This is a genomic window from Virgibacillus sp. FSP13 (assembly GCF_054048505.1).
The window spans coordinates 1-101,521 of sequence record NZ_JBSVKG010000011.1; the positions used below are offsets into that span (position 1 = coordinate 1).

Annotated in this window: 88 protein-coding genes, 1 pseudogene and 2 riboswitches; of the genes and pseudogenes, 28 read left to right on the forward strand and 61 right to left on the reverse strand. The window is 38.8% G+C overall.

Annotated features, from left to right (window positions below; translation table 11 throughout):
• Positions 1 to 84 precede the first annotated feature (84 nt).
• Entirely contained in the window at positions 85 to 510 is a 426-nt protein-coding gene (locus ACW2QC_RS11115; protein ID WP_457544044.1) for a hypothetical protein, read from the forward strand.
• Positions 511 to 791: 281 nt separating this feature from the next.
• Here the strand turns inward: ACW2QC_RS11115 and arsC are convergent, their stop codons facing one another.
• The 11 genes and pseudogenes from arsC to megL all read right to left on the reverse strand — a co-directional run bounded on the left by arsC (position 792) and on the right by megL (position 13,893).
• Complete coding sequence (arsC, locus tag ACW2QC_RS11120; protein ID WP_457544045.1) at positions 792 to 1,211, reverse strand: arsenate reductase (thioredoxin); 420 nt, start codon at positions 1,209 to 1,211, stop codon at positions 792 to 794.
• Positions 1,212 to 1,240: 29 nt separating this feature from the next.
• The gene (locus ACW2QC_RS11125) at positions 1,241 to 2,539 is read right to left on the reverse strand and encodes an arsenic transporter (RefSeq protein WP_457544046.1); all 1,299 of its coding nucleotides are present in this window, start codon (positions 2,537 to 2,539) and stop codon (positions 1,241 to 1,243) included.
• Positions 2,540 to 2,553: 14 nt separating this feature from the next.
• A complete protein-coding gene (locus ACW2QC_RS11130; protein ID WP_457544047.1) occupies positions 2,554 to 2,898 on the reverse strand; it encodes an ArsR/SmtB family transcription factor in 345 nt (114 codons plus the stop codon).
• A 186-nt stretch (positions 2,899 to 3,084) separates the two neighbouring features.
• Complete coding sequence (locus tag ACW2QC_RS11135; protein WP_457544048.1) at positions 3,085 to 3,540, reverse strand: flavodoxin domain-containing protein; 456 nt, start codon at positions 3,538 to 3,540, stop codon at positions 3,085 to 3,087.
• A gap of 8 nt (positions 3,541 to 3,548) precedes the next feature.
• Complete coding sequence (locus ACW2QC_RS11140; protein WP_457544049.1) at positions 3,549 to 4,595, reverse strand: ribonucleotide-diphosphate reductase subunit beta; 1,047 nt, start codon at positions 4,593 to 4,595, stop codon at positions 3,549 to 3,551.
• 22 nt (positions 4,596 to 4,617) lie between these two features.
• On the reverse strand, positions 4,618 to 6,906 hold the full coding sequence (locus ACW2QC_RS11145) for a ribonucleoside-diphosphate reductase subunit alpha (protein ID WP_457544050.1): 2,289 nt from the start codon (positions 6,904 to 6,906) through the stop codon (positions 4,618 to 4,620).
• A 146-nt stretch (positions 6,907 to 7,052) separates the two neighbouring features.
• Positions 7,053 to 7,302: riboswitch (cobalamin riboswitch) on the reverse strand.
• Between the two features lie 136 nt (positions 7,303 to 7,438).
• The gene (locus tag ACW2QC_RS11150) at positions 7,439 to 8,863 is read right to left on the reverse strand and encodes an alanine/glycine:cation symporter family protein (protein WP_457544051.1); all 1,425 of its coding nucleotides are present in this window, start codon (positions 8,861 to 8,863) and stop codon (positions 7,439 to 7,441) included.
• A 168-nt stretch (positions 8,864 to 9,031) separates the two neighbouring features.
• Positions 9,032 to 9,556 (reverse strand): acyl-CoA thioesterase, encoded by a 525-nt coding sequence (locus ACW2QC_RS11155; RefSeq protein WP_457544052.1) that lies wholly within the window; start codon positions 9,554 to 9,556, stop codon positions 9,032 to 9,034.
• 32 nt (positions 9,557 to 9,588) lie between these two features.
• Positions 9,589 to 11,031 carry a cardiolipin synthase gene (gene cls, locus ACW2QC_RS11160; protein WP_457544053.1) on the reverse strand — a complete coding sequence of 481 codons (1,443 nt, stop codon included), beginning with the start codon at positions 11,029 to 11,031 and terminating at the stop codon, positions 9,589 to 9,591.
• A gap of 467 nt (positions 11,032 to 11,498) precedes the next feature.
• Positions 11,499 to 11,839: pseudogene (locus ACW2QC_RS11165) on the reverse strand (transposase); the annotation flags it as partial.
• Positions 11,840 to 12,708: 869 nt separating this feature from the next.
• The gene (megL, locus tag ACW2QC_RS11170; RefSeq protein ID WP_457544054.1) at positions 12,709 to 13,893 is read right to left on the reverse strand and encodes a methionine gamma-lyase; all 1,185 of its coding nucleotides are present in this window, start codon (positions 13,891 to 13,893) and stop codon (positions 12,709 to 12,711) included.
• A gap of 172 nt (positions 13,894 to 14,065) precedes the next feature.
• On the opposite strand from megL, the gene rarD reads away from it, so the two are divergent.
• The 5 genes from rarD to ACW2QC_RS11195 all read left to right on the forward strand — a co-directional run bounded on the left by rarD (position 14,066) and on the right by ACW2QC_RS11195 (position 19,909).
• Positions 14,066 to 14,980 (forward strand): EamA family transporter RarD, encoded by a 915-nt coding sequence (rarD, locus tag ACW2QC_RS11175; protein ID WP_457544055.1) that lies wholly within the window; start codon positions 14,066 to 14,068, stop codon positions 14,978 to 14,980.
• 102 nt (positions 14,981 to 15,082) lie between these two features.
• Positions 15,083 to 15,200, forward strand: a riboswitch (SAM riboswitch).
• Between the two features lie 112 nt (positions 15,201 to 15,312).
• Entirely contained in the window at positions 15,313 to 17,067 is a 1,755-nt protein-coding gene (locus ACW2QC_RS11180) for an aminotransferase class I/II-fold pyridoxal phosphate-dependent enzyme (protein ID WP_457544056.1), read from the forward strand.
• 33 nt (positions 17,068 to 17,100) lie between these two features.
• Complete coding sequence (locus ACW2QC_RS11185) at positions 17,101 to 18,105, forward strand: homoserine dehydrogenase (protein ID WP_457544057.1); 1,005 nt, start codon at positions 17,101 to 17,103, stop codon at positions 18,103 to 18,105.
• A 255-nt stretch (positions 18,106 to 18,360) separates the two neighbouring features.
• On the forward strand, positions 18,361 to 19,260 hold the full coding sequence (locus ACW2QC_RS11190; RefSeq protein ID WP_457544058.1) for an SGNH/GDSL hydrolase family protein: 900 nt from the start codon (positions 18,361 to 18,363) through the stop codon (positions 19,258 to 19,260).
• Between the two features lie 10 nt (positions 19,261 to 19,270).
• On the forward strand, positions 19,271 to 19,909 hold the full coding sequence (locus ACW2QC_RS11195) for a YpmS family protein (protein ID WP_457544059.1): 639 nt from the start codon (positions 19,271 to 19,273) through the stop codon (positions 19,907 to 19,909).
• A 312-nt stretch (positions 19,910 to 20,221) separates the two neighbouring features.
• Here ACW2QC_RS11195 and ACW2QC_RS11200 read toward each other — a convergent pair whose 3' ends face one another.
• The gene (locus tag ACW2QC_RS11200) at positions 20,222 to 20,851 is read right to left on the reverse strand and encodes a hypothetical protein (protein WP_457544060.1); all 630 of its coding nucleotides are present in this window, start codon (positions 20,849 to 20,851) and stop codon (positions 20,222 to 20,224) included.
• A gap of 362 nt (positions 20,852 to 21,213) precedes the next feature.
• On the opposite strand from ACW2QC_RS11200, the gene ACW2QC_RS11205 reads away from it, so the two are divergent.
• Entirely contained in the window at positions 21,214 to 22,830 is a 1,617-nt protein-coding gene (locus ACW2QC_RS11205; protein ID WP_457544061.1) for an ABC-F family ATP-binding cassette domain-containing protein, read from the forward strand.
• 120 nt (positions 22,831 to 22,950) lie between these two features.
• Here ACW2QC_RS11205 and ACW2QC_RS11210 read toward each other — a convergent pair whose 3' ends face one another.
• The 21 genes from ACW2QC_RS11210 to ACW2QC_RS11310 all read right to left on the reverse strand — a co-directional run bounded on the left by ACW2QC_RS11210 (position 22,951) and on the right by ACW2QC_RS11310 (position 46,702).
• Positions 22,951 to 23,886 (reverse strand): L-threonine 3-dehydrogenase, encoded by a 936-nt coding sequence (locus ACW2QC_RS11210; RefSeq protein WP_457544062.1) that lies wholly within the window; start codon positions 23,884 to 23,886, stop codon positions 22,951 to 22,953.
• 113 nt (positions 23,887 to 23,999) lie between these two features.
• Positions 24,000 to 25,190 (reverse strand): glycine C-acetyltransferase, encoded by a 1,191-nt coding sequence (locus tag ACW2QC_RS11215; RefSeq protein WP_457544063.1) that lies wholly within the window; start codon positions 25,188 to 25,190, stop codon positions 24,000 to 24,002.
• A gap of 501 nt (positions 25,191 to 25,691) precedes the next feature.
• On the reverse strand, positions 25,692 to 26,462 hold the full coding sequence (locus ACW2QC_RS11220; protein ID WP_457544064.1) for a LysM peptidoglycan-binding domain-containing protein: 771 nt from the start codon (positions 26,460 to 26,462) through the stop codon (positions 25,692 to 25,694).
• A 207-nt stretch (positions 26,463 to 26,669) separates the two neighbouring features.
• The gene (locus ACW2QC_RS11225) at positions 26,670 to 26,903 is read right to left on the reverse strand and encodes a hypothetical protein (RefSeq protein ID WP_457544065.1); all 234 of its coding nucleotides are present in this window, start codon (positions 26,901 to 26,903) and stop codon (positions 26,670 to 26,672) included.
• Positions 26,900 to 27,061: a hypothetical protein gene (locus tag ACW2QC_RS11230; RefSeq protein ID WP_457544066.1), complete on the reverse strand. Its 162-nt coding sequence runs from the start codon at positions 27,059 to 27,061 to the stop codon at positions 26,900 to 26,902. Before ACW2QC_RS11230 ends, ACW2QC_RS11225 begins: the two co-directional genes overlap by 4 nt.
• A gap of 106 nt (positions 27,062 to 27,167) precedes the next feature.
• Positions 27,168 to 28,097: an oligopeptide ABC transporter permease gene (gene opp4C, locus ACW2QC_RS11235; RefSeq protein WP_457544067.1), complete on the reverse strand. Its 930-nt coding sequence runs from the start codon at positions 28,095 to 28,097 to the stop codon at positions 27,168 to 27,170.
• A gap of 17 nt (positions 28,098 to 28,114) precedes the next feature.
• Entirely contained in the window at positions 28,115 to 29,080 is a 966-nt protein-coding gene (opp4B, locus tag ACW2QC_RS11240; RefSeq protein ID WP_457544068.1) for an oligopeptide ABC transporter permease, read from the reverse strand.
• A gap of 34 nt (positions 29,081 to 29,114) precedes the next feature.
• A complete protein-coding gene (gene opp4A, locus ACW2QC_RS11245; protein ID WP_457544069.1) occupies positions 29,115 to 30,866 on the reverse strand; it encodes an oligopeptide ABC transporter substrate-binding protein in 1,752 nt (583 codons plus the stop codon).
• A 26-nt stretch (positions 30,867 to 30,892) separates the two neighbouring features.
• Positions 30,893 to 31,912: an ABC transporter ATP-binding protein gene (locus ACW2QC_RS11250; protein WP_457544070.1), complete on the reverse strand. Its 1,020-nt coding sequence runs from the start codon at positions 31,910 to 31,912 to the stop codon at positions 30,893 to 30,895.
• Positions 31,909 to 32,943 (reverse strand): ABC transporter ATP-binding protein, encoded by a 1,035-nt coding sequence (locus tag ACW2QC_RS11255; protein WP_457544071.1) that lies wholly within the window; start codon positions 32,941 to 32,943, stop codon positions 31,909 to 31,911. Before ACW2QC_RS11255 ends, ACW2QC_RS11250 begins: the two co-directional genes overlap by 4 nt.
• Positions 32,944 to 33,223: 280 nt before the next feature.
• Positions 33,224 to 34,225 carry an ABC transporter ATP-binding protein gene (locus ACW2QC_RS11260; RefSeq protein WP_457544072.1) on the reverse strand — a complete coding sequence of 334 codons (1,002 nt, stop codon included), beginning with the start codon at positions 34,223 to 34,225 and terminating at the stop codon, positions 33,224 to 33,226.
• Entirely contained in the window at positions 34,218 to 35,246 is a 1,029-nt protein-coding gene (locus ACW2QC_RS11265; protein ID WP_457544073.1) for an ABC transporter ATP-binding protein, read from the reverse strand. The genes ACW2QC_RS11260 and ACW2QC_RS11265 overlap by 8 nt, the downstream gene beginning before the upstream one ends.
• A 17-nt stretch (positions 35,247 to 35,263) precedes the next feature.
• Positions 35,264 to 36,187: an ABC transporter permease gene (locus ACW2QC_RS11270; RefSeq protein WP_457544074.1), complete on the reverse strand. Its 924-nt coding sequence runs from the start codon at positions 36,185 to 36,187 to the stop codon at positions 35,264 to 35,266.
• Positions 36,188 to 36,190: 3 nt separating this feature from the next.
• Positions 36,191 to 37,123, reverse strand: coding sequence for an ABC transporter permease (locus ACW2QC_RS11275; protein ID WP_457544075.1), 933 nt, complete (start codon positions 37,121 to 37,123; stop codon positions 36,191 to 36,193).
• A gap of 284 nt (positions 37,124 to 37,407) precedes the next feature.
• Positions 37,408 to 39,105, reverse strand: a complete 1,698-nt coding sequence (locus ACW2QC_RS11280; protein ID WP_457544076.1) for a peptide ABC transporter substrate-binding protein — start codon at positions 39,103 to 39,105, stop codon at positions 37,408 to 37,410.
• Between the two features lie 372 nt (positions 39,106 to 39,477).
• Complete coding sequence (locus ACW2QC_RS11285) at positions 39,478 to 40,485, reverse strand: ABC transporter ATP-binding protein (RefSeq protein ID WP_457544077.1); 1,008 nt, start codon at positions 40,483 to 40,485, stop codon at positions 39,478 to 39,480.
• Positions 40,478 to 41,506, reverse strand: coding sequence for an ABC transporter ATP-binding protein (locus tag ACW2QC_RS11290; RefSeq protein ID WP_457544078.1), 1,029 nt, complete (start codon positions 41,504 to 41,506; stop codon positions 40,478 to 40,480). The genes ACW2QC_RS11285 and ACW2QC_RS11290 overlap by 8 nt, the downstream gene beginning before the upstream one ends.
• A 19-nt stretch (positions 41,507 to 41,525) precedes the next feature.
• The gene (locus tag ACW2QC_RS11295) at positions 41,526 to 42,485 is read right to left on the reverse strand and encodes an ABC transporter permease (protein WP_457544079.1); all 960 of its coding nucleotides are present in this window, start codon (positions 42,483 to 42,485) and stop codon (positions 41,526 to 41,528) included.
• Positions 42,485 to 43,420 (reverse strand): ABC transporter permease, encoded by a 936-nt coding sequence (locus ACW2QC_RS11300; protein WP_457544080.1) that lies wholly within the window; start codon positions 43,418 to 43,420, stop codon positions 42,485 to 42,487. The genes ACW2QC_RS11295 and ACW2QC_RS11300 overlap by 1 nt, the downstream gene beginning before the upstream one ends.
• Before the next feature lie 304 nt (positions 43,421 to 43,724).
• The gene (locus tag ACW2QC_RS11305) at positions 43,725 to 45,371 is read right to left on the reverse strand and encodes a peptide ABC transporter substrate-binding protein (protein ID WP_457544081.1); all 1,647 of its coding nucleotides are present in this window, start codon (positions 45,369 to 45,371) and stop codon (positions 43,725 to 43,727) included.
• 401 nt (positions 45,372 to 45,772) lie between these two features.
• Positions 45,773 to 46,702, reverse strand: a complete 930-nt coding sequence (locus ACW2QC_RS11310; protein WP_457544082.1) for a DUF1002 domain-containing protein — start codon at positions 46,700 to 46,702, stop codon at positions 45,773 to 45,775.
• A gap of 299 nt (positions 46,703 to 47,001) precedes the next feature.
• Between ACW2QC_RS11310 and ACW2QC_RS11315 the strand changes: the two genes are divergently transcribed.
• Positions 47,002 to 48,213 carry an MFS transporter gene (locus ACW2QC_RS11315; RefSeq protein WP_457544130.1) on the forward strand — a complete coding sequence of 404 codons (1,212 nt, stop codon included), beginning with the start codon at positions 47,002 to 47,004 and terminating at the stop codon, positions 48,211 to 48,213.
• Between the two features lie 536 nt (positions 48,214 to 48,749).
• On the opposite strand, the gene ACW2QC_RS11320 is transcribed toward ACW2QC_RS11315, so the two are convergent.
• The 5 genes from ACW2QC_RS11320 to ACW2QC_RS11340 form a co-directional block, all read right to left on the reverse strand.
• Positions 48,750 to 49,040 (reverse strand): hypothetical protein, encoded by a 291-nt coding sequence (locus ACW2QC_RS11320; RefSeq protein WP_457544083.1) that lies wholly within the window; start codon positions 49,038 to 49,040, stop codon positions 48,750 to 48,752.
• Positions 49,041 to 49,043: 3 nt separating this feature from the next.
• Positions 49,044 to 49,421, reverse strand: coding sequence for a RidA family protein (locus tag ACW2QC_RS11325; protein ID WP_457544084.1), 378 nt, complete (start codon positions 49,419 to 49,421; stop codon positions 49,044 to 49,046).
• A gap of 53 nt (positions 49,422 to 49,474) precedes the next feature.
• Complete coding sequence (locus ACW2QC_RS11330) at positions 49,475 to 50,104, reverse strand: lysozyme family protein (protein WP_457544085.1); 630 nt, start codon at positions 50,102 to 50,104, stop codon at positions 49,475 to 49,477.
• 198 nt (positions 50,105 to 50,302) lie between these two features.
• On the reverse strand, positions 50,303 to 51,655 hold the full coding sequence (locus ACW2QC_RS11335; RefSeq protein ID WP_457544086.1) for an MATE family efflux transporter: 1,353 nt from the start codon (positions 51,653 to 51,655) through the stop codon (positions 50,303 to 50,305).
• Between the two features lie 169 nt (positions 51,656 to 51,824).
• The gene (locus ACW2QC_RS11340; RefSeq protein WP_457544087.1) at positions 51,825 to 52,862 is read right to left on the reverse strand and encodes an NAD(P)H-dependent flavin oxidoreductase; all 1,038 of its coding nucleotides are present in this window, start codon (positions 52,860 to 52,862) and stop codon (positions 51,825 to 51,827) included.
• Positions 52,863 to 53,166: 304 nt separating this feature from the next.
• Between ACW2QC_RS11340 and ACW2QC_RS11345 the strand changes: the two genes are divergently transcribed.
• Positions 53,167 to 54,453 (forward strand): hypothetical protein, encoded by a 1,287-nt coding sequence (locus tag ACW2QC_RS11345; protein ID WP_457544088.1) that lies wholly within the window; start codon positions 53,167 to 53,169, stop codon positions 54,451 to 54,453.
• A 90-nt stretch (positions 54,454 to 54,543) separates the two neighbouring features.
• Here the strand turns inward: ACW2QC_RS11345 and ACW2QC_RS11350 are convergent, their stop codons facing one another.
• A complete protein-coding gene (locus tag ACW2QC_RS11350) occupies positions 54,544 to 54,693 on the reverse strand; it encodes a hypothetical protein (RefSeq protein WP_457544089.1) in 150 nt (49 codons plus the stop codon).
• A gap of 317 nt (positions 54,694 to 55,010) precedes the next feature.
• Entirely contained in the window at positions 55,011 to 58,175 is a 3,165-nt protein-coding gene (locus ACW2QC_RS11355; RefSeq protein WP_457544090.1) for a DEAD/DEAH box helicase, read from the reverse strand.
• A gap of 624 nt (positions 58,176 to 58,799) precedes the next feature.
• Between ACW2QC_RS11355 and ACW2QC_RS11360 the strand changes: the two genes are divergently transcribed.
• Positions 58,800 to 59,552 carry an ABC transporter ATP-binding protein gene (locus tag ACW2QC_RS11360; RefSeq protein ID WP_457544091.1) on the forward strand — a complete coding sequence of 251 codons (753 nt, stop codon included), beginning with the start codon at positions 58,800 to 58,802 and terminating at the stop codon, positions 59,550 to 59,552.
• 11 nt (positions 59,553 to 59,563) lie between these two features.
• Positions 59,564 to 61,429, forward strand: coding sequence for an FtsX-like permease family protein (locus tag ACW2QC_RS11365; protein WP_457544092.1), 1,866 nt, complete (start codon positions 59,564 to 59,566; stop codon positions 61,427 to 61,429).
• Positions 61,430 to 61,468: 39 nt separating this feature from the next.
• On the opposite strand, the gene ACW2QC_RS11370 is transcribed toward ACW2QC_RS11365, so the two are convergent.
• The 3 genes from ACW2QC_RS11370 to ACW2QC_RS11380 form a co-directional block, all read right to left on the reverse strand.
• The gene (locus ACW2QC_RS11370; RefSeq protein ID WP_457544093.1) at positions 61,469 to 62,662 is read right to left on the reverse strand and encodes an MFS transporter; all 1,194 of its coding nucleotides are present in this window, start codon (positions 62,660 to 62,662) and stop codon (positions 61,469 to 61,471) included.
• Between the two features lie 155 nt (positions 62,663 to 62,817).
• Complete coding sequence (locus tag ACW2QC_RS11375; protein ID WP_457544094.1) at positions 62,818 to 63,672, reverse strand: MurR/RpiR family transcriptional regulator; 855 nt, start codon at positions 63,670 to 63,672, stop codon at positions 62,818 to 62,820.
• A gap of 118 nt (positions 63,673 to 63,790) precedes the next feature.
• Complete coding sequence (locus ACW2QC_RS11380) at positions 63,791 to 64,132, reverse strand: hypothetical protein (protein ID WP_457544095.1); 342 nt, start codon at positions 64,130 to 64,132, stop codon at positions 63,791 to 63,793.
• 129 nt (positions 64,133 to 64,261) lie between these two features.
• Here ACW2QC_RS11380 and gnd point away from each other — a divergent pair, with 129 nt between their 5' ends.
• The 3 genes from gnd to gntK all read left to right on the forward strand — a co-directional run bounded on the left by gnd (position 64,262) and on the right by gntK (position 68,311).
• Positions 64,262 to 65,161: a phosphogluconate dehydrogenase (NAD(+)-dependent, decarboxylating) gene (gnd, locus tag ACW2QC_RS11385; protein ID WP_457544096.1), complete on the forward strand. Its 900-nt coding sequence runs from the start codon at positions 64,262 to 64,264 to the stop codon at positions 65,159 to 65,161.
• A gap of 81 nt (positions 65,162 to 65,242) precedes the next feature.
• A complete protein-coding gene (locus ACW2QC_RS11390) occupies positions 65,243 to 66,586 on the forward strand; it encodes a GntP family permease (protein ID WP_457544097.1) in 1,344 nt (447 codons plus the stop codon).
• A 165-nt stretch (positions 66,587 to 66,751) separates the two neighbouring features.
• Complete coding sequence (gene gntK, locus ACW2QC_RS11395; protein ID WP_457544098.1) at positions 66,752 to 68,311, forward strand: gluconokinase; 1,560 nt, start codon at positions 66,752 to 66,754, stop codon at positions 68,309 to 68,311.
• A gap of 35 nt (positions 68,312 to 68,346) precedes the next feature.
• Here gntK and ACW2QC_RS11400 read toward each other — a convergent pair whose 3' ends face one another.
• The 3 genes from ACW2QC_RS11400 to ACW2QC_RS11410 form a co-directional block, all read right to left on the reverse strand.
• Entirely contained in the window at positions 68,347 to 69,063 is a 717-nt protein-coding gene (locus ACW2QC_RS11400; RefSeq protein WP_457544099.1) for a sulfite exporter TauE/SafE family protein, read from the reverse strand.
• Between the two features lie 108 nt (positions 69,064 to 69,171).
• Positions 69,172 to 70,854 carry an aryl-sulfate sulfotransferase gene (locus tag ACW2QC_RS11405; RefSeq protein ID WP_457544100.1) on the reverse strand — a complete coding sequence of 561 codons (1,683 nt, stop codon included), beginning with the start codon at positions 70,852 to 70,854 and terminating at the stop codon, positions 69,172 to 69,174.
• 534 nt (positions 70,855 to 71,388) lie between these two features.
• Positions 71,389 to 72,822 (reverse strand): amidase, encoded by a 1,434-nt coding sequence (locus ACW2QC_RS11410; protein ID WP_457544101.1) that lies wholly within the window; start codon positions 72,820 to 72,822, stop codon positions 71,389 to 71,391.
• Between the two features lie 339 nt (positions 72,823 to 73,161).
• On the opposite strand from ACW2QC_RS11410, the gene gdhA reads away from it, so the two are divergent.
• The 9 genes from gdhA to ACW2QC_RS11455 all read left to right on the forward strand — a co-directional run bounded on the left by gdhA (position 73,162) and on the right by ACW2QC_RS11455 (position 81,792).
• Complete coding sequence (gdhA, locus tag ACW2QC_RS11415) at positions 73,162 to 74,544, forward strand: NADP-specific glutamate dehydrogenase (protein WP_457544102.1); 1,383 nt, start codon at positions 73,162 to 73,164, stop codon at positions 74,542 to 74,544.
• A 65-nt stretch (positions 74,545 to 74,609) separates the two neighbouring features.
• Positions 74,610 to 74,825 (forward strand): hypothetical protein, encoded by a 216-nt coding sequence (locus ACW2QC_RS11420; protein ID WP_457544103.1) that lies wholly within the window; start codon positions 74,610 to 74,612, stop codon positions 74,823 to 74,825.
• Between the two features lie 206 nt (positions 74,826 to 75,031).
• The gene (locus tag ACW2QC_RS11425; RefSeq protein WP_457544104.1) at positions 75,032 to 75,580 is read left to right on the forward strand and encodes a hypothetical protein; all 549 of its coding nucleotides are present in this window, start codon (positions 75,032 to 75,034) and stop codon (positions 75,578 to 75,580) included.
• 361 nt (positions 75,581 to 75,941) lie between these two features.
• Positions 75,942 to 76,670, forward strand: coding sequence for a hypothetical protein (locus ACW2QC_RS11430; RefSeq protein WP_457544105.1), 729 nt, complete (start codon positions 75,942 to 75,944; stop codon positions 76,668 to 76,670).
• Between the two features lie 15 nt (positions 76,671 to 76,685).
• Positions 76,686 to 77,084 (forward strand): GntR family transcriptional regulator, encoded by a 399-nt coding sequence (locus ACW2QC_RS11435; protein ID WP_457544106.1) that lies wholly within the window; start codon positions 76,686 to 76,688, stop codon positions 77,082 to 77,084.
• Positions 77,085 to 77,087: 3 nt separating this feature from the next.
• Positions 77,088 to 77,951, forward strand: a complete 864-nt coding sequence (locus ACW2QC_RS11440) for an ATP-binding cassette domain-containing protein (RefSeq protein ID WP_457544107.1) — start codon at positions 77,088 to 77,090, stop codon at positions 77,949 to 77,951.
• Positions 77,952 to 77,958: 7 nt separating this feature from the next.
• Entirely contained in the window at positions 77,959 to 78,885 is a 927-nt protein-coding gene (locus ACW2QC_RS11445) for an ABC transporter ATP-binding protein (RefSeq protein ID WP_457544108.1), read from the forward strand.
• Positions 78,878 to 80,116, forward strand: a complete 1,239-nt coding sequence (locus ACW2QC_RS11450) for an ABC transporter permease (RefSeq protein ID WP_457544109.1) — start codon at positions 78,878 to 78,880, stop codon at positions 80,114 to 80,116. The genes ACW2QC_RS11445 and ACW2QC_RS11450 overlap by 8 nt, the downstream gene beginning before the upstream one ends.
• Before the next feature lie 251 nt (positions 80,117 to 80,367).
• Positions 80,368 to 81,792 carry an aldehyde dehydrogenase family protein gene (locus ACW2QC_RS11455; RefSeq protein WP_457544110.1) on the forward strand — a complete coding sequence of 475 codons (1,425 nt, stop codon included), beginning with the start codon at positions 80,368 to 80,370 and terminating at the stop codon, positions 81,790 to 81,792.
• 448 nt (positions 81,793 to 82,240) lie between these two features.
• Here ACW2QC_RS11455 and ACW2QC_RS11460 read toward each other — a convergent pair whose 3' ends face one another.
• The 4 genes from ACW2QC_RS11460 to ACW2QC_RS11475 form a co-directional block, all read right to left on the reverse strand.
• Positions 82,241 to 82,567, reverse strand: coding sequence for a hypothetical protein (locus ACW2QC_RS11460; protein ID WP_457544111.1), 327 nt, complete (start codon positions 82,565 to 82,567; stop codon positions 82,241 to 82,243).
• Between the two features lie 78 nt (positions 82,568 to 82,645).
• Positions 82,646 to 83,260, reverse strand: a complete 615-nt coding sequence (locus ACW2QC_RS11465) for a hypothetical protein (protein WP_457544112.1) — start codon at positions 83,258 to 83,260, stop codon at positions 82,646 to 82,648.
• Positions 83,261 to 84,240: 980 nt separating this feature from the next.
• Positions 84,241 to 84,729 carry a GNAT family N-acetyltransferase gene (locus ACW2QC_RS11470; protein ID WP_457544113.1) on the reverse strand — a complete coding sequence of 163 codons (489 nt, stop codon included), beginning with the start codon at positions 84,727 to 84,729 and terminating at the stop codon, positions 84,241 to 84,243.
• Positions 84,730 to 84,740: 11 nt separating this feature from the next.
• The gene (locus ACW2QC_RS11475) at positions 84,741 to 85,772 is read right to left on the reverse strand and encodes a MerR family transcriptional regulator (RefSeq protein ID WP_457544114.1); all 1,032 of its coding nucleotides are present in this window, start codon (positions 85,770 to 85,772) and stop codon (positions 84,741 to 84,743) included.
• A gap of 115 nt (positions 85,773 to 85,887) precedes the next feature.
• Here ACW2QC_RS11475 and ACW2QC_RS11480 point away from each other — a divergent pair, with 115 nt between their 5' ends.
• The 3 genes from ACW2QC_RS11480 (at position 85,888) to ACW2QC_RS11490 (ending at position 87,948) form a co-directional block, all read left to right on the forward strand.
• A complete protein-coding gene (locus ACW2QC_RS11480) occupies positions 85,888 to 87,153 on the forward strand; it encodes a hypothetical protein (RefSeq protein WP_457544115.1) in 1,266 nt (421 codons plus the stop codon).
• A gap of 235 nt (positions 87,154 to 87,388) precedes the next feature.
• Entirely contained in the window at positions 87,389 to 87,691 is a 303-nt protein-coding gene (locus tag ACW2QC_RS11485; protein WP_457544116.1) for a DUF4258 domain-containing protein, read from the forward strand.
• Positions 87,688 to 87,948 carry a type II toxin-antitoxin system MqsA family antitoxin gene (locus ACW2QC_RS11490; RefSeq protein ID WP_457544117.1) on the forward strand — a complete coding sequence of 87 codons (261 nt, stop codon included), beginning with the start codon at positions 87,688 to 87,690 and terminating at the stop codon, positions 87,946 to 87,948. The genes ACW2QC_RS11485 and ACW2QC_RS11490 overlap by 4 nt, the downstream gene beginning before the upstream one ends.
• 561 nt (positions 87,949 to 88,509) lie before the next feature.
• On the opposite strand, the gene ACW2QC_RS11495 is transcribed toward ACW2QC_RS11490, so the two are convergent.
• The 4 genes from ACW2QC_RS11495 to ACW2QC_RS11510 all read right to left on the reverse strand — a co-directional run bounded on the left by ACW2QC_RS11495 (position 88,510) and on the right by ACW2QC_RS11510 (position 91,490).
• Positions 88,510 to 88,986, reverse strand: coding sequence for a thioesterase family protein (locus ACW2QC_RS11495; RefSeq protein ID WP_457544118.1), 477 nt, complete (start codon positions 88,984 to 88,986; stop codon positions 88,510 to 88,512).
• Between the two features lie 71 nt (positions 88,987 to 89,057).
• A complete protein-coding gene (locus ACW2QC_RS11500; protein WP_457544119.1) occupies positions 89,058 to 90,032 on the reverse strand; it encodes a 3-hydroxyacyl-CoA dehydrogenase NAD-binding domain-containing protein in 975 nt (324 codons plus the stop codon).
• A 1-nt stretch (position 90,033) separates the two neighbouring features.
• Positions 90,034 to 90,927: a 3-keto-5-aminohexanoate cleavage protein gene (locus tag ACW2QC_RS11505; protein WP_457544120.1), complete on the reverse strand. Its 894-nt coding sequence runs from the start codon at positions 90,925 to 90,927 to the stop codon at positions 90,034 to 90,036.
• Complete coding sequence (locus ACW2QC_RS11510; protein ID WP_457544121.1) at positions 90,924 to 91,490, reverse strand: GbsR/MarR family transcriptional regulator; 567 nt, start codon at positions 91,488 to 91,490, stop codon at positions 90,924 to 90,926. Before ACW2QC_RS11510 ends, ACW2QC_RS11505 begins: the two co-directional genes overlap by 4 nt.
• Before the next feature lie 308 nt (positions 91,491 to 91,798).
• Between ACW2QC_RS11510 and ACW2QC_RS11515 the strand changes: the two genes are divergently transcribed.
• The gene (locus ACW2QC_RS11515; protein ID WP_457544122.1) at positions 91,799 to 93,442 is read left to right on the forward strand and encodes a BCCT family transporter; all 1,644 of its coding nucleotides are present in this window, start codon (positions 91,799 to 91,801) and stop codon (positions 93,440 to 93,442) included.
• Positions 93,443 to 93,553: 111 nt separating this feature from the next.
• Positions 93,554 to 94,972, forward strand: coding sequence for a Na+/H+ antiporter NhaC family protein (locus ACW2QC_RS11520; RefSeq protein WP_457544123.1), 1,419 nt, complete (start codon positions 93,554 to 93,556; stop codon positions 94,970 to 94,972).
• A gap of 125 nt (positions 94,973 to 95,097) precedes the next feature.
• Here the strand turns inward: ACW2QC_RS11520 and ACW2QC_RS11525 are convergent, their stop codons facing one another.
• The 7 genes from ACW2QC_RS11525 to ACW2QC_RS11555 all read right to left on the reverse strand — a co-directional run bounded on the left by ACW2QC_RS11525 (position 95,098) and on the right by ACW2QC_RS11555 (position 101,400).
• Complete coding sequence (locus ACW2QC_RS11525) at positions 95,098 to 95,661, reverse strand: Uma2 family endonuclease (RefSeq protein WP_457544124.1); 564 nt, start codon at positions 95,659 to 95,661, stop codon at positions 95,098 to 95,100.
• A 355-nt stretch (positions 95,662 to 96,016) separates the two neighbouring features.
• Entirely contained in the window at positions 96,017 to 96,598 is a 582-nt protein-coding gene (locus ACW2QC_RS11530) for a hypothetical protein (protein WP_457544131.1), read from the reverse strand.
• Positions 96,599 to 96,607: 9 nt separating this feature from the next.
• Positions 96,608 to 97,783 (reverse strand): Alp7A family actin-like protein, encoded by a 1,176-nt coding sequence (locus ACW2QC_RS11535; RefSeq protein ID WP_457544125.1) that lies wholly within the window; start codon positions 97,781 to 97,783, stop codon positions 96,608 to 96,610.
• A 112-nt stretch (positions 97,784 to 97,895) separates the two neighbouring features.
• Positions 97,896 to 98,093 carry a hypothetical protein gene (locus ACW2QC_RS11540; protein WP_457544126.1) on the reverse strand — a complete coding sequence of 66 codons (198 nt, stop codon included), beginning with the start codon at positions 98,091 to 98,093 and terminating at the stop codon, positions 97,896 to 97,898.
• A 276-nt stretch (positions 98,094 to 98,369) separates the two neighbouring features.
• Positions 98,370 to 99,176 carry a DUF4097 family beta strand repeat-containing protein gene (locus ACW2QC_RS11545; RefSeq protein WP_457544127.1) on the reverse strand — a complete coding sequence of 269 codons (807 nt, stop codon included), beginning with the start codon at positions 99,174 to 99,176 and terminating at the stop codon, positions 98,370 to 98,372.
• Positions 99,173 to 99,706, reverse strand: coding sequence for a DUF1700 domain-containing protein (locus tag ACW2QC_RS11550; protein ID WP_457544128.1), 534 nt, complete (start codon positions 99,704 to 99,706; stop codon positions 99,173 to 99,175). Before ACW2QC_RS11550 ends, ACW2QC_RS11545 begins: the two co-directional genes overlap by 4 nt.
• Before the next feature lie 683 nt (positions 99,707 to 100,389).
• On the reverse strand, positions 100,390 to 101,400 hold the full coding sequence (locus tag ACW2QC_RS11555; RefSeq protein ID WP_457544129.1) for a DUF3231 family protein: 1,011 nt from the start codon (positions 101,398 to 101,400) through the stop codon (positions 100,390 to 100,392).
• Between the last annotated feature and the right edge of the window lie 121 nt (positions 101,401 to 101,521).

Genomic DNA, 101,521 nt, shown 5'->3' on the forward strand with positions numbered 1-101,521 from the left:
GAAAAATCAGCGCCTACTTTTCATAAACGTGCCAGATTGTGAAGTAGTAATATTAGTATTTAAGACTATTCAGGGGGTGAGAAAATGGCGAGGCTAAAGCTATTGATTGGTGTATTGGTTTTAGTGGGGATTATTTTATCGGGGTGTTCAGGAAATGCAAAAGGTGACTGGGAAACAAGTCCAACCTTTACTAACGATAATATGACCTTACATGGAGTACAGGATAAATTCGGGATTGTAAAAGTTAATGGAAAAGGTGATGAACCTGAATTTCCAGTTGATGAAGGCAGACAATATCAGGTTTATTTTTTGGAAAAAGACTTTAACGGTGAAAGGTATAAAATGACCGCAACACATGAGGGCGAGGAAGAAGCCGTAAAACTTTATGAAGCAGATATTGAGGAAAAGCAGAGTGGGGCAAAGCTAGGATTTGATAAAGGTGGGCTTTGGAAAGTTTCCGTTTCAGTTGATGAAAAGCCATATACAGATTTTATTATTAAAGCTGAATAACAAAGTAGATTATACCGCAAACGGGCGCGTTTGTTGCAGATTAACAGGAGGAAATGATCAATCTTTATTATAAAACACACGAAATATTTCACAAAGAATTAACCCGTTTTAATCAATCTTTTTCAAAACGGGTTCTTTTCAATTAACGTAAAATGTGGGTTTGCTTGGTGTTTTTGATCAAACTTTATTCCAAGGCTACAAACATCTCCTTTTGTATTAACATATAACTATTTGCTTATATAGCGGCAGTTAGAATAGCCCTAAAGTCATCTCATGCTATTTTATTCACCTGCTTCCGCAAAGCGTTTCATTCTCTCCCCGATTTCATCTCGTACACGTTGGAAAACTGCCCATTTTTCTTCATCTGTTCCTTCTGCTTTTGCAGGATCGTCAAAACCCCAATGTTCTTTTCTAACATGAGGTGGTGTCATTGGGCATCTATCTTCTGCATCACCACAAAGCGTAACAGCCATATCTGCATTGTTTAATAACTCTGTATCGATAATCTCTGATTTTTGATCAGAGATATCAATCCCAGCTTCCTTCATTGCTTTGACGGCATTCGGATTTAGACCATGTGCTTCAATGCCTGCACTTTTCACCTCCCAATTCTTGCCAAGGTAGTGTTTCGCCCATCCTTCAGCCATTTGGCTCCGGCATGAGTTCCCTGTACATAGAAAATAGATTGTTTTTTTAGCCATTTTAATACTCCTTTGTATTTTCCTGAAAGTTATAAAACAAGTAACGTTAAGAATAATCCTAGTAAGGTGATAAACAGGATTGGAATCGTTAAAATGATCCCAGTTTTAAAATAGGTTCCCCATGAAATTTTTACCCCTTTTTGTGACAACACATGGAGCCACACCAAGGTAGCAAGTGAACCAATTGGTGTGATTTTTGGTCCTAAGTCAGACCCAACCACATTTGCATAAATAAGTGCCTCCTTCACCACACCAGACGTTCCGGTTTCAGCAATTGCTAAAGCATCGATCATAACAGTTGGCATATTGTTCATAATTGAAGATAAAAATGCTGCGACAAACCCCATCACAATCGTAGCTATAAATAAGCCCTGTTCTGCAGCCGCCTGAATTACAGTAGCTAACGCATCCGTAAGCCCGGCATTTCCTAATCCATATACCACTACATACATTCCGATTGAGAAAAATACGATATTCCAAGGGGCTCCCTTAATGACTGCCTTCGTATCAACTGCTTTACTGTTTCTTGCCATAAGGATGAAGAAAATTGCAATGACACCGGCAATAATAGAAACAGGAAGATAAATAAACTCACTTACAAAGTAACCAACAACTAATAAACCAAGAACGTACCATGATAGGTGAAACATTTTTTGATCCTTAATGGCAGTTGCTGGTTCACTTAGTTTAGATACATCATATGATCTCGGAATACTTTTTCGAAAATAAATTAATAGTACAGTTATGGTTGCAGCTAGTGAAAAAAGGTTCGGAATAATCATTCTAGAAGCATATTCCACAAATCCAATTCCAAAGAAATCTGCTGAAACAATATTAACCAAGTTACTTACTACAAAAGGTAGAGATGTTGTATCCGCGATAAAACCACTCGCCATAATAAATGGAAAAATCATTTTTTCTTGGAAATTTAAATTTCGAACCATCGCAAGTACAATGGGTGTAAGTATTAAAGCTGCACCATCATTAGCGAAAAAAGCAGCTACAATTGCACCTAGAATACTTATGTAGACAAACATTTTTGTTCCATTGCCTTTTGCGATTCGGGCCATATGAAGCGCAGCCCACTCAAACAACCCAATCTCATCCAATATAAGTGATATGAGAATAATCGCGACAAAGGCTAAAGTTGCGTTCCAAACGATTTCTGTTACTGCTATTACGTCACTAAATCCAACCACACCTACCAGTAAGGCGAGGATAGCTCCACCAATTGCAGACCATCCAATCGATAGCCCTTTAGGTTGCCAAATTACTAAAACAAGTGTTACTAAAAAGATTAAAATTGCAAGTATAAGCGTTGATGACAAAATATCCCTCCCAATTAACAACAAGTAATTCGAGTGCCTTTTTCTTCTAATTCTTTTAGTTTGTGATCTTGACTGGGCAATTGTTTGAGAATTTGCTGAACAAATGGATAATATTCACTAGTTGTGTTAATGGAATAAAAAATCCACTGCCCTTTTCGCTCTTCTTTGACCAACCCAACATCTCTTAATTTCCTCAGGTGTTGACTAATTGATGGTTGGCTTGTGTTAAAAATCTCAACAAATTCGCAAACACAGCAATCATGAATGTCAAGTATTTTTACCATGGTTAAACGCGTTTTATCGCCTAACAACTTTAGGATCATTGCCGCTTTTTCCATGTCAACTGTAGTTTCCAGCATATTACTCACCTCCATCTCCATATCATCATATAATTAATTGCTTATGTAGTGCAAATTATATACGTTACAGTAGAAAGTTTTTCAAGATTAGGGGGAGGAGTCAATTGATACTAAGCAATCTGTAAAAAGAAAAAACCCCGCGAGTTCTAACTCACAGGGTGTTTCAATTCCGAAAAGTGCCTTTATCTAATTACCTGCAGTCAAGGGCAGGATTTCCTTCTGCAAACATTCCACAAACCGTTTACACTTTTGCACATCATCCTGCTGCGGTCGTAACTCCACTTTCAATGTAACTGCCAAATTTGTCCTAGCATACAACATATCGCGAAATTCATCTACAGCACCACAAAAGTATGGGAAAAAGCTGTCCCCCGTACCAAATACTCCCGTCAGCAAATTTGCTGGGGCTTTTATTTCAATTGTTTCATACAGATCCAGCATTTCCGCCGGAATATTCCCATTTGCCCATGTATAGGTTCCAATTACAATCCCGTCATACTCAGAAATATATTCATGTGGGAAATGCTTTACATGGAAAAGATCAACATGAAAAGACCGCTCCATAAAATTCTGCTGCAAAAGTTCAGCTAATTCCTTTGTATTTCCCGTCACTGACGTATAAACAATCGCAATTCGCATCATGCTCCCTCCTACAACTCTTCAAAGCCATTGGATTGGGTTACTTTGGAGTAAGTGCGTGATTTTTGTTCAAAGAAATCCGATTTGGTCTCATTAATCATTTCATCGCTAAACACATGGATCCACGGCATCGGATTTTTTCTTTCTTCATATAAATTTTTCAATCCTAATTGACGCAGCCGTTTATTGGCAAGGTATTCCAAGTATTGATCAAATTCGTTCAAATCAATTCCCGTAATATCGGCTAATATATAATGCGCCCATTCTTTTTCTAGATCCGTTGCATTGGCAATAGACTGGTAGATATAATCGATATTTTCGTCGGTATTTAATTCCTTGTTCTCGGCCAATAAAATGCGAATAAACTGGGTAATAAAATAGCAGTGTTGCATTTCATCACGCTGAATGTAGCTAATCATGGTACTCGTCTTCAACATTTTTTGTTGCCGTGCTAGGTTATAGAAGAATGCAAAACCCGCATAAAAATAAATTCCTTCTAAATTAATCGAATTTACACCTAGTCTAAATAGGTTTGCTGGTGTCGGGTTATTTCGAAATTCATCATAGCTATCTAATATAAGTTGATTTCGTTTCAAAACAACCGGATCTTTTTTCGCCTGATCAAATCGTTCATTTTGTTCGCGTGTTGGAACTAATGAACTCAAAATATATGAATACGACTCATTATGGACCGCTTCTTGCTGAGAGATCACCGCAAAAATTGCTTTGAAACTGGAATCCGTCACATAATCCATCACCTGACTCATTGTCGGTGTTTGCAAACTATCCAGCATTGCCAATTGTGTATTGATTCGTAAAAAAACATCTTGCTCGGTTGGACTGAGCAAATCCCATTGCTTAATATCATCCTGCATGTTGATCTCTTGGGCCTTCCAAAAGTTCGATAATAGCGCCTGATACAAGTCATACATTTGTGGATAAGCAATATCATTCCAGTTTAATAGTCCAGAAGATTCCCCATTGATAACACCCGTTGATTTATTAGGAGACTCCGGGTTCAACAAATTAATTCGTTTGATTGGTGTATGGATCGTCATTATTTAAAACCTCCCGTTATAATTAACTGTGGCATGCTTCACATTCATCTATTTCTGCTTGTGATGTGCTTCTTACATAATAGGTTGTTTTTAAGCCCCGCTTCCAGGCTTCAACGTGCAAATTCAACAAATCCTTCGCTTTAATGTCATGACGTACATAAAGATTAAAACTAATTCCTTGATCGACGTGCCGCTGACGTGCTGCATTTTGTCTAATACTCCACAATTGATCCAGCTCATGCCGTGATCTTCGGTAATAATTGTACGTAACATGATCCAGATCAGGGGCAGTCACTTTAAATTTAAAGTTCTTTTTCTCCTCGGCATACTCAACAGCATAAATAGGATCGATCCCATCTGTTGACCCACCAATTTTTGCAGTCGATGAATTGGGTGCTACAGCCATTAACCAGCCGTTACGGATGCCATGCTTCGCCACATTGTCCCGCAACTCTATCCAGCGATCCGCTTTATACCCTTTCCGCTCAAAATAATCACCAGTTTGCCATTCTGATCCAACAAACTTACTGTACGTTCCTTTTTCCTTTGCAAGTTCCATTGACGATTGAATTGCATAATAAGCAATATCTTCATATAGTTCATCTGCATACACAACCGACTGATCTGACTCCCAATAAATCCCCTGTTGCGCAAGCAGGTGATGCCATCCGAATGTACCTAGACCAACCGCCCGATACGTTTGATTCGTTACTTGAGCTTGTCCAACTTTAACCGTGTTCAAATCAATCACATTATCAAGCATCCGCATCTGAATCGGTATCAATCGTTCCAAAACACCTGCTTCAACAGTCCGCGCGAGATTAACCGACGATAAATTACACACAACAAAATCACCTGGTTTACGAACGATCACGATATTTCCTTGCTCATCCTGATATTCGTTGGTAATGGTTGTTGCCGACATATTCTGCATAATTTCCGTACATAAATTGCTACAATAAATTGCTGTTCGACCTTTTCCACGCACATGTTTATTCGGATTTTGTCGATTCGCCTCGTCTCGATAAAACATGTACGGTGTCCCAGTCTCTAATTGGGCAACCATAATCCGTGCCATGATATCCATTGCTCGATATGTTTTTCTTGGTAAAAGTGGATGATTAACCGCCTCTTCATATTTCTCTGTAAAATAGCTCCGATCTGATTCATCGTAAAAATCCTCTAAACCAAGTGCAGCACCATTTTCATCCTTCCAGCCCATCATTTGTTTCACCTGATGTGGGCAAAATGTATGCCATTCGCCAATACTTCTCCCGTTCTCATCAACTTCTTGCAACTTTTTCATAAATAAATCAGGAATGGCTACACCTGTAAAAATATCATGGGCTTTACGGCGTTCATCACCATTGTTTGTTTTCAAATCAAGGAATCCATCCATTATGTCTTTATGGAAAACATCTAGATAAATAGCTACCGCGCCTTGTCGCTGCCCAAGCTGATCGACACTGACTGCAGTATCATTCAAAAGGCGAATCCATGGAACAACGCCAGATGAATTTCCTTTAAACTTTTTAATATCTGATCCAAGTGCTCTTACCTTTCCGTAATAAGCACCAATTCCGCCGCCGTCCTTGCTGAGCCTAGCAATATCCCAGTTGTTTAGATAAATACCATCAAGCGAATCATCGACTGTGTCTATAAAACACGATGAAAGCTGGCCAAAACTTTTGCCCGCATTGGCGAGGGTTGGGGTAGCTACTGTCATGTATAAATTACTCATTGCCCAATAAGCCTCTTTGATCAATTCAAGCCGCTTCTCCTCGGCCTCATCCTTCATCAGTGTCATTGCAATAATCATGAACCGTTCTTGCGGGAGTTCGTAAATATTACGGTCATGATCCCGTGTTATGTAACGATCAGCAAGTAAAAAGAGGCCAATATAATTGAACAGTTGATCACGCTCAGGAATAATCTCCCTTCCTAATGCTATTATTTCTTCTTTGGAATAACAGTTTACTAGATTGGACGAATAAATCCCCTTTTCAGTTAGCACCTTAATTAATCTATGAAAATCGCTATAACGCTGTTCCGGATGATACCCACGGTTTTCAGCTGCCTCTTGATAGAGTTCATTTAAATACATACGCGCCGCTACAAACGTCCAGGCAGGTTCATCCATGGCAATATTATTTAATGCATAAAATAATGCGTGCTGATTTACATCCGCTTTTGAGCTATTTAGTTGGTTGATTTGCTGTTTCACTTCACGAACATCTAGCCCATATGTTTCAGCAGCTATATCAATTTGTTCCAGTACATCATTAATCTCAGTAGATGTTTTTGTCATCATACGTTAATCGCTCCCTTTTCGTTTTAGAGAATTAAAAAATCCACTCAACTACTAATTGAGTGGATGAAATGACAGCAGTTAAAAAGCATACAGAAGTCCTGTGTGCACTATAACTATCATCTCATCTTCTCAATCCCCGAAGAAGTTGAAATTTCTTAAGCAAGACAGGTCTACTGACTAATGCTTCACCCTACTCCTGAGCCCTTCCCATATAAGAAGCCGTTTAAAAATCACCAAATCGAATTGCTTCGTTTCTAATTTGGAAACCTTCTGAACGTCTATACTTATACAGTGGTTTTGCTCATTTTCGTCAGCATTTACAGTTGCGGGGGCAGTTCTGGGTTTTCACCAGATTCCCAATTAAGCCGAATGGCGTCTACGCTTAAGGCAAATACTATATATGGTTTTATCGACATTTTAATACACAATATATTGTAAATCATGTCTAAGTTCATACTAAATGAATTCTTCCCTTTTAGCAAGGGTAAAACAAAAAACTGCCTACTCATTAAAAGTAGACAGTCCACAATACTTATTTATCTACATGACTCGCCTTATCTCGATCCCAGAATTCAACACCGGAATCATCATCCAATGCATCTTTATAAAAGACTGGATCCTTACCAGCTTTTCGTTGCCTTTGATAATCTTGTAAAACACGGTTGGCAATTTTGAACAACCTGGTAATCGCGTAAAGGTTAATAAGTGCCATAATCGCCATTGTCAAATCCGCTAGTGCCCATACAAGGTCGAATGTTGCAATAGCACCAAAGACAACCATCGCCAGTACTGCAATTCGATAAATAAACAAGCCGAATTTGCTGTCTTTTACATATCCGATATTATTTTCACCGTAATAATAGTTACCTAAAATGGAGCTATAAGCAAACAGGAATATCGCAATTGCAATAAATATTGATGCCCAGTCACCGATATGAAATCCAAATGCATTTTGGGTCAACTGGATACCATCGAGCTTGCTTCCCTCATAACCACCAGCTGAAATAATAATAAACGCTGTTGCACTACAGATTAAAATGGTATCAAAGAAAACACCTAATGCTTGGATTAAACCTTGTTTAGCTGGATGTGTTACTTCAGCAGTTGCTGCCGCATTTGGAGCACTACCCATACCAGCCTCATTCGAGAATAATCCCCGTTTAATCCCCATCATGATTGCCGCACCGAATCCACCGCCGGCTACTTCACGAATACCGAATGCATTTTCAAAAATTAACGCAAGCAAATCTGGTATTGCCGTAATGTTTACAATCAGTATATAAATCGCAATAAAGATATATATAATTGCCATAATCGGAACAATAATTTGTGTTACATTAGCAATGCTCTTTAGGCCACCAAAAATAACAATTGCTGTTAGCAAGACCAAAATAACAGCCATATACCCTTGCTTAAAGTCAAATTCCCCAGAAAAAGCTAAGCTTATCGTATTGGATTGAACGGAATTAAATACGAGACCATATGTGAACGTAATCGTTATAGCAAAAATAATTCCCAGCCAACGATTGTTCAGTCCCTTTTCCATGTAATAGGCTGGACCACCACGATATTGATTTTTCTCTGGAACTTTGTAAACTTGTGATAATGTACTCTCAACAAACGCTGACGCTGATCCAAGCAAGGCAATCAGCCACATCCAAAAAACAGCACCAGGACCACCTGCAGCTACTGCGGATGCGACACCTGCAAGGTTTCCAGTCCCCACCCGTGATGCAGCACTAATAGCAAATGCTTGGAATGAAGACGTCCCCTTTTTTCCTTCTGCACTCATTGTACGTTTATCAAATAAAACTCGAAACATTTCACGAAATAGGCGAAATTGAACAAAGCGGGTCTTAATTGTGAACCATAAGCCCAAACCGATTAATACGATAATCAGGACGTATGACCACAATACCTCGTTAATATCGCCTACTAAATTTTCAATGAAACCCATGGTGAAATTTCTCCCTTCGAATCTTATGAAACCCTTTACAGTCTTGTTCCTTTTACACTTCCCTAATTTCAGAAAAGGAAAACAAGAATCATAAGAAACAAGCTTTTGCCTCTTGTAGCATTTTATAATTGTATCTTATTCTTTTTTTCTGTACAAATTTTTGTTAATTCATGCTTTTCGGCAATTCCATGGATATGCAGTACCGAAACTTTTAGCCAGTTCCTTTGAATGCTGCCTTCCCTTTTTTCGTTGGGCAGCCCGCTCTGATGCATATTTATGCAATTGTTTCTCTTGCTCCGTTTCTGGATAAACATCAGGGACAGGAACTGGGCTTCCGTTCTCGTCAACTGCAACAAACGTTAAAAAGGCAGTAGTACATACTTCTCTTTCGCCAGATAATAAGCTTTCCGTCACAGCTTTCACAAATACCTCCATAGACGTATTATGTGTCCAAGTGACAAAAGCTTCCACACAGATCGAATCTCCTTCTTTTACCGGTGATAAGAAGTCTACTGAGTCCATTGATGCTGTTACAACTGGTAGCCTTGCATGGCGTACAGCGGCCAATGCTGCAACGTCATCAATGTGTGCCATTAATTTACCTCCAAATAATGTTCCATGATTGTTCGTATCTGGTGGTAATACATGTGATGTTTTAACTGCTAGTGAATTGGAACACGGTTTTCTTTCCATTTTTCTTCCTCCTACATAATTAAGTAACAAGATTACAATATCGGTGATAACAAACGTGATAAAGATTCCTTGAAGCGAATTCCCAATGATCGTTTTTCATATAATTTCTTTGTCATTTGCGTTGAAAGTGTAATGTCATGATTAAATGCCTCGACTAACTTCTCAGCTAAAATGGAATCATATAAAAATGCATTCACTTCAAAATTGAGACGGAAACTACGTACATCAATATTTGCAGTCCCAACTGAGGCAATTTTGCCATCGACAATAATCGTCTTCGCATGCAAAAAGCCATTCTGATAAATATAGACCTCCGCACCGGCGTTAAGTAAATCACCGATGTAGGATAACGTTGCCCAATAAACGAATGGATGGTCCGGCTTATTCGGAATCATGATTTTAATATTCACGCCAGATAGGGCCGCTATTCGCAGTGCATCGCGTAGGCTCTCATCAGGGATAAAATATGGTGTTTGAATATACACATATTGCTTGGCTGATAAAATCATTTTAATATAACCATTTTTTATTTGTTCCCATTCTGAATCCGGACCACTGGAGACAATTTGAATGCCAACATCCCCTGCTGGAACCGCTGCATAATAGCGATCTTCGTATAAAATATCATTCCGTGATGCTTGGTTCCAATCTAAAATAAATCGAGTTTGCATGTTTTTTACCGCATCCCCCGTTACACGTAAATGGGTATCACGCCAGTAACCAAACTTTTTGGCCTTGCCAAGGTATTCATCCCCGATATTAAATCCGCCAATGTAGCCAATCTTCCCATCGATAATTGCCAGCTTTCGGTGATTACGATAATTAATTTTAAAATTTACCTTAGGAATCTTTGGTGGGAAAAAAGCTTCCACTTGCCCCCCAGCATGACGAATCCGTTTGATAAATTTCCTCTTTAATGTTCTTGATCCCATATCATCATAAAGAACACGAACCTCAACACCTTCATTTGCCTTTTTAACTAGCACATCCGCAATCCGCTGGCCAAGTTGGTCATAACGGATAATATAGTACAACAAATGGATGTGGTCAGTCGCTGCCTCTAAATCACGGAGCAAGGCTGCAAATTTTTCTTTCCCATCCGTGTATATCTCTACCCTGTTATCTTGTGTAAATATCGCATCATTATTTCGTAAATGTAAAAAATATAAGTCCTTATATGCGGCTATATCCGGATGTTTAAATATGAAGCGATTTTCCTCAAGTGCCCGAAGTTGTGACTGTACAGACTTTTTAACACCTAGTCTGCTTTTCGTATCCCATGTAAATATCCGCTGTCTGCTTAAATTTTTGCCAAATATTAAATACAAAAAGAAGCCAGCTATCGGAATAAATAGCAATACCATTAGCCATGCCCATGTCGATTGGGCATCCTTACGTTCAAGGAAAACAATTGTCAGGGCCAATGCAATATTAAAAATAAGGACAAAGCTTATAAAATAAGGAACGAAAACCACAGAGACCCACTCCTTCCTCCCAGAACATACCATTTTTGCATTCCCAATCTAATATAGCATATAATTCCAACTCAAGTTCCTCTAACTTTCTATTGTATACCAGTAGTTGTAAAAAACAAAGGACATAATTACGTAGCCAACCTATCCTGAATGCGGACAAACGTGGACATTATTGATGTTAGCATTCCTTTGAAACCACCACATATGCAAAGCAATTAAAGTAAAAACATGAACATATTTTTTGGGGCAGTAAAAAATGCCTTACAGTATAAAAAGCCGGTTAAAGGATGTGTTACAATTTACTTGGATAATACTGGACTAAGTATTATTGCAGGCTAATCCTAATTTATTATTCATTCCATGCTTGTTCTCTCTTATTTCTTATGTAATGGAGAGAATAATTAGGTACTGCTGAACGATTTTTAAACAGCCCATTCTCGTTCCATCGAAATGTGCTGGAAAAATGATATCGCTTCATTTAGCTGGTTGATAACGTTGGCATCAAGCCGTTTACGAAAGTGCGTCATCATGGAAGGATCAAAAGGTGCCTTCTCCTGGAATTCGGGAAGACCGATGAAGTATTGCAGATACGGCTTTTCGGTGATCTCTTCCACTGTATCCCGGTCACCAGTCCTTTGCGCTGTTGAATGTATAAGGATCCAAGAGCCATGTGGATACTAAACGCTTGCTGACCGAGTAAAGAAGGCTTCATCGTCTTAGCATATTGTTCTTCAAATTTCCATCAGGGAATAAGATTAGCCAGGACAACCCAACGATTATTTCTATTCAATTTGCCGCCAAATGGCAGGAAAAAGTCATCCGGGAGAACAAGCTGATTTTCTGCATTTTATACATGTAGAATACCTCCAGGTGCAAGGATTTTATACCGATTCTCAAAATATACCTTACACCTATATTCGACATAAGGTGGCAAAAGTCCTAGTTATAGGGTTTTTTTAAGTGTTCAGCAGTCCCTAATTAGTAGAAAAGAATAAAATCCAGCAAGGTTAAAGAATAGAAATTTAAAGAGTGGGGAATACAACTAAAAAAATTGGATATTGCTTGAGATCAATATTGACAGGGATTGATAAAGGTTATTGAGCAAAAGAAAAAAACTAGACCCATTTACTGGATCCAGCTTGTATTTGTATTAATCACGATGAACGTATACCTCTAAATTACTTGATAGGGCATTAACAACAGAAGCACCAACTCCGTGCAAACCACCAGATACCGATTGAATAATAATTGGAATTCATTTGGTATACATCGTTTTCTCCTGCCCCAACTCCCTATTAGATAGGTACCGACCAATTAGCAGCGAGACAACTCTGTCACTTTAAAAGGTAAAGAAAAACCATAGTTAAAAGAAGAAGGTAATATATGCTGATAACATAAATAGGATAAGAAAAATAATTAAGTAGGTAGTTTCTCTTTTCTTATTTACATTGTCAAATAAAAGTATTTTCGACCATAGGTAAATAATTACAAAAACTGAAGTAATCAACAATGACATTCCTGATGGATCGAATTTATTTAAGTACTGAGTAAAAATGGTATATAGGATTAGGTATGATAATAAAAGAATCATTCCTTTAAAAGCAGAATTCAAACCAAAAACTTTTTTAAGAATATCCTTTTTGATCATGTCATTGCCTGCCTCCTATATTAAGAATATCAGATGGAATTTAACGCTTGTTCTAGGTCATTCCAAATATCTTCCCAGGCTTCTAGTCCTACAGATAGGCGAATTAATTGGTCGGTGATTCGCATCTCGCGTCGGAATTCTTCTGGAATAACCGCATGGGTCATTGATGCTGGATGCTCGATTAATGTCTCTGCGTCACCAAGGCTGACCGCAATTTTTAAAAAGGATAACGCATTTAACATTTTTTGGGCATCTTGCTTCATTCCCTTAATTTCAAAGGAAATAACTCCTCCACCACGCTTCATCTGTTTTTCCCTAATTGGATAATCGGGATGTGACGTATCATTTGGGTAATAAACATTTGCTACTTTAGGGTGTTTGCGCAATTTCTCAAAAATCTTTTCGGCATTATCACAGTGGCGATCAAGTCGGATTGGCAACGTTTTTAACCCACGCAATAATAACCAAGCATCAAATGGCGAGATAATTCCTCCAATATCCTTTTGTGTCGTCATTTGCACGGAATCCAAAAACTCCTTCTTCCCAACAACAAGGCCTGCAACTACATCGCCATGGCCACCGATATATTTTGTTGCACTATGAATGACCACATCACACCCTAGCTCTAGCGGGCGTTGTAAATACGGAGATGAAAATGTATTATCAACAACAACGGGTATATCAAATTCCTTAGCAACTTGTGCAACCATTTCCAAATCAATCAATTTCATCGTTGGATTGATTGGTGTTTCCACGTATATACAAGCTGTTTCTGGTTTAATTAACGATCGTAGCTCCTCACTCGTCTCCATCTGAGAAAAGTCATGCGTAATTTGGTACTTTTCCTGCATCATGGTTAACAGTCCAAACGTACAACCGTAAAGACCCGATGAACAAACAATATGGTCATTCGCTTTTGTTAATGCAACTAACACAGCAGATACAGCCGCCATTCCAGAACCAAATGCCAGCCCACGTTCCCCACCTTCCAGTGCAGCAATTCGCTCTTCTAACACTGTTACCGTTGGATTGCCTAAACGCGAATAAATGTAACCATCTTCATCTCCAGCAAATCTACGTTCTCCTTGTTCTGCCGTATCAAATGTATACGTAGATGTTTGGAATAGTGGTGTAGTTAAACTGCCTAACATATCTTTGGCATCGTATCCTTCATGTATGACCGATGTTTCAAACTTATTGTATTTTTTTGGCATCCCCATTCTCCCCTTTAAATCTGTTTATCTACCTCTATCATAACGGAAACCCATCATTTTTGAAAGCGTTTTCCAATATTTATATAGGCGTCTTAATTGCTTTTTTTAAAGTAAACTTCTAGAATTGTCTTACTTTATTTGAATCGTTTTTAGATAATTGGGGGAGTACAATATGAATCGTTCAGAAGAGAAAATGGGGATTATCTACACCGCTTTCGCTTATTTGCTTTGGGGATTCTTACCAATTTATTGGAAGCTAGTAAAAACTGTCCCTGCTGGCGAAATCCTTGCACATCGAATTGTCTGGTCATTCCTTTTTATGGTCGTTGTTATTTTACTTTTGCGGAAAAGTTCTGGATTCATTGCAGAGTGTAAAGTGATTTTAAAAGACAAAAAGAAATTATTGGGCATCACATTTGCCTCCATTGTCATCAGTATCAACTGGTTAACTTATATTTGGGCGGTAAATAATGATCATGTTATCCAGGCAAGCTTAGGGTATTACATTAACCCACTTGTCAGTATTTTGCTGGGAATCATTGTTTTAAAGGAGCGGTTAACGCGAAAACAGTTATTATCGTTTGTTATCGCTGGGATCGGTGTCATTAACCTTACTGTCAGCTATGGCGTTTTTCCCTGGGTATCGTTACTACTGGCAGTAAGTTTTGGCCTGTATGGATTGCTGAAAAAAACAGTTGATATCAGTGCCATGTTCGGCTTAGCAATTGAAACATTAATTGTAACTCCAATTGCACTTATTTATTTACTAGCAATACCGAATGGTGCATTTGCTTTTAATAACATTTTTACTAGTACATCACTTTTATTAATTGGTGCGGGTGTTGCAACAGCTGTCCCGCTTTTATTATTTGCAAGTGGGGCAAAGCAAATTCCTTTATCCATGGTTGGCTTTTTGCAGTATATTGCACCAACCATCATGTTGATCCTTGGTGTCTTTCTCTACCATGAAACATTTTCAACGGCACATTTGCTATCATTCTCGTTAATTTGGATTGCCCTCATTATTTACATGGGCTCCGCTCAGCGCCGACCTGTTAAAAAAGTACAAAAGCGGGCTTCTAGTTAAGTAAGTACCGGCAAGAGTTTAAACTTTTCTAAAAAAAGGTGTTGACGAACATACGAAATCAGTATATAATTCTTGTTAAATTAAATTTTCAAATATTTTAATCTCTTATCAAGAGCGGTGGAGGGAATAGGCCCTGTGAAGCCCGGCAACCATCAGGCTAGTACGCTAGCTGTGAAAGGTGCTACATCCTACAGGTCAATCATGATCTGGAAGATAAGGGGAGGAACCGTAAACGATACGCCCTCTTCTTAGGAAGAGGGCTTTTTATATCCCCTCCTCTCCCATCCAATTTGACCGTTCGTTTTCACCACATTCATAAGGAGGAATTATTTATGGCAAACTTTCATTTTCACGATCAAGAAACCGTATTACTTCATGGGGGGCAGGAACCAGATCCAACAACCGGTTCACGTGCAGTACCAATTTACCAAACAACATCATACGTCTTCCGCGACACAGAGCATGCCCAAAATTTATTTGCCCTGCAGGAACCAGGCAACATTTACACACGAATCGGTAATCCTACTGTCGATGTCTTTGAACAGCGTTTGGCACAGCTTGAAGACGGTGTAGCCGCTGTTGGTGTATCATCTGGAATGTCTGCGATTACGTTGGCAATTTTAAATCTGGCTGGTTCAGGTGATGAGATTGTTGCTGACAGCAATTTGTACGGTGGAACCTATAACCTGTTTGCAACAACATTGCCCCGCTACGGGATCACGGTAAAATTCGTCGATGGTACTGATCTTGAAGAAATCCGCGGTGCAATTACAACGAAAACAAAGGCGATTTTTGGAGAAATAATCACAAATCCAAGCCTTAACGTACTTGATGTTAAGGCCGTAGCAGAGATTGCGCACGAAAACGATATTCCCTTAATTGTTGACAACACATTCGCAACACCATATATTACCCGGCCAATAACCTGGGGTGCTGATATTGTTGTACATTCTGCAACGAAATGGATTGGCGGACACGGAACAACCATTGGCGGAATCGTTGTTGATGGCGGGCGGTTCAATTGGGATAATGAGAAATTCCCAGGGTTTACCGAACCAGATGAAAGCTATCACGGTATTCGCTACGCTGACATCGGTCCCGCAGCCTTTGCAACAAAATTACGGGTACAGCTCTTACGCGATATTGGTGCATGCCTAAGCCCACAGAATGCATTTTTACTATTACAAGGGCTTGAAACATTGCACTTACGCGTGGAACGCCACAATAAAAATGCCGAAGAAGTTGCGACATATTTACAAGACCATCCGGCTGTTGAATGGGTTAATTACCCTGGTCTAGCCAGTCACCCATCACATCAATTAGCCAAAAAATATTTACAAAACGGGTTCGGCTCGATTATTACATTTGGTATCAAAGGTGGGCGTGAGGCAGGAAGAAAATTGATTGACGGCATTACAATCTGGTCCCATGTAGCAAACGTTGGCGATGCCAAATCATTAATTATCCATCCGGCTTCAACGACACACCAGCAATTAAGCCCAGCAGATTTACAACAGAGTGGTGTTACAGAGGAGCTTGTACGTCTCTCCATTGGTATTGAGCGGGTACATGATATTTTAGTTGACCTGGATCAGGCAATTGCTAAAGCAACCGATCACAAAGCCTTATTCAGTGAAACAAACGAAGATGCTGTAAAATGGCTGCTTTCTTCCCCTTTTGCCCGTGAGGCAGGGAATATCAGAAAGAAAGTCATTGCGGTAATCGGCAATGAAACGAACAATCTAAATAAAAATGCTACTAAACTAAAACAATTAGGCTTTCAAATTGTCCCGATTTCCAACCAAGAACAAACAAACAGTCAGGAAAAGGCGTATGCGCAGCTTAGCGATGTTCCATTTGACGTTGATGCCGTCTGGTTGGTTGAAGGTACATTACCATCAGGTACAATTGAGCAATTCATCAACAAACAAGGGAAAATACTTTGGGTTGAGAATCCGGACGTATCTGATCAAACAGTAGAAAATGCCAAGGCTGCTGGCATCAAGGTCATCACTAGGTTAAATCCTTACGATGAATTTGTCCGCTTACGAGGAAATGCGACAGTACAAGAAACTGTTGAGGTCTAACAGAACAATTACGAGAACAGGAGGTAAACATTCATGAAAACATTGTCAGTTGCAATCCTTGGCTTCGGTACAGTCGGCCGTGGTGTTTACGAAACGATTCAAAAACAGCAGCAGCGTTTGCAACAAATTGTGGGTACTCCTGTTCAAGTAGTTACTATCGTAATCGAACATCTGAAAAAGCATAAGGAAATCGCTCAGGATATCCACGTTACAACAGATATTAATGCAGTTATCACAGATCCAAACATTGATGTTGTGTTTGAAGCAATTGTTGGCAGAGAACCGGCGCACACCTATTTAACACAATGTATAAAAACTGGTAAACACGTGATTACAGCCAACAAGGTAATGTTTGCAACGCATGGAAAGGAACTAAAGAACCTTGCAGCAACCCATCACGTAAAAATTGGGTTTGAAGCTACAACAGCTGGTGGAATACCGATCATCCAAACGATCCAACAATTGCTTAACATCAATCATATCCAAAGCGTACAGGCGATCCTAAATGGAACTTCAAATTATATTTTAACGGAAATGAGGGAATCGGGTACCTCTTTTCCAAATGCTCTAAGGCAAGCACAAAATGCAGGTTATGCAGAATCCGATCCAACAAATGATATTGAGGGGTACGATGCATTTTATAAACTCATGATCCTGAGCGAGCTTATTTTCGATAAACAACCAACATGGAAAGCTGTCAAACGAACAGGTATTGCAGACATTACGCCAGAAATGCATAGACAGCAAGCACGAACCAATCAACGCATAAAACATGTTGCTGAAATCAAGCTGGTAAATAACAGCATACATGCTAAAATCGAACCTATTGCAATATCCGAGAGCCATCCGCTGTATGCAATTGAGGGTGTTAACAATGCCATTTACATGGAAACGGATATTGTTGGTCCATTAACATTAACAGGACCAGGCGCTGGCTCACTTCCTACTGCGAGTGCGGTGCTTGAAGACTTCTGTCAAATTTGGAAACAGCATAAGAGCAGCTTGAAAACCAATGAAACAGCGATAGCCATCCAATAAGCACAATGATACAATCTGGCTAAACAGCAGAAATGTTGTTTAGCCTCTTTTTGCTTTATCCCCCGTCACGCACCACCGCTAGTACCATCCGCATACATTATTAATAGAAATGTAAAGAAATTGAAATCAAATTACATGATATACTTGCCTATGAAAATGGGTAAGCATATAATATTGAAAGAATAAAATTGTGAATTCATAGATAAGAAAAACCTTCATATATAATAACGATAACTCAGCATAGGTGTGATCGACATGCAACGAAAGATTACGATTGGCTTCATTATTTTATTTTTACTTGGCATTGCCGCCCTTTTTATATTTACCGGAACCGAAACACCTTCAAACGATACAACCAGCAAACCAACATCTTCAAAACAAGAAGGCTCTCCAGAAAAGAACGATGAGGCTACTGTAGAACAAGATCAAGATGAGAAAGAAGAACCTGAAAGTAAAAATGTTTCAGGACAACTAAAAACGTTTGTTGAGGATACCGTTAAAAGCACAATCGGCTACTTCAAAAATAAAGAAACGCATTTTGTGGCAATTGGTGATTCCCTGACACAAGGTGTTGGTGATACAACAGGTGATGGTGGTTATGTGGGAATCTTAAATAAAAGCCTTAATAAAAACAATCAATTGGTAGAGTTCGAGAATTACGGCAAGCGTGGCAATCGTTCGGATCAATTACTAAAACGCCTCGACAAACCGGAAATTGCCACCTCCATCAAGCAAGCAGATATAATTGCTATTACAATTGGGGCAAATGATATTATGAAAGTATTGAAGGAGAACTTCAGTAATTTGTCATACAAAGATTTTGCCCAAGAGCGGGATAATTATAAACATCGGCTAACTACGATTTTTGACAAAGTAACAGAATTAAATCCTGATGCTAATGTTTATTTATTGGGATTTTATAACCCATTTGCAAAATACTTTCCGGAGATCAAAGAACTTAGCACTATCGTTAAAGATTGGAACACAACCGGTAAAAATGTTGCAAAGGAGTATGAAAATGTTACGTTTATACCGACAATAGATCTATTCGCCAATAGTGATGTTGACTTGTTTGCTGAAGACAATTTTCATCCAAACACGCACGGCTATAAACTAATGGCAAAGCGAGTGCTGGAATACCTTATAGAAGGGTGAACTATTTATTATGACGGAAAGAAAAACAAATAAACCACCAAAAAATAAATGGAGACGATTATTTTATAGCTTACTTACACTGAATGTGATCATTATCGGTTTGTTGGCCCTCTTCATCTTCTGGCCCGTCTCCGAAACAGCAGTGCCTGACTCAAAAACGGAGGCCACACAAGAAAGCTCTGAATTTGTCGTACGTACAACGAAAGAAAATCTCAATGAATTAGTTAATGCCTATATCGATAAACTGCTAAATGACTCAGAGCACAACTACAGGATTTCACTTGAAGATGATGTGCATTTAATTGGCGAACTGCCTGTGTTTTCGACTACTGTTCCACTGTCCGTTCACCTGGAGCCAATCATCCAGGATAATGGAAATGTCACCTTAAAACAGAAGTCAATCTCCATCGGCTTATTGGAGCTGCCAAACCAGAAGATAATGGAGTACATGAAAAAATACTTACCAATGCCAGAATGGGTAACAGTCAATCCAAAAGATGAAGAGATCTATGTAGCGGTTAATGAAATGGATATTAAAAGTAATTTTCATGTAAGTATCGAGCGGTTTGATTTAGGTGCTAATGATTTAGCATTTAAAATTAAAGTCCCCTATAAAACATTGGGAATTGAATTAGCTAAGTTTTATTAACAGAAAACAGTGAGTGTGCTTTGATCACGCTCACTATTTTTACGCTTGCATAGACTTACAACTGCTCCCAGCATCTTTTGAATCGAAGTTACTTGGCACCAAGGGGAAGACATCGGCCCGTAAGACAAAACATCAGCCCGTAAGCTAGAACATCAGCCCATAAGACAAAACATCAGCCCGTAAGCAAGAACATCAGCCCGTCAGCTAGAACATCAGCCCGTAAGACAGAACATCGGCCCGTAAGCAAGAACGCATTCCTTTATCAAAACACCCATAAGAAAAGAACCATTCACAACGCGGTGAATGGTTCTTCTACCGGATGACAAAACGTTTAACTTTTTCAGAAAGTAAATAGATAAATGATTGCTTTGTTAACGATTGTTCTCCTTTAATTAATTTGCGCTCGGTTGCTTGCATACACTGCTGATAATCCCCTAGTTTCCCTTGGTATATTAATTGTAGACCAACATGATTTCGGATATCTGCTGGTGTGACGAAACAAGGTGGTTTTGTTACTTGAAAAGCCTCCGTTTCTCGTAAAACCGTTGCAACAAATTGTGAGCAGAATAAGGCATTTTCCCGTTCAATTTCAATTCTTAGCAAAACCCCAATTAACCCAAGAAAATTATACTTATAGTTATTCTTTTGTGCCTCAATTTCCTTTATTTTCTGCTCTATCTTTTCGCAATCGCTCGCAGACAGCTGATATGCATATATGGCACAACTTGAATCTTTAAGAAAATCACTGCGAATATCTTCTCTGACAAATCCACCGATAAAGGGATTTCTAGGTCGTTTTCTCCCGAAGCTATATACTTCTCGTAAATCATGATCAAACGAAATGGATACATGATTCAATGATTGCTTCGTGCAATAATTAATTGCACGGGCTAAATAAGTACCTGTATCCGTAAAGAGAAAATAAATCGTTCTTTCTCCCATATTGTTCTCCTCCGTTAACTTAGTTTAACAAGGATAGCTGATCGCTAAAGCTAGAAAATGTAGTGTTGATTAATTGTTACATATTTTCTTAAAAAAATATAGTCCTTTTCAATAAATAAGCGAAAATAAACACTACACTAAAAACTTTATCGAAAAAACGCATCATTCACAAGTTATTTTTGTAAATTTCTTCTGAAGCCCAGGCAATAAAGAAATAAGTAGATCCTTGACCCCCATTTCATTCAATGTTCTAAAATGAGTTTACATATAATTTCTTCATTATATGCATGATTTAGATTGACGAAACCCTATAATTCCCGTAAGCTAGCCTTGATTACTATTTTTTTGGAGGAACATATTACATGATAACTGTTACAAATGTCAGTTTACGATATGGAGATAAGAAATTATTTGAAGACGTTAATTTAAAATTCACGCATGGAAATTGCTATGGCATGATCGGCGCAAATGGTGCAGGGAAATCAACATTTTTAAAAGTTTTATCTGGTGAGGTGGAAGCCCAGTCCGGAAATGTCTCCCTATCTCCAGGAGAACGGATGGCTGTTTTAAAGCAGGACCATTTCGCTTATGAAGATTATCAAGTTTTAGATACTGTTTTGATGGGACATGAACGTTTATATAAAGTAAAGCAAGAAAAAGACGCTATTTACATGAAAGCGGACTTTTCCGAAGAAGATGGCATGCGTGCTGCTGAGCTTGAAGGCGAATTTGCAGAAATGAATGGTTGGGAAGCGGAGTCAGATGCAGCCGTACTGCTAAAAGGTCTAGGAATTGATGAGCCGCTTCATACAATGAAAATGGCTGATTTGGCTGGAGACCAAAAGGTGAAAGTCCTTCTTGCCCAAGCCCTTTTTGGCAACCCGGATATTTTATTACTCGATGAGCCAACAAACGGATTGGATATTCAAGCAATTCAGTGGTTAGAAGAATTTCTAATTAACTTTGAAAATACTGTCATCGTTGTTTCCCATGACAGACACTTTTTAAATAAAGTGTGTACACATATTGCAGATGTGGACTATGGAAAAATCCAAATTTATATCGGTAATTACGATTTTTGGTATGAATCAAGTCAGCTTGCTACACAAATGGCACAAGAAGCCAATAAGAAAAAGGAAGAAAAAATCAAAGAATTACAGGCGTTCATCGCCAGGTTTAGTGCCAATGCTTCAAAGTCGAAGCAAGCAACGTCACGTAAAAAGCTGTTAGATAGCATTACACTAGACGATATTAAACCATCATCACGAAAATACCCTTATATTGCCTTTACACCGGACCGCGAGATTGGGAATGATTTACTTCGTGTCGAAGGTCTGACAAAAACGGTTGGCGATCAAAAGGTATTGGATAATGTCAGCTTTACCATCAATAAAGATGATAAAGTAGCATTTGTCGGCAAAGATGATATTGCCAAAACAACACTATTTAAAATTCTTATGGGAGAAATGGAACCTGATGCTGGAACATACAAATGGGGCGTCACTACTTCCCAATCGTATTTTCCAAAAGATAACTCGGAGTACTTCGAAAACAATGACCTACCATTAGTAGATTGGTTGCGTCAATATTCACCAGAAGACGAAACGGAAACTTTCTTACGCGGATTTTTGGGCAGAATGCTGTTTTCCGGTGAAGAAGCATTGAAAAAAGCAAGCGTATTATCCGGTGGAGAAAAGGTTCGCTGCATGTTATCTAAAATGATGTTAAGTCATGCCAACGTATTGCTATTGGATGAACCAACAAACCACCTTGACTTAGAATCGATTACTGCGTTAAACAATGGATTGATTAAATTTAAAGGATCGATTCTCTTTACATCCCATGACCATCAATTCATTCAAAGTATTGCCAATCGCTTAATCGAAATTACTCCGAATGGCATTATTGATAAAGAAATGAGCTATGATGAGTATGTACAGGATCAGAAATTGCAAAAAGAAATAGCGGCAATGTACTAATGTAAATACCTCCCTGTGGTGGGGAGGTATTTTTTACTGTCCGCGGGATTCCGGTCCGGTTGATACACCGATTCTCCCGACCAAAAAACAAGACCCTCCTGAGTCAGGAAGGCCTTTCCATTATTTTGTTACCGATAGTTTTTCCAGCATATCCTTGGTCATCGCATCAATGTCATATGCTGCTTTAAAACCCCATTCTTCTGTTGCTGCTGATGAGTCAATACTGTTTGGCCAGCTCTCCGCTATTTTCTGGCGTCCTGGATCCACATCATATTGAAGCGAAAACTCCGGAATATGCTTCTTAATCGCCTTTGCAAAATCTTCCGGTGCAGCAGAAATAGCAGAAATATTAAACGCATTGCGATGCTTTAGTTTGCTTGGATCTGCCTCCATCAACTGGATGATCGCGTTCAATGCATCCGGCATATACATCATATCCATGTACGTGTTTTCAGCAATGTAGGATGTATATGTTTTATGTTTAATCGCTTCATAATAAATTTCCACAGCATAATCAGTTGTCCCGCCACCCGGTGGAGTGACGTAAGAAATCAAGCCAGGGTAACGAACACCTCTCGTATCCACACCATAGCGATAATAGTAATAGTCACAAAGCAACTCACCCGCCACTTTGTTAACACCATACATCGTTGTAGGGCGTTGAATCGTCTCCTGTGGTGTATTATTTTTTGGTGTTGTCGGGCCAAATGCACCAATTGAACTAGGAGTGAAAAACTTGAGATCAAGCTCACGTGCTACCTCTAATGCATTTACAAGACCACCCATATTTAAATCCCAAGCCTTTTTAGGGATCTCTTCCGCTTTGGCTGATAATAGAGCAGCCAAATGCATAATTGTATCGACGTTATGCTCCTTAGCAATCGAAAATAATCGGTCAGCATCCGTCACATCGACAATTTCAAACGGACCTGTATTTCCTGCCATTTCTTTTATATCTGTTCCAATTACATTTGCTGTGCCATAAGTCTCTCGAAGTTTTGTAACAAGCTCTGAACCAATTTGTCCAAGAGCACCGGTGACTAAAATCTTCTTCATTCCATTTTACTCCTCATCTATCTGATTCGATCGATTTAGCTTTAAAAGGTTGTCAAAAATCACCAAATGTTAATCGTTGAACTTGACGCTTTGGGATTTTTGGAACAATTAATTTAGATAAGACCCATTTCCTTACCAACTTTTTCATAAATAGCTAGTGCATCATCAAGCATTTCTTTTGTATGTGCTGCGGTCGGCATGTTGCGCACTCGTCCAGTTCCTCTTGGGACAGTTGGAAAGACAATTGATTTTGCATAAACACCAGCTTCATTAAGTTTTTTACTAAATTTTTGGGTATCCTTTTCATCACCAATAATACATGGCGTAATCGGCGTTTCACTATGGCCGATGTCAAATCCTAATTTTTTCAAGCCTTCTTTTAAGTAGTTACTGTTTTCCCAAAGCTTTTCATTTAATTCGGTGCTTTCCATTAACAATTCAATTGCTTTCGTCGCTGCAGCTGCATCAGCAGGTGTAACGGCTGTCGAAAATAAAAATGGACGTGAGCGAACTTTTAACCAATCAATCAAATTTGCTTTACCTGCAACATATCCACCAATAACACCGATTGCTTTGGAAAGTGTCCCCATTTGGAAATCAATTTTATCCTGCAAGCCGAAATGCTTTACTGTACCGGCACCTTTTCCTAATACACCTGATCCATGTGCATCATCGACATAGGTGATTAGATCAAACTCTTCCGCAACTTCAACAATTCCCGGAAGGTTAGCAATATCCCCGTCCATGGAAAATACACCATCTGTAATAACCATAATTTTATTGTATTGTCCAGATTCAACGGCCTCTTTCGCCTTTTGACGAAGGTCATCCATATCGGAGTGATTAACCCGGATGATTTTAGCCTTCGATAAACGGCAACCATCAATAATCGATGCGTGATTTAACTCATCAGAAAGGATCGCATCATTTTTATCCATAACCGCAGAAATTGCCGCCATATTACAATTAAATCCTGATTGAAGAGAGATAGCAGCTTCTGTCCCTTTAAATTCAGCTAATTTCTTTTCTAATTCAAGGTGAAGATCGAGCGTTCCATTAATCGTTCGAACGGCACCCGCACCAACGCCATGTGAATCCACTGCTTCTTTGGCAACTTTTTTCAAGCGATCATCCGTTGCAAGTCCCAAATAGTTATTAGACGAAAGGTTAATTAACTTTTTTTCATTGATTGTTATGACTGGCCCATTTGCCCCCTCAACAGGATCAATTTCATTATATAGACCACGTTCTTTTAAGTCAGCAATATTTTCATTTAAAAAGGTATTTAATGCTTTACTAGTCATCTGTAGCTCCTCCTTCATATGTAAGCGGTTCAAAACCAAGTAGTACTTATATAAGTTTACCATAGATGGTTGATTTTGTTTAATGACATAAAGTAAACGTATCCTCATTTGTATTATGCGGTTCTATTGGTTCGTCATACGAAAATGTTACAAAGCGTTAAAACCGATTGGTAGGCAGCTTTCATTTTTGTAAGATTTACCTTAAAAATGTCACAAAAATCAATGGTTAAATTGTGTATTTTTCATTATACTAAATGTAGATTAAAAAGTGAGGGAAACATACGATGAAAAAACTGTTAATTGCACTATTTTTTGTTTTGATTCTTGGGTTTAGTATAGTTGGATATACCCAAACCATTTCAAAATCTGATGATACAATTGAGCCTAATCAGACAAATACCACAATACAATCATGAATTTTAGGTTTGACTAAAAAAGATAAACGGGAAAGCATCTATATATAGACGCTTTCCCGTACATTTGTCGAAGATTCGTTTATATCTATTTGATTATTGTTACATCAACTGAACGAACGCCCCATTGATTGGCTTCGCTTTTACTTGGTACATAAACATCAATTTTATGACCCTTAATTGCACTACCAACATCTGCTGCAGTTGCATAACCATAGCCTTCTACATAAACTTCTGAGCCTAACGGAATAACACTTGGATCAACTGCAATCACTTTTGCATTTGGATTAGCTTTTAAATCGATTCCTGTTGATGTTATACCAGAACATCCTTCACAGTCAGCTGTGTAGGCCGTTGCAGATACGGTAACTGTTTTTCCTTCTGGTGAATTATCTTTCTTAGACGCTGCTTGTTTCGTGTTTTCTTTTGTACCTTCGTTTGATTGCTTGTTTGTTTTTGTTGATTTTGTATCATTTGATTGCTTTTCTGATTGTTCTTCTTGAACGATGTTAACACCTTTGATTTCTAGTTCTTGACCGATAACGATCAGATCAGACTCTAAATCGTTCCATTTCTTTATATCGTCTACTGTTACATCGAAGTCTTTGCTGATTCCGACAAGTGTATCGCCTTTTTCAACATTATATGTTTCATTGATAAATAGCTTTTGCTTCGGATGTATTACAGTAGATTTCAATTCATTTATTTCAACTAAATCATCAACGGTAGTGTTATATTCATTTGCGATGTCCCAAAGGCTGTCTCCTTTTTGGACGTTGTATTCTTCTGCTGAAACATTCGTTGCAGCTGCGCCAGCAATCACGACACTTGTAGCAAGTGCTGCTACTAATTTCTTCATGGGAAAGTCCCTCCTTCAAATTCTGACATTGCCTATCCTATCACAGCAAAATAGGCAGTGCAGTTACAGATCATTTAAGAGTCTATTACAAGCATTACCAAATCTACTAGAAAGTATTACAAATGTAATAGATTTGTGACAAAAGGCCTTGTATTTTTACAAAACTAGTTAAATTTACCTATAAAAAGGCTGTATTTAAGGCACTTTTCATAATATTTGCTGCTTTTTAATTTCGTAATTGATCAAAAATGTGACGTAAATTGAATTGAAGATTGGACTGCCGTTACAGAAAAAACGCTTTGCTTTGATACACGGGCTCGCGCCGATGTTTCCGCTCTCGCGCCGATGTTTCTGCTCTCGGGCCGATGTTTCCGCTCTCGGGCCGATGTTTCCGCTCTCGGGCCGATGTTTCCGCTCTCGCGCCGATGTTTCTGCTCTCACGCCGATGTTTCCGCTCTCGCGCCGATGTTTCCGCTCTCGCGCCGATGTTTCTGCTTTCGGGCTGATGTTTCCGCGCTCGCGCCGATGTTTCTGCTTTCGGGCTGATGTTCTAGCTTTCGGTAGGTAGGATCCCGGATAACGATAAGCAAAACATCCACCGAGTTAACTTCGAGCTGCGAGGGGCGCTACTCCATAGGAAAAATTAAAAAATGCTTGTCCACTTTACATGGACAAGCATTTTTAATCTATTCATCTCGTATTCTATTATTTTGTTGACTTTGGATTAAATGCATCCTTTAATCCTTCGCCAATAAAGTTAATGGATAGAATGGTGAATGTGATGGCTAAACCTGGTGGTATCCAAATCCACCACATACCACTAAGTGTACCAGGGTCACGTGCGGCTTGAAGCATATTCCCCCAACTTGGTGTACCAACCGGAACACCAAATCCTAGGTAACTTAACCCTGTTTCCGCTACAATCATTGCGGCAAGCAGTAAAGTAGCTTGCACAATTACAGTCGACATAACATTCGGTAATAAGTGCTTCAATATAACCTTGGATGGTCTCGTACCAATTGATATTGCGCTCAAAATATATTCATTTTCTTTCTCAGACATAACTTTACTACGAATAACCCTTGCAGCACCTGTCCAACTAAGAAAACTAATTACCAAAATTAAAGCTAATACACCACTGTCCATAAAGATTGCTTGAAGTACAATAACAAAAATTAAAAATGGAAAGTTCATCATAAAATCGGTAAAACGCATTAAAATAGCATCCACTTTACCGCCGTAAAATCCGGATATTGTCCCAATTAACGTAGCAATCAAAACAATGATCGCTGTACAAGAAAAACCGATCATCAAAGATGTTCGCCCACCATAAAGTAACATTGTAACAATATCTCTACCTGCCCCATCAGCACCCAACCAATGCTCTGCAGACGGTTCTGCTTCAATTAATCTCGGGTTAATCCGACTTGGATCGATATCTGTTAAAAACGATGCAGAAAGTGACAATACTGTTACAAGAAAAAGAAATACTAGACTTATCATCGCTGGGATATTATGTAAAAGCTTCTTACGTGCAATCCCCCATTGTGATAGACTTTTTTTTATGGGTTTCTTCTCAGTTTCTAACTTTGGAGGGCGCGGTTTCTCTGATGGTTGATTTGTTGCTGGTTCCATATGCTATCCCTCCTCCATTAGTCTAACCTTATTCTTGGATCTACTAGGGCATACAATATATCGGCTATCAAATTTCCGATAAGTGTCATTATCGTAAGTAGCAACGTTATAGCCATAACTACAGTAAAGTCACGGTTATTAATCGAATCAACAAAAAGTTGTCCTACTCCAGGATACGTGAAAATAGTTTCAATAATGACAGATCCTCCAATAATACCAGCTAAATCAAAGCCAAGAAGTGTCACAATTGGTATTACCGAGTTCCGCAAAATATGTTTATTATAAATTTTTCTCTCTGGTGTACCTTTTGCACGTGCTGTACGTACATAGTCTTTTTGTGAACTTTCAATCATGTCATTCCGCAAAAATTGTGTATAGCTGGCAATAGGTAATAATCCCAAGCATAAAGAAGGTAATATCGCGTGCTCAACTTTACTTAGAATGTATTCCCAGGAACCAGGTGCAACTCCCGCTCCGATACTTCCCGTTGCAGGCAGCCAACCCAATTGAAACGATACAAAGTAAATAAACAATAAAGCTGCCACAAAACTAGGCATTGCAAGTGCTAGATAATTAATGACTTGAACACTGTAATCACCAGCTGTATTAGGACGACGCCCTGCATATTTTCCCATCAAAAAGGCTACTATGTATGTAATGACCATCGCTATAACAGCTAATAGAATTGTATTAGGTAATCGTGATAAGATTAACTCTGAAACGGGCATTTTATGCACGAATGATTGTCCAAAATCTCCTTGTAAAAATCCACCAATCCATCTTAAATACTGTTCATAAATTGGATCATTTAATCCTAATTTTTCGCGCATTTCCGCAATATATTGTGGATTTGCATTTAACGGATCGATTTTCCCTGATAGGGCATCTCCTGGCATCATATTTGCCAGGAAGAATACCACTACAGAGACAAGGAAAATAATGGGGATCATGATAGCGATTCTGCGTAATGTGTAAACGAGCATATTATTTTCCCCTTATTTAGAAGTATAGTGTGTCTTATTCAGCTTCATCAGCGTCTGTTACCCACCATAAGTGTGTATCAACTTGTGATGTAAACGAGTTTGTATGAACATTTTGCAAACGTTTATTTGCTGCATATACATCTACTGGTGCGTATAGGAAGATATTTGGCAATTCTTCATTCACAAGTTTTTGCCAATCAACATATACTTGTTTACGATATTCTCTATCAAATGCTTTATCACTAAGTCCTTCTTCAATTAATTTATCAGACTCTTCGTTTACCCAACGAGCATAGTTCCATAAGTCATCTTCTTTCCACAAGCCTGTTGGATCTGGGTCATCAGCAAGTCCCCAAGCACCCATGAAAGTTTCAACTGATGGATCATCATTTTCAACTACATCGTAGAACAAATTAAATTCTTTTAATCCACCATTGATTTTTGCGTTAATACCAATATCCTGCCAGTTTTGGATAACATATTGTGCACGTGGTTCAGAGATATCGGAACCAGACATAGAATCAAAGTTGACCGTAAATTCATTTCCATCTGGATCTTCAACAAATCCGTCATCATTTGTATCAACATAGCCAGCTTCTTTTAGTAATTCCTTCGCCTTTTCTGGATCGTAATCATAAGTAGTCAACTCTGACTCATCCGCTTTTGCCCAACTTACAGGAGGCATTGGAGCTTCGATTAATTCACCTAACCCATTTGAGAAGGAATCTAAAATACCTTGACGGTCAATTGCATAGGCCATTGCTTGACGTAATTTTTTGTTTTGGAACTTCTCATTATCCATAATGTTCTTTTTCTCTTCTTTATCCCAATGACCGAACTTAAAGCCAATGTAATTGAAACCTAATGATGCTTCTTCAAATATATTGACATTGTCAAGTGCTGTAACTTCTTCATATTGGCTACTTGGGGCTTGCATAATATCTACTTCACCATTTTCTAGTGCACCTGACGCAAGTGAAGCATCAATTACTTTGTAGACAACACCATCCAAGTATGGCTCACCTTGCCAGTAATCAGCGAATTTTTCTAATTCAACCATTTCACCAGGCACAATATTTTTCACTTTAAATGGACCTGTACCGATTGGGTTTTTACGAACTTCATCAGAATCAGGCAAGTCTTTAACTGCTATACCTTCATAATAGTGTTTCGGCATTGGATAGCTCCATAGATTAGACATTGTGTTAGGAGCAATATCTGTTAATGTAAGAACGAGTGTTTTATCATCAACAACCTCAATACCAGAAATGCTGTCCGCTTCCCCATTATGATACGCCTCAGCGCCTTCAATCATCGACACATTCGCATAGCGTGAAGCTTCATAATCTGGGTGTGCGATAACTTCGTAAGCATATGCCATATCCTCAGCGACTAATGGTTCCCCATCATGCCACTTAATTCCGTCCTTTATCGTAAATGTTACGGTATTATTTTCTTTGTCTACTTCATAATCTGCCATTCCAGGTTCTGGTTCTAATTCATCATTTGTATCAACCAAACTATCTGTCATAAAATTAAGGATAAGGTCATCGTCTTCACCTTCGTAAAAGCCTCTTTCCAGTAACCCCTTGAATGGTTGTGTGAAAGCAAATGTTACATTGCCACCTTTTTTAGGCTCACCTGCATCTGCTTCTGTTTTTTCGCCACTATCAGAATCTCCTTCTTTTTCTCCGTCTCCATCACTTGATGTACTATCCGCACAAGCAGCCAGTACCATCGATAGTGCAAATACTAACGTCAGTAAAAACCAAAATTTCTTTTTCAACAATTATTCCCCCTTTAAATTATTAATTACTCATCCTCGTACAAAAGACATGCGACCTGTTGATTAGGCCTCACCTCCTTTAATTGAGGTACAATTTCCTTGCATTTCGGCATTGCAACTGGACATCTAGTATGAAACACACATCCACTCGGCGGGTTCTGCGGACTTGGTACATCCCCTTCTAAAATAATCCGTTCTTTTTTTATTAATGGATTTGGTTCTGGAATTGCTGATGTTAACGCTTGTGTGTATGGGTGCAATGGTTCTTTATAAATCGCCTCTTTATCACCGACTTCAACCAAATGCCCAAGGTACATGACACCAATACGATCACTCATATGTTTCACAACACTTAAGTCATGGGCAATAAACAAATAGGTTAAATCAAACTCATCTTGCAGCTCTTTCAACAAGTTAAGAACCTGTGATTGGATCGACACATCAAGCGCACTTACCGGTTCATCAGCAACAATTAATTTTGGATTTAAGGCCAATGACCGAGCGATTCCAATTCGCTGTCTTTGTCCACCGGAAAATTCATGTGGATATTTATAATAATCCTCTTCGCGAAGGCCCACTCGTTTTAGTAATGTTTTTACCTCGGTTTTTAATTCCTTATGTGATTTGTTCGTATAGTTACGAAGTGGTTCATCCACCAAGTGACCGACCATCATTTTTGGGTTAAGCGATGCATAAGGATCCTGAAAGACCATTTGGAAATCTTGTCGTGCCTTTCGTAATGCTGATCCACGTAAATCCGTGATATCCTCGCCGTCAAAAATAATTTCTCCCTCGGTCGATTCCGTTAAACGAAGAATGGTTCTGCCTGCCGTTGACTTTCCACAACCTGATTCCCCTACAAGACCGAACGTTTCACCTTTCCTCAGTGTAAGTGAAATATCATCAACAGCCTTCACATCTCCAACTTTACGTTTAAAAAACCCTGCATGTACGGGATAGTATTTTTTTAGATTTTTGACATCTAACAATACATCCTTACTTACTAAATCCTTTTTCTTCGTGTCTGTTGTTACCTGCTGACTCATAGCTTAACTTCCTCCTTCTCGCTTGACGGTTTATCTGGATAGCATGCATCGTAAAGGAGGCATCTTGCATATTGTCCATCAGCCACTTCGGAAAGCTGTGGTGTAACCTTCGTACAATCACCAAAAGCCTTTGGACACCGATCAGCAAACCTACAGCCAACTTGCGGCATATTTTCTAGTGAGGGAACAACCCCATCAATCGTATTCAATGTCTCTTCTTCTTGATCCATTTTCGGAATACTGTTTAACAATGCTTCGGTATATGGATGTTTCGGTTTTGTAAATAATTCCACGACATTTGACGTTTCAACAACTTGACCGGCATACATGACAATTACGCGATCAGCCATTTCTGCAACAACACCTAAGTCATGTGTGATTAGCATGATGGCCATATCCTCTTTGTCCTGGATGTCTTTTAGTAGTTCTAAAATTTGCGCCTGTACAGTTACGTCCAATGCTGTCGTTGGTTCATCAGCAATTAACAGTTTCGGGTGTAGCGCAATAGCCATGGCAATCATAACGCGCTGTCTCATCCCACCAGATAGTTGATGTGGATATTCATCAATAATCTTCTCTGGTCGAGATATTCCCACCTGTTTCATTAAAACGACCGCTTTTTCTCGTGCTTCTTTTTTCGTTAGATCCAAATGGTTAAACAACACTTCTTGCAATTGTGATCCAATCGTAAATACCGGATTTAAAGCCGTCATTGGTTCTTGGAAAATCATCGCGATATCCTTACCGCGCACTTGATTCATTTCCTTGTCTGACTTTTTTGTTAAGTCTTCCCCATTAAACATAATTTCACCGGCTGATATTTTGGAGTTCAGTTTTGGGAGCAGTTGCATAATCGATAACGACATAACACTCTTTCCACATCCGGACTCTCCAACAACACAAACAACTTCTTTTGGTTTAACATCAAAGTTCACATCTACTATTGCATTATGTAACTCACCATCAATTATAAATCCTGTATGTAAGTTCTTAATATTGAGCAGGTCGTTTTCTTGCTGATTTTGTACCAACTGCTCTTCTCCCCCTTTATGTAAAAATACCAAGATTGCAAAAACTTATACTATATTATTACTATACTTTCAATCAATACGTAACATTCCTGTAATATAATTACCATTTTTTAAAGTATAAATTATTTTCTGATTCTTAACAAGCTTTTTTTCACATTTTTTCTTCCTATTTATTCAATTTTTTTGTTTTTTACACTAGCTTTAGCATAAAATAATGTTTTTGTGCCCATAAAATAACGTATGAAAGACTCACTAGCTATGAACTAATGAGTCCATATAATCAATTCTGCTTCATTTTATTCTCATCATTATATCTATCATCATATAAATGGCAAGAAACCCAGTGATCTTTTTTATATTCCTGAAATTCCGGAACAACTTTTGCACATACATCCATTGCAAATGGACATCTTGTGCGAAAACGGCAGCCACTTGGAGGATTTATTGGACTTGGAACATCCCCCTCAATTACAATCCTTTCCCTTGACCGCTCCACCTCTGGATCAGAAATTGGAATCGCACTTAATAATGCCTGTGTGTACGGATGTAATGGCTCAGCATATAAATCATCACTTGAAGCGACCTCAGCCATACTTCCTAAATACATAACGCCGACACGATCACTAATATGTTTAACCATTGATAAATCATGGGCAATAAACAGATATGTTAGTCCGCGTTCCCGTTGTAAATTTTTGAGTAAATTTACAACTTGGGCCTGGATCGATACATCGAGTGCCGAAATCGGTTCATCGGCCACAATGAAATCCGGGTCAACTGCCAATGCACGAGCAATCCCAATCCGCTGCCGTTGCCCACCACTGAACTCGTGTGGATAACGATTCCCGTGATCACTGTTAAGTCCTACCGTTGCCAGTAGTTCATTGACCCTAGCCAAACGCTCTTGCTTGTTTCTAACTAATCCATGAATGTCCATTCCCTCGGCAATAATATCCTTTACGGTCATTCTCGGGTTTAATGAGGCATACGGATCCTGGAAAATCATCTGCATGCTCCGATTAAACTTCTTTAATTCCTTTTTAGACTTTTTTCCGTGGACATTTTCTCCGTAAAAGTCAACCGAACCTTCCGTTGCTTCATATAACCGTAAGATTGTCCGCCCAGCAGTAGACTTTCCACAGCCAGACTCTCCAACTAATCCGAATGTTTCACCTTTGTATATATCAAAACTAATATCATCAACAGCTTTTAAGTAATTATTGCGATCTATTTTGAAGTGTTTTTTTAGATTTTTAATTTCGAGTAATTTCTCTTTACTCATGAACGGTTGAACCCCCTATCATTGCTGAATCTGGACGGTCTACTTCCGGTGCTCGTTCATCCAATAACCAGCATGCTGTTTTTTGTGTATTGGATAGCTCCGTATATGCAGGCATATGATTCTCACACACTTTCATTGCATATGGGCAACGCGTTGCAAATGGGCAGCCTTTTGGTGGATCAGCTAAATCAGGCGGTGAGCCCGGAATCGCATGTAACTCCTCTTCGCCACCATCTAGTTTTGGCATGGAACCTAATAATCCCCATGTATACGGGTGCTTCGGGTTATAAAAAATTTCATCAACGGTCCCTTGTTCAACAATTTTTCCACCATACATGACCGCAACCCGATGTGCCGCATTTGCTACGACACCCAGATCATGGGTAATTAAGATAATTGCTGTTCCCGTTTTATCCTGAAGATCACGCATCAGATCGAGAATTTGAGCCTGAATCGTCACGTCCAATGCTGTTGTTGGTTCGTCAGCAATTAATACTTTTGGATTACAAGCTAACGCAATGGCGATCATCGCACGTTGCCGCATCCCACCAGAAAATTGATGGGGATACTGTTTAATGCGTGCTTCCGGATTTGGAATCCCGACAAGCTTTAATAATTCCACTCCCCGATGAAATGCCTCTTTTTTTGACATATTTTGATGCTTTATTAGCCCTTCTGCAATCTGTTTCCCCACTGTCATCGTTGGATTTAAGGATGTCATTGGATCTTGAAATATCATACTAATATCCTTGCCACGGATACTTTCCATTTGCTTTTCGGATTTATCAATCAAATTTTCCCCGTTAAATTCAATCGATCCACTTGCAAACTTACCAGGCGGCATTGGGACTAACCGCATAATAGATTGTGCGGTAACACTTTTCCCTGAACCAGATTCACCAACAATTGCCAATGTTTCCTGCTCATCCAGTTCAAACGTTACTCCACGAACAGCTTTTACTTCACTTCCATATGTGTCAAATGATACTGATAAATCATTTACTTGCAAAATTTTATCCATTTAACCTCTCTCCCTCCTTACTTGCGTTCTTTTGGATCCAATGCATCTCTCATCGCATCACCAATAATGTTAAAGGCGAGCATGGTTAAACAGATGAAAAATGCTGGGAAAAACAACTGGTATGGGTAATATTCAAGTGCAGGTAACGCATCTGATGACATTGTTCCCCAACTGGCAAGCGGTGCTGGTACACCAAGACCTAAATAACTTAGAAATGCTTCCGTAAAAATAGCATTTGGAATCGTAAGTGTTAACGTAACCAGGATTGGACCCATCGTATTTGGGACAAGGTGCCGAAATAATATACGTGTACTACTTGCCCCAAGCGATTGGGAAGCTAAGACATATTCTTCGGAACGCAACTGCATAACCTGCCCCCTGACAATCCGTGCCATATTAATCCAACCAGTGATAGTCATAGCAATAATCAACGTCCAGAGCCCTTGTGGCATGATTACCATAAGCAATATAACGACTAGTAAATATGGTACACCATATAAAATATCAGCGATACGCATCATATATTCATCTATTTTTCCACCAAAAAATCCAGAAACCGATCCCCAAATAACTCCGATAACGAGATCAATAAAGGCAGCCATCAAGCCGATAAACAATGAAATCTTTGCGCCATACCACGTTCTGGCAAATACGTCTCTACCTAAATTATCGGTACCGAACCAATGCTCAGCTGATGGAGATTGATTAGCTCTCATCAAGTCATTTTCATAATAGTTTTCCCCCGAAATCGGACCACCAGCAAATGACAAAATTCCAAGCAGCACAATTACGAAAATCCCAGCAAAAGCTAATTTGTTCTTCTTGAAGCGTCGCCAAGCATCCTTCCCAAATGACGTACTTTCACCGGCAATTCGTTCAGCATCTTCCTGTTTTCTTTCTATTTGTTCAAAGTCACTATCTTTAACTTGCAATTGTTGCATGACTTATTTGCCTCCCTTCCCGGCCACTTTAATCCGAGGGTCAACCAAGCCATAAATTAGATCGACAATTAATATAGAAACAAGCAAAAGAATACTAAAAAATACTGTCGTCCCCATAATTACGGTATAATCACGATTCGTGACACTAACAACGAATTCATTGCCTAATCCTGGAATACCAAAGATCTTCTCAATGACAAAACTCCCTGTAAGGATTGCCGCGACTAACGGGCCTAGATAAGAAACAACTGGCAAAATCGCATTACGAAGCGCATGTTTATACGTTACAATCCGTTTCCCTAATCCCTTTGATTTTGCGGTTTTAATATAGTCCGCATTCAATACTTCAAGCATACTTGAGCGCATTAACCGGGCTATAAAAGCTAATGGTGTTGTAGCTAGGGCAACCGCTGGCAAGATCGTATGGGCAAACGATTCAAACCTTGCAACTGGCAATGCCTGTAATTTAATCGCAAAAACATACTGTAAAATGGTAGCCATAATAAAGCTTGGGACCGATATACCTAGGACAGCTATAACCATTGCCGCATAGTCCCCAAATTTATTATGTCTCAGGGCGGCTATTACCCCAAGCAGTACGCCGATTGATACAGCAAGAAAAATTGCTTCGGCACCTAATATAAGCGAATACGGAAAACTCCTGCTGATAATATCTGTAACTTCTTGTCCAACATATTTAAATGACGGACCAAAGTCGAATTGAACTGTGTTGACAAGATAATCAAAATATTGCTGATACAATGGATCATTTAAACCATATGCTTCATTCATTTGCTCTTCAATTTCCGGTGGTAATTTTCTTTCCGATGCGAATGGCCCACCCGGTGCAGCCTGCATCAGAAAAAACGTAATTGTTACAATGAAAAATAATGAAACAACAATATAACCTAACCGTTTTAGCAGGTATCTAGCCAAAAAATACACCTCCATATTTTGTTCTCCATAAAAAAGGAGTGAATTCAATCACCCCTTTGCAATAATTTCACATGATTTTTCTATTGGTCTAGCATTAAACAGAAAATATGACATCTTCATCGTTTAATGAAACCGCTTTCCTAATTAGGTACGTAAATATGTATTTCTTGATGTTTCCCTCATTTATCATGTTAGCTCATTGAATATGAGCAACAATATAAGGTATATAGACAGTCTATATACCTTATATTCAGTTGCATATGGATGATTCTTATTCATTCATTTTAGTGTTCTGCAATATAACCCCATTTTAGGTTAAAACTTCCCATTGGAGAAACTTCAATATCTTTTACATAATCTTTATTTAACCATAAGTTGGTGTAGAAATAAATTGGTGCAAGTGGTAACTCATCCATAAAGAGTTGCTCAGCTTCGCGTAAAATTTCTCTACGTGCAGCTGGGTCTGTTTCTGTTCTTGATTTTTCTAGCAAGTCAGAGTACTCTTCACTCTCCCAGTTCGTGTAGTTATTTCCACCTACAGTTTGGAAGATTTCTAGGAAGTTGATTGCGTCATTAAAGTCTGCGATCCATCCCATACGACCAACTTGATAGTTACCTTCACTCATTGTGTCAAGGAAAACGTTCCACTCTTCATTGTTCAACTCTACCTCAACACCAAGGTTTTCTCTCCACATATCTTGAACTGCCTGTGCAATAGCAGCATGGCCTTCATCTGTGTTATACGTTACTTTAACTACTGGTAATTCATCAATCCCGAGTTCTTCCTTACCTTTTTCCAAGTATTCTTTTGCTTTCTCGACATCATTATCTTTGAAATAGCCTTCTTCATTTTCTTCAAAGATAGAAGTTGGCACTAATGCCATCGCCGGTGTTTGTTCGCCTTTTGTAATGTTATCTACAATACCTTGACGATTAATCGCTAAAGCAAATGCCTTACGGATATTAACATTGTTAAAAGGTTCAACTTCTGTATTAAATGAATAGTAGTAAACACCCGCTTTAGGTGAGATGTTTAGTGAATTATCTTCTTTTAGTGAAGGAATTGCAGCCAATGGAATTGATCCAGTCGGTGAACCCGCCCAATCCAACTCACCATTCTCATACATTTTTAATTCAGTTGCTTCATCCTCAATCATGTACATATTGATCGTTTCAAGGCTTACATTTTCTGCATCCCAGTAATCAGCATACTTATTTAATACGATTTGACTCTTATGTTCCCATGACTCGATTGTGAATGGTCCATTTGTTACATAATCATCCGTAACATCTACCGCCCACTCATCTTTGCCGTCAACAACGTTTTTGTTTACCGGATAGTAAGTATGGAACGCTGTTAATTGTAAAAAGTATGGTGTTGGCTGATTCAGTTCAACAACCAATGTTTGGTCATCTTCTGCTTTGATTCCAACGTCATCCAAAGATCCGCCTTCTTCTTTAGCAGCTTGTGCACCTTTAATTGGATATAATTGATAAGCATAATCTGTATCAGCGTTATCTGGATTAAGTACCCATTTCCATGCATATTCAAAATCCTGCGCAGTAACCGGGTCACCATTTGACCATTTTGCACCATCGCGAATTGTGAATGTATATGTTTTTTGATCATCTGAAATTTGGATATCAGAAGCCATTGCTTCCTCTGGCTCGCCATCTTGGTTAATACGTGTTAACCCTTCAAAAATTTGGTCAAGCACTGCACTTGAAGTTGTATCAGATGCTTTCCCTGGATGTAATGAAGGCGGTTCTGTTTTGATGTTTACATTAAATGTTTGATCTTCAGCTAGTGCTGCATCCCCGCTGCTTTCACCGCTGTCTCCCTCATCTCCACCATTACCTTCCTCTTGAGCTGCATCATCTCCGCTGTCGCCGCCTGTTGTATCATCTCCGCCACATGCTGCAAGAAAGATACCCATGGCAAATACGAGCGTTAGAAGTAAAGACCATCTCTTCCAATTCATTAATTGACCCTCCCTAGTAATCTCTTTGTTTTTTGACAGATAATTCATATTGTTGTTTAAATTATCTGTGTTAGTTATTATACTATTATTTCAAAATTATTTCATCACTTTTTTTAAAAAAACTATTTTAAATTGTCCGTTAATTATTTCGGAAACAGTATATTTCGTAATCTGAAATTTTGTAAATCCTCTTACAATAAGGGATGAAGGCCATTTATACTTCAAAGCTATTTTATAATTCCATTTATAAATTTTCTAAAAAATAATTAATAATTGTATTTTTCTAGGCTGATTTCCTCTATAAAATGGTAATTATTAGGGTATAGCAATATAAAACAGGACCCATTCGTAATAGAATGAGTCCTGTTTAGCTTATTGCTGTTTTGTTTTATATTCTTCATTATATTTGTCATCATATAAGTGACAAGCTACCCAATGGTCTTTTTTATACTCCTGAAATTCGGGTACAACTTTTGCACAAACATCCATCGCAAATGGACAACGTGTACGGAAACGGCAGCCACTTGGCGGATTGATTGGGCTTGGAACGTCACCTTCCACAATAATTCTTTCTCTGGAGCGTTCAACTTCCGGGTCTGAAATCGGAATTGCACTTAATAATGCCTGTGTATACGGGTGTAATGGTTCCTCATACAGGTCATCACTGGTCGCAATCTCAGCCATACTTCCTAAATACATAACCCCAACACGATCACTGATATGTTTAACCATTGATAGATCATGGGCAATAAATAGATAGGTTAACCCACGTTCATGTTGCAATTTTTTTAGTAGATTAACAACTTGCGCCTGAATGGACACATCAAGTGCTGATATTGGTTCATCAGCAACAATGAAGTCTGGATTAACTGCCAATGCACGAGCAATACCGATTCTTTGGCGTTGTCCACCACTAAATTCGTGTGGATAACGATTCCCGTGATCTGCATTTAGACCGACTGTTTCTAGCAATTCATTAACACGATTTAAACGTTCTTTTTTATCTTTGACAAGGCCATGGATATCAAGACCTTCCGCAATTATATCCTTAACAGTCATTCTTGGGTTTAATGACGCATAAGGATCTTGGAAAATCATTTGCATGCTGCGATTGAATTTCTTTAAATCCTTTTTGGACTTTTTCGCATGCACATTTTCGCCCTGAAAGTCTACTTCTCCCTCTGTTGCTTCATACAAACGTAAAATCGTACGACCGGCAGTAGACTTTCCACACCCAGATTCTCCTACCAATCCGAATGTTTCGCCTTTAAAAATATCAAACGTAATCCCGTCCACCGCTTTTAAAACAGTCTTATTATCTATTTTAAAGTGTTTTTTAAGATTACTAATCTCTAGTAATTTTTCTTTCGTATCATTCATGGGCTTTTGCACCTCCAACGATGGCAGACTCTGGTGGTTCAACTTTTGGTGCGCGTTCATCTAATAACCAGCAAGCCGTTTTTTGCGTATCCGAAAGCTCCGTATAGTCTGGCATATGATTTTCACATACCTTCATTGCATACGGACAACGCGTTACGAAAGGACACCCTTTTGGTGGATCGGCTAAATCTGGTGGTGACCCAGGAATTGCTTGCAGTTCTTCATCACTACCCTCAAGTTTAGGCATGGATCCTAACAATCCCCATGTATATGGATGTTTCGGTTGATAGAAAATCTCATCGACCGTACCTGTTTCAACTATTTTACCACCGTACATAACAGCAACCCGATGTGCAGCATTTGCTACAACACCTAAGTCATGTGTGATCAAAATAATTGCTGTACCTGTTTTCTCCTGGAGATCACGCATCAAATCAAGAATCTGTGCCTGAATGGTTACGTCCAATGCTGTTGTCGGCTCATCGGCAATCAACATTTTTGGATTACAAGCTAGTGCAATGGCAATCATCGCACGTTGTCGCATTCCACCAGAATACTGATGGGGATATTGATTAATCCGTGCTTCCGGGTTAGGAATTCCAACTAACTTCAGTAATTCAACACCACGATTATGCGCCTCTTTCTTCGACATATTTTGGTGTTTAATTAATCCTTCGGCGATCTGCTTTCCAACAGTCATCGTCGGGTTTAAAGATGTCATTGGATCCTGGAAAATCATACTAATATCTTTACCACGGATATCCTGCATTTGTTTTTCTGATTTTTGGGTTAAGTCTTCCCCTTCAAACATGATTGATCCACCGGCAAATTTTCCTGGCGGCATCGGGATCAGCTGCATAATTGCTTGGGATGTTACACTTTTTCCTGATCCTGACTCACCCACAATTGCTAATGTTTCTTTTTCATCAAGCTGAAAGTTAACACCGCGAACGGCTTTTACTTCACCACCATATGTGTCAAACGATACCGAAAGATCGTTAACTTCTAATAGTTTACTCATTTTTCGTATCCTCCCATTACTAGCGTTCTTTTGGATCTAACGCATCTCTCATACCATCACCAATAACATTAAATGCCAGCATTGTTAAACAGATAAAAAACGCTGGGAAGAAAAGCTGATATGGATAATATTGAAGTGCAGGTAAGGCGTCTGACGACATGGTGCCCCAACTTGCAAGAGGCGCCGGCACTCCAAGTCCAAGATAGCTTAAGAACGCTTCTGTGAAAATAGCATTTGGTATTGTCAATGTTAATGTAACAAGAACGGGTCCCATTGTATTTGGTACTAAATGACGAAATAATAATCTGCTGTTACTTGCACCAAGTGATTGAGATGCCATTACATACTCTTCAGATCTGAGCTGCATGACTTGTCCCCTGACAATCCTAGCCATATTAATCCATCCGGTAATGGTCATCGCAATAATTAAGGTCCATAAACCTTGTGGCATAATAACCATTAATAATATAACAACTAGCAAATATGGTACACCATATAAAATATCTGCTATCCGCATCATATATTCATCGACTTTTCCACCAAAGAATCCAGCAACTGCTCCCCAGATAATTCCGACAACAAGGTCAATAAGGGCAGCCATTAAACCGATAAATAAGGAAATTTTAGCACCATACCATGTTCTGGCAAATACATCTCTTCCTAAATTGTCTGTACCAAACCAATGTTCACCTGATGGGGATTGGTTAGCACGCATTAGATCATTTTCATAGTAATTCTCACCTGAAATTGGTCCACCGGCAAAGGATGCAATGGCTAATAAAACAATGACGACAATGCCGAATAAAGCTAATTTATTTTGACGAAAACGACGCCATGCATCTTTCCAATAGGATGTACTTTCACCGGCGATTTTCTCCGCTTCTGATTCATTAACCTGAAGGGGGGCGAAATCAGCATCGGTTATCGGTGAATTCGTTACATCCGATTCCTTTAATTTTGACTCCTGTACTTGTGCCATTATTTACTGCCTCCCTTCCCTGTAATTTTCATTCGTGGATCAACCAATCCGTAAATAAGGTCAACAATTAAAATTGAGACAAGTAGCAAAACACTGAAGAATACTGTTGTTCCCATAATCACGGTATAATCACGGTTTGTCACACTTACAACAAACTCATTACCGAGTCCTGGGATACCAAATATTTTTTCAATAACAAAACTACCCGTTAATATCGATACAACTAGTGGTCCTAAATAAGAAACAACCGGTAATATAGCATTACGAAGTGCGTGCTTATACGTTGTTACTCGTTCACTTAGACCTTTTGATTTTGCTGTTTTAATATAATCTGCATTCAATACGTCAAGCATACTCGTACGCATGAGTCGCGCAATGAATGCGAGTGGCGTCGTAGCCAGAGCAACTGCCGGCAGTATCGTATGTGCAAATGACTCAAATCTAGCAACCGGTAAAGCTTGTAATTTAATAGCAAATATATATTGCAAGACAGTTGCCATAATGAAGCTTGGTACTGATATACCTAATACCGCAATGACCATCGCAACATAGTCTCCAAATTTATTATGCTTAATTGCCGCAATAACTCCGAGTAAAACCCCAATTGCTAACGCAAGAAAGATAGCCTCTGCACCTAAAATGAGTGAATAAGGAAAACTTCTGCTTATAATATCCGTAACTTCTTGTCCCACGTATTTAAACGATGGACCGAAGTCGAATTGAACCGTATTTACAAGGTAATCAAAGTATTGTTGATATAACGGGTCATTTAATCCATATGCTTCATTCATTTGTTCTTCAATTTCCGGCGGTAACTTCCGCTCTGATGCAAATGGCCCCCCTGGTGCGGCCTGCATGAGGAAGAACGTAATGGTTACAATGAAAAATAGTGAAACAATAATATAACCTAGTCGTTTTAATAGGTATTTCGCCAAGAGTCTACACCTCCATATTCCCTCTGATAAGCCGATAACGAATTATTTATTTTAAATATTAGTATTTTTTAGCGTAAAAAGAGGAATGATCTCCATCCCCCTTCACACTGATTACCGAATCCATCCATGAAACTATTTAAGTTTAATAGAAATAGTAAAAAGTTAAGTTTCTTAAGCAAAGTTTTAACCTTGCTTATTCTGAAGATATATCAAAGGAGTTTTATGATTCTTATTGTTTATTCAGTACCAATATAGGGTATCTGTAACAACACATACCTTATATTGGTACTTGATTCAATCATTCTTAGTGTTCTGCGATATAGCCCCACTTAAGTTGGATAATACCAAGTGGTGAAACTTGCACATCTTTTACATAATCTTTATTTAGCCACACGTTTGTATAGAAATAAATTGGTGCAATTGGCATTTCATCCATAAACAGTTTCTCAGCTTGGCGTAAAATATCATCACGTGCTGCTTCATCTGTTTCTGTTCTGGATTTTTGGATTAGATTAGCAAACTCTTCATTCTCCCAGTTGGTATAGTTGTTTCCACCAACAGATTCAAAGATTTCTAAAAAGTTAATTGCATCATTAAAGTCTGCATTCCATCCCATACGACCAACTTGATAGTTACCTTCACTCATCGTATCCAAGAACACGTTCCACTCTTCGTTATTTAGCTCAACATCAACGCCAAGGTTTTCTCTCCACATATCTTGAACAGCTTGAGCGATAGCAGCGTGAGCTTCACTTGTGTTGTAAGAAATTTTAACTGTTGGCAATTTGTCTAAACCTAATTCATCCAAACCTTTTTGTAAATATTCCTTCGCTTTTTCCACATCGTTATCTTTAAAATATCCTTCTTCATTTTCTTCCCAAATGGATGGTGGAACAAGTGCCATCGCTGGTTGTTGTTCACCTTTTGTAATATTTTTTACAATGCCTTCACGATTCATTGCTAATGAAAATGCCTTACGAATATTCACATTGTTAAACGGTTCTACTTCAGTATTAAATGAATAATAATACACGCCTGCTTTTGGTGAAACATTTAAAGACCCGTCTTGTTTCAATGCTGGAATCGCAGCTAACGGAATTGCATCTGTTGGTGATCCAGCCCAGTCAAGTTCATCGTTTTTGTACATTTGTAAAGCTGTGTTTTCGTCATCAATCATATACATGTTGATTGTTTCTAAACTAACATTTTCTGCATCCCAGTAATCTGTGTTTTTCTTTAAGACAATTTTGTTTTTATGTTCCCATGATTCCATTATGAAAGGACCGTTCGTTACATATTTATCGCCTGCATCTTGAGCCCATTCATCATTTCCTTCTGCTACATTTTTGTTAACTGGGAAATACGTATAGAATGCTGTTAGATCTAAGAAATATGGTGTTGGCTGATTCAATTCAACAACCAATGTTTTATCATCTTTTGCTATAACACCAACATCGTCTAGTGACCCACCATCTTCCTTAGCAGCCTTGGCCCCTTTGATTACATATAATTGATACGCATAATCTGTATCAGGGCTTTCTGGGTCTAATACCCATTTCCAAGCGTATTCGAAATCCTGTGCTGTTACAGGATCACCGTTTGACCATTTCGCATCGTCACGGATTGTGAATGTATATGTTGTTTTGTCATCTGATACATTTACACTTTCCGCCATCGCTTCTTCCGGTTCACCATCTTGGTTAATTCGCATTAACCCTTCAAATGTTTGTAAAAGAACTGCGGATGATGTTGAATCCGTTGCTTTCCCCGGGTGTAAAGAAGGCGGCTCCGATTTAATGTTAACGTTAAAAGTCTGATCTGATGATAAACTCGATTCACCATCGCCATTATCAGCGTTCCCTTTCGACTCTTTATCAGAATCACCGCCACAAGCGGCAAGAACAATACTCATAGCGAGTACTAATGCTAAAAATAAAGACCACTTCTTCATTTGTTTCCCTCCTGTATTTTTCCTATTGCGTCTTTATTCAGATAATTTAGGTTTATTAAATATATCTGTATTGAGGATTATACTACGTTTCGACAAATTATGCACATGTTTTTTTAAAAAATTTACTATATTGATATCATTTCTTATATTAGGTGTTAGAAATTTCGGGAACCTAATTTTTAGAAAGCTTGATATATCAGTATTTTCAGGGAGATACCTTTCCCACAAGAATAATCGTTTACATTTTATTCCAATAAACGACAAAATATTAAAAAAACTTTGACTTATCATTAAAGTCAAAGTTTTTTAGGTCAATTTTTTGAATTTACCTTACCAATTTAGATTGCAGCAACTTCATTCATTCCCTCTGTGTCTGCACGTTGAAAGTTACTACATTAAAGTTAATCAAATAGTCCTTTAAAAAAGTTAGCAATTAGTTGAAGGAACTCTTTAAAAAAGTTACCCACCTTTTCCCAAAAACCTGCATCCAATCCTAATTCATCTATTTTATCTTTAACAGTTGATGCGATATCTTCAAGCTGATTCTTCACTTTGCCAAAGTCAATATCAAGATCACGCATTTTTTCAAAAAGGTTTGTTAGCATTTGACGATCTTCTTCACTTAATGAAATGTCTAATTTGTTTAACTGATCTTGGACAATCTGCTCGACTTCTTCCTTTGATGCCGGATTTTTGTCGGCAATTTCCTGTTTAATATCCGTAATCAATTCACTTACTTTTTCTTGGCTCATTCCATCTTTTTTAGCAAGATCTGTTGCTACGTCCAGCTCTTCATTCGCTAGTTCCATTCGTTCTTTATCAAGGTCTTCTCCTTGAACATCGTACGCTTTATAGATGCCTGTCAGGGCGGAGTGTCCACTAACTTTAACAGGAGAAGCTACATCAACCGTCGCATCCTCAACACCTGCAGTTAACAATGCGTTTGCATACATTTCATTTGTTACTTCAGTAATATTAGCAGGCGTCACGATATTGATCGTTAATCCTTCCCCTTTTTCTTCACGAGTAATTTTCGCTGAAGAATACATGCGTGAATTCGGGTCGCCGTTGATGTAATTTGCAATATCTTGTCCAGTTACACTGTATTCTTCAACAGCATCAGGATCTGATACTTCTAACAGCTCCCGTACTTCTCTCTTTTGATCATCTGATAATGTATCACCGTAAACAACAATCGGTACCCCAAGTTTTTCATTGATACTATCCGAATTATCATCTGTTCCTTCTGCCGCATTTACCGGAAAAGTTATACCGGTAACAAGTCCGATCAGCACGATGAAAATAGCTATGTTCTTCCATAATCGTTTCATTAAAATTTTCCCCCTTGTATATGATTAAAATGATGATTTGGATTACAAAATTTAATTCTATTCGCTGGTAATCTATTTCATTCTTGATTATATCGTATTCTTCTGAAGTTGACACTAAACGATCTGCATTTAATCCTGTTTTATGGAGGGAAAATTTAGGGAACTAGGTTATTTGAGCAGAATACTTTTATTTCTTTGTCACCCTGTATAATATTTAGGGTGACGAAATAAATGGACGAAAGAAGGTATTTACCATCAGTGATCAACAAAATCCTATCGTAAAGCGCAATTTGGCAATTATGTGGTTTGCAAACTTTTTTGTTGCCGGCAGTATGACAATGGTACTTCCATTCATCTCTCTGTACATTGAAACATACGGAGACTTCTCCGCTTCCTATGTACAAAACTGGTCGGGCTGGATCTTTGGTATTACATTTGTCACCGCACTCATTTTTTCACCTATATGGGGGAGGGTCGGTGACAAGTATGGCAGAAAAAGGATTCTCATGATTTCTGCAGCAGGTTTAGGCATATCTGTCTTATTAATGGGTTTTGCCACCTCGGTCTGGCAACTTTTTTTATTGCGATTATTTATGGGAATATTCACAGGATTCATCCCAATTTCCCAAGCATTTATCTCTACGCAAACGCCTAAGAATATTGCTGGACGTGTGCTAGGAACATTACAAACCGGCAGCATTACTGGTTCATTAATGGGGCCACTGTTGGGCGGTGCTTTTGCCGATATGTTTGGTTATGCCGCAACATTTAAATGGACATCTATCTCTATCCTTTTATCAGGAATCCTCGTATTTTTCGGGGTAAAAGAAGTTATCATGAAATTTGCTGATGAAAAGGAGGAAAAGTCATCCTATTCTAGTAAAGAGGTACTGTCACATATTATGCAGCGACCTGTACTGCTTGTTGTTATGCTGATTTCCATGCTTGTACAGGTAGCACATTTTAGCGTACAACCAATTTTATCATTGTATGTTAGTGATTTACATGGGGCTGCAAATATCGCGTTATTCTCAGGAATGGCCTTTTCCGCTGCAGGCTTAGGAAATTTATTGATGGCTAGAAGATGGGGGCGATTAGGTGATCGGATCGGTTATATTAAAATCGTCATTTTCCTGTTGTTTATGGCAGGAATTGTCTACTTCCCAGCAGCTTTTGTTACAAACATTTGGCAACTGATTATCATACGCTTCTTGCTTGGTATTTCAATCGGCGGGCTTGTACCAGTTCGTATCGCTTATATTCGCCAGGAAGCACCACTCTCCATTCAAGGTGAAGTACTTGGTTACAATACATCATTGCGTTTTGCAGGAAACATTATCGGCCCAGCACTTGGCGGCGTCATATCAGGCTTCTACGGATTTTCCGGTGTGTTTTTTGTAACAAGTGGACTACTGATTATAAGTGGTGTTATTATGCTAGTGGCTTGGTATCGAAGTGAATACGCAGGAAGAAAGGGACATTCTCGGGCACTTTCTTCTTATAGAGGGTAGGGTGAAAATTATTACGGACAGCTATTCTTGTTGAATAGCTGTCCGTTTGTTTGATTGTTTGGTGGCGGGGTGATGTTTCTGCTCTCGCGCCGATGTTTCTGCTTTCGCGCCGATGTTTTCGCTCTCGCGCCGATGTTTCTGCTCTCCCGCCGATGTTCCTGCTTTCGCGCCGATGTTCCTGTTCTCGTGCCGATGTTTTCGCTCTCCGGCCGATGTTTTCGCTCTCCCGCCGATGTTTTCGCTCTCCGGCCGATGTTTTCGCTCTCCCGCCGATGTTTCTGCTCTCCCGCCGATGTTTCTGTTCTCGCGCCGATGTTTCTGCTTTCGCGCCGATGTTCCTGCTCTCGCGCCGATGTTTTCGCTCTCCGGCCGATGTTTTCGCTCTCCCGCCGATGTTTCTGCTCTCCCGCCGATGTTCCTGCTCTCCCGCCGATGTTCCTGCTTTCGCGCCGATGTTCCTGCTTTCGCGCCGATGTTCCTGCTCTCCGGACGATGTTTCTGCTCTCGCGCCGATGTTCCTGGTCTCGCGCCGATGTTTAGAGGCTCGCTTTTATAATTGCCCGTGCGTCTTCTTGATTCAATTTTTTAAAATTCCCATGTTCTGGTCGGACAATTGTTGTTTTCTCAACCATTAATTCAAGTGTGCTACTATCAATTGCGTAATCAGCAAGTCGTGTAGGTGCCCCCATACTTGTCCAGAAGCTACGTAGCCTTTCAACGCCTTCCATTGCCACTTCACGATCGGATTTTCCTTCTGTTGCAACGTTGAACACCCGAACAGCTAACTGTTTAAAACGGGTAACATCCGTATCCAACACATATTCCATTCCTTACTTCGTATAAACAACAACATCCATCTCAACAAGCACATCTTTCGGTAGACGACTCACTTCAACCGTTGCCCTTGCAGGATAAGGCTCTTTCAGGTAACTGCCATATATCTCATTAACAGTGGCAAAGTCGTCCATTGAACTCAGATAGATTGTAAATTTAACAACTTGGGAGAAATCAGTTCCTGCCTCGTCTAAGATAGCTTTAAGATTTTCCAAGACCTGTCCAGTTTGTTTTTCAATTCCTTGTTCCACTTCTCCTGTTGCCGGATTAATCGGAATTTGCCCTGATACATAGATAAAATCACCTGCTTGAATTGCTTGTGAATACGGTCCAATTGCCGCTGGTGCATTTTCTGTATGAATTGCTTTTACCATGTTTACAACCTCCTTATAATCTTCTTACATAATCATACCACTTTTCCATTTGGTTATGACTGTTTCTCCAATGCTTCTTTATACTTCATCACATCTCGCACATAATAGATATCCCCATAACATGCATGATACTGTTTCGCTTCTTCACGCAAACACGTATAAATCGATTTGTCCGGTGCATTTTGATACATTTTCTGTGAAAAGTCAATCGCTACTTGCTGTGTATAGTTTCCTGTCTGATCTTTCACATAGTCAATAAACCCCCTACCAAAGTTATACGATTGTACAGCCAGTTCAACGTCACCATTTGCCTCAGCGATTGTTTTGGAAAAATAATAGACTCCTTGTTTAATCGACAGCTCTGGGTCATCGATACAACCGACTTTTCCACAATAACTCTCTGATGCTTGCATTGGATCATCTCCACGACCACCCGATTCCTGCATCATCATGGCGAGCATGACATCCGTATATGCCGTTACCTCATATTTTTTTGCGTATTTTTTAATCAATGGTTCATAAGCGATTACTTGATCACTTATGAACGAGCGATCAAGCTCAAAATCCGTGTGATCTTCTTTATTTATCGTTACGACAGACACCATCAAAAAAATACCACATAGTACTACCGCTATGATCAAAGCCTGCTTGATTGCCTTTTTACTTCTTCGTTTCACTTGCATCGTTCGCCTTTCATATCTATGTCTTCATCAAACTAGCATAACATATTCAATCAGATCATTAAGCAAAACACCAATAATTTACAAAACTAGACTCATAGAATTATCCACAGGTGAATTGCATATATTGTGTCGAATATTGTCTCTTTCTACAAAATATAGGACTTATCCTCAACCTTATCCACAGCTTGTGCATAAAGCTTAATCGTTTTCATACTTTGTGAATAATTTCTTTTGCCGCCATTTTCCATATCGATAGTACAAGAAGGCGAACAAACTACTTATCAAAAAGCTTGCACCCATACCAATTGCTATTCCTGTATCACCAAACAAGTTGGAACAAAGCGCTGCTAGTGGATAACGCAGGACCCAAAACGAGATAACATTTAGCACAAGTACTTGATACATTGCACCCGAAGCGCGGACAATTCCATTTAATATAAAGTTTATCCCCAGAAATGGATAGCATAACGCAACAATTTGTAAATATGTTGTACCAAATTGAACTGCTTGTGGATCATCGATAAACAGCTGAACACCATATTTTGCTAAAAACACAACAAGTATTCCTACGAAAAGCATCACAGAAAAATTGTATAGGACCCCATATTTAGCAATGCTTCTCACACGAGACCAATTCCTAACACCGATATTTTGCCCTGCCATGCTGCTAACAGATGTCCCCAAGGCATGTGCCGGTAGCATGAGCAAGCTATCTAAGCGTTGTGCCGCACTAAATCCAGCAACAACATCTTCGCCAAACCCTGTTACAACACTCATAATTGCTGCTACACCTGCTGAGATAACTGCCATTTGCAGCCCAGACGGAATGCCGAGGTTTAAGATTAAGCCAACTTCCTGTCTTTTTGGCAGTTTTGGAATACGAAATGGCGCTAATTTACGGCGCAACACATAAATAAGCCCATATAAAAAGGCAGCTCCTTGTGCGGTGACAGTTGCAAATGCGGCCCCTTGCACGCCCCAATCGAATCCAGCAATAAATAACGGATCAAACACAATATTAAGAACAACAGCGATCAGCACGAATCTTAATGGTGTTTTACTATCTCCTAAGGCCCGAAGCACTGTGCTAATAAAATTATAGCCAAACAAAAATAACATTCCGATAAAATTAATTTGTAAATATGTTTTTGCCGCTGCCATCATGTTTTCTGGTGTACCAAGAAGATTCAGCAGTGACTCTGCAAGTAGAAATCCAGTCACACCTAACAGCACAGCTAAAAGTGTTAAGATCACAACAAAAGCATTCAGGTAATTGCTTAATCCTTTAGCATTATTCCGCCCTTTTTGCTGTGATAAGATTGTTAATGCTGCATTATTTAACCCGATCACAAAAGACAGCACTGTAAAGATGATCGTGCCCGAAACAGCAACAGAACCAAGTGCATTCGCTCCAAGCAAATTTCCAACCCATAAGCTGTCAGCAAATTGATATGACGTCTGCAGTAGATTCGTCAGCATAATCGGTCCAGAAAAGACGATTAACTGTTTAAGAATATTCCCTTGTGTAAAGTCATGTTGCTGTTTGCCCATCAAAAATCGTCCCTTCATACCTGTACCTATTTTAGCACGTCTTCTTCTTTACTTCTTCTGTTTACACAGGGATTAGATACCGTAATATCGCTTGACAATAATAAAGAGCAATTTGGGATAAAAAATGAATCCGATGCTTCTATTCACTTGCTTGACATCCCGATTCCATTCACATGCCAAATGATTTGATAATCTCTGCTGCCGTTTCCTCTTTATCTATCGCACCTACACCTTGTCCAGCCCATAAAGATTGAAAGTCAGCAATACCCAACTTTTTACTAGCTGCCCGTACATCTTTTGTCATTTCGTTTTGAATCGGAAATGGCAAGGTAGCGACAGAGCTGTTCTCAACTTCCTTGATAAATCGATTGGATATTGCTCGGGCAGGTCGACCAGAAAATGCTTTCGTAATGACCGTGTCCGCTGTTGATGCGTCTATCAAAGCCTGTCTATAGGCACGATTTGTTCCAGCTTCTTTTGCTATTAAAAACCGTGTACCTAATTGCACACCGTCCGCTCCTATCGCTCGTAATCCATCAATCTGTTTCTTCGTATGAATTCCACCTGCAGCAATAATCGGGACAGAAAGATTCGCTGATAGTTCTTGAACCAAAACAATAAGTCCAAGATTACAACCATCTTTATATGTGTTCACATCGAATGTACCTCGGTGTCCACCTGCCTCACAGCCTTGGGCAACAATAATGTCATATCCAGCATCTACAAGCTGTTTTGCTTCATCAAGGTTCGTTGCCATTCCAATTAATGTAACATCATTTTCTTTTAATTTTTCAATTGAATCCTGTGATAATACACCAAATGCAGTACTCACAACAGGAATATTTTCTTGTAGGATTACGTCAACTTTTTTCTGTAAATAATCAGTCACTTCAATTGATTCTTTACTAGTTGTGATGCCAAGCTCATGTCTGAATGAATGTAAAACATGCTGCATTTTAGCTATGTCCTTAGAAGATGCCTGTAAATCAGTAGCAAATAAATTAACAGCAAACGGTTTATCTGTCAGCTGCTTCACTTCTTTAATTTCACTTTTCAATGTCTCAGCATTCATATACCCTGCACCAATCGTACCAAGTGCTCCTGATTCAGCAACGGCTGCAACTAGGGCTGGAGTTGTAATCCCACCAGCCATACCAGCCTGTACAACGGGAATCTTGATCTGTAATGTTTCTACTAGACGATCCATTAACTACCCCTCCAATTTAAATTATCCTTTCAGTGAAGCATACCACAAAGCTATATTTAATTATAACTGAAACTTTTCTATATATTTCCTCATTTTTCTTCTTGACAATATTAAGAAAATTCCGTAGCATAATATTAATTAACGAATTATGTCGTTAACGATTTGTTCACACCAAAATTGACTAAAAATTCAGATGGTGGTTAGACGTAAAACGTTAACGAAGGCTATAATTTGATCCTGAATTATCTAATTATTTACTCTAATTAAGCCCTTTTAAACAAGCATGAATAAAGGAGTTCTTGTCATGAAAATAAAGATTGCTGTTTTTGGTAGAAAGGAAATAATCGAGCGGATTAACCATTATATAGAAGACCAAGATGACATTGAAATTGCCCCATTTACTTATACAAAAGCTCATGAAACAGCGGAATTAATCGAGAAGGCTGTTATGTGTGACATTTATTTGTTTGCTGGCACCCTACCATATTTATACGCCAAAGAGAAGATTGATAGAAAACGTCTACCAGCAGTACAAATTGCCTGTGACGAATATATGATCCTTACCTCCTTGTGCCGGCTTAAGTTTCACCATCAAGCGTTAAATCGTATTTCAATTGATGTACCAAACCGTGTCCATGTTGATGAGGTAGTAACGGAATTAGCAATGCATGATCATACGATTTATACATACAGCTATGGTGGCGAACTCGATATTGATCATATTGTCACCTATCACAAAAATCTATGGAATGAAGGAAAAATTGATCATGTTTTAACCTCAATTGTAGATGTCAAACAGAAACTAACAAAGCAAAATGTCCCGACAAGTTGCATGCAAATACCTAAAATTAACATGGAACACGCCATTGAATGTGCAAAAGAAACGGCAATACTCAACCAATCGAAAAGCGCACAAGTCACTGCGGGTTTTGTTCGTTTAAAACAAGATAATTCGTTTATTTCCGATCGTGATGGTTATTTTAATCAAAATATTTTACAAGAACTGCAGCAAATCCTACAAAAATTTGGCCAACAAACATTCACCTCTGTGTTAGCGAATGGGGATAACCAATTCGTTTTGTTCGGTACCCAAGGGCTTTTAAATTACATCACCAACCATTATCGCGATTTTCCGCTTCTGCAGGAAATCGAACAAACGTTAAGCATTCATGTTGATATCGGATTCGGACTAGGCTTAACAGTAAGCCAAGCAGAAGCTAACGCACAATTAGCATTAGAAGCATGCAATCGTACTGAAGTCAGCAATTGTTATATTGTAAATGATCGGCAAGAAACAATTGGACCTCTTGGGATTGAGAAACAATTTAACACCTCACAGCTTTACCGAGCATTAATTCATAAGGCAAAATTAAATAATGAACTGTCGTATAATTTTATAGATTTTATCAAGCTCCGAAATAATGAACCTTTCTCTGCCAATGATATTGCTAATTATTATCGGGTAACGAAGCGCAGTGCTGAACGTACGGTTTACAAATTGTTATCGGGTGAGGTTATTAAAGTAGTTGGAGAAGAAAAACCATATCAAAAGGGGCGTCCGAGGAAGCTGTTTCAAATAACTGTATCATAATAAGTCGAGTCAGATTGGGATTCAATCTGGCTCTTCATTATGTGAAGGTAAAAACATAAAAATACCCCCAATAAAGGGATATTCCCATTGCTAGCTTTTATTATTAAACAAATAATCCATCACTTGATCAAAAATTGCTACGTCATCTGTGATTAAGAAGACTGGTAATAACAAAATAGCAAGTATGACCGCAAAATTGGCGACGATAAATTTACTAAACCCCTTTAGTACTTTCCCCAATTTAACCAACCCCTTTTCAAAATATACTCTATATTATACACCATTATGATACCCGTTACAAAGAACCGGTAAACATGTTTCTCTTTCATTTTTAAAAGGCTGTTTTCTAAAAGATTGGGACTGCGATTACCCATCGAAAATATTTGTTGTTTTTTACACAATAGATATAAACTGCGACATAACTGTTGGGCTCTTTTCTTTAGGCACGTGCATTTCCGGAACGGCAGTCCAACCACCATCACAATCTGTGTCGCATTTTATATCAACTCAACAAAGACTACGAAAAGAGCCTCTAAAAAAGATAAAACTGCTCAGCACTATAGGCTAAGCAGTTCTTTTATATCATCTTCAGACAGGCTTGATAGCATACTCTCACCTGGTTTGATTACTTGGTCAATTAATTCGCGTTTCTTTTGCTGCAGATCATAAATTTTCTCTTCAATGGTTCCCTCTGTGACTAGACGAATAACCTGTACCACGTTTTTTTGCCCAAAGCGGTGTGCTCTGCCTGTTGCTTGATCCTCAACAGCGGGATTCCACCACAAATCATAGAGGATAACAGTGTCTGCACCTGTTAAATTCAATCCTGTTCCACCAGCTTTTAGCGATATTAGGAACACACTCTTTTCCCCATTGTTAAACCGCTCACTTATTTGCACACGTTCCTGTGACGGTGTTGATCCGTGTAAATAAAAGTAATCAATACCTTCCTCCGCCAATTTACGGATAATAATCTCATGCATGCTTGTAAATTGAGAGAAAATCAGCATTCGTTTACCATTTTCAACAGCATTACGAACCGTTTCCATCAATTGTTCCAGCTTTCCGGACTTCCCTTCATAATTCTCAATAAACAATGATGGATGACAGCAAATCTGTCGCAGCCTAGTTAAACCAGCTAATATCTTCATCCGGTTTTTGTGAAAGTCATGATCTTTCATTGATTGTGCTGCCTCTTGTTGTAACTGGCGCAAATAGCCAAGATATAATTCTTTTTGCGGCTTGGTTAATTCCGAAACAGAAACGGTTTCAATTTTATCAGGCAGTTCTTTTAACACATCTTGCTTCAAGCGCCGCAAAATAAATGGTTTCGTCAACATGGCGATTTTTTCATGTGATAATTGTCTAAATGCACGCTGATTTGGCATGAGCCCTGGTAAGATAACTTGGAAAATTGCCCACAACTCGTCAATCGAATTTTCAATCGGCGTACCACTTAATGCAAAACGCTTACTGGCCTTAATTTCCCGAATTGCCTGGGATGTTTTCGTTGCATAGTTTTTTATATACTGTGCCTCATCCAAAATCAACGTTTGAAAGGATAAATCACGGTAATATTCAATATCCTGCCTCAACGTTGCATAGGAAGTGATCCAGACATCCATATGCATTTGTTCTTGAATCTTGATTTGCCGTTCTGTTGGTGTACCAGTCATAATCGCAACTTGTAAACCTGGTGCGAACTTTTGGCATTCGTTTTTCCAGTTATATAATACGGATGACGGTGCAACGATTAAATGGGGTTTATCACCTTGTTCCGATACCATATATGCGATACTTTGCAATGTTTTCCCTAGCCCCATATCATCTGCCAAAATACCGCCTAATTGATAATTGCTCAACGATTTAAACCATTGATAGCCAGTCTTTTGATAATCTCTTAATGTGGCTTGCAATTGATCTGGTAATGGATAAACTTGTTCCTCCGGTGATTTCAGTTGGTTCAATAACCGGCGAAATGACGGATCATAATCTTTCTTCGTATCAATTAACTCATCAATTTGCACACCACGATAAGCAGGTAATTGGACATTGCCATCGTGGACGTCCGATTTTTTAATATCCAAATCCGTGAAAAGTTGTTTAATTGAGGAGAACTCTTCCCCTTCCAAGGAAAGCAATGCTCCACTTTGCAAACGATAATACCGTTTTTTCTCCATTACTGCGTTCAAGATTTGGTTAATTTCATTGTCATTAATACCATCAATGGTAAAGCCTACTTCCAATAAATTGGAGGAAGACTCAATCCGTACACTTGTACTCGGGTTCGGTTCATTTTCCACGATCAGATGGCGAACTTCAGATGTTAAAAACAGCTCTACATATTGTTCAAAAAGTGGTAAGGCATGGTACAAAAATTCATAAACCGTCTCTTCATCTGCTTCGATATACAGCTCTTTCCCGTTATAATGAAAATTTGCCTGCTCAATTAGGCGCATAATCTGCTGTTCTTTCGCAACATCGCGAATAATAATTACCTCATCCTGTTCACGCCCATTGAATGGATCAATTTGATGCTCACCGTAATGATACTCCAATCTTCCAACAATCCAATCCGCTTGAACATCGAGGTAAAGTTTTGCTCGCAATGGTACTTGAATAATTTCAGATGCAACGTTATCGGAAATTTGCACGTCACCGACCTTTTTAAGCGTTGGCAGCACTTCTGACACAAAAACATCTGCCTGCTTTTTCGTAATTGGCAAGCGGTGATTCTCTATCCCGATCGTATCTAATTGTTCAACGATCGGTAGCTGTTCTTTTGCGGGAAAGTAAAATGTCCCTTGTGAAAACAATAATTGATACATCGAAAAGTAAATCATGGAATTCATTTCATCCATGGCTAAAACCATTTCTCCCTGGTCATTTTTGGAAATGGCAAAGTGAAATGGCAGCTCACCCTTGACAACATCAACATGCTCGAAACTCTTTTCCCTCGTTTCAACTGTTAGCTGACGCTCGATAAGTCTATCCAACAGCGGCTCGATAAGAAGTGGCGGAATAACAATTGATCGCTCCGATGTATCCTGGTAATGATAAAACGCCCGATCAACGTAAATTTGCTCATTTCGCAAAATAGAATATAGCATTTCTAAAATGTCTATATCTTGCCCGAGAAAATAATGAGTATCAGGGTTGTACGTAAATGTCTTCGTAAAATAATGTTCATTCCCACTTAGTACATTCCCTAAAAATTCCCGAGCATTTTTAACAACAAACGGACGCTTTTCCCCTGCTTTTAGCTCAAGAAGTAGATGCCGATCATACGTCCATTTGATGAAGTATTCTACTTTTAGCGGCACTTTGCTCGTAATAATCTCCGAAGTTTCCACAGGCTGTTGCAAGGATGTAATCGAATGGATTAACTGATTTGTTGTCTGATAATCATACGATGCTTGAGCAGGTATATTTGATGATGGTTTTTTAGAAATAGCAATTAGCGTTGCAACGATATGTTTACATGTATTGTACGTAGAAAAGGCTGGACAATCACAATACGTTTCAATCGAGCCTTTTTCAAAATTGTCCATATTTATCTCAACAAAATACATTTCCGATCCTCGTACAGAGGCAGTCCAAACTTGATAATTAATATCATACAATAGGTCGCTAACTCGGTCTTGTTTATAGTATTCCAATCCTCGTTTGTAAACAGGGGCTGGAAATAATTTTTGTAAGTTTAAATTTTTAATACTCGCCAAAGCCTATTAACCTACTTTCTACCATCTCTATTTCCTTTATTGTAAACGAGAATGGCTCGTTTTTAAACTATGAGAACTTTTTTATTAGGATGGCGAAAATTAGTTCATTCTATACATGAGAGCAAAAGCGCAAGCGCCCTTACAGGCTAAGAGCGCGACGTCCTGTCGCAACGCCTGTACTAGCACGTCCTGTGCGTCGTAGCAACGTACAAACTGGAGCACTCTGGGACTGCGCTCCGTTCGCCCCACCAAAAAGACTCGCAATGAGATAAAGGAAACATGCCCCTGCAAAAGGGGTATGCCGACGTTGGACGCAAAGTCCGCTCGTAGTCGGCCTTCCTTTAAAACTTAGCCGATGTTGACTTATCGTAGTGGAGGAGTGTGAAGTTTGGGACTGCGCTAAATGCTCGTCCCACCAAAAAACCTGCTAGTTGCTGGGCGCTGGAGCTGGACGTGGCTCGTCCTGCCCAAGAACAGATCAGAGCCAAAAACTTATACTTTCTTACCTTGTTAGAAATCAGACTTCATCTTACAAAACTGTAAGACTACTGAAAGGAAAACACATAGTACTTTGATGTAAATATGGATAAACTAGCAATAGATCATTATTTGGAGGTTATAACAATGAATCAACCCGTCGTTAACGTGAAAAACGTTCATAAAATTTTTGGCAAGAAAAATGAAAGCCAATTCCACGCATTAAAAGGGGTTACGTTTGATATTCAGCAAGGTGAATTTGTCGGCATTATGGGACCCTCTGGCGCAGGGAAAACAACACTATTAAATGTTGTCTCCACTTTAGACAAGCCGACCGATGGCACGATTGAAATTGCTGGCACCAATATTACTTCGATGAAACAAGGCCAATTGGCAGATTTTCGCTCAGAGCAGCTCGGATTTATTTTCCAAGACTTTAACTTACTGGAAAACTTGACGATCTATGAAAATATTGCCTTGCCATTGTCTTTACAAGGTGTACCATCACGAAAAATTAAACCAAGTGTTGTGGAAGTTGCTAAAAAGCTTGGCATCGAATCGATCTTGGACAAATATCCTGTTACGGTTTCAGGTGGACAGAAACAGCGGGCAGCAGCTGCTCGAGCATTAGTTCATGAACCCGCTATTATATTAGCAGATGAACCTACAGGAGCACTTGATTCCAAAAGTGCAAAAAGCATGTTGGAAGCAATGAATCATTTGAATGAAAATCATGGTGTATCCATCATGCTTGTGACACACGATCCACTTAGTGCAAGTTACTGTGAACGAATTCTATTTATCCAAGACGGTTCATTGTATAAAGAAATACACCGTGATGGTACTCGCAATGAATTCCATCATCAAATTCTAGATGTACTTGCAGAGTTTGCGGATTAGGAGGGTATGACATGTTATTGAAATTATCATTTTCCAGCATGCGTAAAATGTTTAAAGACTATCTTGTTTTATTGTTCGGTCTAACTATCTCAATCGCTATTTTTTATATGTTTGAAACACTGGCACAAAACAAAGCATTTATCGAATCGAATGCCATGATTGGATCGATTGTCTTTATTTTTCATGTTGGGACATTTATATTAGCGTTTATCACATTGTTTTATATTTTTTATGCAACATCCTTTATGCTTTCTATGAGGCAAAAAGAACTTGGCATGTACATGACGCTAGGTGCTAAAAAGCATAAAGTAGCCCAGTTAATGTTTTTTGAAACCTTCTTTATCGGCATTGTTTCATTAGTTGTTGGATTAATTGTAGGCGTCGGTCTGGCACAGGGAATTGCGGAGTTACTGATGAATCAACTCGATTTTTCAGGTGAAGGATTTCATGCACTTTATGAATCGTCAGTCATCACTACAGTTATTTTTTATATCGCATTATTTTTGCTAACATCCATTGTCAATGCAATTAAAATTTCCAGAAAATCTGTCTTGGACCTTCTTCATGCGGGAGAAAAGCATGATCAAGTAAAGGCTAAAGGTGGAAAAACCATAATTGGCGTTATTTTTGCAGTGATTTTAATTGGTGCTGGTTATTACGCCATGTTTAATATGGCACAACTGGCACAGTTCGGGGTCATTTTAGCAGCTATTACAATTACACTTGGTACGTATCTGATGTTTATTTCCCTATTCCCTTATTTGATGAAAAAGATAAAAGGTATTCGTACGCTCAATGAAAAAGGAATCAATTCATTCACATTCGCTCAATTACGTTTCCGGATGGGACATTTAACCAAGGTGCTCGGAACTGTCGCAATGCTTGTTGCACTTGGACTTGGGGCAATGACTGCTGGGCTATCCTTTTACAATAATGTGGAACTACAGGCATCTATGTTTCATGCAAATGACGTAACCATTCACCAGCCAACAAAAGATGATCGTGACACACTAGCGGACATGAATATTATTGAGGAAAATGAGTACCGTTACAAGATTGATGAAAAAGGGGTTTATTTTCTGAAAGAGGATTTGTTGGATCATCCTCCAATGTTCAAACCATTCAACCCAACATCGTTAGAACTGCCAGAAGCAAAGCGAATTTCCACCCCATTGCCGGAAGAACAATATACGTGGGGTGAAGTGGATGAAATGACACGTATTCCAAGCGAATGGGATACTGCATTATCTTCCGAGTTACGCACCGGTTTCCAAATGTTTGGTGATCGGAGTATTTTTATCTTTGACCAAGCTAATTATCAAAAGCTCAATACCGAAGAGCAGGAAGTTCTTGTCGCACGTGTTGATGATTTCGCCGATTATTTGCCACAATTAGAGCAAATTGAACAGCGTCAGCAAAAAATAGCAGCATCGTATACAGGTGAGCAAGGCGTCGACATGGCGGGAGGAAGTAAATTCGCTGACTATATGGTCTTTAAAGGAATCGCTAGCGGAACCATCTTCATGGGATTTTTCCTTGGGATTGCCTTCCTTATGATGATGGCGAGTGTGTTAATGTTTAAATTATTATCCAGTGCGTCAGCCGATACGCACCGTTATAGTATGCTACGTAAAATTGGTGTTCGAAAATCATTATTAGTAAAGTCCATTTATAAAGAGTTATTTCTTGTGTTCCTATTCCCGGCCATTGTTGGACTCGTACACGTGTTAGTCGGCATGCAGATGTTTTCATTTATTCTAGTTGAACCATATACAAAAATCTGGTTGCCAATCACCATTTTCATCGTCATTTACGGTGTATACTATTGGCTAACCGTTCAACTGTATAAGCGAATTGTATTGCCGAAAGAGGCATAAAAAATACCGAGATTCAGCAAACGCTGTTTCTCGGTTTTTTTATGCACGTGTTCCCTTCCGTGCTTTTATCAATAAAAATACATATAACATCATTGATAGCATTACCGATCCTGCTGCAGTTGCATAGATTGACCCATAACCAAATACGAACGCAAGCTGGCCAAATACCATTGCACCAAGACCAACCCCTAGATCAAAAAAGGAAAAAAACGTCGCATTCGCCATTCCCTTCCGATTATCCGGTGCTTTATCCACTGACCATGCCTGCAGTGCCGGTTGCACACTGCCAAAACCAAGTCCATACAAGGCTCCTGCAACAAGCATGACAAACATACTTGGTAGCCATGATAACAGGATCATGGCAATAAAGATTAATAATGTCCCGGGAAGGAAGACAAATTCATGCCCTTTTTTATCATATATTTTCCCGGCAAATGTTCTCGATATCATTAAGAATATCGCATACATTAAAAAGTATAATTCGATTCCTTCAATTCCCTTTTGTGTGGCATACAACGGCAGGAAAGAAGCAATACCACCAAATGTCACCGTAATAAAAAATAACAATACAGACGGTTGTAATGCGGTCTTCTCAAAAATATCAAATTTTACCGTGGTTGATTTATTCGGTGATTGTTCCACTTTTTTATAACGGATTTTTGATGATAATAGGAACGCTACTAACCCCAATGATGCACAAATTAAAAACAATTCTTTAAATGACATCACACCAACAAGCGTCAATCCAAGTGACGGGCCAAATGCAAGTGCAAGGTTACCGGATAACCCAAAATAGCCCATCCCTTCACCACGACGTTTTGGTGGAATAATATCCGTTGCAATGGTTCCAGTAGCTGTTGTCGAAAATCCCCAGCCAACACCTTGAACCATCCGCATGATAAATAGAAAAGCAATACTGGCAACAAACGCATAAGATCCAACAGATAGCACAAATATTGCAAGACCTATCATATACACAAACTGTCTGCCTTTCGATTCCAATGCATGCCCGGCATATGGCCTAAGTAAAAGTGCTGAAAATGTAAAAATACCCGTTATAATACCGATTAACTGATCACTTCCACCTAATTCTTTAACAAAAAGCGGAATGGTCGGTAATGTCATTTGAAAACCTAAAAATATAAAAAAATTAGCCAGACAAACAAGGACAAAGTCACGCGTCCAAATTTTATCTGGAATAACTGCCGTTTTTGTATTCAATTGTGTACTCATGTAAGCCGTCCTTTCTTCGATACTCGAAATATATTATACATGAGTACCGCAACAAATGGAATACATAAAATTAAGAATTTAATAATCACTTTTAAAAGGGCCGACAAAACAGCATGGGATTACGCTTGGATTAAAGGCTAATTAACTAACAACTCCTACAATCGTTTCAAAGAAATTGCCTCCCGCATATTTTGCAATGCTTCTTTCCCGATTTCTTTTCTAGCAATCATCACATTCGTGTATAACACATCAACAATACTAAGCTGGGCAATTCTTGACGACAGTGCTTCCGAACGAAAATCCGTTTCCTCAGCTACGGTGTACAACGAAATATCCGCTTCTTTCGTTAAAGGTGATTTAGCAAAGTTTGTAATGCTAATCGTCTTCACCTTTTTTTCCTTTAAAACCTGTAAGACATCAAGCATATCTTTTGTGGAACCAGAATGTGAGATTAATATGGCAACATCTTTGTCTGTCAATTGTGATGCAGACATAAGTTGCATATGCGAATCAAGGTTGGAAATCACTTGTAGACCACTTCTAACAAATTTATGGTACGCATCAAGTGCTACAAATGCAGATCCCCCGTTACCAAAAAACTCTACTTTATCCGCAGCTAAAATGGCTTCGACAGCTTGCTCAATTGCAACACCATCCAAAATATGCAATGTATCTTCAAGTGTTTTTAAATTGGAACGAAAGACTTTCTCAGAAACCGTAGCCATACTATCCCCATCATTAATTTTTTCATGAATATCTTTCATTGGGGTGACGATTTCGGCTGCTAGAGCAATCTTTAACGCTTGATATCCCTTAAAACCAATTCGCTGACAAAAACGAAATACTGTTGATTCCGCGACATTTAACTCATCAGATACCTGGTTTATTGTATGATGAATGATATTTTGGGGATTATGTAAAATGTAGTCGGCTATCTTCTTTTCCTTGTCACTAAATTTCCCATAATTACTGCGGATGCTCGCTAAACCATGCTGATGTACATTATCCATTGTGCTATTCCCCTTACGTTTTATATTTGGTTGTTTTCCAAAAGATTGGGACTGCGATTACTCGCCCCATTGAAGATATTTGTTGTTTCTTACACGATAGATATAAAGTGCTATGCAACTAGAAAATTAGTCTTCCGCCGTTCCGAAAATACCCTTCGCTTTCCGCGGACTCGGGATGATGTTTTTGCTCTGGCGCCGATGTTCCCATTCTCGGGACGATGTTTTCGCTCTGGCGCCGATGTTCCCATTCTCGGGACGATGTTTTCGCTCTGGCGCCGATGTTCCCATTCTCGGGATGATGTTTTTGCTCTGGCGCCGATGTTCCCATTCTCGGGATGATGTTTTCGCTCTGGCGCCGATGTTCCCATTCTCGGGACGATGTTTTCGCTCTGGCGCCGATGTTCCCATTCTCGGGACGATGTTTTTGCTCTGGCGCCGATGTTTCTCCTGCAACAAGCAATGTAAAAACAGTTTCTAGTTTAAGTCCATTATATAAGAAATAAAATTTATTTTCAGTATTGCTTATGGAAAAATATTTGATATAATTAATTTGAAATGAAAAAAAATTCTTCTACAAAAGGAGGACATCATGAAATTAGGTATGATTGGTCTGGGAAAAATGGGCCTAAACTTAGCACTGAATTTAGCTGATCACGGTCATGAGGTTGTTGGCTACGATAGTAATTCAGCCGCAACAGATAACATAGAAAAACATGACAATTTTCAATTTCACGCAACATTAAAAGACCTAGTTAATCAACTTCCGGTTCCACGAAAGATTTGGTTAATGGTTCCTGCAGGTGAGATTACTGAAGCTGTTATTAACGAATTAATGCCGTTATTAGATACGGGCGACATGGTAATTGACGGTGGTAACTCTAACTACAAAGACACATTACGCCGAAATGAAATGCTTACCGACAAAGGAATCTATTTCTTTGATTGCGGTACTAGTGGCGGTACAGATGGCGCAAGACAAGGGGCATGCACCATGATTGGTGGCGATGCGGAAAAATTCGCTGAGATCGAGCCATTATTTAAAGATGTATCTGTAGAAAATGGTTACCTTTATACTGGTAAGACTGGTAGTGGGCACTTTTTAAAAATGGTTCATAATGGCATTGAATACGGAATGATGCAATCCATTGCAGAAGGCTTTGACATCTTAAATAAAAGTGAATTCGACTATGATTATGAAAAAGTAGCAAAAGTATGGAATCATGGATCTGTTATTCGTTCATGGTTGATGGAATTAATCGAAAACGCCTTCTCAAAAGATGCAAAACTTGATGATATTCGCGGTGTCATGAATTCATCCGGTGAGGGCAAATGGACGGTTGAAACTGCACTTGATTTCCAAGTAGCAGCACCAGTTATCGCCTTATCATTAATGATGCGCTATCGCTCCCAGGAAGATGACACGTTCTCGGGTAAGGTTGTAGCGGCATTACGAAACGAATTCGGTGGTCATGACGTCATTAAGAAGTAAATATAGGCCGGATCACTTATCTATCCGGCCTTCTATTTAGGATCTCGATGAAAGCGTTTAAAAACAAAGGGGGAAAACAAAATGTCAGGTTCAATGTTAATTTTGATCGCACTTGCAGGTATCTTCTTGCTATTATTTTTAGTTATTCGTACAAAATTGCATGCGTTCGTCGCACTATTGCTTGTCAGTTTACTAGTTGGCATTGCAGCCGGAATGCCACTTAGCGGAGTTATAGAATCGATTGAAAGTGGTATGGGAGGAACACTTGGCTTCGTCGCTGTAGTCGTTGGCCTTGGTGCCATGTTTGGTAAAATGCTCGAAGTATCCGGTGGAGCAGAACGACTTGCCCAAACACTTATCAACAAATTTGGGGAAGACAAGGCACAATGGGCATTAGGTATTACTGGTTTTATCGTAGCAATACCCGTATTCTTCGATGTAGGCTTTATCATTCTCGTACCAATTATTTATGGGTTAGCAAAGAAAACCGGAAAGTCCTTGCTTTACTATGGTATTCCATTATTAGCCGGTCTAGCTGTAACACACAGTTATATCCCACCAACTCCAGGTCCTATCGCTGTAGCTGATTTAGTAAATGCAGACTTGGGTTGGGTTATCCTATTCGGATTTCTCGCCGGAATTCCAGCGATGATCATTGCTGGACCCGTATTTGGTAAATATATTGCGAAAAAAATCCATGTTGATATTCCCGATTATCAACAGTTTGAAGGAAAAGAATACGACCAAGAATTACCGAGTTTCGGAATGATCGCATCGTTAATTTTCATTCCACTAGTATTAATTTTAGCAAACACATTATCTGGGGTTATGCTTGAAGAAGGAAATACCATCAGAAGCATTTTCACATTCTTAGGGCACCCATTTGTAGCTTTAACAATTGCAACGTTATTAACTTTCTACTTCTTAGGCGTGAAACGTGGCTATTCAAAAGAAGATGTTCAAGATATCGCAACAAAAGCATTAGAACCAGCAGGGATTATTATCCTCGTAACTGGTGCAGGCGGTGTATTCAAACAGGTACTAATTGATTCAGGTGTTGGTGATGTTTTAGGTGACATGATGGTAAACTCAGCTTTACCTCCAGTCCTACTTGCATTCTTAATTGCTGCAGTAGTTCGTGTCGCACAAGGATCAGCAACCGTTGCAATGGTAACAGCAGCTGGCCTAGTATCACCACTTATTGATACAATGGGGCTTGCCGGACCAACGTTAGGATTAATTGTAATTTCTATTGCAGCAGGGGCAACGATTGCTTCACACGTTAACGATTCAGGCTTCTGGCTCGTTAACCGGTACTTTGGCCTAGATGTAAAAGATACATTAAAATCTTGGACCATCATGGAGTCACTAATTGCCTTAGTCGGTTTTGCAGTAGTCTTTGTATTAAGTCTATTTATTGGGTGAACGATGGGACATGGGGACAGGTTAGGTGTCCCGCCGCGTTTCACCGCCAAACATGGCTCGTGGGGTGGGACACCTAACCTGTCCCCACGTCCCATGAAGGAGAAAAAGGAATGCTTGCTGTTCCTTTTTCTTTTTCTGTGTAAAAATTCATTAGGAGGATCACCTATGAAACAACAAGCATTCTACTTAGGGGTCGACATTGGTACAACAAGCACGAAGGCAGTTTTATATACCAAACAAGGTGAAGTTGTAGCAATGCATACGATAAACTATCCATTGCACACCCCAAATCCATTAATCGCCGAGCAAAATCCGGATGAAATAGTTGATGCCGTGCTTGGGACGATAAGGGAAACAGTTCGAAAAGGTAACATAGAACACGGTCAGTTAAAATTAATTTCATTTAGCTCTGCCATGCACAGTCTTATTGCAGTTGATGAAGAAGGTGCATTATTAACGAACAGTATTACCTGGGCAGACACAAGAAGTGCGGAGTACGCCAAGAAAATTAAAGAAGAACATAACGGCCATGAAATATATTTGCGAACAGGTACACCGATACATGCTATGTCGCCATTGGCTAAACTCGTTTGGTTAAAAGCGGAAAAACCAGCAATTTTTGCGAAGGCAGCTAAGTTTATTTCGATCAAAGAGTATGTTTTCTTTAAGCTTTTCGGAAAATATGTTGTCGATTACTCAATCGCTTCTGCAACAGGATTATTTAATTTACGATCACTTGATTGGGATGCAGATGCATTACAACTAGCAGGAATATCTCCCCAGCAGTTATCAGAAATTGTGCCGACAACGTACAAACTAACTGGGGTTAAACAGGAGTATCAATCGTATATGGGAATTGACAATGACGTACCATTCATTATCGGAGCAAGTGATGGTGTCCTTTCCAACCTTGGGGTTAATGCAATTGAACCAGGTGTCGTTGCGGTAACGATTGGGACTAGCGGAGCCATTCGCACTGTCTATGATGAACCAAAAACAGATCCAAAGGGACGGATCTTCTGTTATGCGCTAACGGAAAGTCATTGGGTTATTGGTGGGCCAGTTAATAATGGCGGAATTATTTTGCGTTGGCTTCGTGATGAATTTGCTGCCGCTGAAGTAGAAACTGCCAAACGACTTAACATTGACCCCTATGATGTTTTGACTAAAATAGCATCTGGCGTAAATCCAGGGTCGGATGGCTTAATTTTCCACCCTTATATGACTGGAGAACGTGCACCATTATGGAATGCAAATGCACGAGGGTCATTTTTCGGCTTAAGCATTCACCATAAAAAAGAACACATGATAAGATCTGTTTTAGAAGGAACAATATATAACTTATACACTGTCCTGTTGGCACTTGAAGAGTTGACAGGTGAACCAAAGCGTATCCAAGCTACCGGCGGCTTTGCACGCTCGGAAATGTGGCGTCAGTTAATGGCCGATATTTTTGATAAACCAGTAATTGTCCCTGAAAGCTTTGAAAGCTCCTGCCTAGGTGCTGTCGTGCTTGGTATGTACGCAATAGAAGAAATTGATGACTTCCAAATTGTCTCGGAAATGGTTGGAAACACAAACACGCATTATCCTGACAGCGAAACAACTGCAATTTACCAAGAATTGTTGCCCATCTTTATCCGGTTATCGCGAATGCTTAACGAAGAATATGAAAGTATCGCCGGATTTCAACGTAAATATTTAGGTGAAGAAAAGGAATCATAAGCAAAAAACCCTAGTGAATGCTAGGGTTTGTTTTCTTAAAGCTGCTGGATCAACAAATAAATACCAGTAAACAGCAACAATACGTATGTGATGGTTTGAAATACTTGCTGATTAATGCGCTTAAATAATAGTTGCCCCAAAAATAGACCAATGATCACCAGCGGCAATGCGATCAGACTTGATTGCCATATGACTTTCGTCGTACCCGCAAACGTAACTTGTATGAGCAAGCTGACCGAGTAAATAAACAAGTAAAACGCCAACGTAGTCCCCCGCAATTTTTCCTTTGTTGTCTCTGTTCCAGAAAAATACAATAGAATTGGTGGTCCCGGCATCCCAATGCTTGTTGTGAACGCACCGGAAAGCGCCCCAATCGTGAAATCCCTTTGACTTGTTTGCCCAATACGAAAGTGAAGGATTAATAAAATGGTCAGCAGAAGGATAATAACACTGATTCCTAATTTCAACCATGTCATATCCATCGTTAAAAAAATTGTGATTCCAATAGGCAGACCAATAATGCCCCCTAGAATAAACCTTTTTAAAATCCCCGTATCAATATCTTTTCTTATTTTCCAAATTAGCGCACAAGAAATGACAAGCGATAAAATCAAGTTAATTTGAATCGCCTCTCGTGGTTCAAAAAGTAACAGCAAAAACGGCGTTGCCATAATCGAAAAACCAAATCCTGTACTTGTCTGGAGAATGGCAGCGAATAGAATAATAACTGAAAATAAAATGATCGTTTCCAAATAAACACCTACTACTTTTTCACATGTTACCTTTAGTTTAACATTTTACTCGAAAAAAAAGACTGATCAAGGATACATCCCTGATCAGCCACCTTTGTTGATTTTCAGTTACTGTTGGTCTTCTTTTCCTAATTGTAAATTCCATTCTTGTTTCGGATATAATGGCATGCGCTCAGCCCGGTATGCTTGCCTATGACTACCTGATTCAAAATCCGAGATAACTATTTCATAAATCACTTGAGCAGGGTCTTGATCACTAACCTCAACAACTCTACTATTCATTCCGTTTTCCGCCTCAATGTAACCGGATGTCAGGAGGCGATTTCCTGTATGGGGAAGATAATCTGCATCCCCAACAATGCTTGAAAATAACTCTTTCCCACGATCTTCACCATAAGACCAAACTTCTTCAACTGTTTTATCTTTTTCATTTATTCTGTATTGAACAGCTCGACTGTAATCTTCACTAAGGTCATCGTTTCCTCTTGTGATAACTATATTGTTGTCGAAAAGAAGTATATCTGTCGTATCATCATTGTCATCCTGGTCAGGTAATGTCATGACAGCATGTTGTCCACCAGGGAATTTTAGCTCCTCATTTTTTGGATCCAGTAAATACGACTCATAATCATCTGGCCAATATTCTGGTGCTGCTAATATCCATTTAATTTCGCCCTCTGGATAAGAGAGTTTCATAACCAGGTCTTGACTTCGGCTCGACATTAGAATCGTGTCATCTGTTTCATCAAACCAAATCGCATTTTGATGCAGCCAATCCCCTTCATCTGCTGCCGGCCCTTCATAGTCTTGATAAAATGTCTCTGGTAAAACATCTCTAAAACTGAAATCATTTACTGTTTCTCCAGTTTTCCGATCTATTTCTACCATTTCATCCTCAATATAATCAGAATCAAGATCATGTGTCGTTGCAAGCAGGTTGCCGTTTGGCAGTTCAATTGCGTCATGGTGGAGCAGGTCGGTATTTTCATAATCACCTAATTGAATAAGGTACGAATTAGATACTTTTCCTAACATATCCATTTCCAATAAGTCATTATATTTGTCCTGGCCGTCTTCTTTTGTGATATACAATAAATTTCCGTTTTCCAATCGATTAAAAACATGTGAATTCCACAAAGTTGAATACCAACGAACTTCAGCATTATCATCAACAGCATAAGCATAACGCGAGCTTGGAATGATAAACGTTAATCCATTTTCCATTTTTTCCGTATCTGCTTCAACTAGATCCGTAGTCAGGAAATCATCTGGCAATGAATCTGTTTTAATAGATAATTCCTTGGTTATCGTTTTTCCACCTTTATTTGTTGCTTCTAATGTTACAGTATTTTCATATTCTGGATACAAGCCTAAAACAGGAATTTGATGTTCTTTTTCGTACCCAGCAAATGACTTTTTGACATCGCTATTGCTGTCCTTCCCTTGAACAGTTAAGGTGATTTGCGTTGGCTCGTCTGTTTCAAACATGACTAACGCCGTAAGAGGAGCAACGCCATATGGATCTTTCGTTATAAAAGGATCTTCGAATGAGTAAGACCCCGCTTGATATTCTTTCAATAGATGCTTTTCTATTTCTGCTTGATGATCAATCCGGCTTTCATCATAAGAAGAAATCTGCTTCACATCAGGGTCCGAACCTAAATCAACTTGTTCTTCTTTTGCCTTTGCCTCCTCAGATTGATCATCAGTCGATTTTTCTGTACAAGCCGCTAATGATAAAACAAAGATAACAGCAACTATGAATATATAAATAAGGCTGTTTCTTCTCATAAAAGTGAATCCTCCTATTTATCTCCTAATCTATGGTAACTCGATCAAATAACTATCATTTTCAGCAAAAAGGATATATCCAACTTTTTATTTTAACAAACATATAGATAGAGATAAAGGGAAAGACAGTTTAGAATTAGTTTAGAAATTGTTAATAGATTTAAAAAAGCGAAAACGCCCGGTTAGCAAAGCTTTTAAAGGAATTTTCTAATGATGATATTGTTCCGTTAGACTAAGACGGTGAAAAAAAAGGCTGGTTAGCTATTCAAACATAATACTTCAAAGGCAATTTCTTCGTAACGGGAAAGCCATCCATTAGTTGAAGCACCCAAGAAATTAGAATATAGTATTCTTATTTTTAAGATTTGTATTTTATAAATCGGTCACTAATAAAACCAATCAATATTCCAACAATGATTGGTAAGAAAAAATCTCAATATGGGGAGGTAGACACCTAAGGACGTCCTTTTTACACTGCTAATACAACTTTGCCAGAGCAGCGAGTGGAAACTCCTCCCACTTATACATTAAGCATTATGCCTTTATCTTCCTCAAATCTGCCGCAGGGAATCCACCGACAATTTCTTCGTATCCTCGACTTGCTTTTAACACCAGGCCATCCGCAAATCGATTTCCAGCAATTTGCATGCCAACTGGTAAACCATCTTTGGTCAACCCCGCAGGTATCGATGCTGCCGGTAAACCGGTCATATTGTATATATGGGTCATCATCCAATCTGAATCTGCCTCAATTTGTTTACCTTGAATCGTTTCCGGTCCCAATAATTGATAATCGAAGGCTGGGATTGCCAATGTTGGTGACATAATCAAATCATAATCTTTAAAATATCGTTGTAAAACATTCCATACGGTTGTCCGCTTCGATTGGTATTGAATATACTCACTCGTTGTTACAGCATATCCCCGTTCAATCATTGTTTGATAAGATGGTGTTACCAAATCAGGCGTTTTCTCGAGTATTTCCCTTCCACCAGCAGCCGCGGCGGCATACCACATATTTTTGAAAAAGCCAAGAAATTCATGTAACGTCATGCCAAAATCCATCGAGACTTCCTCTACTTGACAGCCTAATGCACGCCACTTGGCAATCTGTTCTTCCATTACTTCCATTACTTCCGGCTCAACCGTATACATACCAAAGTCTTTCGTATAAGCGATTTTCACCCCATCTAATGGGCCATTCATTTGATCAATAAGTTTTTCATCAAATGTTGGCAATGAGAAAGGATCCGTAGTTGACGGACCTTGAGTGACATCAACAAACAATGCTGCATCCTTGACTGAACGGCTTAATGGTCCATGATTAACAAATGGATTATTGGATCCAAAGACATTACTTAAATTATTGTCCATCGGAATTCTACCATAGGATGGCTTAAATCCATATACCCCACAAAAACTCGCTGGAATTCGGATAGATCCGCCGCCATCACTTCCCTCAGCGATTGGTGCCAGATCAGACGCAACTGCAGCAGCTGATCCGCCACTTGACCCTCCTGCTGTTTTTGCCAAATTCCTTGGGTTTTTTGTCGCACCAAACAACGTGTTGTCTGTCGTTCCTTTATGTCCAAAGTCAGGTGTATTTGTTTTGCCAAGAATGATCGCCCCGGCATCCTTCAAGCGTTTCACAATTGTCGCATCCCGATCCGGTATGTTATCCGCGAACAGCTTTGTACCAAATGTTGTTTTTATTCCTTTTGTTGGTGTCAAATCCTTTATCGCCACAGGCACACCATGCAGTGCCCCCAATTCCTTTCCTTGTTGAACCGCTTCTTCCTTTTTGATCGCCTCTTCCCTTGCCCCATTGTTTATTGTAACAATCGCATTAATGTCAGTATTATATGTATCGATTCGGTTTAAATAATAGTCGACCACTTCGACTGGAGAGACCTCTTTTTTTCTAATTTGTTCAGCTAGTGTAAATGCCGTCATGTTTTTCACCTTCATCAAACCTCCATTTTCAGACAAATTTCTTATTGTTATCGTAGCATTTTTACGGAACTTTCTCTATTTAAATAGCTCATTTATTAACAAAATTATTTAACTATTTCATCTATTGCTGTTGCAATTGTGTGAAAAATACTGTAAAATATATTGCTATAACAAAAAAATATCTTCATTTCTGTTTATTACCTTTCAAGTGAATCCCTGTTTTTAACCATCTGGCCTTTACAATTATCATCATTAAACCGACTTAAATGTTCAGCTATGAGCGTGTTCCTTTCATACATATAAATGATCGGAAACACTGTTTTTATAATCTTAAAAAATGAAAGGGGAAAATATATGACAACGATTCAACGAGTTAAAGACGATTCCTTACAACGAGCAACTGATTATGTAAACAATGTATTTAAAACGGTAGAGAAAAGAAATCCTGATGAAGTTGAATTTCACCAGGCCGCAAAACACATTTTCACATCACTAGTTCCAGTCTTCGCAAAACATCCAAAATATATGAAAAACGGAATACTAGAACGGATTTCTGAGCCGGAAAGACTAATTACCTTCCGTGTACCGTGGGTTGATGATAACGGGGTTGTTCAGGTTAATAGAGGTTTTCGTGTCCAATTCAATTCAAGTATCGGTCCTTACAAAGGTGGCACACGTTTTCACCCTACTGTCAATGCTAGTATTATAAAATTTCTCGGTTTTGAACAGATTTTTAAAAATGCCCTAACAGGACAACCAATTGGAGGGGGTAAAGGGGGCGCTGATTTTAATCCAAAAGGCAAATCGAACAACGAAATCATGCGCTTTTGTCAAAGTTATATGACGGAACTTTGCAATTATATCGGGCCAAATGTTGACATACCTGCAGGCGATATTGGTGTCGGTGCCAGAGAAATTGGTTATATGTTCGGTCAGTACAAACGAATGCGTGGTAGTTATGAACCTGGGGTACTAACAGGTAAAGATGTGCGTTTTGGTGGAAGTCTAGTCAGACCTGAGGCAACTGGCTACGGTTTAATTTATTTTGTTGATGATATGATGCAAGATCATGGTTTGAGTTTCAACGATAGCAAAGTCATCGTTTCTGGCGCAGGTAATGTAGCCATTTATGCGATGGAAAAGGCCATGGAATTAGGTGCAAAAGTTGTTGCATGCAGTGATTCGACAGGTTATATTCATGATGAAAATGGTGTTAATTTAGAAACAATAAAACGGCTTAAACTTGAAGAAGATGCAGTCATTTCAGCGTATGTTGATGAGCACCCACATGCATCATTCCATGATAATGGTGATGATATATGGACGATCCCCTGTGATATAGCTTTACCGTGTGCAACACAAAATGAAATTGATGCAGACATTGCGCGTGTATTAATTAAAAATGGTGTGAAGGTTGTTGCTGAAGGATCAAACATGCCATCCAATCAAGAAGCTATCGACTTGTTTAATGAAAGTCATATTCTCTTTGGTCCAGCTAAAGCCGCCAATGCTGGTGGGGTAGCCGTATCAGCATTAGAAATGGCACAGAACAGTATGAAACTATCATGGTCTTTTGAAAAAGTTGATACTAAATTACATGAGATTATGTTAAACATTTATCGGAATAGTATAAGTGCAGCTGAAGAGTACGGCTATCCTGGAAATTTAGACGTCGGCGCCAATATCGCTGGTTTTCTTAAAGTTGGGGATGCCATGATCCGTGAAGGTGTTGTGTAAGTTGGTGATTATTATTTATCTTCGGCGAGGTAAATGATTGATTACCAACATCGGGAGTGGATCAAATGAAACGCTGGCGAGAAAAACGTAAGGAGAGAAAACGAACACGTTCAGGTAAATCTAACTTCTGGTATGAACTGTTGGATTTGTTGATAGATATTTCATTATGGGTACCTGAGTTGGTCCTTTTCCCTTTGCGAGTTATTTATTGGTTTGTGAGAGGATTTTCAAGAGCTTTGAAACATTTATTTGATAATATTATTGATTGGATAGGGTTTTAGAAGTGCAAACACTGTTTTGCACTTCTTTTTTATCGGCTTGATTTTTTAGGCTCTTTTTGTAATGTTGTTGCTTTTTAATTTCGTACTGTGACGTAGTTGGCTTACAAAGTGTATTTTTTGTATTGCCATATATAACCATAACACTGTATATTAAAATTAAATGAAAAGTGAATCTTCTGAGACGCTTATTTTAAGGGGGATTTAAAATGAAATCTAAACAAACAATGGAACTCTCTCTAAATATATATTTATGTATCTATGTCTTACTATACATAGTTTTTTTATTCATTATTAGTCTTTTACATTCATCTTTTAGCATAATAAGCATTCCTGCAATAACAGGGCCGTTTATAATCTTATTAATTTGGACCTTGCTTTTATTAAGAAGGAATAATAACAGCCATAGGAAAGTGAAACATAAACGTATTCTTATTATGAGTATTATTCCTCCTTTAATCTGTCTAGTATTGTTGGGAATTAATGAGTATAATTCAAACTTTAACACGGAAAAGTGGGTGAATAAGTTTAACGAACGTGTATACATGACTGATAATCTATTAAATAATTTCAAGTTACAAGGACTGACCAAAGCAGAAGTATACAAATTATTAGGAAGTCCAGATAATAAAAGTAAAAGTAAACTAATCTATTATCTTGGTAGAGAGCGAGGACTAATCAGAATAGACAGTGAACAGTTAATGATAAAACTAAATGAAAAGGGTATAGTTACTAATTACAGAGTAACTACCGATTAAAGGGTTTTTCTTTCTTTTCGGTGAACTAGTTTACCATCATTTCGGTTTGAGTCTACAAGAAAAAGAATATTCTGCAGGATAAATGAATAATTTTTGGAGAAACTACCATACTAGTAATGCCAACTTCATAATATCCCCCTTACATGCAGTAGGAAATTTCCTACTGCATTTTTTGTGTAATAGTTACATCGCGCAGTTTATATTTATTCAGAAAAAACAACAAATGCCGTCGATGGAGCGAGTAATCTCAATCCCAATTCTTTAAAACAACCTTCCAAAAAGACTATTGACATTATACGCAATGTTACATATACTGTATATATACATATACACAGCATAACACCTAAAAGGAGGGTTTCTTATGAAGGAATGGAAGCAAGCTTATCAGTTGGCAACGTTTGAGTTAAAGGCATCAAAACGCGTATTTCTCTACTTGGCATTATTCTTTGTCTTGGTACTAGTGTTTTTAGTATCTGAGTTAAGCACGTATATGGAACAAAACTCTGCTGGGCTTGACCTAGCCTTTATCCTAATTTTTTCAGGAATCATTATGATCTGGCTGAAACCAAAGAACTTTCAACTCAGTAAAGTAAATGAAGATGTGACAGCTTCTCCATTATTGGTCATGCTAAATCAACTGCCCATTACGAAAGATGTAATTATAAAAAGTAGGTTTATTGTTTACTTTTTCTATTCATTCCCATTTCAGTTTCTATTATTAATTGGTATATATCCTTTATCACCGGCGATTCAAGATGGATTATCGATCGGTTCGTATATTGCCTTTTCCATCATTTGGCTTTCATTTTGCTTTTATGCAGGTTATATTTTTTCTGCAGCTGATGCAGGTACAAAGAGTATGAATACAGTTTTATCGTTTATTTATGGATTTATATTTGCGATTGGGGCAATGTTTATTTTCGCTATTATCCAAATCGCTACTGGGCATAGCATCGTTTATTGGACGATCATTTTTGCTCAAACATGGCCATTATTATCGAGCTTCCTATCTATTATCTTGGCATTTATCGGCTTTACTTATTGGCAACATTATACGAGAAAAACGATGGATAAGCTAGACTATCTATAGAAGGAGGCGTGTACTGTGGAATTACCGATACATCTGTCAAAAGACTCCCGTGAGCCGATATATCATCAAATTGAAAACCAACTGCAAGCATTAATCGCCGGCGGTCATTTAGTTGCAGGTACACCATTGCCTTCCATTCGCGCGCTTTCCAAAGATCTGGAAATCAGTATCATCACAACAAGACGTGCTTACCAGGACTTGGAACAAAAGGGATTCATTCGTACGGCCCAAGGTAAAGGCACATTTGTTGCTGAAGTTGAGGATGCCAAAAAACAGCAGGTCAAAATATCTTCTGTTTATCAAACAATCGAAAATGCCATTGATACAGCACTTCAATATGATTACACACTCGAACAAATTGAAGAGATTTTTGAAGAAATCATACGCACCCAACGAAAGCAGAAAGGAGAATAGTCCATGAACAGCTGGTTAGATATTTCACAATTACAGAAAAAAGTGGAGAAATTCTATCTTGGCCCCATAGATTTATCGATAGAACCCGGAACGATCACCGCATTAGTTGGCAATAATGGATCTGGCAAAAGCACCTTGCTTAAATTAATCATGAATCTGGCAAACCCCGACATGGGAAACATCAAAGTATTCGACAAATTTGTTTACGGTCAGGATGAATCATGGAAAAACAAGATCGCCTACCAAGCACAAACGCAAATTGGTTATAATGCCTATACTGGAGAGGAGCTGAGATCCTTAATCGCTCCTTTATATCCGGATTGGGATGAGGTGTTATTTAGGGAAATGGTCGACTCCCTTTCGATTCCACTAACTAAACGCTATCAAAAACTATCCCAAGGCGTACAGCAGAAACTTATTCTTGCGCTAACCATTCCAAGAAACACTCCATTATTATTACTAGATGAACCAACAGCATTTATGGATATTCCGTCTAAAAAACGACTAATGGATATACTTGTTGAGTGGATGGATCAAGGAGAACGCGCGATTGTTTTTGCCAGTCATCAAGCTGAAGATATTATGAAACTCGCGGACTATCTTTGCATTTTACGTAATGGGAAAATGGTTGGCACCTATGAAAAAGAAGAATTAACAGAGCGTTATAAGCGGTATTGGCTGCAGCATTCACTCCCCGAAAACCGGATATCCGGTGAAATCTCCCGGGAGAAACAGCAGCTTATTTCAAACCAGCCTGACAGAACAGAGCAATTTTTCAACGAGAATAACATATCTTGGTCAGGTCGAACCGCGCTTCATTTAGAAGAGATCATCACATATCTATTACAGGACAGGAAGGAAGGGTGAATTAGCTATGGAAACTATGTTATCAGTAAAGGATTTAGGAAAGTCATTTAAAGATAAACAAATCATTAAAAACATCTCCTTCGACGTTAAAAAGGGAGAAATTATGGCAATTCTCGGCCCAAATGGAGCGGGAAAATCAACAACCATACGTAATATTATGGGGATTATGTATCCGGATGAAGGCACCATTTCATTTCAGGATCATCAAAATATCCCCCGGCACAAAATCGGTTACCTACCAGAAGAACGAGGCTTATACAAAAATGTGAAAGTGATGGATATTTTACTTTACCTTGCTGAATTAAAAGACTACCCATTAAAAAAAGCGAAGGAACGGGCTTTGGCGTATTTGAGAAAGTTTGACTTAGAAGGAAAAGAAAACGTTTCTGTAGAAGAGCTATCCAAGGGTATGGGGCAAAAAGTACAATTCATCGCATCGATTATTCACGAACCGGAGCTACTCATTTTAGATGAACCATTTTCAGGCCTAGACCCGGTAAGCCAGGAATTGTTTAAAAATGAAATTCGGAGTCTTGCGGAAAATGGCACCGCGATTCTATTATCCTCCCATCAAATGAATTTGGTAGAAGAAATGTGTGACCGCTTATTTATGATCCACCATGGACAAAAAATCATCTATGGAAATATGAACGACGTAAAAGCCGAGTATGCGAATTTTAAATGTACAATTCGTGGAAAAAATGACCGTACTGTTCTTATGAATCTCCCAAATGTACAACGGGTCGAACAAGATGATGAGCTAGCAATTCTATATTTAGACAAGGATGTTCATGTTGCCGGCTGGCTTAATCACCTCCCTGAAAGCTTAGATATCCTGGAACTTTCCATTGACCGTATTTCGTTACATGAAATTTTCATCGATATCGCAACAGATAAAAACCTATTACAGGAAGAAGGTGCAGTTCATGCGTAATACACTGAAAGTTGCTAAATGGGAAATTAAGCGCAATATGAAAAATAAGTCATTTGTCATTTCCCTATTTTTAACACCAATCATCTTTCTTTTCTTCTCTATGGTGCCAAGCTTTTTTGATGATTCAGATGAGGAATCTGCAGCTATACAGGTTTATGTGAAAGATGAGTTAGGGGTATTTGCGAATGTAAAGGAAATGGTTGAAAACAATGATCTTTTGGCTTGGGATCTTCAAGAGACGGACTTGGATCAAGCAGAGATGGATGAAAAGCTTGAATCTGAGGAGAACACGGCCTATATCCCATTAACAGAGTCTGCACTTGCGAATGGGAAGGTCAACGTTTTTACAAGTGAAGATATGGATAAAAATTTCATGAACGAAGTCCGCTTTTTGGAGGAGCCACTTCAGCAATTGCGAATTCAGCAGCTTAGTTTAACTGCCGAAGAAATGGAAGTTATATCGCGTAGTGTTGTCTTTGAAACAACATCAGTGGATGACGTTCCAGCCAAAGATGGCCATTCATCCGCTACGGAAGACGGGCCCGTGATGGAGCGCATTGTTCCAGGTGCATTTGCCGGCATCATTTTACTATCCATTATTATTACTGGCATGATGATTTTCCAAAGTGCCTCACAGGAAAAGAAAGATAAAATTGCCGAAATCATTTTGTCATCATTAACACCTGAGCAATTGATGCAAGGAAAAATTTTAGGTTATTTTGTATTAGGGATCACACAAGTTATTGTCTTTGTTGCATTTGCTTTGCCTGTTGTCATTTGGAAAACCGATATCCCGATCATGGATTATTTATTGGTACCTGAGCTGATTCTATTAGTTGGCATCGCCATTTTAGGTTATCTTTTGTTCGCTTCCCTGTTTGTTGGGATTGGTGCTACGATCGAGGACATTTCTACATCCGGGAACTTCCAGGGCATTGTGCTCATGCTGCCATTTTTGCCACTTATCTTTATCGGTCCAATCCTAAGCGATCCAAGTGGTTTAATCGCACAAATCGGTTCCTACCTTCCATTTACATCACCTGGCGTGTTGCTGCTTCGTTTATCATTATTAGAGGAGTGGCCATGGATGGAAGTAATAATTTCGTTAGCTATCTTAATTGTAAGTGTCTGGTTATTTATGAAACTGGCCGGAAAGATATTTAAGACTGGTATTTTACTGTATGGGAAAAATGCAACACCGAAGGAAATTTGGAAGTGGATTCGGGCTTAGAATTGATAGGAAGCGGAGTACTCCATGTGGTACCCGCTTCTTTTATGTTATCCTAGGCTGTTTTATCTTCATTGTAAAGTTGTCAAAGGCATATTTTTTAGCGAAGTGTGTAACAATATCACAATGTTTCTATGATATTCTACTAGCAGCATTCATGTTTCAACACGAAGTATTTCGGTTATACATCCTCTAGCATCAAAATTAATCTAAATGAGCGTAAAAAACCATTTAAATAAAGGAGACAATGCACAATGCACAACCAATTAAAGCATTTTATTAATGGCGAATGGGTAGAGTCAACCGGTTCTGAAACGATGGATGTCATCAATCCAGCAACCGAAGAGGTTATCGGTGAAATCAGCTTGGGTACAAGGGAAGATTTGGATAAGGCGGTAGAAGCCGCACAAGCTGCACTTCCATCTTTTTCGCAGACGACGAAGGAAGAACGTATCAAGATTCTCGAAAAAATAGCTGCTGAATATGAAAAGCGCAAAGATGATCTGATTGAAACGATAACGAATGAACTTGGCGCTCCTCTTTCTATTTCAGAACATGTCCATTATGAAATGGGCTATGCTCATTTTTCGCAAGCAGCCAAATCACTTAAAGATTTTTCATTTACGGAGAAACGTGGTAACCATACAATTGTGAAAGAGACAGTAGGCGTCAGCGGACTCATCACACCTTGGAACTTTCCAACAAACCAAACGTCAACCAAGATAGCGAGTGCCTTTGCGGCTGGAAGTTCAGTTATTTTAAAGCCATCTGAACTGACACCATTTTCAGCAATTATTTTAACAGAGATCTTCGAAGCTGCTGGTGTTCCAAAAGGGGCATTTAACCTTGTAAACGGATTGGGCTCTGTAATTGGGGACGGCATCAGTTCCCATCCGGACATTGACTTCGTTTCCTTCACAGGTTCAGTTGGTGTTGGTCAAAAAATCATGGAAAATGCAGCCAAAACGATTAAGAATTTTGCTCTTGAATTAGGAGGTAAATCACCGCTTGTAGTGCTTGAGGATGCAGACATAGAGCAGGCAGCAAAAAACGCTGTAACAAATATCGCAATGAACACAGGTCAAGTCTGTTCGGCAGCGACACGCATTCTCGTTCCTTCATCAATTAAAAAATCGTTTGAAGAGGCAGTTAAAAAAGTGCTTTCCGAATTTCCTGTCGGCGATCCACGAAAAGAATCGTACATTGGTCCACTCGTTGCCGAGAAGCAGTGGGATACCGTGCAATCCTACATTGAAAAAGGAATCGAAGGCGGTGCAACGCTTATTGCTGGTGGACCAGGCAAACCAGAAGGGCTAGAAACTGGTTATTTTGCAAAGCCAACTATTTTCACAGATGTAACAAACGATATGATTATTGCACAAGAGGAAATCTTTGGACCAGTGATGTCCATCATTGCGTACGAAACGGTTGATGATGCAATTAAAATCGCTAATGATACTGTCTATGGATTGGCAGGTTATGTTGTCGGAAAAGATCCGGAAACACTTCGCAAAGTCGCGACAGGCATTCAAGCTGGCCGAATTTCGGTCAATGATGCAGGAAAGGACTTCTCTGCTCCTTTCGGCGGCTACAAGCAGTCCGGTATCGGTAGAGAATGGGGCGATTTCGGTATTGAGGAATACTTGGAAACGAAGGCTATACTCGGATTACCTTCGTAAATGTTCAAACAAAGCATGGGGTAATCGCTCATGCTTTGTTTTTGCTTAAACGATTCACTTTTTCTTTGCGAAAAAATTTCCTAGATCAAAATTCACGTAAAGGATGAGACCATATTTCCTATTAATACATCATGATGGTTTTTATCGTTATTTTTTATGCGGGAAATATCTTGGTCGGAACATTTGGCAATACGAATCTGATGATAAACACAAGTACTTTTTGTGTGTGTATTCTCTTATTACCTTTTCTTTTATAGTGTAACCGTAAATTGACAACGGCCATGTAAATGTTTGAAAACAGAGACAACAACATCACAAATCACCACAACAAGAAGTAAAATCTGTGGTACTTCTTCCATCTCTCAGAATAGGCAGTACACCGGGGAAAAGAAAGAACCTATGATCTACTTCTTCTCGTGACATAGATCATAGGATTAAGGTCTTACTATCAAAAATACATAGAAGCAAAAGGAGGAATTAGTATCATAATAATAGATACTACAAGTAGTATCTTAGTAAGTATAGGAGGAAGCTTAACTCTTTTTTCTCCCTTATAAAAACCTGAGAATTGGAGATGGTTTTTGTATAGAACAAACATAAAAACCCATACACCTAAAGTTCCAATCATATTATCCCTAGGTGATGGAAAACCCCATAGATTCCCCAAAAAATCATAAAAATTTTCTATTAATACATACCAAATGATCGTTCCTAAAAGTGTAAGCATGATTATAATCCTAAAAAGTTCTAACACCATTCCTATTAAATTTTTCATTTATAGTATCCTCCATATAAGATTCTAAAATAAAAAGCATTCCATGAAATAGGAATGCTTTTTATTTATGTTTTACTATTATATCGCGTCAACGCTAATATCGAAAGATTTATTTCCGTCATGGTAAATTGTCGATTTTACCACTTGGGTGTAATAAAGAACATGAGCTTTATAGCTTTCTGTGAAATGTGAATACAAAGTTTGACTAGATGTAGTCGATCGATTATCAGTCTTGCTCCATACCTTACCTACTCCGCCAGAACCAAATGTTCCGTAGGCTATATGTGTATATTCATTCTTAATTTTATCTGCATGCCCAGCTGTCACTTTTGTTGTCATTGATAGCGTATAAGAATGATTAAACAATCCTCCATCCAAAGTATAAGTACCTAATACAGAAGCCTGTTCATTGTCATTGGGGGCCTTCGCTCTTCCTGTAAATGTCTCCTGACTAAATGGCGTTATACTTGAAACGGATGAATCATTAGAGTTTTTCTCAGGTGTTTTAGCATACGTTTTTATGAATTGAGCATCTTCAGGGCTTAGCTTTTCCCCAACATCATACTTAGAATCAATTTTTAAAAATTTTTGTGCAATTTCCTCGTTTGATAATGCATCTGCGCTTACAGACGTCCCAAAAACTAGAAAACTAGCAATCAAGGTAAAAATAGAAGTCAATAAAATTCTTTTCATGTTAATCATCCTTTCTTTGGTTTAAAAATCGATAAATCCTTCTCTCGCCTCCTGTATTTTCAGACTTATTTATATTTACATATTTATTATAATTTACATATTTATATGAGTCTACCATTTTTACCCATTTTAATAAAAACTTTAATCTCCTTTACGAACGTCAACAAAAGGAAAAGTATCTACCACAATTAAGTAAAGACTAACTTTAGCTGCTAAACTAAATTGAACAGTTTTTACTTGATAGAACTGAACACTTTCTATTCAAATTAACTCTAACCATTTAGACTTTATAAATAAGTCTAAATGCATGATGTAGGTTCAGGAAGGTATCTAAATTAGAAGTGATTGTGGAAGTTCACCAATTAAAGAAGCAAGGGTTTCAAAGCGCTACCATTGCTAGTGAAAGATCTATCGAGAACAACTGTGTATGACTACTTAGAAATGAACTTTTAGGATGTGATTAGTGAATCTTTGGGAATTAGTGAAGAAATTCAGAAGTGAAGTGAATTAGCCATGTCCTTATCAAAATGATACTCCCTCATCAAATATGAGGTCGATATTGTTGGAACGGGTGTACCGGGCGTTTCGGATTAATTGGGGGGATACTTCTCGTAAGTTAAACCCATTTTTCAAAGAATAAGACGGTCGCCACGCTACTTGGAATGTTTTTTTGAGTAAACTTGATTGATGCATTTATACTAAACAATTTATTAAATAGATGTAAAAGAAGGGAAAACCCCATTTTGTTCATCATGGTATACGTGTATCTTTTGCTGTGAAAAACAAAATGGGGTTTTTGTATTTTCTTGAGTTTGCTTTAGGGAGTTGTAGTCTAAAAAACAGACACTGTTCCCAATTATGTATTCGCCCCCTTTCAAAAAGGAGAGAGAGGGGTAAATCATATCTCCAAAATATTAACAATCCCGCAAATTTTTACTACTCATTTTAAAAACATTTTTAACAATAAGAAGCGAATAACCCTATATCATCTTTCCAAAGACAAATTGTTCACCTTTCCTCCCCACTACTCGACCACCATTATCTCTGAACCCACTTTTCTTATATACCCTTTGCGCATGTATATTATTGTGATTCACTGCAAGTACAATTTCATCTTTTCCCGGGAAATAATTTTTGATAAAAGATGGCAGTATCCGTATTGACTGTGTTGCAATCCCCTTCCTTTGATAACGACTATCAATAGAATAGGCCCTTAGTAAAATTGCCTTTTCATTATTGCTATATTTTCGGGCACCACCCCAGTCGTGCAATACGAAAAAGCCTACAGGAATATGATGATGCCGTATAACAACAGGATACCGCCCCACATCGCTACTACATTTCTCGATTGCGTCCAATGGGTGGGCTGTATAGTTTAGTTGATCCGTTAGCAAACTATAATGCGCTAAATCTGCTTCATATTTTTGTTTGTAAAAGTCTAAAGCAACTGCTTCATGATTAGTCTTCAATTTACTCACTCCTACATTTTCACCGCATACACCATACTCAAAATATCATTGAACGAATAGGTCTCCACGTGATAATTGTGCATTTCGAACCAATCCACAAGTGCTGATCTGTCTGCGTAAAATTCATCATTTATAGCATTTACAGCCTCGCTATTTCCCGCCTCAAGAAAAGCGTTCAATACCCGTTCACGATGTTGGTCGTTTAAAAACATCAAATCAACAATGCATATCTGTCCGTTAGCTTTCACCACACGATTCATTTCCGCTAGTGCAAGCAGCTTTTCCTCGTCACGAATGTGATGCAGCGCATAACTGGAGATTACTCCCTCTACCTGATTATCTAATAGCGGCAGTGCCAAAAAATGCCCTTTTCGCAACTCAATATCTGGATGCTTTTCACCGCACCTTTTCAGCATTTCCTCCGATTGATCAACCCCGATAACATGTACACCCTCTTTCAGAAAGCGCGAGCCTAAATTTCCTGTCCCAATTCCAATATCTAAACAGCTATCCCCACGTTTTAGTTGAACAGTTTCAGTTGCTTTTGCCAATGCACGTTCATAATCCTGATGAACATTGAAGCGGTACCCGTGCATTTTAATGTTTTGGTCATAATCCGCTGCTTGCTTGTCAAAATTCCATTTATCTTTCCAGCCTTTTCGAATATTTTTCATTACTTTTAAATGCTGAGATAATGCATGAATATCCTCCATACAATCTTTTTTATCTATATCCAGCATTCGATCAATTGTCTCAATCATGTCCTTCATTTCTATCCATTTTTCAAACAAGGCTGAACGTTGGACATTTAGATATTGTCGCATACTCATATCTGGGTTTTCTAAAATTTCATGAATATCTTTAACCGGCACACCAATTTCTCTTAATGCCAAAATCGTGCTAAGCCTCATTACATCCTTTTCCGTGAACGAACGGTAATCATTTTCCATGTCCTTGACCGGTGAAATTAAATTCTTTTCTTCATAAAACCGTATTGACCTCGGTGTCGTGTTCAGTTGTTTTGCAACCTCTTTAATCTGCATGTCAAACAGCTCCCCTCCTCTTACACTATAAACGTTCACGTTACGGAAAAGTAAAGGGTTTTTATAAAATTTTTGTTATACTGGGTGTAAATCATTTCGAAGTGAGGTTTTATCTATGAACGAGCGAATCAAGGAATTATCAGCTTATACAAGTGAGAAGTTTGGCTTAGAAAACTACCACTTAAAAAGACATCATATTTTCTATGAAACAAACAACCTTAATCAAACAACTTATCTACTATCAATGGAATGGTTTCCTAACGACAGTCAACAAGTCGATGAAGATTATAATCCTCCCGGGACCGCTGTGATTGATATGGATATCCATACAAAGGCAATTAAACGAATTGTATTTGTTCATGAAAAATCATTTGCCGTTAATGGTGTGTTCCCAACCCCCGATGAAGAAAATGTAATCGAGTGGATTGAAGAATTGACCGACTTGCAATATGGACGCCAATTCAAGCTTTTATCAGACGAAGATGGTGCGTATAGCTTCCAGGCCGTGGTAGATAATATCCCTGTTTATCCATCCGGCTCGATTGAAATTGAATTTAATGACGAAAACCAACTTACATCATTTTCAATTGACGGCGTATTTCCTGGGGAAGATCAAGTAAAATGGGAGCCTTTTTCACTTACACCTGAAAAGGGCAGCGACATGGCCAGTAAACAATGTAAATTAATCGAAATTCCATTTGAAGCGGAAGAAAAATGGTTGCCAGTATACGGAGTTGAAGAACTTTTTGTTGCAAACGACGGGACAAGGACACTACCTTTTGAGCCAATCTTGCATCAAGGTTTTTCTACTGATAATGAAGTTATTTTAGAATGGGAAAATCCAATTGATGAGCCATTCCATCGTGAGGAAATTGACTTATCTGTTGAAACTTCCGAGGAACAAGCTCTAGCAAATCAGCCGCATCCCGATACGTTACCAATCACAGAATTAGAACAGGAAAAATGTAAAAATGAAGCATTGAGCTTTCTACAAAAAGTGTATCCAGATGATAGTGGAAAATGGGCATTAAAAGGATTACGCCGCGAAAATGGTTATATTATTGCAGAATTAAAACCGACAATAGCGGATAACCGAGCACTTCAGCGGAAGCTACGGCTTATCATCAGTAGTGAACATTATAAAGTGCTAAATTACATCGACAATAATGTGATTTTCGATATGTTCAAACAGTTTCAAGCAGCCGAAACGGCAAGCATTACAAAAGATGAAGCCTATCAAAAACTTCGTAGCTATATTGAAGTAACGCCTGTATATGTCTATGATAAAGAAGCGAATAGCTATATTTTGTGTGGAAAGATAGATTGCAATTATGGTGTGAACGCTGTAAATGGGGAGCTTGTTTTGTTGGATGAATTTTAAGGTGGATCGGGCTCGGTGTCGATTAATAATAAAGTTGGGTTGTTTCACTTACAACAAAGTCATTCCTCATACTTGAGTTAATAGTAGGTTAAATCAACTTGTCTGTCCAGATCATTTACTAAGGGGTATGATAAAGGGTCAGATGATTTGCGCTTTAGAAACTTTAATTTAGAGATCTTTATGCTATAATTAAAAAAACAGGTTTCATTGTAAGCGGGTGAGGATGCTGGATACTTTGAATACTATTAAGCAAAATATCGTAACAGGAAAATGGTGGTTTACAAATCATGCCCTTCAAAAGTGTGATCAACGAAATATTAATATCGAAGAACTGATCATGTCATTAATTCAGGCAGAACTTGTTGAAAATTATTCTGATGATCCACGGGGGCACAGTTGTCTCATATTAAGCTTTGTTGATGGTAAAGCGATTCATACTGTATGTGGGATCCATGAAAATGGAATCGTCTTTATTACAGCCTATTACCCGGAGCTACCGAAGTGGTTGGATGAACGAACAAGGAGGTCTTCGGAATGAAAAAATGCTACATCTGTAACGGCGTTGTAGAATCTAAACGTGTGTCGGTCGAACGTGAGTGGAATGGGAAAAAAATGATCATTGAGGATGTTCCAGCTGAAGTCTGTGAACAATGTGGTGAACGCTATTTTGATGGAGAAACGACACTAAGACTGGAAAAGATTAAGAAGGCTACCGTTTTTCCACACGAACAAACTGTACAGATTCCAACTTCAATTCGGGACTTCAAAAACCTCTTTTATTTGGGGAATGGATAATATATTTTGATGAACTGGCGTTTCCAAAGCACCATAATCCAGATCCTATAATGAATCAACTTTTTTCAACTTATTCCTTATCCAACTAAAGTTAATTAAAAACAAATTACTATTTTATGAGTAACCCACATTTTTCAATGTAGAAATGTGGGTTTCAGTCATTGAAAGCATTAGCTTGACCATCCTAGCCTAAGGTCCATCCCACTCTTTAACCTGGGCCCTCCATCCACGTTAGAAAGACTTGGCATTCGCCCCGTCCATAATTGCGAGTGCCGAAACCTTTCTTAATAGAGGTTGTTCAAAAAGTCTGGTAAAAATGATACATCGAATTTCTTTGTTGGCTTGTTTCTCCGCTCCTTGGAAAAGAAAGCCACTTTTCCTGCGTGCGATGTGAACTCGGGGAAGCTTTACTTAGTGCTCGAAACTACACCGTCTCGAACTTCTCGGTCCTTTTTATCCTCCTTTTTGAACACGCTCTTATACTTTAATCCCATAAAAACTTATCCTTCTTCTTAAATTGCAAAAAAAAGAGACGCCACTCCACAGTAACGTCTCTCCCCACTATTTCTTCCGCCGTATTCCAATTACACGTCCAGCTTCTTTTGGCTTTTCTTCAGGTGTATAATTTCCTGCTAAATCTTTCACTTTAGCATAAACATCTTCCGGGAATGGTGCTGGTCTTCCAGTACTTTGATCAATTCCCATTAACATTTGTTCACTTGTCGCGGCACGTTTACCATCTTCACCATATAATTCAAAAAATACGTGTGTGCGCTTGGCATCATAGTCAAGCAGTTGCACACAAATTTCAAATGGCTCGTCCAGCTTCATTTCAGCCAAGTAGCACACATGATTTTCCATCGTGAACATAGTATAGTTTTGCTCTTCACGAAATGCCTCGTCAATGCCAATTAACCTCATGAAACGGTCAACTCCTAAGCTGAAAGCACGAACATACTCAGCATCGTTCATGTGGCCGTTATAGTCAATCCACTCTTTGTGGACATGGTCTTTTATAATTACTTTTCCGGTCGTCAAAAACATCACATCCTTCTCTATAGACAATGTCCAAGGGGGCAGTGAGTCCCCGCCCCCCTTGAAACACCTACTTAAAGTTTTCCATTCAAATTAGCTGCTGGCCAGTATTTTTCCAACAATTCTTGTAGTTCAATTAAGAATTGGTCGCGGCGCTGTTCTAGCTCATCCATGTTTGTGCCAGCTGTTTGCGCTTCACAACCGGTAATAACCTTCTCTGCTAATTCATCAGTTAATTCCGGTGCCTCAAGCTTTGTCCATGGGAGTTTTAATGCAGGGCCAAATTGTTCTAACAAATGCCTCATTCCAGCTTTTCCGCCACCCATGTGCAATGTAAGGAATGGCCCCATTAATGCCCAACGCAATCCTGGTCCATATACAATAGATGCATCTACTTCTTCTGTCGTTGCTACGCCATCATTCACAATATGTAATGCTTCACGCCAGATTGCTTCCATCAAACGATCAGCGACATGTCCTTCTATTTCCTGACGAACGATCAACGGCTTCATGTTCACACCACTGTAAAATGCCTCTGCCTTTTGGACGAACTTATCATCCGTATCCTTACCACCAACCAATTCAACAAGTGGCATTAAGTAAACTGGATTAAATGGATGTGCTACGATCACACGCTCCGGATGCTCCGTACAGTCAGCCTGCAGGGTACTAGGCAAAATACCTGACGTACTAGATGCAATAACTGCTTCTTTCGGTGCATATTGGTCGATTTCTGCAATTACCTTTCGTTTCAAAGGTTCACGTTCTGGCACATTTTCCTGTACAAAATCTGCACTGCTTAATGCCGTCTGTAAATCTTTTTCGAAAAACAAATTATCCTGTGAAGCCCCTTCAGCAAGTCCAACTTTCTCCATAGCTGGCCATCCTTCCTTCACAGCTTGTCTTGTACGTTCTTCAGCAGATGGGTCTGGATCTGATGCCGTAACCTGATAACCATTCGCTAAAAAACGTGTAATCCAGCCGTTTCCAATTACTCCAGTACCTACAACTGTGATGTTTTTTATCTGAGTTGAATCTTGCCCTGTCATGTTATTCCGCCTCTCCATTTGGGTTCCGTAAGTTTAAAAATGCACGTGCTTCTGCTGGTGACATGACATCTGCACCTAAACTTTGCACAATGCCTACTGCTTTATCAACAAGTTGTTCATTCGTTGCTAACGTTCCTTTTTTCAAGTAAATATTATCTTCTAAGCCGACTCTCACATTTCCGCCTTGTAGTACAGATTGAGCGACCATTGGCATTTGCATCCGGCCAATGCCAAACGCAGCCCAGTTTGCGTTCTCCGGAATCCGGCTTCTCATATATGCAAGCGTTTCTGCATCAGCATCAGCACCCCATGGAATCCCTAGGCAAAATTGGAAAAGTGGATCACCATCAATTAGGCCTTCCTTCACTAATTGGTTAGCAAAACGTATATGTCCGGTGTCAAAGCATTCAAGTTCTGGTTTTACTCCAGCATCTTGAATTAACTTTGCCTGTCTGCGCAACCAATCTGTCGGGCTAACATATACCTGATTGCCAAAGTTAACACTACCGCAATCCAATGTACATATTTCCGGAAGCAGCATCCCAACAGGTTCATGGCGTTCTTCAGGTGTTTGCATGTCAGTACCCTCTCCACCTGTTGTCGGGTCTGCATCACTTGGTATCCAATCACCACCACCACCAGCAGTGATATTAATAATGACATCTGTATCAGCCTCACGAATACGTTCCACTGCCTCTTTAAATAAATTCACATCATGACTCAATTGACCTGTCTTCGGATCACGCACATGCAAGTGGGCAATCGTTGCTCCTGCCTTTGCCGCCTTTATAGCTGAATCGGCAATTTCCTTTGGTGTTACAGGAATATGTGGGCTTTTTGCTGTTGTATCCCCTGCGCCAGTAACAGCACAAGATAAAATGACTTTGTTACTCATTGGTTAGCTCCCCCAGTCTCTTTTTCGTTTATATGTTTAGGTACATAATTAAAAATCTCTCCACTCTCGAAAAACTCCGTTAAGCGGCGGATCCAGTCGTAATAATCCATCCATTCGCGAATTTCTATTAAAATCTCATTAACTATTTGTTCATCTTCCTCAGATAGATCACGTTCATTTTGCAACGTCTCGAGTTTTACTTTTAAATTTTTCTCAAAATGTTTACTCTTGTTAATTGCTTTTTGCCATGTAGACGTAAACAAGGATATGAATGTTTGATAGTAATCTTGCTCGACTTGGTATAAATCTTTCCGGACGCCTTTTCGAAAAACCCGTTCAGCGATATTCAAATCAATCATTTCGCGAACAACTTGACTCATACGCGTTTTACTCATGCCCGTTTCGGCTGACAATTCATCCAATGTCATCGGAGCGCGTTCCATATAAATAATTCCCAAAACCCGTCCAACACTCGTAGAAACGCCAAATGAATTCATATTGTCCGCAATCTTATCGATAAATTGTGTTTTCATATCGGTGATTTTACTCTTCTCATCAGCCATAAACTATCTCCCTTTTTTCTATCCTGTTAAAAATGTAACACAGAAATAATTGTATCCAAAATCGCATTTCACCTAGCATTTTTGCGTATTCACAAGAAAATTAAAGCAATCCTTGTGTAAACTTTGTAAATAAAATATTTTATAAAGTTTATACAAGCTTACCACTGGGACGTGGGGACAGGTTAGGTGTCCCACTCGCTATCCCTTGTCCAGCCTCAAAATTCAACTGGGACACCTAACCTGTCCCCACGTCCCATGTATAACTCGGCGACTTCAAGAAAAGCTATCAAAGAAGGGACTGATTCTAAGTGAAACCAAAGCTAATTGATTGGCCTACTTTTATAGGAGCCTTGATTCTTATTCTTGGTGTTTCCGTACCTCTAATGGTATTTCCTGAAAAAGGAAAGGAAGTCGTCAATATTGCGAATGATTTTATGACAGGAAACTTTGGTGTTCTATATTTGTTAGTTGGATTAGCGGCTTTTGCATTCTTATTATTTGTCGCTTTTAGTAAAAATGGACACGTCAAACTAGGAAATGAGGATGAGAAAAGGGAGTTTGGTACTTTTTCCTGGGCTGCAATGTTGTTTGCTGCCGGAATTGGCTCCAGTATTCTTTATTGGGGTATGATCGAGTGGGCCTATTATTATCAAGGACCCCCATTTGGGATTACCCCGGAATCAAATGATGCTGTTGCATGGGCATCATCATACGGAATGTTTCACTGGGGACCGATTGCTTGGGCAATATATACACTACCAGCACTACCAATCGCTTATTTTTATTACGTTCGAAAAAAACCAGTACTTAAAATTAGTGAAGCTGTCAGACCTGTGTTAGGGCGTTTAGTTGACGGGCCACTCGGGGTGATCATTGATGTACTCTTTATGTTTGGATTAATGGGTGGAGCGGGAACAACGCTTGCGCTTGGTACGCCAATGATTGCTGAAGGTGTCCACGATTTAACTGGAATACCGCTAACAATCGGGTTAAACGGAGGAATTATGCTGCTTTGTACATTAATATTTGCCATAAGTGCTTATTCCGGATTGAACAGAGGAATTAAAATTTTAAGTGATGTCAATCTATGGCTGGCAATTTTTGTACTAGCTTTTATTTTTCTATTCGGTCCGACATTATTTATTAGCGAAACAACGTTCACAAGTATTGGTACCATCGTGGATAACTTCTTCCATATGGCTACTTGGTTAGAACCTTTTGGCAACCTGGCAGGATTTACAGAAACGAAATTCCCCGAATCCTGGACCATTTTCTATTGGGCATGGTGGGTCGTCTATGCACCATTTGTCGGTTTATTTGTTGCACGTATTTCACGCGGACGCACGATCAGAGAAATGGTACTTGGGACAATGATTTATGGTACGTTAGGCTGTGTCCTATTCTTTGGTATTATGGGTAATTTTGGGCTTTATCTACAATTAACCGGAAACCTTGATGTCATAGGTTTTATGAATGAGAATGGTGCACCAGCCGCAATTATAGAAATTCTACACCAACTACCACTGGCTACGATGATGGTTGCGGTATTTACAGTTCTAGCGATTATCTTCCTAGCGACGACATTTGATTCATCTTCCTATATTCTCGCCGCAGTCGTGCAAAAGGAAGTTCAATCAGAGCCATTACGGTGGAATCGCTTGTTTTGGGCATTTACTTTGTGCCTATTACCATTTGTGTTAATGTTTGTCGGCGATTTAGAAACATTACAAACCGCAAGTATCGTAGCCGGATTCCCGGTAATTTTTATTATGTTCCTACTTGCTTGGTCATTTATGAAAGCATCAAACACTGATATTCAAGCGTCTAAAGACTACGAACCACCAATTATCCATATCAACCGGCGAGAAATTGTTGAACGTATCCGTCGTCGTAATAAAGAACGTTCAGCATTAGAAGCTTTGCAAGATAAACATCCTGATAAAAAGGATTAAATTACGAAAGGCATGCAAAGTTATAAATCTTTGTATGTCTTTTCATTTTTAGAATCCGCATGATGCTCGGCAAAATCGGGCAAGATAAATCTCAGGAAGGAGGCGAACCCTTTGGAGCATGCATGGTTATCATTATTACCTTTTCTTATTGTCATTGCACTATCTATTTGGTTAAAAAAGATTTTGCCCGGTCTTGTTTTGGGACTTCTTGTTGGGGCATTTTTTGTTGAATCTGATTTATTAGGTGGTTCACAGCAAACCGTTTCCTATATCGTCACGACATTAACCGATGATTCCAATATTAAAATCATTGGTTTCCTCTATTTATTTGGCGGACTTGTAGGCATGATGAAAATTTCCGGGGGTATTAAAGGCTTTTCCGAGTGGATTGGTGGAAAAATTCACTCCCAGCGCGGTTTAATGGGGTTAATTTGGCTAACATTACCGTTCACTTTCATGATGCCAATGTTTCGCACTATGATGATTGGACCTGTTATTAAATCTATTTTGGAAAAAATGAAGCTATCGAAATCGAAAATTGGCTTTGCACTTGATGTTTCAACCGAATCGGTAATCGTACTATTGCCAGTAGCCACCGCTTTTGTCGGATTTATGATTTCATTAGTTGCCGGCGGTATACAAAAACATGATTTGGACTTATCCCCTTATCATATATTTTTGCAAAGTATTCCATTCAATTTTTTCGCTATTGTCATGCTCGTTATTGGTTTAATTAGTATTTTTTGGTCACCATCTAAGAAAAAAACAGTGGCAAAAGAAGAGGATACGGGAGAGGAAGAAATTGATTACCATGAAATTGGCATGAAAAAGGAATTATCCCTTGTCAAAGCCCAACCGTGGAATTTAATTGTTCCACTATTTCTGTTGCTCGGCCTATCCCTTTTTCTATTATGGGAAGATGGTATCGCTAAAGGGGCGACAACTATTTTTAAAGCTTTTTCAACTGCTGACGCTACGTTTGTCATGCTATTGGCGGTATTCATTACACTTGTTTTAACATTCGTCTTTTACATGCTGCGAAAATTGCCATTAGACGAGGTTCTTTATCATTTTATCGCAGGCGGAAATCAGTTAATGCAAGCAATCATCCTGCTTATTCTCGTATGGTCACTATCGTTAGTTGCCGAGGACCTTGGATTTTCCTATTTTATTAGTTCGACACTAGGATCATTTTTACCGTCATTCACGGTTCCAGCAATCCTATTTCTAATTGGTGCTGTCGTTGCATATTTCATTGGATCATCTTGGGGGACGTGGGGGTTGTTCATGCCACTTGGATTCACATTAGCTACTGCAACCGGGGCATCCATCCCTTTAACGGTAGGGGCAGTATTTGCAAGTGGTGCGTTTGGCGCTTTCACATCACCATTAGGAGATACAACAATCACAACAGCTTCCATTTTGGATTTGCCACTTGTTGATTATGCCCGTTATAAACTAAAGCTTGCAGCAGTCGGCGCGGGTATTGCCTGCTTGTTATATCTGGCTGTGGGGTTCTTTTTTATGTGAATAGTAAACGCTTGGTTTTTTAATATCCAAGCGTTCTGTGTGCATTCAATAGTTGAACAAGGACGAAAATAAATTGATTAGTTATCGTCTTTTGATATGCTATTTCTGATGAACCAAACCATATATCAGGCGAAGATTTTTTCAGCTTCTACGATAAACTTTGATAGTATTGTTGAATGAATGCGTCCTTTATCCTTTGCAATATCATGTAGTCGGTATTGTTTATTTTCATCAAGCGTATATACTTGGATCGTATGTAGTAAAGGGTTTACAATCCAATACTCTTTTACTCCACATTGCATATACAGATTAAGTTTAAATACCAAGTCATGAGATTGATTTGAAGGGCTTACAATTTCAATAATTATCGTAGGAACTCCAACATATTTTTCTTCATTTAGTCCTTCTATGTCACAAATCACTGATAAATCGGGTATCACAATTGTTGTGCTATCCATTTCCGTTTGATTAAGTTCAACATCAAAAGGTGCATGAAATACTTCACATTCGGAACCCTCTAGCAATTGAAAAAGTTGCGCATGTAGCCGTCCAGAAATTCTTTGATGCTTTGTCGATGGAGAAGGTGACATAAAAATCATACCGTCTATATATTCCATTATTTGGTCGGAATTCTCTCTCTGCTTATAAAATTCGTCCACTGTGAAGTTTCTTTCTTCTGGCAAACTCAACTTTCTCACCCTTTCATCATAATTAGTATGCTTTATGTTTATTATAGTACATTCGATAATCTAATACATCTACCATTTGTCATTACTTTTATCTGGTATTCGATTAAGTAAATACTGCTTATGATTAATTTTTTCGCTTTGTACCTCAGTATTAGCTTCGTTCTATACTAGGTTTTTATTCAAAAATACCGCCGTAAAGGGAAATGGTGCTATCTTTATTCAAGAAAAGCACCATTTTCGTACTTTTAGAGCCGAGAACTTTGATCAACAACTAATAAGGAGACCAAATCGCAAATGATTTGGTCTCCTTATTCGTTTCTCCACGGAAACAGAAATTCTCTACTGTTAAGATTGTCTACTTATTCATTTTTGAGAAGAAGTCGCCTAGTGGATCGTCATCTTCGGCGTCATCTGCTGCTTCTTCCGATTGCTCATCAAACGTATTTTGTAGACTGTCCATTGTCAAATCTCCCATATCAAGGTCATCTGCTGTATTATCCATTAATGATTCCTCTAGGTTTTCTACTGGAGGGTCCTCAGGGGAGATGGTTGCAGCTGTTTCCTCTTGTAAATAAAGTGCTTCATCAATGTTGGAACTATTACTATTTAACGCTGCCAACAATGATGTTGCACGCATTGGGTCATTTAACAATTGATATAAAATACTACCAATAAGCGCTTCGGAATGTTCATGCTTTAGCCAGCTCTTTTGTTCCTTTGTCAGCTGTTTTGGCAAAGGGATTGTGATGGTTTCACGTTCTCTCGCAAATGTTTCATTGACCCCTTTTAAAACAAACTGAGCAATTTTACTGGAAAAATTCCGCCGCTCGGTTTCCTTTAATTTCTGTAATTGTTTTAATAGATAATCAGGTGTATCAGAAGGAACACGAAAAGTAATCGATTGTCCCCGCTCTATGCTCTTTTTCGTATCACCCATCATATCACCCTATTTTTCTTCCGCTGCTACTTTTTTCTCTTCCTTTGTTTCTTTATTCGAATTACCCATAAATTGAGTGATCAACTTATAGTATGCATTTGCCATCATCCAAATGCTCTCATTTTCATCCTCAAAAAAGTCAATGTTAAAACCATCTAGTTTATTGTTTAATGCTTTTAAGTAATCCTTCAACACGGCTGATCCACCGCCAACAAAATAGCAAATCTCAGACTGCGAGTTTTTCGCCCAAACATTCCTTAAGAAGCGATATTCTTTTTTCGCTAACTCTAATAGGATGTGGTCAGTAATATCGTGTACGCTTGTCCGACTACCCTTTACCATAATATGGTGTCGATCATTTTTCCTTGTGATAATATCAACAACGTCGCGACGACTATCCAATTCAACACCATGCTTTTTGCGAATTTCTTCACGGATTGATTCCAATGATTCCGCAACACCTAAGTTAAACCCTTGTGCTTTATCATCATCAACATTTCGATTGCGAATAACAGCGATATCCGTCGAAAGTCCACCGATATCCTGTATCAAAATTTGTTTGTCAATCAGTTCTTTGTTAGTTACTTTTAAATCATTGTCCATAACCAGATTAACGTATGCTGCGAAACCTTCTGGATAAACCTTCACTTCATCAAATTTAATATTTACTTTTTTCCCTTGATAACGTGGCGTTACTAGAAACTCCACCTGGTGAACCGAGCCTAACAATTGTGAGCGGTAACCTACATCTTTTCCTTCCTTAACCTCACGCAATGGCAAACCAGTGCCTAATGTATACGTTGCATCCACTACATTGTCTTTCGTTTCTTTAAACGCACCACTGCTGACAGCATCAAGTGCAATCGAAGCAAATAACATAACCAATGTTTGGTCTTCTTCTGATTTACTGCTACCTGGATCTAGTTCTGTTGAATTATCTGTTTTCGTCGCAAGATTTCCTACACGATAAACGACGTTGTTTTCCTCCAGCGCTGGTGAATGTAGGCGAATATGTAAATTATCAACTGGATTTTTCTCATCCAACTCTTCAATTCCGATAACAGGACGATCTTCCATATCCTGTGCAACGACGTTTGGAATGTATAGTTCATTTTCTAATTTACCAAAATTTGCTTTTACGGCGTCATTTCCAACATCAACTGCTGCTATTCTAGATTTCGTCATAATTGTAATTTCCCTCCAATATAAAAATGACTTACATTACTAGATTAATAGATTTACCAAAAATAATCAATAAGACTTTCGAATGTATTCTTCGTTGTATACATGTGTACAATTATGCTTTCGTTGTCATGTCAACATGTGTTCTGATTTGTATACATGTAAACGTAATTGCAAACAATATGTATTCTTTTTGTAAACATGTAAACAAATATGTGTACATGTAAATTGTTAGTCGATTCGGAATACAATAGCGGTATTGATCCCTCATTTTTTTCATGGATTCACCTTCATTAGTATTAATTTTAGGCAAAAAAAATACACCCCTTCCACAATGAAAAGGTGCCTTACGCTTATAGTGCTATTATTTTCCTCTACATCGCTCATCAACAACTTGCATAACATCCTCAATACTCATCATCTGAATCCCCCCTCTTTAACTTCCTAGCTTTAGTATAGGCTGAGGAGGGTTATATCTAAAACGGCAAAGAGCACGATTTCAACTCATGCTCCAGACGGAAATTCGAACCAATATGTCTACTCAGATAAAGGGATATCAATTAACAATTGGCATCCCTCTTCCTAGCGATTATCGTGCAATTACATCAATATCCCCGACATCGTTCTTTATACGCACCATATATTCCGCTTGTTTATTAATAAAACTACCTTCCTTCCCAAACATTGTGACAGATCCAACTGAAGAATTGCCATTAAATGATACATTACTTGGTATAGTGGAGGTTGTGATTGCTATATCACCAACATCCGAGTTAATCTCCATATCATGCTTGATCTCATCGATGTCAATCGTAATATCTCCTACATTGCTTTTTGCAAAAAGCTTACCATTACTATCTTTCAAGTAAATCGAACCGACATCAGATTCCACTTCAAGCAAATCCGTATTTACACTTGCAATTTCCATATCTGAAACGTCTGATTCCACATGAAGCCTTTCTGTATCCACAGAGGAGACATACGTATTACCTACATCATTTTCAACAACAATAGAAGTGAATTGCTTTTCCGGTAAATGAATGGTTATTTCTAAAGGATTAAAATTAAACCCAAACGAAACAAAGTCAAAAAAGCTGTCTTCTCCAGTACCTACCCATAATGTTGTCCCCTCTTCTTTCACAGAAACGTTACCACTATCTAATGCAGATTTAAGCAAAGTCCCCTCCCATTCTACCTCAATGTTTTTAGAATTAGAACGAACTATATGGACATTTGCCACTTGGCTATCAACCGTAATATGGTCAATTTGTGACGTAGCAAAATATGCCTCCCCATTTATTGGTTCCTGTGCAAAGAACCCCTTTGCTGTAAACGCTGCTCCGACCACACCAATTATAACGAGGAAAAAAGCTACAATATATATTTTCTTATTCATGATGATTCTCCTCTCATCATGCGTAAATTCCATTGCACATACTTATTAAAATAATGATAGCTTGCTTTATATAACTTTAGTAAGCTAGGGAAGATAAATAAACCAACACCTGCTAGAATAAGAGCAATAAAGAATTCAAATAAGTAACCATTCCCGACCACCATGCTAACGAATGATAGTAGTGGCGAAAAAATAAATGCAGCTGTCATCACCACCAAACCGAAAAACAGACCAATTACCCCCATTAATGGTCCTAATACAACAATTAAGTTAAAGAAAACTAAAGCAATCGTTACGATAACATTGCGAAGTGAATTTGACGGTTCTGAAGCTTGATGATAGGGCTGTCTTAATTCTTTGGCAAGCTCATGAGGATTCCCTAAATTTTTTGAAGCCTCCTCTTCAGATATCCCATTCGCTTTTGCCTCGTCAAAATATCCCTCATAGTCCTGCAGAATGCTTTCTATCTCTTCAGAAGGAATTCCCCTTAATTGAATCCGCAGCTGAGCTAAAAACAAGCGTTTATTCACAAAAAACACCTCTTCCGAACACTTCTCTTTATCATAATATAGGATAATCACAACAAATATACAACTTAAAACAAAAAAGCAAGTTATCCCCATGTGGAAAACCTTGCTTTGTAGAAGAATCAGCTTAGTTATTCTAAAAGATTGTTGTTTTTGACACAAAAGGTATAAACTGCGACGTAAGTACTATGTTGGTTTCGCATTGTTTATTGCTTTCTACCCCGTAGCCCGTATACACTCCGCTTTCCGGGGGCGGCTGGAGAGCCTCCTCGTGCTGGCGCACTGCGGGGTCTCACCTATGCCTCTCTTCCCCCAGGAGTCTACGTGTATACGGGCTACTTGTGAGGAAATATATACATATGCTTTTATATTACCCTATAATCAAGCATTATAAAATTGCAATAATATGATAGTGTCACACACCAGCGAAGGAAATACACGTAGATTCCTGCGTGAAAAGCAACAGCTGAAGATCCCGCCGGACAAGGAAAACTTCGGCAGCGATACATCGCACGCAGAAAAAGCGGTTTTCCTTTTTCAAGGAAGTGCCTTTCTTCCGAGGAAGCTGAAGCGTTGCCCCCGGAAAGCGAAGTATATTTCCGTAGCGGTAATTAGTGCGCATTTTTTATCAACCACGAAATGAAAAAGCAACAAACATTACGACAAGATCCTAATTATCCCCAAGACTAGTTGCCTTCCCGGAAAATTTTTTCTCGATCTGCCGCCGTTGGTTGTTCTTCAAGCCATTTATGGTCAATCATAATTTCTACACCATCATCGCCAAATTTACCCATTTCTGTTGCGAGACGGAAAAACTGTAGAATTAGGTCATGTCTCATGGCTGTTGAAGTTGCTGCACCATAATTGGCAATGCTACCCTCACTTAATGCCCTTGTATGAAACATCATCAATTTGTCGGAAAAAGGTGATACCGTTGACGTTGTTACCTCTGAATCCCATGTTGGTGGCGACGAGAGATTATCTTCTTTAAGAATACTTTCAAAAACTTCCGTATGTTTTGTGGCGATTTTAACCCCTCTTGCCATGTATTCCCTTACCTTTTTCGTTTCAGCAACCTGTGCATAACCTGTTAATAAAACCTTTCCAAAAATGTTAGTCATCAAACAGACGAAGATAGATGTTATTTCGAAACCTGTTAATGGACGTCTTTTTCCAAAGTAACCATGCATATAGCCCTGTTTCTCAATAAATTCTACTCGCTCTGATGTAGGAATATAAGGTGTTCTGGAATAGATCCCCTTCTTTAACATAGCGTTTGTCAATTTAACCACAAGTTCACTGGATGAAGTAAGGCATTTCTCATAATAATCAATAATATCCTTTCGTGTCATTAATGGCAGGGCAAAACTATAAGCCGTTGTCCCCAATCGCGCCATGTTCTGCAAATAAATAAAACAAAATGTATCAGAGAAAAGCCGTGGAGCATTAAGGTCTACATCGTTTTCCGAAAATCCTTGGGGAATTGGTTGCTGTAGAGACTCAAAAATAGCAGCAATTTCCTTAACGTGTGTTTCAGATAAGCTTAATGCATCATTTAAAATGGATACAACATCTTGATCTTCAGCGTGTACCAGGAAATATTTAATTACGCAAATCGCCATACTATCATTCATATAGGACGTCCAAAGCTGGGAAAGCTCAGCAGAAGTAAGTCGTATATTATCTTTTTGTTCCATTATTTCAGCTCCAATTTATGTACTACTTACTCTCCTTTTTAGTTTGTTTTACTATTACGTGAATTATTCTGTTGCAGAAAAATTCATTATAAAAATATCTTTATGGGGCGTAATGACCTTA

What these genes read in the sequence shown, in the direction of transcription:
- ACW2QC_RS11115 (WP_457544044.1), top strand. Translation starts at nt 85, where the DNA reads ATGGCGAGGCTAAAGCTATTGATTGGTGTATTGGTTTTAGTGGGGATT.
- arsC (WP_457544045.1), bottom strand. Translation starts at nt 1,211, where the DNA reads ATGGCTAAAAAAACAATCTATTTTCTATGTACAGGGAACTCATGCCGG.
- ACW2QC_RS11130 (WP_457544047.1), bottom strand. Translation starts at nt 2,898, where the DNA reads ATGCTGGAAACTACAGTTGACATGGAAAAAGCGGCAATGATCCTAAAG.
- ACW2QC_RS11135 (WP_457544048.1), bottom strand. Translation starts at nt 3,540, where the DNA reads ATGATGCGAATTGCGATTGTTTATACGTCAGTGACGGGAAATACAAAG.
- ACW2QC_RS11140 (WP_457544049.1), bottom strand. Translation starts at nt 4,595, where the DNA reads ATGACGATCCATACACCAATCAAACGAATTAATTTGTTGAACCCGGAG.
- ACW2QC_RS11145 (WP_457544050.1), bottom strand. Translation starts at nt 6,906, where the DNA reads ATGATGACAAAAACATCTACTGAGATTAATGATGTACTGGAACAAATT.
- ACW2QC_RS11150 (WP_457544051.1), bottom strand. Translation starts at nt 8,863, where the DNA reads ATGGGTTTCATTGAAAATTTAGTAGGCGATATTAACGAGGTATTGTGG.
- ACW2QC_RS11155 (WP_457544052.1), bottom strand. Translation starts at nt 9,556, where the DNA reads ATGGAAAGAAAACCGTGTTCCAATTCACTAGCAGTTAAAACATCACAT.
- megL (WP_457544054.1), bottom strand. Translation starts at nt 13,893, where the DNA reads ATGCCAAAAAAATACAATAAGTTTGAAACATCGGTCATACATGAAGGA.
- rarD (WP_457544055.1), top strand. Translation starts at nt 14,066, where the DNA reads ATGAATCGTTCAGAAGAGAAAATGGGGATTATCTACACCGCTTTCGCT.
- ACW2QC_RS11180 (WP_457544056.1), top strand. Translation starts at nt 15,313, where the DNA reads ATGGCAAACTTTCATTTTCACGATCAAGAAACCGTATTACTTCATGGG.
- ACW2QC_RS11185 (WP_457544057.1), top strand. Translation starts at nt 17,101, where the DNA reads ATGAAAACATTGTCAGTTGCAATCCTTGGCTTCGGTACAGTCGGCCGT.
- ACW2QC_RS11190 (WP_457544058.1), top strand. Translation starts at nt 18,361, where the DNA reads ATGCAACGAAAGATTACGATTGGCTTCATTATTTTATTTTTACTTGGC.
- ACW2QC_RS11195 (WP_457544059.1), top strand. Translation starts at nt 19,271, where the DNA reads ATGACGGAAAGAAAAACAAATAAACCACCAAAAAATAAATGGAGACGA.
- ACW2QC_RS11200 (WP_457544060.1), bottom strand. Translation starts at nt 20,851, where the DNA reads ATGGGAGAAAGAACGATTTATTTTCTCTTTACGGATACAGGTACTTAT.
- ACW2QC_RS11205 (WP_457544061.1), top strand. Translation starts at nt 21,214, where the DNA reads ATGATAACTGTTACAAATGTCAGTTTACGATATGGAGATAAGAAATTA.
- ACW2QC_RS11210 (WP_457544062.1), bottom strand. Translation starts at nt 23,886, where the DNA reads ATGAAGAAGATTTTAGTCACCGGTGCTCTTGGACAAATTGGTTCAGAG.
- ACW2QC_RS11215 (WP_457544063.1), bottom strand. Translation starts at nt 25,190, where the DNA reads ATGACTAGTAAAGCATTAAATACCTTTTTAAATGAAAATATTGCTGAC.
- ACW2QC_RS11220 (WP_457544064.1), bottom strand. Translation starts at nt 26,462, where the DNA reads ATGAAGAAATTAGTAGCAGCACTTGCTACAAGTGTCGTGATTGCTGGC.
- opp4C (WP_457544067.1), bottom strand. Translation starts at nt 28,097, where the DNA reads ATGGAACCAGCAACAAATCAACCATCAGAGAAACCGCGCCCTCCAAAG.
- opp4B (WP_457544068.1), bottom strand. Translation starts at nt 29,080, where the DNA reads ATGCTCGTTTACACATTACGCAGAATCGCTATCATGATCCCCATTATT.
- ACW2QC_RS11250 (WP_457544070.1), bottom strand. Translation starts at nt 31,912, where the DNA reads ATGAGTCAGCAGGTAACAACAGACACGAAGAAAAAGGATTTAGTAAGT.
- ACW2QC_RS11260 (WP_457544072.1), bottom strand. Translation starts at nt 34,225, where the DNA reads ATGAGTAAAGAGAAATTACTCGAAATTAAAAATCTAAAAAAACACTTC.
- ACW2QC_RS11265 (WP_457544073.1), bottom strand. Translation starts at nt 35,246, where the DNA reads ATGGATAAAATTTTGCAAGTAAATGATTTATCAGTATCATTTGACACA.
- ACW2QC_RS11270 (WP_457544074.1), bottom strand. Translation starts at nt 36,187, where the DNA reads ATGCAACAATTGCAAGTTAAAGATAGTGACTTTGAACAAATAGAAAGA.
- ACW2QC_RS11280 (WP_457544076.1), bottom strand. Translation starts at nt 39,105, where the DNA reads ATGAATTGGAAGAGATGGTCTTTACTTCTAACGCTCGTATTTGCCATG.
- ACW2QC_RS11285 (WP_457544077.1), bottom strand. Translation starts at nt 40,485, where the DNA reads ATGAATGATACGAAAGAAAAATTACTAGAGATTAGTAATCTTAAAAAA.
- ACW2QC_RS11290 (WP_457544078.1), bottom strand. Translation starts at nt 41,506, where the DNA reads ATGAGTAAACTATTAGAAGTTAACGATCTTTCGGTATCGTTTGACACA.
- ACW2QC_RS11295 (WP_457544079.1), bottom strand. Translation starts at nt 42,485, where the DNA reads ATGGCACAAGTACAGGAGTCAAAATTAAAGGAATCGGATGTAACGAAT.
- ACW2QC_RS11305 (WP_457544081.1), bottom strand. Translation starts at nt 45,371, where the DNA reads ATGAAGAAGTGGTCTTTATTTTTAGCATTAGTACTCGCTATGAGTATT.
- ACW2QC_RS11310 (WP_457544082.1), bottom strand. Translation starts at nt 46,702, where the DNA reads ATGAAACGATTATGGAAGAACATAGCTATTTTCATCGTGCTGATCGGA.
- ACW2QC_RS11315 (WP_457544130.1), top strand. Translation starts at nt 47,002, where the DNA reads ATGTGGTTTGCAAACTTTTTTGTTGCCGGCAGTATGACAATGGTACTT.
- ACW2QC_RS11320 (WP_457544083.1), bottom strand. Translation starts at nt 49,040, where the DNA reads ATGGAATATGTGTTGGATACGGATGTTACCCGTTTTAAACAGTTAGCT.
- ACW2QC_RS11325 (WP_457544084.1), bottom strand. Translation starts at nt 49,421, where the DNA reads ATGGTAAAAGCAATTCATACAGAAAATGCACCAGCGGCAATTGGACCG.
- ACW2QC_RS11330 (WP_457544085.1), bottom strand. Translation starts at nt 50,104, where the DNA reads ATGCAAGTGAAACGAAGAAGTAAAAAGGCAATCAAGCAGGCTTTGATC.
- ACW2QC_RS11335 (WP_457544086.1), bottom strand. Translation starts at nt 51,655, where the DNA reads ATGGGCAAACAGCAACATGACTTTACACAAGGGAATATTCTTAAACAG.
- ACW2QC_RS11340 (WP_457544087.1), bottom strand. Translation starts at nt 52,862, where the DNA reads ATGGATCGTCTAGTAGAAACATTACAGATCAAGATTCCCGTTGTACAG.
- ACW2QC_RS11345 (WP_457544088.1), top strand. Translation starts at nt 53,167, where the DNA reads ATGAAAATAAAGATTGCTGTTTTTGGTAGAAAGGAAATAATCGAGCGG.
- ACW2QC_RS11360 (WP_457544091.1), top strand. Translation starts at nt 58,800, where the DNA reads ATGAATCAACCCGTCGTTAACGTGAAAAACGTTCATAAAATTTTTGGC.
- ACW2QC_RS11365 (WP_457544092.1), top strand. Translation starts at nt 59,564, where the DNA reads ATGTTATTGAAATTATCATTTTCCAGCATGCGTAAAATGTTTAAAGAC.
- ACW2QC_RS11370 (WP_457544093.1), bottom strand. Translation starts at nt 62,662, where the DNA reads ATGAGTACACAATTGAATACAAAAACGGCAGTTATTCCAGATAAAATT.
- ACW2QC_RS11375 (WP_457544094.1), bottom strand. Translation starts at nt 63,672, where the DNA reads ATGGATAATGTACATCAGCATGGTTTAGCGAGCATCCGCAGTAATTAT.
- gnd (WP_457544096.1), top strand. Translation starts at nt 64,262, where the DNA reads ATGAAATTAGGTATGATTGGTCTGGGAAAAATGGGCCTAAACTTAGCA.
- ACW2QC_RS11390 (WP_457544097.1), top strand. Translation starts at nt 65,243, where the DNA reads ATGTCAGGTTCAATGTTAATTTTGATCGCACTTGCAGGTATCTTCTTG.
- gntK (WP_457544098.1), top strand. Translation starts at nt 66,752, where the DNA reads ATGAAACAACAAGCATTCTACTTAGGGGTCGACATTGGTACAACAAGC.
- ACW2QC_RS11405 (WP_457544100.1), bottom strand. Translation starts at nt 70,854, where the DNA reads ATGAGAAGAAACAGCCTTATTTATATATTCATAGTTGCTGTTATCTTT.
- ACW2QC_RS11410 (WP_457544101.1), bottom strand. Translation starts at nt 72,822, where the DNA reads ATGAAGGTGAAAAACATGACGGCATTTACACTAGCTGAACAAATTAGA.
- gdhA (WP_457544102.1), top strand. Translation starts at nt 73,162, where the DNA reads ATGACAACGATTCAACGAGTTAAAGACGATTCCTTACAACGAGCAACT.
- ACW2QC_RS11420 (WP_457544103.1), top strand. Translation starts at nt 74,610, where the DNA reads ATGAAACGCTGGCGAGAAAAACGTAAGGAGAGAAAACGAACACGTTCA.
- ACW2QC_RS11425 (WP_457544104.1), top strand. Translation starts at nt 75,032, where the DNA reads ATGAAATCTAAACAAACAATGGAACTCTCTCTAAATATATATTTATGT.
- ACW2QC_RS11430 (WP_457544105.1), top strand. Translation starts at nt 75,942, where the DNA reads ATGAAGGAATGGAAGCAAGCTTATCAGTTGGCAACGTTTGAGTTAAAG.
- ACW2QC_RS11440 (WP_457544107.1), top strand. Translation starts at nt 77,088, where the DNA reads ATGAACAGCTGGTTAGATATTTCACAATTACAGAAAAAAGTGGAGAAA.
- ACW2QC_RS11445 (WP_457544108.1), top strand. Translation starts at nt 77,959, where the DNA reads ATGGAAACTATGTTATCAGTAAAGGATTTAGGAAAGTCATTTAAAGAT.
- ACW2QC_RS11450 (WP_457544109.1), top strand. Translation starts at nt 78,878, where the DNA reads ATGCGTAATACACTGAAAGTTGCTAAATGGGAAATTAAGCGCAATATG.
- ACW2QC_RS11455 (WP_457544110.1), top strand. Translation starts at nt 80,368, where the DNA reads ATGCACAACCAATTAAAGCATTTTATTAATGGCGAATGGGTAGAGTCA.
- ACW2QC_RS11460 (WP_457544111.1), bottom strand. Translation starts at nt 82,567, where the DNA reads ATGAAAAATTTAATAGGAATGGTGTTAGAACTTTTTAGGATTATAATC.
- ACW2QC_RS11465 (WP_457544112.1), bottom strand. Translation starts at nt 83,260, where the DNA reads ATGAAAAGAATTTTATTGACTTCTATTTTTACCTTGATTGCTAGTTTT.
- ACW2QC_RS11475 (WP_457544114.1), bottom strand. Translation starts at nt 85,772, where the DNA reads ATGCAGATTAAAGAGGTTGCAAAACAACTGAACACGACACCGAGGTCA.
- ACW2QC_RS11480 (WP_457544115.1), top strand. Translation starts at nt 85,888, where the DNA reads ATGAACGAGCGAATCAAGGAATTATCAGCTTATACAAGTGAGAAGTTT.
- ACW2QC_RS11490 (WP_457544117.1), top strand. Translation starts at nt 87,688, where the DNA reads ATGAAAAAATGCTACATCTGTAACGGCGTTGTAGAATCTAAACGTGTG.
- ACW2QC_RS11500 (WP_457544119.1), bottom strand. Translation starts at nt 90,032, where the DNA reads ATGACAGGGCAAGATTCAACTCAGATAAAAAACATCACAGTTGTAGGT.
- ACW2QC_RS11505 (WP_457544120.1), bottom strand. Translation starts at nt 90,927, where the DNA reads ATGAGTAACAAAGTCATTTTATCTTGTGCTGTTACTGGCGCAGGGGAT.
- ACW2QC_RS11510 (WP_457544121.1), bottom strand. Translation starts at nt 91,490, where the DNA reads ATGGCTGATGAGAAGAGTAAAATCACCGATATGAAAACACAATTTATC.
- ACW2QC_RS11530 (WP_457544131.1), bottom strand. Translation starts at nt 96,598, where the DNA reads ATGGGTGATACGAAAAAGAGCATAGAGCGGGGACAATCGATTACTTTT.
- ACW2QC_RS11535 (WP_457544125.1), bottom strand. Translation starts at nt 97,783, where the DNA reads ATGACGAAATCTAGAATAGCAGCAGTTGATGTTGGAAATGACGCCGTA.
- ACW2QC_RS11545 (WP_457544127.1), bottom strand. Translation starts at nt 99,176, where the DNA reads ATGAATAAGAAAATATATATTGTAGCTTTTTTCCTCGTTATAATTGGT.
- ACW2QC_RS11555 (WP_457544129.1), bottom strand. Translation starts at nt 101,400, where the DNA reads ATGGAACAAAAAGATAATATACGACTTACTTCTGCTGAGCTTTCCCAG.